This window comes from Brachybacterium sp. AOP3-A1-3 (assembly GCF_052378285.1).
Classification (GTDB): Bacteria; Actinomycetota; Actinomycetes; order Actinomycetales; family Dermabacteraceae; genus Brachybacterium.
On the sequence record NZ_JBQSXM010000008.1, the window covers coordinates 115,343 to 202,508 of the forward strand.

The 87,166-nt window shown below is 69.7% G+C and carries 82 protein-coding genes, 2 tRNA genes, 1 other RNA gene and 4 pseudogenes (1 of these 89 only partly in view); 53 read left to right on the forward strand and 36 right to left on the reverse strand.

The genetic code is table 11. From position 1 onward, the window contains the following. The 6 genes from mtrB to secA all read left to right on the forward strand — a co-directional run. Positions 1–1,556, forward strand: partial view of an MtrAB system histidine kinase MtrB gene (mtrB, locus tag ACT3T5_RS12340; RefSeq protein ID WP_444577899.1) — the 3' portion only. The gene continues 307 nt to the left of window position 1, outside the view; the window shows 1,556 of its 1,863 coding nt (coding positions 308–1,863); its start codon lies off the left edge, out of view; its stop codon occupies positions 1,554–1,556. Next, positions 1,553–3,256 (forward strand): LpqB family beta-propeller domain-containing protein, encoded by a 1,704-nt coding sequence (locus tag ACT3T5_RS12345; protein ID WP_444577900.1) that lies wholly within the window; start codon positions 1,553–1,555, stop codon positions 3,254–3,256. Before mtrB ends, ACT3T5_RS12345 begins: the two co-directional genes overlap by 4 nt. Before the next feature lie 201 nt (positions 3,257–3,457). Continuing rightward, entirely contained in the window at positions 3,458–4,237 is a 780-nt protein-coding gene (locus tag ACT3T5_RS12350; RefSeq protein WP_444594478.1) for a ComF family protein, read from the forward strand. A 164-nt stretch (positions 4,238–4,401) separates the two neighbouring features. Further along, positions 4,402–5,094, forward strand: coding sequence for a ribosome hibernation-promoting factor, HPF/YfiA family (gene hpf, locus ACT3T5_RS12355; RefSeq protein ID WP_444594479.1), 693 nt, complete (start codon positions 4,402–4,404; stop codon positions 5,092–5,094). A gap of 91 nt (positions 5,095–5,185) precedes the next feature. Next, entirely contained in the window at positions 5,186–6,616 is a 1,431-nt protein-coding gene (locus tag ACT3T5_RS12360; protein ID WP_444577903.1) for a winged helix-turn-helix domain-containing protein, read from the forward strand. A gap of 99 nt (positions 6,617–6,715) precedes the next feature. Continuing rightward, a complete protein-coding gene (gene secA / locus ACT3T5_RS12365) occupies positions 6,716–9,790 on the forward strand; it encodes a preprotein translocase subunit SecA (protein WP_444594480.1) in 3,075 nt (1,024 codons plus the stop codon). Between the two features lie 205 nt (positions 9,791–9,995). Here the strand turns inward: secA and ACT3T5_RS12370 are convergent, their stop codons facing one another. Next, positions 9,996–10,397: an Rv3235 family protein gene (locus ACT3T5_RS12370; protein ID WP_444577905.1), complete on the reverse strand. Its 402-nt coding sequence runs from the start codon at positions 10,395–10,397 to the stop codon at positions 9,996–9,998. Then, entirely contained in the window at positions 10,397–11,590 is a 1,194-nt protein-coding gene (locus tag ACT3T5_RS12375) for a hypothetical protein (RefSeq protein WP_444594481.1), read from the reverse strand. The genes ACT3T5_RS12370 and ACT3T5_RS12375 overlap by 1 nt, the downstream gene beginning before the upstream one ends. Before the next feature lie 346 nt (positions 11,591–11,936). On the opposite strand from ACT3T5_RS12375, the gene ACT3T5_RS12380 reads away from it, so the two are divergent. Next, on the forward strand, positions 11,937–12,482 hold the full coding sequence (locus ACT3T5_RS12380; RefSeq protein ID WP_444594482.1) for a hypothetical protein: 546 nt from the start codon (positions 11,937–11,939) through the stop codon (positions 12,480–12,482). A gap of 125 nt (positions 12,483–12,607) precedes the next feature. On the opposite strand, the gene ACT3T5_RS12385 is transcribed toward ACT3T5_RS12380, so the two are convergent. Further along, positions 12,608–12,847 carry a helix-turn-helix transcriptional regulator gene (locus ACT3T5_RS12385; protein WP_444577908.1) on the reverse strand — a complete coding sequence of 80 codons (240 nt, stop codon included), beginning with the start codon at positions 12,845–12,847 and terminating at the stop codon, positions 12,608–12,610. Positions 12,848–13,083: 236 nt separating this feature from the next. On the opposite strand from ACT3T5_RS12385, the gene ACT3T5_RS12390 reads away from it, so the two are divergent. Genes ACT3T5_RS12390 through ACT3T5_RS12400 form a run of 3 tightly spaced genes read left to right on the forward strand, consistent with a single transcriptional unit; the run spans position 13,084 to position 15,442 of the window. Beyond that, complete coding sequence (locus tag ACT3T5_RS12390; protein ID WP_444577909.1) at positions 13,084–13,704, forward strand: SAF domain-containing protein; 621 nt, start codon at positions 13,084–13,086, stop codon at positions 13,702–13,704. After that, complete coding sequence (locus tag ACT3T5_RS12395) at positions 13,701–14,924, forward strand: AAA family ATPase (RefSeq protein WP_444577910.1); 1,224 nt, start codon at positions 13,701–13,703, stop codon at positions 14,922–14,924. Before ACT3T5_RS12390 ends, ACT3T5_RS12395 begins: the two co-directional genes overlap by 4 nt. A 44-nt stretch (positions 14,925–14,968) precedes the next feature. Beyond that, positions 14,969–15,442, forward strand: a complete 474-nt coding sequence (locus ACT3T5_RS12400; protein ID WP_444594483.1) for a DUF6912 family protein — start codon at positions 14,969–14,971, stop codon at positions 15,440–15,442. Between the two features lie 109 nt (positions 15,443–15,551). On the opposite strand, the gene ACT3T5_RS12405 is transcribed toward ACT3T5_RS12400, so the two are convergent. Next, the gene (locus ACT3T5_RS12405) at positions 15,552–16,058 is read right to left on the reverse strand and encodes a DUF2505 domain-containing protein (protein ID WP_444577912.1); all 507 of its coding nucleotides are present in this window, start codon (positions 16,056–16,058) and stop codon (positions 15,552–15,554) included. Positions 16,059–16,157: 99 nt separating this feature from the next. Between ACT3T5_RS12405 and ACT3T5_RS12410 the strand changes: the two genes are divergently transcribed. After that, complete coding sequence (locus ACT3T5_RS12410) at positions 16,158–17,648, forward strand: sensor histidine kinase (protein WP_444594484.1); 1,491 nt, start codon at positions 16,158–16,160, stop codon at positions 17,646–17,648. 93 nt (positions 17,649–17,741) lie between these two features. Here ACT3T5_RS12410 and ACT3T5_RS12415 read toward each other — a convergent pair whose 3' ends face one another. Further along, a complete protein-coding gene (locus ACT3T5_RS12415; RefSeq protein ID WP_193117473.1) occupies positions 17,742–17,990 on the reverse strand; it encodes a WhiB family transcriptional regulator in 249 nt (82 codons plus the stop codon). 349 nt (positions 17,991–18,339) lie between these two features. On the opposite strand from ACT3T5_RS12415, the gene ACT3T5_RS12420 reads away from it, so the two are divergent. Then, a complete protein-coding gene (locus tag ACT3T5_RS12420; protein ID WP_444594485.1) occupies positions 18,340–18,795 on the forward strand; it encodes a hypothetical protein in 456 nt (151 codons plus the stop codon). 175 nt (positions 18,796–18,970) lie between these two features. Here the strand turns inward: ACT3T5_RS12420 and ACT3T5_RS12425 are convergent, their stop codons facing one another. From ACT3T5_RS12425 to ACT3T5_RS12450, 6 genes are all read right to left on the reverse strand, one after another. After that, the gene (locus tag ACT3T5_RS12425; protein ID WP_444594486.1) at positions 18,971–21,484 is read right to left on the reverse strand and encodes an ABC transporter permease; all 2,514 of its coding nucleotides are present in this window, start codon (positions 21,482–21,484) and stop codon (positions 18,971–18,973) included. Next, positions 21,484–22,236 carry an ABC transporter ATP-binding protein gene (locus ACT3T5_RS12430; RefSeq protein ID WP_444577916.1) on the reverse strand — a complete coding sequence of 251 codons (753 nt, stop codon included), beginning with the start codon at positions 22,234–22,236 and terminating at the stop codon, positions 21,484–21,486. Before ACT3T5_RS12430 ends, ACT3T5_RS12425 begins: the two co-directional genes overlap by 1 nt. A 285-nt stretch (positions 22,237–22,521) precedes the next feature. Beyond that, positions 22,522–23,211 (reverse strand): response regulator, encoded by a 690-nt coding sequence (locus ACT3T5_RS12435; protein WP_443426289.1) that lies wholly within the window; start codon positions 23,209–23,211, stop codon positions 22,522–22,524. Beyond that, entirely contained in the window at positions 23,208–24,614 is a 1,407-nt protein-coding gene (locus ACT3T5_RS12440; RefSeq protein ID WP_444577917.1) for a histidine kinase, read from the reverse strand. The genes ACT3T5_RS12435 and ACT3T5_RS12440 overlap by 4 nt, the downstream gene beginning before the upstream one ends. 76 nt (positions 24,615–24,690) lie before the next feature. After that, entirely contained in the window at positions 24,691–25,437 is a 747-nt protein-coding gene (locus ACT3T5_RS12445; protein ID WP_444594487.1) for an SOS response-associated peptidase, read from the reverse strand. Between the two features lies 1 nt (position 25,438). Then, positions 25,439–26,635 (reverse strand): YihY/virulence factor BrkB family protein, encoded by a 1,197-nt coding sequence (locus ACT3T5_RS12450; RefSeq protein ID WP_444577919.1) that lies wholly within the window; start codon positions 26,633–26,635, stop codon positions 25,439–25,441. Between the two features lie 197 nt (positions 26,636–26,832). Between ACT3T5_RS12450 and ACT3T5_RS12455 the strand changes: the two are divergent. Next, positions 26,833–27,435, forward strand: a pseudogene (locus tag ACT3T5_RS12455) (ATPase, T2SS/T4P/T4SS family); the annotation flags it as partial. Positions 27,436–27,620: 185 nt separating this feature from the next. Beyond that, on the forward strand, positions 27,621–28,145 hold the full coding sequence (locus tag ACT3T5_RS12460; protein ID WP_444594488.1) for a hypothetical protein: 525 nt from the start codon (positions 27,621–27,623) through the stop codon (positions 28,143–28,145). Positions 28,146–28,199: 54 nt separating this feature from the next. Here the strand turns inward: ACT3T5_RS12460 and ACT3T5_RS12465 are convergent, their stop codons facing one another. The 9 genes from ACT3T5_RS12465 to ACT3T5_RS12505 all read right to left on the reverse strand — a co-directional run bounded on the left by ACT3T5_RS12465 (position 28,200) and on the right by ACT3T5_RS12505 (position 34,772). After that, the gene (locus ACT3T5_RS12465) at positions 28,200–28,661 is read right to left on the reverse strand and encodes a hypothetical protein (RefSeq protein WP_444594489.1); all 462 of its coding nucleotides are present in this window, start codon (positions 28,659–28,661) and stop codon (positions 28,200–28,202) included. Between the two features lie 103 nt (positions 28,662–28,764). Next, the gene (locus tag ACT3T5_RS12470; protein WP_444594490.1) at positions 28,765–28,932 is read right to left on the reverse strand and encodes a hypothetical protein; all 168 of its coding nucleotides are present in this window, start codon (positions 28,930–28,932) and stop codon (positions 28,765–28,767) included. Then, a complete protein-coding gene (locus tag ACT3T5_RS12475; RefSeq protein WP_444594491.1) occupies positions 28,929–29,324 on the reverse strand; it encodes a helix-turn-helix domain-containing protein in 396 nt (131 codons plus the stop codon). Before ACT3T5_RS12475 ends, ACT3T5_RS12470 begins: the two co-directional genes overlap by 4 nt. After that, a complete protein-coding gene (locus ACT3T5_RS12480; protein WP_444594492.1) occupies positions 29,321–30,082 on the reverse strand; it encodes a hypothetical protein in 762 nt (253 codons plus the stop codon). The genes ACT3T5_RS12475 and ACT3T5_RS12480 overlap by 4 nt, the downstream gene beginning before the upstream one ends. A gap of 388 nt (positions 30,083–30,470) precedes the next feature. Next, complete coding sequence (locus tag ACT3T5_RS12485) at positions 30,471–31,979, reverse strand: DNA primase family protein (RefSeq protein ID WP_444594493.1); 1,509 nt, start codon at positions 31,977–31,979, stop codon at positions 30,471–30,473. Further along, positions 31,976–32,458 carry a hypothetical protein gene (locus ACT3T5_RS12490; RefSeq protein WP_444594494.1) on the reverse strand — a complete coding sequence of 161 codons (483 nt, stop codon included), beginning with the start codon at positions 32,456–32,458 and terminating at the stop codon, positions 31,976–31,978. Before ACT3T5_RS12490 ends, ACT3T5_RS12485 begins: the two co-directional genes overlap by 4 nt. A gap of 101 nt (positions 32,459–32,559) precedes the next feature. After that, positions 32,560–32,775, reverse strand: a complete 216-nt coding sequence (locus tag ACT3T5_RS12495) for a hypothetical protein (RefSeq protein ID WP_444594495.1) — start codon at positions 32,773–32,775, stop codon at positions 32,560–32,562. 90 nt (positions 32,776–32,865) lie between these two features. Further along, entirely contained in the window at positions 32,866–33,285 is a 420-nt protein-coding gene (locus tag ACT3T5_RS12500; protein WP_444594496.1) for a hypothetical protein, read from the reverse strand. Continuing rightward, entirely contained in the window at positions 33,282–34,772 is a 1,491-nt protein-coding gene (locus ACT3T5_RS12505; RefSeq protein WP_444594497.1) for a recombinase family protein, read from the reverse strand. Before ACT3T5_RS12505 ends, ACT3T5_RS12500 begins: the two co-directional genes overlap by 4 nt. A gap of 15 nt (positions 34,773–34,787) precedes the next feature. On the opposite strand from ACT3T5_RS12505, the pseudogene ACT3T5_RS12510 reads away from it, so the two are divergent. From ACT3T5_RS12510 to smpB, 13 genes and pseudogenes are all read left to right on the forward strand, one after another. Beyond that, a pseudogene (locus ACT3T5_RS12510) lies at positions 34,788–35,417 on the forward strand (CpaF family protein); the annotation flags it as partial. Beyond that, positions 35,414–36,286 (forward strand): type II secretion system F family protein, encoded by an 873-nt coding sequence (locus ACT3T5_RS12515; RefSeq protein ID WP_444577921.1) that lies wholly within the window; start codon positions 35,414–35,416, stop codon positions 36,284–36,286. The pseudogene ACT3T5_RS12510 and the gene ACT3T5_RS12515, both read left to right, overlap by 4 nt. Further along, the gene (locus ACT3T5_RS12520) at positions 36,283–37,227 is read left to right on the forward strand and encodes a type II secretion system F family protein (protein WP_444594498.1); all 945 of its coding nucleotides are present in this window, start codon (positions 36,283–36,285) and stop codon (positions 37,225–37,227) included. Before ACT3T5_RS12515 ends, ACT3T5_RS12520 begins: the two co-directional genes overlap by 4 nt. 138 nt (positions 37,228–37,365) lie before the next feature. Next, positions 37,366–37,632, forward strand: coding sequence for a hypothetical protein (locus ACT3T5_RS12525; protein ID WP_444577923.1), 267 nt, complete (start codon positions 37,366–37,368; stop codon positions 37,630–37,632). Positions 37,633–37,774: 142 nt separating this feature from the next. Then, the gene (locus tag ACT3T5_RS12530; RefSeq protein ID WP_444577924.1) at positions 37,775–38,119 is read left to right on the forward strand and encodes a TadE family protein; all 345 of its coding nucleotides are present in this window, start codon (positions 37,775–37,777) and stop codon (positions 38,117–38,119) included. Next, a complete protein-coding gene (locus ACT3T5_RS12535; RefSeq protein WP_444577925.1) occupies positions 38,116–38,679 on the forward strand; it encodes a hypothetical protein in 564 nt (187 codons plus the stop codon). The genes ACT3T5_RS12530 and ACT3T5_RS12535 overlap by 4 nt, the downstream gene beginning before the upstream one ends. Positions 38,680–38,717: 38 nt before the next feature. Continuing rightward, a complete protein-coding gene (locus ACT3T5_RS12540) occupies positions 38,718–39,125 on the forward strand; it encodes a pilus assembly protein TadG-related protein (RefSeq protein WP_444577926.1) in 408 nt (135 codons plus the stop codon). Then, a complete protein-coding gene (locus tag ACT3T5_RS12545) occupies positions 39,122–40,333 on the forward strand; it encodes a glycerate kinase (protein ID WP_444594499.1) in 1,212 nt (403 codons plus the stop codon). The genes ACT3T5_RS12540 and ACT3T5_RS12545 overlap by 4 nt, the downstream gene beginning before the upstream one ends. Before the next feature lie 11 nt (positions 40,334–40,344). Continuing rightward, positions 40,345–41,460: a peptide chain release factor 2 gene (gene prfB / locus ACT3T5_RS12550; protein WP_444577928.1), complete on the forward strand. Its 1,116-nt coding sequence runs from the start codon at positions 40,345–40,347 to the stop codon at positions 41,458–41,460. A 186-nt stretch (positions 41,461–41,646) separates the two neighbouring features. Next, on the forward strand, positions 41,647–42,567 hold the full coding sequence (gene ftsE, locus ACT3T5_RS12555; protein ID WP_444577929.1) for a cell division ATP-binding protein FtsE: 921 nt from the start codon (positions 41,647–41,649) through the stop codon (positions 42,565–42,567). Further along, positions 42,564–43,481 carry a permease-like cell division protein FtsX gene (gene ftsX, locus ACT3T5_RS12560; RefSeq protein WP_444594500.1) on the forward strand — a complete coding sequence of 306 codons (918 nt, stop codon included), beginning with the start codon at positions 42,564–42,566 and terminating at the stop codon, positions 43,479–43,481. The genes ftsE and ftsX overlap by 4 nt, the downstream gene beginning before the upstream one ends. Before the next feature lie 2 nt (positions 43,482–43,483). Further along, complete coding sequence (locus ACT3T5_RS12565) at positions 43,484–44,821, forward strand: peptidoglycan DD-metalloendopeptidase family protein (protein WP_444594501.1); 1,338 nt, start codon at positions 43,484–43,486, stop codon at positions 44,819–44,821. A 196-nt stretch (positions 44,822–45,017) separates the two neighbouring features. Further along, on the forward strand, positions 45,018–45,524 hold the full coding sequence (gene smpB / locus ACT3T5_RS12570; protein WP_444577932.1) for an SsrA-binding protein SmpB: 507 nt from the start codon (positions 45,018–45,020) through the stop codon (positions 45,522–45,524). A gap of 67 nt (positions 45,525–45,591) precedes the next feature. Here the strand turns inward: smpB and ACT3T5_RS12575 are convergent, their stop codons facing one another. Further along, the gene (locus tag ACT3T5_RS12575) at positions 45,592–46,155 is read right to left on the reverse strand and encodes a hypothetical protein (protein WP_444577933.1); all 564 of its coding nucleotides are present in this window, start codon (positions 46,153–46,155) and stop codon (positions 45,592–45,594) included. A 252-nt stretch (positions 46,156–46,407) separates the two neighbouring features. On the opposite strand from ACT3T5_RS12575, the gene ssrA reads away from it, so the two are divergent. Further along, positions 46,408–46,778, forward strand: a transfer-messenger RNA (tmRNA) gene (gene ssrA, locus ACT3T5_RS12580). 119 nt (positions 46,779–46,897) lie between these two features. Here the strand turns inward: ssrA and ACT3T5_RS12585 are convergent. Beyond that, a complete protein-coding gene (locus ACT3T5_RS12585; RefSeq protein ID WP_444577934.1) occupies positions 46,898–48,925 on the reverse strand; it encodes a glycoside hydrolase family 3 N-terminal domain-containing protein in 2,028 nt (675 codons plus the stop codon). Positions 48,926–49,026: 101 nt separating this feature from the next. Further along, positions 49,027–49,896, reverse strand: coding sequence for a sugar phosphate isomerase/epimerase family protein (locus ACT3T5_RS12590; RefSeq protein WP_444577935.1), 870 nt, complete (start codon positions 49,894–49,896; stop codon positions 49,027–49,029). Positions 49,897–50,155: 259 nt separating this feature from the next. Between ACT3T5_RS12590 and ACT3T5_RS12595 the strand changes: the two genes are divergently transcribed. After that, positions 50,156–51,178, forward strand: coding sequence for a phosphotransferase (locus tag ACT3T5_RS12595; RefSeq protein ID WP_444594502.1), 1,023 nt, complete (start codon positions 50,156–50,158; stop codon positions 51,176–51,178). A 160-nt stretch (positions 51,179–51,338) separates the two neighbouring features. On the opposite strand, the gene ACT3T5_RS12600 is transcribed toward ACT3T5_RS12595, so the two are convergent. From ACT3T5_RS12600 to tdh, 3 genes are all read right to left on the reverse strand, one after another. Next, positions 51,339–51,935 (reverse strand): hypothetical protein, encoded by a 597-nt coding sequence (locus ACT3T5_RS12600; protein WP_444577937.1) that lies wholly within the window; start codon positions 51,933–51,935, stop codon positions 51,339–51,341. Between the two features lie 150 nt (positions 51,936–52,085). After that, complete coding sequence (locus tag ACT3T5_RS12605) at positions 52,086–53,300, reverse strand: glycine C-acetyltransferase (protein WP_444577938.1); 1,215 nt, start codon at positions 53,298–53,300, stop codon at positions 52,086–52,088. An 89-nt stretch (positions 53,301–53,389) separates the two neighbouring features. Continuing rightward, positions 53,390–54,454, reverse strand: a complete 1,065-nt coding sequence (tdh, locus tag ACT3T5_RS12610; RefSeq protein WP_444577990.1) for an L-threonine 3-dehydrogenase — start codon at positions 54,452–54,454, stop codon at positions 53,390–53,392. Between the two features lie 308 nt (positions 54,455–54,762). Between tdh and ACT3T5_RS12615 the strand changes: the two genes are divergently transcribed. From ACT3T5_RS12615 to ACT3T5_RS12660, 10 genes and pseudogenes are all read left to right on the forward strand, one after another. Further along, positions 54,763–55,377 (forward strand): M23 family metallopeptidase, encoded by a 615-nt coding sequence (locus ACT3T5_RS12615; RefSeq protein ID WP_444577939.1) that lies wholly within the window; start codon positions 54,763–54,765, stop codon positions 55,375–55,377. A gap of 93 nt (positions 55,378–55,470) precedes the next feature. Further along, a pseudogene (gene hrpA / locus ACT3T5_RS12620) lies at positions 55,471–59,358 on the forward strand (ATP-dependent RNA helicase HrpA). Positions 59,359–59,740: 382 nt separating this feature from the next. Next, positions 59,741–60,343: a hypothetical protein gene (locus tag ACT3T5_RS12625; protein ID WP_444577941.1), complete on the forward strand. Its 603-nt coding sequence runs from the start codon at positions 59,741–59,743 to the stop codon at positions 60,341–60,343. A 173-nt stretch (positions 60,344–60,516) separates the two neighbouring features. Next, the gene (locus tag ACT3T5_RS12630) at positions 60,517–61,974 is read left to right on the forward strand and encodes an NAD-dependent malic enzyme (RefSeq protein WP_444577942.1); all 1,458 of its coding nucleotides are present in this window, start codon (positions 60,517–60,519) and stop codon (positions 61,972–61,974) included. A 260-nt stretch (positions 61,975–62,234) separates the two neighbouring features. After that, positions 62,235–63,362, forward strand: coding sequence for an exo-beta-N-acetylmuramidase NamZ family protein (locus ACT3T5_RS12635; protein ID WP_444577943.1), 1,128 nt, complete (start codon positions 62,235–62,237; stop codon positions 63,360–63,362). After that, positions 63,359–64,339, forward strand: coding sequence for a GNAT family N-acetyltransferase (locus ACT3T5_RS12640; RefSeq protein WP_444594503.1), 981 nt, complete (start codon positions 63,359–63,361; stop codon positions 64,337–64,339). The genes ACT3T5_RS12635 and ACT3T5_RS12640 overlap by 4 nt, the downstream gene beginning before the upstream one ends. Beyond that, on the forward strand, positions 64,336–65,991 hold the full coding sequence (locus tag ACT3T5_RS12645; RefSeq protein ID WP_444594504.1) for an ABC transporter substrate-binding protein: 1,656 nt from the start codon (positions 64,336–64,338) through the stop codon (positions 65,989–65,991). The genes ACT3T5_RS12640 and ACT3T5_RS12645 overlap by 4 nt, the downstream gene beginning before the upstream one ends. Before the next feature lie 16 nt (positions 65,992–66,007). Further along, complete coding sequence (locus tag ACT3T5_RS12650) at positions 66,008–66,985, forward strand: ABC transporter permease (RefSeq protein WP_444577946.1); 978 nt, start codon at positions 66,008–66,010, stop codon at positions 66,983–66,985. A gap of 3 nt (positions 66,986–66,988) precedes the next feature. Further along, positions 66,989–68,866, forward strand: coding sequence for a dipeptide/oligopeptide/nickel ABC transporter permease/ATP-binding protein (locus tag ACT3T5_RS12655; RefSeq protein ID WP_444594505.1), 1,878 nt, complete (start codon positions 66,989–66,991; stop codon positions 68,864–68,866). Next, positions 68,863–69,720, forward strand: coding sequence for an ABC transporter ATP-binding protein (locus tag ACT3T5_RS12660; protein ID WP_443397691.1), 858 nt, complete (start codon positions 68,863–68,865; stop codon positions 69,718–69,720). Before ACT3T5_RS12655 ends, ACT3T5_RS12660 begins: the two co-directional genes overlap by 4 nt. A 12-nt stretch (positions 69,721–69,732) precedes the next feature. On the opposite strand, the gene ACT3T5_RS12665 is transcribed toward ACT3T5_RS12660, so the two are convergent. From ACT3T5_RS12665 to ACT3T5_RS12675, 3 genes are read right to left on the reverse strand one after another with little or no spacing between them, the layout of a single operon-like run. Continuing rightward, complete coding sequence (locus ACT3T5_RS12665; RefSeq protein WP_444577948.1) at positions 69,733–70,875, reverse strand: serine hydrolase domain-containing protein; 1,143 nt, start codon at positions 70,873–70,875, stop codon at positions 69,733–69,735. Continuing rightward, positions 70,872–71,735: a MurR/RpiR family transcriptional regulator gene (locus tag ACT3T5_RS12670; RefSeq protein WP_444577949.1), complete on the reverse strand. Its 864-nt coding sequence runs from the start codon at positions 71,733–71,735 to the stop codon at positions 70,872–70,874. Before ACT3T5_RS12670 ends, ACT3T5_RS12665 begins: the two co-directional genes overlap by 4 nt. A gap of 20 nt (positions 71,736–71,755) precedes the next feature. Then, complete coding sequence (locus ACT3T5_RS12675; protein ID WP_444594506.1) at positions 71,756–72,322, reverse strand: VanZ family protein; 567 nt, start codon at positions 72,320–72,322, stop codon at positions 71,756–71,758. Positions 72,323–72,412: 90 nt separating this feature from the next. Here ACT3T5_RS12675 and ACT3T5_RS12680 point away from each other — a divergent pair, with 90 nt between their 5' ends. The 3 genes from ACT3T5_RS12680 to ACT3T5_RS12690 all read left to right on the forward strand — a co-directional run bounded on the left by ACT3T5_RS12680 (position 72,413) and on the right by ACT3T5_RS12690 (position 75,307). Next, on the forward strand, positions 72,413–72,787 hold the full coding sequence (locus ACT3T5_RS12680) for a DUF3039 domain-containing protein (RefSeq protein WP_444577951.1): 375 nt from the start codon (positions 72,413–72,415) through the stop codon (positions 72,785–72,787). Between the two features lie 154 nt (positions 72,788–72,941). Continuing rightward, entirely contained in the window at positions 72,942–74,732 is a 1,791-nt protein-coding gene (locus ACT3T5_RS12685) for a DEAD/DEAH box helicase (RefSeq protein ID WP_444577991.1), read from the forward strand. Positions 74,733–74,935: 203 nt separating this feature from the next. After that, positions 74,936–75,307: a hypothetical protein gene (locus tag ACT3T5_RS12690; protein ID WP_444577952.1), complete on the forward strand. Its 372-nt coding sequence runs from the start codon at positions 74,936–74,938 to the stop codon at positions 75,305–75,307. 11 nt (positions 75,308–75,318) lie between these two features. Here the strand turns inward: ACT3T5_RS12690 and ACT3T5_RS12695 are convergent, their stop codons facing one another. Continuing rightward, complete coding sequence (locus ACT3T5_RS12695; RefSeq protein ID WP_444577953.1) at positions 75,319–76,698, reverse strand: nicotinate phosphoribosyltransferase; 1,380 nt, start codon at positions 76,696–76,698, stop codon at positions 75,319–75,321. Positions 76,699–76,827: 129 nt separating this feature from the next. Between ACT3T5_RS12695 and clpS the strand changes: the two genes are divergently transcribed. The 6 genes from clpS (at position 76,828) to rdgB (ending at position 80,978) form a co-directional block, all read left to right on the forward strand. Continuing rightward, entirely contained in the window at positions 76,828–77,151 is a 324-nt protein-coding gene (gene clpS, locus ACT3T5_RS12700; RefSeq protein WP_444577954.1) for an ATP-dependent Clp protease adapter ClpS, read from the forward strand. Then, positions 77,151–77,783 carry a DUF2017 family protein gene (locus tag ACT3T5_RS12705; RefSeq protein ID WP_444594507.1) on the forward strand — a complete coding sequence of 211 codons (633 nt, stop codon included), beginning with the start codon at positions 77,151–77,153 and terminating at the stop codon, positions 77,781–77,783. The genes clpS and ACT3T5_RS12705 overlap by 1 nt, the downstream gene beginning before the upstream one ends. Positions 77,784–77,861: 78 nt before the next feature. After that, positions 77,862–78,674 carry a glutamate racemase gene (gene murI / locus ACT3T5_RS12710; RefSeq protein WP_444577956.1) on the forward strand — a complete coding sequence of 271 codons (813 nt, stop codon included), beginning with the start codon at positions 77,862–77,864 and terminating at the stop codon, positions 78,672–78,674. After that, positions 78,671–79,468: an MBL fold metallo-hydrolase gene (locus ACT3T5_RS12715; RefSeq protein ID WP_444577957.1), complete on the forward strand. Its 798-nt coding sequence runs from the start codon at positions 78,671–78,673 to the stop codon at positions 79,466–79,468. The genes murI and ACT3T5_RS12715 overlap by 4 nt, the downstream gene beginning before the upstream one ends. A gap of 86 nt (positions 79,469–79,554) precedes the next feature. Next, positions 79,555–80,313: a ribonuclease PH gene (gene rph / locus ACT3T5_RS12720; RefSeq protein WP_444594508.1), complete on the forward strand. Its 759-nt coding sequence runs from the start codon at positions 79,555–79,557 to the stop codon at positions 80,311–80,313. Between the two features lie 26 nt (positions 80,314–80,339). Next, positions 80,340–80,978, forward strand: coding sequence for an RdgB/HAM1 family non-canonical purine NTP pyrophosphatase (rdgB, locus tag ACT3T5_RS12725; RefSeq protein WP_444577958.1), 639 nt, complete (start codon positions 80,340–80,342; stop codon positions 80,976–80,978). Positions 80,979–81,112: 134 nt separating this feature from the next. On the opposite strand, the gene ACT3T5_RS12730 is transcribed toward rdgB, so the two are convergent. The 3 genes from ACT3T5_RS12730 to ACT3T5_RS12740 form a co-directional block, all read right to left on the reverse strand. After that, entirely contained in the window at positions 81,113–81,655 is a 543-nt protein-coding gene (locus tag ACT3T5_RS12730; RefSeq protein WP_444577959.1) for a DUF4916 domain-containing protein, read from the reverse strand. Next, positions 81,652–82,335 carry a histidine phosphatase family protein gene (locus ACT3T5_RS12735; RefSeq protein WP_444577960.1) on the reverse strand — a complete coding sequence of 228 codons (684 nt, stop codon included), beginning with the start codon at positions 82,333–82,335 and terminating at the stop codon, positions 81,652–81,654. The genes ACT3T5_RS12730 and ACT3T5_RS12735 overlap by 4 nt, the downstream gene beginning before the upstream one ends. A 30-nt stretch (positions 82,336–82,365) precedes the next feature. Further along, a tRNA-Leu gene (locus ACT3T5_RS12740) sits at positions 82,366–82,447 on the reverse strand. 137 nt (positions 82,448–82,584) lie between these two features. Here ACT3T5_RS12740 and ACT3T5_RS12745 point away from each other — a divergent pair. Together ACT3T5_RS12745 and ACT3T5_RS12750 are read left to right on the forward strand one after the other, a co-directional pair. Continuing rightward, entirely contained in the window at positions 82,585–83,340 is a 756-nt protein-coding gene (locus ACT3T5_RS12745; protein ID WP_444577961.1) for an SDR family oxidoreductase, read from the forward strand. Positions 83,341–83,459: 119 nt separating this feature from the next. Then, positions 83,460–83,918 (forward strand): hypothetical protein, encoded by a 459-nt coding sequence (locus ACT3T5_RS12750; protein ID WP_444577962.1) that lies wholly within the window; start codon positions 83,460–83,462, stop codon positions 83,916–83,918. A 152-nt stretch (positions 83,919–84,070) separates the two neighbouring features. On the opposite strand, the gene ACT3T5_RS12755 is transcribed toward ACT3T5_RS12750, so the two are convergent. Further along, positions 84,071–84,487: a YchJ family protein gene (locus tag ACT3T5_RS12755; RefSeq protein ID WP_444594509.1), complete on the reverse strand. Its 417-nt coding sequence runs from the start codon at positions 84,485–84,487 to the stop codon at positions 84,071–84,073. Positions 84,488–84,512: 25 nt separating this feature from the next. Beyond that, positions 84,513–85,409 (reverse strand): NAD-dependent epimerase/dehydratase family protein, encoded by an 897-nt coding sequence (locus tag ACT3T5_RS12760; protein ID WP_444577964.1) that lies wholly within the window; start codon positions 85,407–85,409, stop codon positions 84,513–84,515. A 187-nt stretch (positions 85,410–85,596) separates the two neighbouring features. On the opposite strand from ACT3T5_RS12760, the gene ACT3T5_RS12765 reads away from it, so the two are divergent. Continuing rightward, a tRNA-Lys gene (locus ACT3T5_RS12765) sits at positions 85,597–85,670 on the forward strand. Positions 85,671–85,747: 77 nt separating this feature from the next. Here ACT3T5_RS12765 and ACT3T5_RS12770 read toward each other — a convergent pair. After that, positions 85,748–85,972 (reverse strand): annotated as a pseudogene (locus ACT3T5_RS12770) (helix-turn-helix domain-containing protein); the annotation flags it as partial. A gap of 164 nt (positions 85,973–86,136) precedes the next feature. On the opposite strand from ACT3T5_RS12770, the gene ACT3T5_RS12775 reads away from it, so the two are divergent. Continuing rightward, complete coding sequence (locus ACT3T5_RS12775) at positions 86,137–86,301, forward strand: hypothetical protein (RefSeq protein ID WP_444594510.1); 165 nt, start codon at positions 86,137–86,139, stop codon at positions 86,299–86,301. Between the two features lie 12 nt (positions 86,302–86,313). Then, positions 86,314–87,166: hypothetical protein (locus tag ACT3T5_RS12780; RefSeq protein ID WP_444594511.1), on the forward strand; the 853-nt coding region annotated here is incomplete at its 3' end.

Consider the following 87,166-nt stretch of genomic DNA (forward strand, 5'->3'; position numbering starts at 1 on the left):
CCTTCGTGCAGTCCGCGGGCGGCCAGGGCGACGGGGACAGCCGGGAGGTCGCGCTGGTGCCGGTGGAGACCTCCGGGACGGTGTTCCCGGTGGCCTCCTCGGATCGCACGCTGTTCGACGAGGTCGACGACGAGCTCGCGGCCGCCGTGGCGAACAGCCCGGACTCGGTCTCCTGGCAATCGATCGGTCGCGAGGACTCCGACGGGAACACGGTGCCCGCCCTCCTCGTCGGCACCCGGGTGATGGTGCCCGGCGTCGGGTCCTACAACCTCTATCTCGTCTACTCGCTCCAGGAGGAGCAGCAGACGCTCGCGTTCGTGCAGCAGGTGATCCTCGGCGGAGGCGGCGTGCTCCTGGCACTGATCGTGGGTATCGCGATCGTGGTCGCCCGCCTGGTGACGACCCCGCTCAAGCACGCCGCGCACGCCGCGGAGCGCATCGCCGGCGGGGATCTCGACAGCCGTGTCGAGGTCTCCGGGGCGGACGAGCTCGCACGGGTCGGCGAATCCTTCAACGACATGGCCCGCAGCCTGGCCCAGAAGGTCGACGACCTCACGGAGCTCTCGCGCGTCCAGCAGCGCTTCGTCTCCGACGTCTCCCACGAGCTCCGCACGCCGCTGACGACCATCCGGATGGCGTCCTCCGTGCTCGATGGACGACGCGATGAGCTGCCCGGGGAGCTGCAGCGCACCTCCGAGCTGCTCTCCGCCCAGGTGCAGCGCTTCGAGGTGCTGCTGACGGACCTGCTGGAGATCTCGCGGTACGACGCCGGTGCCGTCGAGCTCGAGGCGAACCGCGAGGACCTCGATGCCCTCGTGATGCGGGCCCTCGATGACGTGCGCCCGCTGGCCGGGGTGCGCGGCTGCCTGCTGGACGTGCACCTGTCGGGCCGCGGGATGCACGCCGTGGTCGACGCGCGGCGTATCGATCGGATCCTGCGCAACCTCCTGACCAATGCGATCGAGCACGGCGCCAACGGACCCGTGCTGGTGCAGACCGCCTCGAACGACGATGCGCTCGCCGTGGTGGTGCAGGACTGGGGCCACGGGATATCCCCGGATGCCGCGGGGCGCGTCTTCGACCGCTTCTGGCGGGCGGATCCTTCGCGCGCCCGCACCCTCGGCGGCACCGGACTGGGCCTGTCGATCTCCGCCGAGGACGCACGGCTGCACAGCGGATGGCTGCAGGCCTGGGGCCAGGAGGGCCGCGGGGCGGTGTTCCGGCTGACCGTGCCGCGCCGTCCGGGCGGGACCTTCCTGCGTTCGCCGCTGCGCCTGGAGCGGAGCTTCGACCGTGACGCCGTCGGCACGTGTTCCGTGACGCCCACCGGGGAGATCCCGATCGCGCCGGGTCTGCTTCCGGATCTCTCCAGCCCGTCGGCCGACCCGGAGGTGAATTCCGATGCCGAAGCATATTCCGACGCCGGTGCGGATCTCGACGCCGAGAAGATTTCCGACCCCGGTGCGGAGCTCGGCACGGGCTCAGACCGTGGCACCGATCCTGGTTCCCCCTCTGCCCTCGATCAGGAGCCGCCGATGAGCGGAGGCGGCCGATGATCCCCGCCCGTCGAACGGTGCTGCGCGCCGCCGGGGCAGCCACCGTGCTCGGCGTCGGTGCCGCGTGCGCTCGCATCCCCACCACGTCCCCCGTCGACAGCCGCCCACTGTCCGGCCGAGCGCAGCCCGGCGCGCCCTACGTGCAGGCTCTCCCGCCTCCGGACGATGCCACCGCGGAACAGGTCGTCTCCGGGTTCGTGCAGGCCGGCGTCGGTTCCGAGGACGATTTCTCCGTGGCGCGCTCCTATCTCACGGAGGAGATGAGCGGGGCGTGGAACCCGGCCGCCGGGATCACGATCTACTCGAGCAGCCAGGAGCTGCAGGTGAAGGACGCCGGGAAGTCGGCGATGGTCCTGGTCCTCCAGGTCCTCGCGCTCGTCGATGGCGGTGGCTCGCGCAGCCTGCTGTCTGGCCCGGTCGCACGGGACGTCGAGCTCACGATGACGCAGGTGGACGGGCAATGGAGGATCAGCGAGGTGCCCGACGGGATCTTCCTGTCCGAGGCCGCGTTCGAGACGCTCTACTCGCCGGCACGGCTCTACTTCCTCGATGCGCGCACCCGGCACCTCGTCCCGGACCATCGCTGGTTCTCCTTGCAGCGCGGCGCCTCCGCAGTGCTCGAGTCGCTCGTCGCCGGGCCGGCGGCTTTTCTCCGCGGTGCAGTCCACAACGAGGTGCCCGATGTGCTGGGCGTGGTGGAGGCCGAGGTCACCAGCGGGGCGGATGGAACCCCGGAGGTCACGGTGCCCGAAGCGATCCTCGCGCTCGCCGCTGCACCTCGGGCCGCAGCTCTCGCCCAGCTGGAGTCCTCCCTGCGATCGATGCGCACGTTCTCGGGGCTCCGCCTGGTGCGGGGCGGCCAGGAGTACACGCCGGTGGACGAGGACTCGATCGAACGGGCTCTGCCTGGACATCGGGCCATCGCCGCCGGCCCCACCGGCGTGATCCTGCTCGCTGATCCCACGACGGACGCGCCGGCGGAGCAGCTGGTCCCGGATCTCGCAGACCTCGCGCTCACGTCCCCGGCGATCGCGCAGGACGGGGTGCTCGCCGCCGCTCTCGTCGACGGTGCCTCGAGGGTGCTGATCGCGTCGACCGACGGGTCCGTCCCCCTGCGTGAGGCCGCCACGGGCGGGGTCTTCGTGCCGCCTCGGGTCGACGATGCAGGGTACGTCTGGACCTCGACCGCACGCAGCGCCGGCGTGCTGCTCGCTCTCGCGGGACAGGGACCGGCGCACGACGCCAAGGTCGATGCTCCCTGGCTGGCCGGTCGGGAGGTCCGTGCGCTGGACATCGCGGCCGATGCCACCCGCATGCTCGTGCTGTCCGCCGATGCCGCCGGGGCGCGGCTCGACCTGTGCGCAGTGGTGCGGGACGAGAACGGGGCTCCGAAATCTCTCACCGAACCCCTCCAGGTGCGGACCTTCCTGTCGGAGGAGACGCAGGCCAGCTGGTACGACGAGACCGCGGTGATCATGCTCGGCTCGGACCCCGGGACCGATGAGCTCCGCGGACAGCTGGTCGACTTCGCGACCGGTCGAGATCCGTTGCCGACGCTGCGCGCGGATACGGACCGCATCGCCGGGACGGTCATCGGCGAGACGATCTGGATCGGGACGGCCGACGGATCTGTCCAGCACAGCGATGGCAACGGCTGGGTCACGGTCGATCTCGACGCGCACGACCCCTGGTTCTACTGAGAACCACCGCGTACTTCTGCTGCTGTGCTGCTGGGCCGGAGGGCCACGGGCCGCTGTGGTCCAGGCCGCTGAGCGGCTGAGCTCCGTCGCCCGGATGCCTCTGCGACGTCCCGGGGGCAGACGGTTCCTCCACATCCTCCGTGGGTCCACAACGGGGCGCCACGGTCCCCCGACGGCACGCGGCGATGCTGGACTCAGCCCATGGACCATGTCAGCCTTCTGCCCACGATCCGGGAGATCGCCGCGCAGACCTGCTCGCTGGTGGCTCCGCGCCACTGTCCTTGCGGGCAGGAGGGCTCGTGGCTCTGCCGTCGCTGCGCCGGGCTGCTCGACGCACCCGGGATCCGCGTCGAGTCCTGCTGCGATGCGCTGCAGCATCTCACCGCGGCGCGGGTGCATGAGGAACAGCATGGCGGCGTGCTCCTTCCCGCCGGGGTGGACCACACGCCGATGCTCCCGGTGCTGGCGCTGGGGGAGTACTCCGGGCCGCTGCAGCGGCTCGTCCTCGCCTGGAAGAACGGCGGCATGCTGCATCTCGGGGCTCCCCTGGCGAGAGCTCTGGGGCCCTCGGTCGCCCGCCTCGCCGACGAGGCAGGCGTGGCCGAGCCGGCACTGGTCCCGGTGCCCTCCCGCCTCGGCGCCAGGCTCCGTCGAGGGGAGGACCACACCGCCGAGCTGGTGCGGGAGATCGCGCGCACCGGTGCCGGACGGTCCCTGCTGCTGCGCTCCACCCCGACCACGGCGCAGGAGGGGCAAGGGTCCCGGCAGCGTCGGACCCGGCAGATCCGCCTGACGGGACGCGCCGCGCGACGAGCCGGACGGGAGCAGATCGCCGTGGTCATCGTCGACGACGTCGTCACCACAGGGTCGACGCTGCGCGGGATGTATGAGGCGCTCACCGGGGCAGGGATGTCCGTGCTGGGCGCCGCCGTCGTCGCCTCTGCACGCCTGCCGGTACCGGACCCAGGAGGATTCTTGTGATCCGAGGGCCGGACGGCCAGGAAACGTGGAGCAAAACATGGCATGCTGATGTGACTCGGCACACTCCGCCGAGTCTTCCTCTGATCAGGAGGTGCGTACTCCAGTCGACGAGCCACTGCGGCCGGGCTCAGAGCGGCCGCACCCGGATAGGAGGAGAACACCTCATGGAGATCAATGTCGTCGGACGTCATATGGACGTCCCGGACCGATTCCGTCGTCACCTCGAGGACAAGCTCGACAAGGTCACCCAGCTCGCACCCGCGGCGCTGCGGGTGGATGTGGAGATCTCGCAGGAGAAGAATCCCAGGCAGGCGGAGCTCAGCGATCGCGTGGAGCTCACTGTGCACGACAACGGGTCCATCATCCGTTCGGAAGCCCGTGCGGATGACCTCTACGGCGCCTTGGACATCGCCTACGGGAAGCTGCTCGAGCGTCTGCGTCGTGCACGCGACCGCCGCAAGGACCGCCATCGCGGCCGCGGGCGATCTCATCAGGCATCCGGTGACAGCGTGCGCACCCTGCCCGCCGACCAAGAACTGCTCTCCACGCTCCCGGAGACCCCGTCGGAGACCGACGATGCGCAGACCTCCCAGAACTCTCGTACCGCGGAGACCTCCGAGGAGCCGGAGGTGACCGAGCAGGATCTCGCCCTGGCCGGCAGTCCCGTCGTGATCCGCGAGAAGAAGCACTCCGCGAAGCCCATGGCCATCGACGACGCTCTCTATCAGATGGAGCTCGTCGGACATGACTTCTTCCTCTTCGTCGACGCCGAGTCCGGACATCCCAAAGTGGTCTACCGCCGCAAGGGGTGGAACTACGGAGTGATCGAGCTCGACGCCGAGCTTCCGACGTCCTGACATTTCCGAGGGATCCGGGTGGGTGCACGCCGAGGCGTGGAGCCACCCGGATCCGTTCTGTCGCCCGACCCCGCCGTGGAAAGACCCGCTGATGAGCACTGCAGTGAGCTGGACCGCGGCGCGGCGCATCGCGCTGCGCGCACAGGGGATGGGGCGCTCACGTCGCACCGAGATCCCGTCCCGTGCGGCGAGCACGCGATCTCTGCGCGCCACGGTGGAACGCACCCATCTGCTCCAGATCGACTCGGTGAACATCTTCGAGCGCGCCCACCACCTGCCTGTCTTCACCCGATCGGGGAGCTGGGACACGACGGTGCTGGACCGTCTCTCGAGGCCTGGACCCTCCCGGCTGGTCCGGGAGGCACTGGCCCACGAAGCCACCTTCGCCAGCCATGAGGTGCACTCCCTGCTCGACTTCCGCCGTCGGGCCGCCGCCACGAAGGACTGGGGAGCGGTCCGTGAAGCCGCGACCTCCACACCCCAGCTGTTCTCCCGGATCTTCGCCGCGCTCGAGGAGCTCGGCCCATCGAGCGCCTCCGCGATCTCCCGGCACCTGGGCGATACCGAGCGGGGCGAGGGCTGGGGGTGGCGCCGCACGTCCAGCCAATGGGCGGTGGAGTACCTGTTCCGTGCAGGCGGCGTGGACTGTGTGGGCCGCAGCACCCAGTTCGAGAGGCTCTACGTCCCCGCGGAGGAGCCCGGTCCGTGGCTGGCAGGCAGAGGCATCGGTCCGGACGGTGGCCGGCTCGACCTGGCCGACGAGGCACTCGACCTGTCCGACGAGGAACTCGAGCTGTCCGACGGCGTCCCCCGATCGCCCGACAGATCTGCCGACACCCACGACCGAGACGCCTCGATCACCGCATTGATGGGTCTGGCGGCGAAGGCTCTGGGAATCGCCGAGGTCAGCTCGCTCGCCGACTACTTCCGCGTCGCCGTTCGCGACGCCCGGACCGCCGCCGACCACCTCCTGGCGACGGGTGTCATCACCTCGGTCCTGGTGGACCACCCGGCAGGACCGCGGGAGATGATGCTGCACCGGGACGCGCCCTCGTCGTCCCCGCTGCGCACCGCCGCCCTGGTCAGCCCGTTCGACCCGATCGTGTTCCACCGTCCTCGGCTCTCCCGTCTCTTCGACGTCGACTACCGCATCGGCATCTACACGCCGGCCGCCCAGCGAGCGACCGGCTACTACGCTCTGCTGTTCCTGCTCGGCGACGTCTTCCCCGCCCGCGTCGATCTCAAGGCCGACCGTGCGCGCGGGGTGCTCGAAGTGCGCGGGACCTTCCGTGAGGAGCTTCCCCATGTGCCGCCCCGGCAGCGTCCTGCGGACAGTGCGGTGGTCGAGGCGCTGATCGCGGAGCTCGAACGTGCCGCGATCTGGCAGGGTCTGGACCGGATCGAGGTGGATACCGGCCCGGGCACCGGAGCTCTCTCCTCGGAGCTGGCCGCCGTGTGCGCGCGGCGAGGAGTCGACGTCGGCCCGGTTCCTCGCCCCTCCCGGAAGTCGCCGGGGACGTGAAGATGCGCGCAGGGAGTCACCTCTCCAGGCGGTGACCCTTACGATGGGTCAGGCATCAGCTGTCCGCGAGGACGAATCCAAAGAACTTCGGGAGCACGAGTGGTCAACCTCTTCGACAAGATCCTGCGCGCCGGCGAAGGCCGCGAGCTGCGTCGGCTCGAGTCCATCGCCAAGAAGGTAGCGGCGGTTGAGGACGTCTTCACCGACCTCAGCGACGACGAGCTGCGCGAGGAGACCGACCGTTTCAAGGAACGGCTGGAGGACGGCGAGACCCTCGACGACGTGATGATCGAGGCCTTCGCCGCGGTGCGCGAGGCCGCACAACGCACGCTCGGTCAGCGCCCCTACGACGTGCAGATCATGGGCGGCGCCGCCCTGCATCGAGGCCGTATCGCCGAGATGAAGACGGGTGAGGGCAAGACCCTGGTCGCCACCCTGCCCGCGTACCTCAACGCGCTCTCCGGCAAGGGTGTCCACGTGGTCACCGTCAACGACTACCTCGCCGGCTACCAGAGCGACATCATGGGCCGCGTGTTCCGCAGCCTCGGCCTGACCACCGGCGTCATCAAGTCGGGGACGACCCCGGCTGAGCGCCGCGAGCAGTACGCCGCGGACATCACCTACGGCACGAACAACGAGTTCGGCTTCGACTACCTGCGCGACAACATGTCCCTCTCGCCCGAGGACCGGGTGCAGCGCGGCCACAACTTCGTGATCGTCGACGAGGTCGACTCGATCCTCATCGACGAGGCCCGGACGCCGCTGATCATCTCCGGCCCCGGCTCCGGTGATGCCAACAAGTGGTTCAGCGAGTTCGCCAAGGTCGTGAAGCTGCTGCGTCGTGACCGCGACTACGAGGTCGACGAGAAGAAGCGCACCGTGGGTGTGCTCGAGTCCGGGATCGACACGGTCGAGGACCACCTGGGCATCGACAACCTCTACGAGTCCCTGAACACCCCGCTGATCGGCTTCCTCAACAACGCCATCAAGGCGAAGGAGCTCTTCAAGCGCGACAAGGACTACGTGATCATCAACGGCGAGGTCATGATCGTCGATGAGCACACCGGTCGCATCCTCGCCGGGCGCCGCTACAACGAGGGCATGCACCAGGCCATCGAGGCCAAGGAGGGCGTGAAGATCAAGGCGGAGAACCAGACCCTCGCCACGATCACCCTCCAGAACTACTTCAAGCTCTACGAGAAGCTGTCGGGCATGACCGGCACGGCCGAGACCGAGGCCGCCGAGTTCATGAACACCTACAAGCTCGGGGTGGTGCCGATCCCCACGCACCGCGAGATGCAGCGCGACGACGAGCCGGATCGGATCTACCGCACCGAGAAGGCGAAGTTCGAGGCGGTCGTCGAGGACATCGTCGAGCGTCACGATCGCGGCCAGCCCGTCCTGGTGGGCACCACCAGCGTGGAGAAGTCGGAGTACCTCGCCAAGCTCCTCAGCGCGCAGGGTGTGAAGCACGAGGTGCTCAACGCCAAGAACCACGCCGGTGAGGCCGCGATCATCGCGATGGCCGGCGCCAAGGGCGCAGTCACCGTGGCCACGAACATGGCAGGGCGAGGCACGGACATCATGCTCGGCGGCAACGTCGAGTTCATGGCGCACGCTGCGCTCGAGGAGCGGGGCCTGGACGCCGAGGAGGACCCCGAGGCCTACGAGGCCGCGTGGGACGAGCAGCTGGCCAAGGCCAAGCAGGCCGTCGCCGAGCAGCACGACGAGGTCGTGGAGCTCGGCGGTCTCTACGTGCTCGGCACCGAGCGTCACGAGTCCCGTCGCATCGACAATCAGCTGCGAGGCCGTTCCGGCCGACAGGGCGACCCGGGCGAGTCCCGTTTCTACCTTTCCCTGCAGGACGACCTGATGCGTCTGTTCAACTCGGGCGCGGCGGAGTCGCTGCTGGCCCGCGGCGGGGTCGATGAATCGGTGCCGCTGACCGGTCGGATGGTCTCCGGAGCCATCCAGCGTGCGCAGAACTCGATCGAGTCCCGTAACGCCGAGATCCGCAAGAACGTGCTGAAGTACGACGACGTTCTCACCAAGCAGCGCAAGAAGCTCTACGAGGAGCGCGGGCGGATCCTGGAGGGCGAGGAGCTCGACGAGCACGTCGAGCGCTTCATCGACGAGGTCATCGGCGGCACCGTCGAGTCGCACACCAAGGGCAAGAACCCCGAGGACTTCGACCTCGAGGAGCTGTGGGGTGCGCTGCGCCCCGCGTACCCGGTCTCGATCACTGCCGATGAGCTCATCGCCGAGGTCGGCGGCAAGGAGAACCTCGGCGCGGATCTGCTCAAGGAGGAGATCCTGGGTGATGCGCGAGTTGCGTACGAGTCGCGCGTCGAGGAGCTCGGTGAGGACGGACTGCGCCAGCTGCAGCGCCGTGTCCTGCTCTCGGTCATGGATCGCCGGTGGCGTGAGCACCTCTATGAGATGGACTATCTCAAGGAGGGCATCGGCCTGCGGGCGATGGCCCAGCGCGACCCGCTCATCGAGTACGAGCGTGAGGGTCACCTGATGTTCAACGACATGATCGCGGGCATCAAGGAGGATGTGGTCGGCTACATCTTCAACCTCGAGGTCCAGGTGCAGAAGGCCGAGCCCGTCGTGCCCAAGGCCGTCAGCGATCTGCTGCAGGCCGGCGCGGGGAAGTCCGGCGCGGGGAAGAACAAGCTCGCCACCGCTCTCGCCCAGGCCACCTCCGGCGAGGGGACCTCGCAGTCTGCAACGGCAGGCTCGGAGTCGAAGACCGCGGCGAAGAGCCCGGCGGACGACGCGTCGGACACCTCGGCGACGACCTCGGCAACACCCTCGACGGACGCCGAACCCTCGACAGACGCCGAGGAGGTGGCGAAGGGCTCCGCGGGGGACTCCGTCACGGACTCCGAGGAAGGCTCGTCCTCGGACCAGCTCGAGGACGAGAGGAACGTGGTGCTGACCGCCAAGGGCCTCGATGATGGCCCGAATTCGCGGCAGCTGCGCTACTCCTCCGCCGAGGGCAACGGAGTCCAGGACGATTCGACGCTCTCCCGTGCCCAGCGCCGCCGTCGTGCGAAGCAGAACGCCCGTGTCGACTCCGCTGCTGCGGACAAGACCTCCGACAAGCCCGAGGGTGCGCCGGTGGCGGAGAACCGCGGCCCTCGGCGGGGCAGGCGACGCAAGGGCTGAGACGATGATCTGAGGGGTGAGGCGGCTCGACCGCCGAGATCCTGACGTCGAAGGGCCGATCCGGCTCCTGCCGCGATGAGCGTGCAGGACACGGATCGGCCCTTCGCCGTGCCCGGGAGAGGCACAGGCGGCGGCGTGGGAGGAGGGGAAGGAGAGGCGAGTGGGGACCCCGGTGCGGCACGGTGCCCCACGGCGCGCTGTGGGGTCAGCCCATCTCGAGGACGGTGACCCGCCACCCCGAATGCCGCAGCTCCCATCGCATCGCGAGGAACCGCGCCCGCTCCGGCTCGCGCAGCACGCAGCTCGCTTCGACGGTGTGGTCGTTCACGATGCACGTGCGCACTCCGCTGACCTCGAGCCGCTTCGGCGGCGCGTAGCCGGTGGCGGCCCGGAGCCGACGTGTCAGCGCTGCCCGCCGGGACAGCAGCTTCTCCACCTCGGGTGTCACGATTCGGGTCAGGGCGTTCTCCGGACGCATGTCGCGCACGATCTCCACGGCCCGACGGGCTACTGGTTCGACCATCCGCTCGACCACTCGGGGATCACTCAGATCGAGCCGTTCCGAGGTGTCGGGGGTTGCGTTCGGGTGCTGGTCGGTCGTGGTCATCACTGCTCCTGGGAGGAAAGGGGTGTGGGCACGAGAAGCTCCTGCCCGGGTTCGAGAAGATCTGGGTCCGTGCCGATCACGTCGCGGTTGACGTCGTGGAGGAGGGGCCACGCTGCGGCGATCTCGGACGGTGTGTCCGCGGCGGGGCCGAGAAGCTCGTCCGTGATGCTCCAGAGAGAGTCTCCGGACTTCACCACCACGGTGCTCGAGGCCGGCGAGGGCTGTGCGGAATCAGGTCGGGATTCCTGCCCGGGGGAGGAGGGCCGCGCGGGCGCCCCAGTGGCGGCGTCGGTCGAGGGCGAGGGTCGGTCATCGCCGGTGCCCCTGGTGCCGTCGGTATCCGCGGTATCCGCGGTATCCGCGGTATCCGCTGTGTCCGTGGTGCTCTCCGTGTCCGTGGTGCTCTCGGTGCTCTGGTCCTGACCCGAATGGTCGGGTTCCGGGGGCATGCCGGGCTCATCGAGGTCGCGGGCGTCGGTGCCCTGCGAAGTCTCGGGCTCTGGATCAAGGTCGTCCCCCGTGGGGGCTGCAGACTCCTTGGGTCGGGAGGGTGCTGGGCCCTCTGAGTCGGCGCCGTCCGAGTCAGAGGGCGCCGCGCCCTGCTCCTCACCCCAGCCCAGAGCAGGCAGTGGATCCGGCTCCGTCCCCTGGTCGCCCGGTGCCGGTGTCGACGCAGGATCACCGAGCTCGGCAACGGGTTTGGCAGCGGGATCGGTATCGGGCTCCATGTCAGGATCGGAGAGGTCCGACGGGGTGAGTTCGGAGGACACAGCCACGGAGGTCGAGACCCCCGCACCGTCGTCGGGGGAGTGATCCGCTGCGGTGGCGGGGGCCAGGGCGAGCCCGGTCGCCGTCGCGGCAAGCGCCGTGCTGAAAACGACGCGCCGCGCGACCTGAGGTGCGAGGGCTCGCAGCGCGATGAACAGCGCGGCTCCGAGGCGACTGGCCGGACCTGCGGCCATCACCACTGCAGCAAGCCCCCAGATCACTGTCAGGTACACGCAGAACAGGACGCCGAGACCCGCGATGCCGACGAGCACCCAGGCGATCAGCGCATCGTCGCCGAGCACTCCGGCCGAGGACGGACGCAGCGCGTGCGCAGCGCCCCCCATCGCCAAGGCGGCCGCCCCGGAGAGCAGCGCACCAGCCAGAGCAGTCGCGGGCCGTGCCGGCAAGGGTGCGTCGTCCCCCATGGGTTCCTCCTGGTGAGGCACTCCCGCTGCTGCAGATCATGTCGTTTGATGCAGTTTGGTGTGCTTAGTTCGTCGTGGCGCCAAAGTAGTGTGTCCTGAGGCACAGTGCAAGGCTCGCTGGTCATCGTGTGGATGGCACGGGTCTGGGGAGGAAGGGTCTGTGCAGGTGCCCTCTGACCGGTATGCGCGCGTACGTCCGCTTGAAGGCGGCTGCTCCCGTTCGCAGGCGGCTGCTCCCGTTTGCAGGCAGCTGCTCCTGTTCGCAGGCAGCTGGCCGACGATGCCTGAGTGCACGAGACTTCCCATGGACCACCGGCAGCAGGCTTGGGCGGTCTAGGGTGTCGGCATGCGATTCGAGCGGATCTTCGACGACCTCGAAGGTCGTTTCGCCCATCAGGAGAGGGAGGAGATGCGCGCGGTCTCCGAGGACCTGGCGCGAGCTGAACGTGCACAGCTCTCGCTCGCGGATCGCCTGCGTGGCGCAGGCGCTCACGCGCTCACGCTCCATCTGGGCATCGTCCTGCGACTCGAGGGGACGGTCGACGAGGTCGGGGAGGGGTGGCTCGCGCTGCGCGAGGAAGGGGCCCGTCAGCGAGCCATCGTTCCCCTGTCGGCGATCGCCCTCGTCCAGGGGCTGCCCGCCCGGGCGCGGCCGGCGGAGGAGTCCTTGAGGTCGCCCCTCGGGCTGGGATCCGTGCTCCGCGAGATCGCCAGGGATCGCAGCGTGGTGCGGCTGGAGACCCTGGCGGGCGGTATCACCGGCCGTATCGCGGCGGTCGGAGCGGATGCGATGGACGTGCAGTCCCTGCCCACCGGTGAACGAGGAACGGTCCCCGGTTCATCACGCGTCACCGTGGCAACCGCATCAGTGCTGGCAATCACTGTGCGCTGAACAGGCCTGCGGCGGTGCGATGGCGGGTGTCGCCGCTGAGCCTCGACGACGACGGCGGCAGCAGAGGCCGCGGCAGTGGTCGTGCGTCGACCTGTCCCGGCGGTTTGCAACTCGCCGAGGTGGGGTCAGTGCTTCTCGTCGTGCTTCTGGCGTTCGAGCTCACGCTCAGTGGCGAGGATCGACGCGGTCGCGGCATAGCTGCGCTCGATGTAGGACTCGATCTCCGTGACCTCGACCCGCCACTGACCGCGTCCGCCGACCTTGATGGCGCGCAGTTCCCCGGAACGGACCAGGGCGTATGCCTGCGATGCGGAGATGGAGAGCATCTCGGCGACATCGGACAACGGGACGAATCGCGGCGCCATCGACGTACCTTCCGGTCGGGGAGGAAACCTTCTGACACGGATGTTCTCATACCCTTCCGTGCCCAGCTGGGGGCGCGATGTGGACAGCCCGGTCTCCTCGGCATCTTCCCCCAAGTTTTCCACAATTGTCCCAGTGTGCGCCCCTCACGGCCCCGCGTCCCGTAGCCTCTGGCAGAACTCGGTCACGGGGATCGGGCAGGGATCTGGAGGACGACGTGGCGGGTGCTGCACCGGTGATGAGACTGCGCCGACCGCGGTGGAAGGATCCTCGACTGATCGTGGGCATCGTGCTCGTCGTGGCGAGCGTCCTGATGGGGGCGCTCCTGGTCTCGCGCCTGGCTGAGACCACGTCGGTCCTGGTGGCGCGCTCGCCGATCGTCCCCGGCGACGTGATCGGCCCGGACAATCTCGCAACGGTCGAGATGCGGCTGGGGGAGCAGGACGGCCTCTATGTCGGGAGCGTCGACGCGATCCCGTCAGGAGCCGTTGCCACTCGAACCGTCCAGGCGGGGGAGCTGATCCCGCTCTCGGCCGTCGGTCAGTCCGGTGATGTCCCCTTGCGGCCGATCGTGATTCCCGTGGACGCGACCGTCGCCGAATCCGTGGCTCCCGGTGCGACGGTCGAGCTCTGGCACACCAGCCCGAAGGCGGACGACGGCACCAGCGCGGATGCCGAGCTGCTGGTGTCCGCGGGCATCGTCCGGAACATCGACGAAGGCAGCTCGTTGGGAATGCGCTCGATGGCTGTCGAGGTGCTGGTCCCCCAGGGGGACCTGCCTGCGGTGCTGAAGGTCCTCTCCCGTGATGAGCGCCTGGACGTGATCGGTGTGCCCGGAGCGCACGGGGTCGCCCCGTGATCGATGTCGTCCTGTGCGCCTCCGGGAGCGACGAGGTGCGCATCGTCCATGATCTGGCGCAGGAGAAGAGCCGTGCGGCCCGAGTGGTGCGTCGATGCGCGGATCTTGCCGAGACGATGGCGGTGGTGGCCGCTGGGATCGGGGACGTCGTCCTGATCGATGTCTCGGTCCGTGGTCTGGGGCGAGATTCTCTGGCGACGCTGATGCGTGGGGCGGCCGTGGTGGGGCTGCGCTCCGAGGAAGCCCCGGAGCAGACGTCCCTGGGTCTGCGTCACCTGCTCCCGTCGTCCGCGCCGATCGGCGAGATCATCGCGATGCTCGATGCTGCGGCCGCGCCCCAGGGGCGCGAGGAGACCTGGGTGCAGGAGCCCGTGATCGACGAGGCGGAGGAAGCAGGCCGTCTCGTCGTCATCTGGGGGCCAGGAGGAGCACCCGGGCGTTCGACCATCGCGGTGAATCTTGCGGCCGAGGCCGCGCTCGCCGGAGAGCAGACAGTCCTCGTGGACGCCGATACCTATGGTCCTGCGCAGAGCCAGATGCTCGGGGTGCTGGATGAGACCCCCGGGCTGGTGGCCGCCTGTCGGGCGCATGACCGGGACACGCTCGATGCAGAATCGCTCGAGGCCCTCCTCCCGAGTGCTCAGCCACGGCTTCGGCTGCTCAGCGGGATCGGCGTCCCCGCCCGCTGGTCAGAGGTGCGACGCACCTCGATGGATGGCCTCTGGCAGGCCCTGGCGCGTCGTGGCGACCTCGTCATCGCCGATGTCGGACCGGTGCTGGAGGAGGACGAGGAGCTCAGCTACGACACCGCGGCTCCGCAGCGCAATGCCGCCACGATCAGCGCTCTCGAGAGCGCCGACGCCGTGATCGCTGTGGTCGCCGCCGATCCGGTCAGCATCACCCGCCTCCTGCGGGACCACTCCCGGCTCGACGAGCTCGGTGTCGAGGAGCTCCATGTGATCGTCAACAGGGTCGGGTCGCCCATCCCCGGGGATCGGGTGCGGGAACTGATCACCTCCCGGATGAAGGTGGCCTCGGTGCACCTGCTGCCGGATGACCCCATCGCCTGTCGGACCGCGGCATGGGACGGCGCTCTGCTCTCGGAGTCCGCGTCCCGCTCCGCCCTGCGAAAGGCTCTGCGCGACATTGCCGCCTCCGACGTGGTCCTCGGAGCGAGGGAGACCGTCCCGGACGCAGCGGACGTCGCCTCCGGTTCCTGAGGACGCCGAGGTGGGACGGGTGCCGAAGTGAGAAGATGGTGGCCATGAGGATCTACCTGCCAATGAGCGCCGAGGACCGGACCATCCTGGAGAACTCCCCTTCAGGCCTCGAGCTGCACGCGGGGCGAGCAGCCTGGGGCGTCACCGGGCCCGCGAGCGCGGACAACCCGGATCACGACGACGAGGATCTCGAGTACGAAGCCATGCAGGACGCCATGCACGTCGCCCTGCTCTCCGCCGATGCGACGTCTCGAGCTCTCGTGATCGCCGTCGATGTCCCTGAGGGGTCGGTGGCCGCTGCTGAGGAGAGAGGAGGTGCATTCGGTGTCGAGCTGCGCGAGACGGCGCGGGCGCGTATCGCCAGCTTCCATGTGAGCGAGCTCGATGCCGCTGCCGCACAGCAGGATGACACCGATCCTGCCCTGCTCTGGTTCGACGCCTCCGAGGTCACCGACGCGTTCGCATATCTCGACGGCGCCGCCGAGAGCGAGCCGACCCCGCCGGCCACGTCGGCCTGAGACCGGGAGAGAGCGCTCTGCGACGATCCGGCGCACGCGGCCCGCACGCGGCCCCAAACGTAGGTCGGAAACGGGCTGAGCGCGGCGCCCGACAGGAGGCGTGCCCGGATCAGCCCTCGGCGCGATCCTTGTACGTCGTCGCGGACTTCTCCTCGGCGCGCAGCACCTTGGAGACATAGGGGAGAGCCGCCTTCTCGAGCTTGGAGCCGAGCAGCGGGATCTTGGCCACGAGATCGCCGTCGATATCTACGCGGCTGGTCAGCTGCCCGGTCGGAGCGAGTCGCAGCGAAGCCTTCATCCCTGCAGGGGTGCCGACCACCTCGAGCTTCATGGTGCCCGTGCGGCTGCCGTCGGGCTCCGGCGCGGACCAGGACTGCTCCTCACGGATCGTCACCGAGGACCCGACGAACGGACGCACGATGTCCGGAACTCTGTCCGTCGGCATCTCGAGCTCGGTGCGCACCGAGAAGGCCCCGGCGGGGTCACCCTCGACCGAGGCGACGGCGCTCTTCGCTCCGAGCGTCTCCTGACGGATCGCGGTGTACTCCTCGTCGGCGTACATCGTCGCAGCAGTGCGCGCGGACAGCGGCAGGTTCAACGTCTCGCGAAGCTTCATTCCTCGTCCTCCCCGGGGGATCGGTCCATCCCAGCCTATGTCAGGAGCGCCGGTGGGCACGACGTGCCCGTCCTCCGTTCTGACTACTATCCTGATCCCATGCCGAGCCTGTCCAAGTTCCTCTCCGACAACCGTGGACTCTCCGAGAAGGAGGCCGACTGGTTGCAGCATCTCGTCGGGGACTGGAACCTGGTCTCCGATCTGCTCCGCTCCGACCTTGTGCTCTGGATCCAGGGCGAGGAGGGGGCCCACGCCGTGGCCCATTGCCGGCCTGCGACCGGATCGACCGTGTACTACGAGGACCCCGTGGGAATCGTGCTCACGGACGCGGAGGGCTCCTCGATCCCCTCCCTCCTCGCCGGTGCCGAGCCCACCCGGGAGCCCGAGCCCATCGAACGCGAAGGCCGTGAGGCCACCGGCCTGCTGGTGCCGGTCCGCAAGGAGGGGCGGACGCTGGCGGTCCTCGCTGCGGAGAGCCCGATCAGCGATGGGTCCCGCTCGGCGAACGAGGTGCACCAGCATGAGCTCGGCCGCCGCCTGCTGCGGATGCTCGAATCCGGGGCGTTCCCCATCGAGGGGGCCCCGATCCCGCCCCGACGAGGTGCGCCGCGCGTCGGCGACGGCGTCGTGCAGCTGGACGCCAACGGCGTGGTCCGCTGGGCGTCTCCCAATGCGCTCTCCGCCTTCCACCGTTTCGGCATCGACGGCGCGATGGAGGGGATCACCCTTGCCGAGCTGTCCACGGACGTGCTGCAGTCCAGATCACCGGTGGACGAGTCGCTGCCGCTGGTGCTGATGGGGCGCGCCGCCTGGCGTTCGGACATGCAGGCTCGAGGAGGGACGCTGTCGCTGCGCGCCGTCCCTCTCACCGAGCGCGGTCAGCGCACCGGCGCCGTGATCCTCGTGCGCGACGTGACGGAGCTGCGCCGTCGTGAACGGGAGCTGATCACCAAGGACGTGACCATCCGCGAGGTCCATCATCGGGTGAAGAACAACCTGCAGACGGTCGCCGCCCTGCTGCGCATGCAGTCCCGTCGGATGAAGTCCGACGAGGCGCGCGAGGCGCTCAGCGAAGCGATGCGCCGGGTCTCGACCATCGCCCTGGTGCACGAGTCCCTGCTGCAGGGATCGGAGGAGGCGGTCCACTTCGACGAGGTGATCGACCGCTGCCTGCGGCTCGCCGTCGATGCCGCCAGTGCCACGGTGCACAGGGCGGGAGCTCCCCGACTCACGGAGACCCAGGTAGAGGTACACACCGAGAAGATCGGACGGGTCGGGTCGATCCGTGCGGAGGAGGCGACGCCGTTGGCCCTGGTGGTCACGGAGCTGGCCACGAATGCCGTCGAACACGGTCTCTCGGAGACCGGCGGAACGCTCACGGTGCGCAGTGAGCGCGTGGGGTCCCATCTCGTGATCAACATCGAGGACGACGGTGATGGGATGGGATCGGCCAAGCCCACGGGGCTCGGCACGAACATCGCGATCACCCTCGTGCAGGGTCAGCTGGGTGGGACGTTGACCTGGCAGGACCGCCCGGGGGGAGGGACGTGCGCAGTCGTCGACGTGTACCTGGACCCGCTCAGCCTCTGAACGGGCCCGCCACGGAGAGGGCCCTCGTCGGGGCTCCCACCGGAATGTCCTGCGGCGCCGGGACCGGTGAGGCCGCGCCGCAGGACGAAGTAGTCAGCTCGCGCGGCGGGCGCGGGCGTTACGGCGCTTGAGGGAGCGGCGCTCGTCCTCGGACAGGCCTCCCCAGACGCCGGAGTCCTGACCGGACTCGAGAGCGAACTTCAGACAGGCGGTCATGACGTCGCACCGCTGGCAGACCGCCTTCGCCTCCTGGATCTGGGTGATCGCCGGGCCGGTGTTCCCAATCGGGAAGAACAGCTCGGGGTCATGGTTGAGGCACTCGGCACGGTGGCGCCAGTCCATCGTCACTCTCTCTTTCCAGAACGCCACGCCTCACCCCTCGGGGCGCGACGCGGCGAGGGTCGCTCCGGGTGGGGCGTTCTCGGGTCTCCGGCTCTGGGATGCGGCTCCGTGTGCGGCAGTTGCTGCTGCGGAGCGCGGCGTCGTGGACGAGCCGACTTCCATTCTCTGGGGCGGTCGCGGACTCGACAAGGGCTTGCGTCCCCGACCTGGGTGGCACTTCCCACACGGGTGAGCGGGAGCGTGATGCCCCGCACTCAGGCGTTGCGAAAGCGCTCGTGGAGTGCTTCGGGTGTGCGTCGCGCGTGCCTCGAGGCCCGGTTCCGAGGGCCAGCCCGGATACAGTTCGTCCATGCCCATCGATTCCCAGACCCCTGGATCCGACGCGTCCCGACGCGTCGATGAGCGTCCGGCCGACGCCGACGATCCCAGCCCGCGCACCCGGCCGACGGTCGCCGCGCTGCTCGGCGTCGAAGCCCTCATGCTGGCTGCTGCTGCCACCTACTGCTTCCTGATCGTCCCGGCAGGGGAGATCCCCACCAAGCTCCTGACCGGCTTGGGCATCTTCCTGCTCGTCTTCGCTCTGGGAGCTGCCCTGGCGGCGCGGTCGATCCTGGTGAAGGGCCGTTTCGGTCTGGGATACGGGATCACGTGGCAGCTGTTCCAGGCGCTCGTGGGTGTGAACATGCTGCGCGGGTCGCTGTACTGGCAGGGCGGGCTCGCGCTCGTCCTCGCCGTCGTCCTGTTCCTGCTCCTCCTGCGCCTGGTGCGCTCCACGCCGCTGCCCGAGAGCGTGCGCCGGAGCTGATCGTCTCGAGCGTGCCGCGGTCGCGACGACGCGGCGGCCTCCTACCAGGCAGAAGGCCCTGCTCCGGATCTCTCCGGGACAGGGCCTTCTGTCTGCGCACTGCGGGTCTGATCCGCTCTGAGGGCTCCGGTGTCCCGGGCGCAGTTCCCGCTGTGCGGGACGGAGGGTCAGCTCGTCATTCGTTCGCCGCCAGCGCCGCGGCCGGAGCCGTCCGGGCTGCGGTGCGTCCCGGCAGCACGGAGGCCACCCCTCCCGCGAGAACGGCCAGCAGCAGCACCAGACCCACCTGCATCCACGGGATCGTGATCGAGACCGGGTAGGTCGAGCCCAGCAGCGCCTCGATGCCGAGCACCCCGTAGGCGCTGCCGAGGACGATGCCGAGCACCGCTCCGACCAGCGCGAGCAGCATGCCCTCCCAGCCGAGCATCGCCCGCATCTGACCGCGGGTGGTGCCCAGCGCCCGCAGGAGGGCGTTCTCCCCGGTGCGTTCGATGACGCCGAGGCTCAGCGTGTTGGCGACGCCCACCAGGGCGACCAGCACCGCGACGGCGAGCAGGCCGATGGTGATGCCGAGCAGGATCGTGAGGATCTGCGCGTAGGCCTCCCGCTCCGTCCCGCCGAAGTCCGCGGACGCCTCCGAATAGCCCTGGCTGCTGATCTGCTCGTTCACGGCGTCGATGAGGTCCAGCGACGCCACGCCCTCGCGGGCCGGCGTGCCCGGGTCCGCGAAGTCGGCGAGCACCACCGGAGAGGTCTTGTCCCCGCGCAGCTGCTCGAGGGTCGCGGGCGACACGAGGGACATCTGCAGGTTCGCGTCGATCTGCACCCTCAGCTCGTGCGGGGAACCGTCGGCGCCGTCGACGGACAGCATCTGGCCGTCGGTGACGCCGAAGCGCTCGGCTCGATCCTGGCCCAGGAGCACCACACCGTCGACGAGCTCGTCGGCCATCTCCGGTCGGTGAGAGACCTCGCGCACGGACTCGGGGGTGGCGCTGTAGAGGGTCATCGGCTCCGTGGCCCCGACCTCGATGTCGCCGCGAGCGGAGGCGACGGCGGTGTCCATGCCCCGGATCGCCTGGATCTGCTCGGCGGCGTCCTCCGGCATCTCCGCCGCGGAGACCACCACGTCGATCGGGCGGCGGGAATCCAGCTCCGAGGTGAGCGTCTCCTCGGCAGTCCGCGCTCCGACGGCCATCATGGTCATCAAGGTGGTGCCGATCAGCAGGGCCGCGATCGTGGCGGCGCTGCGTCGCGGGCTGCGGGCCACGTTCGCGCTCGCGATCCTCGCCGGGAGGCCGCCGATCCGGCCGATGATCCGGCCGACGAGAGCCGACAGCGGGCGGGTGACGATGACCAGCGTGGCCAGGACGCCCGTGAAGCTGATGACGCCCCCGGCCAGTGCGAGGAGGATGCCGAGCGAGGCGATCTGGTTCACGGCGAGGACGGTGCCCGCCGCCATGATGACGATGCCGGCCGCCACCGCGACGAGGCCCAGCACGCCCTGGACTCCCAGCCCACGACGCTGCGCGGGCGGAGCCGGGCGCAGCGCCTGCAACGGTGCCACACGGGTGGCGGAGCGCATCGGTGCGAGGCTCGCCGCGACCGTGATCACCACGCCGGCGAGCACCGGGAGCGCGACGGACCAGACGCTGAGCGGGACCAGCATGACGCCGTCCAACCAGCCGAGCCCTGCGGCGGCGGCGAGCGCGACCTGCGTCAGGACGTGCCCGCCGAGCATGCCGAGGAGCGCACCGATCACCCCGACGGTCAGGGACTCGCGCAGCACCACGCCGCGCACCTGTGATCGGGTCGCCCCGAGGGTGCGCAGCAGCGCAAGGCTGCGGGTGCGCTGGGCGACGGTCACGGCGAAGGTGTTCGCGATGACGACGGCGCTGGTGAACAGGGCGATCACCACGAACACGGCGAGCATCATCGCGAGGGCCCCGAAGCCCCGCATGAGCTCCCCGGCAGCCTCGTCCTCGGCCTCGCCGACAGTCTGGACCGTGAGGTCGTCAGTGGCGGCGTCCGCGGCGACGGCGGCGGGGTCGGCACCCTCGGGGACGCTGGCGAGCCAACGGTCCGTGAGGGTCCCGGCCGTCGGCCCGAGCAGCGCCTCGGCGTTCGCCTCGGAGACCAGGACCCGGGGCGTGCTCCCGAAGACGGCACCCTCGGGGGCCGGGGCGATGCCGACGACCGTGAAGGTGAGTTCGTCGCCGCTGGCCGAATGATCGGCGGGCAGCACGACGGTGTCGCCGAGCGAGACCTCGAGCTCGTCGGCGGCGGTGGCATCGAGCACCACCTCGGAGGCGGACGTGGGAACCGTCCCCTCGGAGAGACCGTCCTGTCCCGAAGAACCCGGCGGAAGCATGGATGCTGAGAGGAAGACGCTGGATCCGGTGGCGGAGTCGAGCTGGACGTAGTCCATCAGCTGGGGCCACACGGCTTCGGCGCCGTCGATCGTGGGCGGGTCGAGCGGGGCCTGCGAGGACCACTGTTCGTCGGCCAGGGGACTCTCGATCGCGAGATCGGCTCCCTCGTACTGCTGGGAGGCCTGGGATCGCAGGGACGCCTGCATGAGGTTCCCGGCCAGCACCATGACGGCGACGAAGGCGCAGGACAGGGCGATGGTGACGACGGCGGCGAGGTGCCGCCGCAGCGGGGTGAGCTTCACGGGGGAGCGGCGGGCCATCAGCGCTGCCCCCGCAGGTCCTCGTCGCTGGCGATGCGACCGTCGGCGAGCGTGATGATCCTGTCAGCACGCTCCGCGGCCTCCCTCTCATGGGTGACCATGACGACCGTCTGGCCGAACTCGTCCACCGACAGACGCAGGAAGTTCAGGACCTCCTCGGTGGTGCGCGAGTCGAGGTTCCCGGTCGGCTCGTCGGCGAAGACCACGGCCGGGGAGGTGACCAGTGCGCGGGCGATTGCGACGCGCTGCACCTGCCCGCCGGAGAGCTGCGAGGGGAGATGGGAGAGACGATCGCCGATCCCGAACGCCGAGGTGATGGTGTCCAGCCAGGCACGGTCCACCCGTGCTCCGGCGAGCTCGAGCGGCAGCAGGATGTTCTGCTCGGCGCTGAGCATCGGCAGCAGGTTGAAGGACTGGAACACGAAGCCGATCCGTTCGCGTCGGAGCTTCGTGAGGGCGTCGTCGCCCAGTGTGGTGATCTCGGTCCCGTCGATGCTGATGGATCCGCCATCGACGACATCGAGCCCTGCCAGCGTGTGCAGGAGCGTCGACTTGCCCGAGCCGGAGGGGCCCATGATCGCGGTGAACGCGCCCCGGGCGACATCGAGGTCGACCGTGTCCAGCGCGGTGACGATGCCGGCGCCGGTGCCGTAGGTGCGGGTGACCCCGCGGGCGATGATGGCCGGTGCGGCGGTGGACGCGCCGGTGGGGTCACCGGGGGAGGGCTGAGAGGCGAGGGACTGGGCAGTCATCGGGATCCTTCACGACGGGGTAGGCGGTCATCGACCATGCTCGTGCACCGATCTGCACCGCGTCGTCAGTCCGTGGTCCCGTGCAGGGGGACGATGTCCGACCTCAGGACGCCGTCGTGTCATACCCGGGCATGACGCGCGGGGGCAGATCCCGATGCTGCCTTGCGGCTGGCGGGGTGGGACTCCCCGGAGCGCGTGGCCGGCCCGGCCCTCTGCTCGGCCCGAGGCGCTCAGCACGTTCCGTTCGGCTCGTCCCCGTCCGCAGGTCGGCGCCTGTCCGTGGTCTCAGTCGGCGCCGGGGCTGACCAGACCGGTCTCGAAGGAGACGATCACGGCCTGCACGCGGTCCCGGGCGCCGAGCTTCGAGAGGACGCGGCCCACATGCGTCTTGACGGTCGCCTCGGCCACGAACAGCTCGGCGCCGATCTCCTGGTTGGAGTAGCCACGACCCATGAGCGCGAGGACCTCGCGCTCGCGCTCGGTGAGCACGTCGAGCACCGACGTGTCCTTCTCCTGGGGCTCAGGAGCGGCGATCACCCGGGCGAGCAGACGGCGGGTGGCCGACGGGGCGATCACCGCGTCGCCGCTGTGCACCGTGCGGATCGCGCCGAGCAGGTCCTCGGGCTGCGCATCCTTGAGCAGGAAGCCGCTGGCGCCGGCGCGGATGGCGGAGACCACGTACTCGTCGAGGTCGAACGTGGTCAGCACGATGATCTTCGGGGCGCGACCCTCGGGGGACTGGGCCAGGATCCGTGAGGTGGCCTCGATGCCGTCCATCCGAGGCATGCGGACGTCCATCAGCACCACGTCGACGGTGCGGGCGCGCAGCTCCTCGACGGCCGCCGCACCGTCGGAGGCCTGGGCCACGACCTCCAGGTCGTCCTGGGAGTCGATCACCATCGCGAAGCCGGCCCGCACGAGAGGCTGATCGTCGACGAGGGCGATGCGCAGCGGGCGGTCCAGTGGTGTGGTCATCGGGGAGCTCCTCCGGGGTGGTGGGATGGTTCGGTGTGCTGTGGTGCGGTGCGCCCGGCCGTGTGTGTGACTGTATGTGTCGGGGTGGCCGCCGGCCGGATGGGGTCGACGGACGGTTCGGGCCGGGAGAGCTGGTGTCGGGGTCGGTCCGCGGTCCGCGGCGCCGTGAGAACGCTTCCGTCCAGCGGGATGGTCGCCTGCACCCGGTAGCCGCGTTCCTGGAGGGGCCCGGCCCGGAGGACCCCGCCGAACACGGCCATCCTCTCGCGCATCCCGGTGATCCCATGGCCCTCGCCGTCGGACTCCGGGTCGGTGCCCTGTCCGTCGTCGAAGACATCGATCTCCAGCCTCTGCGGTGTGCGGTGGATCCGGACCCTCGCGGAGGCTCCGCGCCCGGCGTGCTTAAGCACATTGGTCAGGGACTCCTGGATGAGCCGGAACACGGACATCCCGAGGGCTTGAGGGAGGTCCTCGATCCGGCCCTCGATGTCGAGGGACACGTCGAGGCCCGTGGCCCGGACCCGCGCGATCAGGTCCTCGAGCATCTCCGGTCCGGGCTGCGGGCCGAAGCTGGTCTCGTCCTCCTGGCGCAGAACTCCCAGCAGGGAGCGCATGTCGGCGAGCGCCGCCCGCCCGGTCTCCCCGATGGTGGAGAGGACCTCGGCGGCCTTCTCCGGCTTCTGGGCGGCGACGAAGCGGCCGCCGTCCGCCTGCGCGATGATCACGGACAGCGAGTGGGCGACCACATCGTGCATCTCGCGGGCGATGCGCGCACGCTCGTCGGCGACGGCCAGCGCGGTGCGCTGCTCCCTCTCCCGGATGGCCTGCTCCGCCCGGTCACGGGTGAGCGCGAGCTGCCGCACCCGGGCGCGCTGGAGGCTCGCCAGGGCCCAGACCGCGACGATGGTGATGCTGCCGACGAGGATCAAGGTGCTGAACATGATCGCCGCCTCGAGCGGACCGCCGTACTCGTCGCGCACGGCGCCCACGGCCCACGAGGTCGCCTGGACCAGGACGCCGAGGAATCCGGCGCCGACGCCGAGACCGTGCACGAGGCGCGAGCCGTAGGCGACCGCGCAGAACATCGCGTAGAACGTGAGAGCATCGCCCATCACGACCGGGATGCCGACGAGGACATGGAGCAGCGCCAGGCCGCCGATGACCAGGACCCCGAGGGCAGGACGTGTCCGGCACACGGCGCCGGTCAGGATCATCGGTACGGAGAAGACCGTCCACCAGCCGAACGATCCTGTCCAGAAGCCCGAGACGAGAATCAGGAAGGCGGCGGCGCCGAAGGCGATCAGGTCGACGGTGCCGGGGTTCTCGATGATCCAGCGGAAGGGGTCGGAGCGGCGGACGCGCCCGTCCGGCACGTCGGTCCGCGCATCGGGTCCGTTCGTCATGGGTTCGAGCGTACGGGGACGAGCATGCGTCGCGCGTCAGACCGCAGTCGGACAGTCCGTCGTGGGACGGATCGGGTCAGAGCAGGGTCTGCGGCGGCTCGAGCAGCTCCGGGCCGTCGTTGCCCACCCTGCCGACAGCCGGATCCACCTCGCGCACCTCGAGCGTCGAGTCGTCGAGCAGATGCGCGTCGTCCAGGATCCATTCCTGCGCCGCGTGGCGATCGTCCATGGCGGTGTCCAGCCAGGCATCGATCTCACCGCGGCGCAGCATCACCGGGGTGCGGTCGTGGAGCTCGGCGAGATCACCGGTGGCTTCCCGGGTGATGATCGTGGCGCTGAGCAGGTAGGTGCCGTCCTCCGTGGCGGCGGGCCCTTCGTGCTGCCCGGGACCCTTCCACCAGGAGACCAGGGCCGCCATGTACAGCGGGGTCCCGTCGGCCGGGGCGATGAAGTACGGCTGCTTGCGTGTGCCCTTGTCGTCCCGCACCCACTCGTAGTACCCGTCCATCGGGACGATCGCCCGATACCGCCCGAGGCTCCCGCGGAAGCTCGGCTTCTCCCCGAGGGTCTCCCGTCGGGCGTTGAAGGTGCGTGAGGAGAACGAGGCCTCCTTCGCGAACGGTGGCAGCAGGCCCCACCGGGCGACCCGGAGGGCTCGGACCACCTCGCCGGTCTCCGTGTCCACCGATTCGGTGACCACGTGGATCGGCGCCGTGGGCGGGATGTTCCAGCGGCTGCGCAGATGCGGATCGGTGAGGTCGACAGCGCCCAGGTCGTCGACCAGCGGGTCGATCTCCTGGAAGAAGGCGAAGCGGCCGCACATGTCAGGAGTCCTTGGGCGAGGAGCCGCCGTCGGAGAGTCCGGATGTGGCGGTGCCTGCTGCATCGGAGCCGTCGGCTGCGCCGGATGACACCGCCGGCACGCCGTGGCGAGGAGTGAGGCGGGCGTCCTCACCGGTGTAGGCCTCGGAGTCGCGGTGCAGGTTCTTCAGGCGGATGTCGCGACCTTCGTCGATGATGTCCTCCCGCTTCGACTCCGCCTTCTCCGCGGCCTTGGAGTCCCGCATCGGGAGGTCGAGGGTGTCCTCGGCCGGCTTGCCGGACTCGAGCTCGCGGGCCCTCTCGAACTCGGCGTCGACCTCCGCGCCGAGGATGATCACGATGTTGATGATCCACAGCGCGAACAGCACGGCCATGATGCCGCCGATGGCTCCGTAGCTCGAGTAGCCGGCGACGGTGCCCATGTAGATCGACAGGGCGACCGCGGCGACGGCGATGCCGACGATCGCGAACACTCCGCCGGGGGAGATGAGACGGAACGGCTTGGCGATGTTCGGGGCGCCCCAGTAGAGCAGCGAGATCAGGGCGAAGGCGAGCACCAGGATCACGGGCCACTTCACCCAGGTCCAGATCGGCAGGAACGATCCGGTCAGGAAGCTCAGCGCGCCCTCGGCTCCGATCGAGGACGCGATCGGCCCCAGGATCCCGTCCACGAGCGACTGGTTCAGGAGGATCGAGACCATGATCAGGAGGATGCCGAGGATCATCGCGATCGTCAGGCCGAGCATCGAGAGGGTCAGGCGGATCGGCCCGCGGCCCTCGGGGATCTCGTAGACCTGGTTCGCGACCCGGCCGAACGCCTTGATGTAGCCCGAGGCGGACCAGAGGGCGGTGGCGATACCGATGATCAGCGCGATGGTGCCACCGGTCGCCGAACCCATGAGTGACGTGATGGTCGAGCTGACGGCCTCGCTCGCGCCGAGCTCGGATCCGCTCGCCGCCGAGGAGATGGCCTGGGTGATGAGGTCGGCGATCTGATCCTTGATGGGGGCCAGCAGCAGGGTGGCCAGGGAGAACAGCGCCAGCAGCGTCGGTGCTATCGAGAGCACCATGAAGTAGGTGAGCTTCGCGGCCTGGTCGGTGCCGCCGTCGCGCGTGAACTCGGACAGCACGCGCTTGGCCATGTACTTCAAGGTCGGCCGGCTGAGGCGGGGGGACGACGGATCGGGGGAGTCGGCCATGAGGTGGGCTCCTGGGGTGTGGAGGATCTCGAGGACAGGTGCTGTCATCCTGCCACGAGGCGGGGCTGGGAGAGTTATCCACAATTCCTGACAAGTGCCAGCAAAAGGGCTCCGGTTCGATCTACAGTGACCGACGTGCGTGTGAAGCGTATTCCACGATCGGAAAGGACCGGTCGGTCAGGCCGGGAGGGGACTGGATGGACACCGCCGCCGTCATCGAGGCCGAATCACGGGAGCTGATCCGGCGCCGAGGCCTCGACGCACAGGCGGACCAGCTCGAGCCGCTGATCAGGGAAGTCGTCGCCGACTACGACCGGCGCTCCTCCTCCGGCGAAGTGCCGGTCCTGCACGACGACGATTCGACCGTGGCCGAGGTCGCCGCCCGCATCGGCGGCTTCGGCCCGCTCCAGGAGATGCTGGATGATCCGTCGGTCGAGGAGATCTGGCTGAACTCCCCGAGCCAGGTCTTCTGCGCTCGCAACGGTCGCAGCGAGCTGACCACGATCATCCTGTCGGACACCGAGGTGCGCGGGATCGTCGAACGGATGCTGGTGAGCTCCGGGCGTCGGCTGGACATGAGCACGCCATTCGTGGATTCCCTCCTACCTGACGGCTCGCGCCTGCACGTGGTGATCCCCAGCGTCACCCGGGCCCATTGGGCGATCAACATCCGCAAGTTCGTCGCGAAGGCGTACGACCTCAGAGGGCTCGTCGCCCTCGGGTCGCTCACGATCCAGGCGGCGGACTTCCTCGATGCGGCGATCGACTCGGGGCTCAATGTCGTGGTGAGCGGAGCCACGGCATAGGTTCTCAAGCCAATATATTGGTGTGCAGGCCTCAGCACGTCGAAACCCTGTTTGACCAGCGGGTATGCCTTGAGGCATACGTGGCGAAGCGGTCACGGCGCGACGCAAACTTTGAGAGCGATGCGACGACTCGTACGTCATGCATCCGTAGGCACCCGTGTCCGCCCTAATCTGGCCTCATGTCACCTTTTTGGCAGATCATCACCTCCGCTGGGCTCGGGGCACTCATCACGGCCTTCAGCAGCTTCGCGATTGTCCACATCGGCAACAGGCACGCACGACAGCAGGCCATCGAGGCTCGCGAGCATGACAAGGAAATGCGGGCGCTCGAATATGAGCGGGCTGACGCTCAGGAGCTGGCGGGGATAATCCACGAGCTAGCCGTCGTAACCGAGCGGTGGGCTAATGCACAGCTCGTGACGATTCCACTGGTTGACCAGATGGAAAGAGAGGACCTCATGGAATGGGTTGACACCGATTCAGCACGGGAGTCGCGAGAGATGGCGGTCCGTATCAGTGATCGGCTGATACGAGCTCTGCTACTGACACGTGACCAGACGATGCAGCGGAAGGTCTCCGCGGCATTGAAAGCGCGTGATGCATTGCAGGAGGCTTCTGGCCTCGACGGAAAGTTTGCGGCGCTAGGAGCCTTCAGGTCAGCCGTGAACGATATTGCTGTACACGAGACGAACTCTCGTAAGTGACCCTTAGGCATGGGACGGCCCCCGTTCCCGGTGACGGGATCGGGGGCCGTCAGCTCACTGCTCGACTTCAGCGAGGTACTGCTCCGCGAAATCGGCGCGCTCTGGGCAGTCATACGCCACGACTAGACGCACGAGATCAGGGTGCGTCCCCGACGCCGGGTCATCGTCCCCGTACCGCTTCACCATTACGCTGAACGCTTCCGGTCCCATCGCGGACGGGTCAGTATCTGACTCACACAAACCTTCGGCTATGTACGCCCGGTACTCGGTCACATCGTCCGGTTCGATTCCCGTCAGCCGATCAAGATCGGCTGAGAAGTTCCCGGACGTCTCAATCGCGGGGGTCGGCTCCTCCGCGACAGTGCTTTGCTCCGTCGCGGGTGCCGCTTCCGTAGGCTCCTGCACAGCAGTGTTCGTTTCAGTCGTAGGCGTGGTCTCCGTAGGTTCAACCGGGTCGCTGCTTCCTCCACATCCAGCGAGTACCAACAGGGCCAAAGGGAGCACGATTCGTCGCATTCCCTGATCGTACGATGGACCCCCGACCCCCGACCCCCGACCCCCGACCCCCGACCCCCGACCCCCGGTCCCGGTGACGGGATCGGGGGCCGTCCTGCGCCCGTCAGCGCTTCGTGTCGGTGATGATCCGGTGATACGCGGCGATCATGCCTTCCATGCGACCGAGGACGACGGGGGCCGCGCCCGACTCCAGGGCGTCGGCATAGCCGTCCTCGATGCGCTCCATGTCGGTGGCCCACTGCTCGCGCAGTTCCGCCAGATGCTTGCTCATCGCTGCCCCCCGTGCTCTGCTTCCATGCCGTGGATCAGCATGTCGAGCATCCCGGCCACCTCGGCGGTCCCGTTCTGCTGCCCCGGCTCGAAGAAGCCGCGCATGCGGGCCTCGGTGTTGTCGACCTCGAGCAGCCGCGGGACGGCCTTCACGGGGTCCGTCCTGAGCAGCGGAAACAGCTTGGTGCGGTACATCTGGAACCGCGCCAGCATCAGGTCCCGGGCGTGCTGCGCCTCCGGCAGGACGCCCTTCGCGTTGTCGAGTGCCCGGTGCGCGGTGGACTTCGAGACACCGTGCATGTCGGCGGCCTGCCGGACCGTGGCCCCGGCGGCGAGGGCGTTGATGATGCGGGCGTCCCGCTCCTCGCGCTGCGCTCGTGCCGAGGCCCTCATCGTCCCGCCTCCGTGGGTCCCGCGGCCTGTCCCGCCACCGTGAGGGTCTGGCGCTGGTCGGCCTGCTGCTCTGCCCGCTCGCGCATGCCGTCCTGCGCGGCGAGCTTCTTCGCGTCGGCGAGGGTGCGAGTCTCGTCCGGCGAGGACACCAGCCCGAACGTGCCCCGGTACGCGGTGGGGTCGTGCCGGTAGATCGCGGACTGAACCGCCCCGCCCGGCTCGTCGCCGCCCGCCAGGGCCTCGAGGGCGTCGGCCCATGCCGTGGTGGCCTCCTGGTCGGCGTGAGCCTCGGCGGCCTTCACAGCGTCCTCGTGCCCGAGGTCAGCGAGGCGATCGAACACGGCCCCGCGCAGCTCGGCCTGCACCCCCTCAGGGTCGGACGACGACAGGACCCGCTCGCTGGTCTCTGCGGCGTCCAGGATCGCGGCGAGGCGGGTCTCATCGGCCTGCTGGATCACCTGGAGGATGTTCCTGCCCGCGTCCATCAGGGCGTCGACCTTGGCCCGCTGGTGGGCCAGCACGGCGATGCCGTCCGCCGTGGTGGGGGCCAGGGCGTCCAGGACGGCGTCGCGCGGGTCCGGCCCCTCGGGCCGCTGCGGGATCGCCTGGCGCAGCTTGGCGCGGGCGGCGGCGCGGGCCTCGGCCTGCCGGGTCCGGTTCGCCTCGGGGGTCAGGTCGCGGTCGCGCAGCTGCTCGGCGGCGACCTGGTCGGCGCGGTACTGGAGGAATGCGCCCTGGAACTTGCTGGTGTTGATCATGGTGCGTGTCCTTTCGGGGAATGGTGACTGGTCCTGCTGGTGGCCGGGACCTGGTGGTGGTGCGCGGGGGCGCACCTCGGCGCACTGCGGCGCGCTTCGACGCGCTGCTGGTCTACGGCGGCGAGGGTCCTGGTCGGGGCCGGGGTCGCTGCCCACGGTGGGCAGGTGGTGAGCTGGTGAGGTGCGCCGCGGCGTGCGCACTTCAACGCGCTGGAAACCGGCGCGGATGGAAGGGATCACTGGTCGGCCTCCTGGGGGTCGGTTCGGGTGGCGGGTGACGGAAGTGACGGATTGCCCCAGTGATTCCCTAGAGAAAGATCGTTACGAGAACACTGGGAAGATCCATCACTTCCACCACTCCTGCAGGTCAGAGCACTTCGAGGCGATTTCATGCCTCCATCGCCCCCTGCTCTGCGAGCCGTATTCCGTGCCAGACCTTGCCGCGGTTGCTGGCCTTCCCCTCGATGTAGACGTAGGTCTCGGCCTGGTCGGCGATCAGGGCGTTGAGGCGGCGGCCGATCATGTTCGGGGTGAGCGACTCCTTGCGGTTCGCGAGCTGCCACCTCGTGTACGCCTCGGCGAAGTCGGCCGCCTGGACCCGCGCTCCGGCCTCCAGCACGCACTCCTCGGCGATGAACTGCGCCAGGCTGTCGCTCTGCGCCCGGTAGCCGTCCGTGGTCGCCCTGACCTTCGCCGGGGCGACCAGGCGACCCTCGGCCTGGTACTGCTCCAGCCCGGCCACGGCCCACGCGAGGATCGCCTCGAGGCACGCCTCCAGGTCCTCCGGCAGCCGCGTGTCCTCGCGGCCCTCGAAGGAGACCTCGAACGGCACGACCCGCATGCGCGCCCACACCGCCTGCGCCCGGGGGTCGACCTCGGGCAGGTCGTTCGTGAGCATGAAGAAGCTGTGCGACGGCGCGAAGTTGATGGGGTTCTGGCCCATGTGCTTCGCGTTGATCGTGTCGCCGCCCGTGAGCTGCTTCATCGTGGACTCGGCGAGCTTCGCGCCCCGCTCCAGCTCGCTCATCACGGCCCATCGGGCTCCGCGCAGCTGCATCATCTGGGCGAGCTCTCCGGCGGACTTCCCGCCGTGCCTGGAGGCGACGAGGAGGTCGTTCGATGCGGCGATCGCGTAGTCGCCGAGCGCGTTGGAGAGTGCCTCGGCGAGCACGCCCTTGCCGTTGCGGCCGGTCCCCGTGGCGACCACGAGGACGTGCTCGAGGACCCTGCCGACCAGGCCGACCCCGGCGTAGCGCTGGAGGAAGCCGCGCACCTCGGGGTCGGGCAGGGACGTCATGAGGAAGTCGTCCCACCGGTCGGAGCGCGTGCCGGGCTCGTAGGCGGCGGCGGTGCGCTTGGTGATCAGGTCGGCGGGGTCCGCGGCTCGCAGCTCGAGGGTGCGCAGGTCGAGGGTCCCGTTCGCGCAGTTGAGCAGCCAGGGGTCCACGTCGGTCTCGGCGGCGAACATCTTGCGGGAGGCGAGGTCGAGGACGCCGTTCGATCCGCTGCCGGTCATGCTGGAGCGGACGTCGGCCTGTAGGTCCCGGTCGGTCATCGCCTCCTGCCAGGAGACGTTGAGCATGCGCTCGAGCAGCGCGTGGGTGCGGGCGTCGTGGACGTCTCGCGCCCACCTGGTGCCGTCCCAGTGGTGCCAGCCGGTGCCGTTGACGTACAGGGCGTGGCCCTCGGCGTAGGTCGAGAACCGCTTGGCGATCCGCTGGTGGGACCGGAGGCCGCTGTCGGCCCAGTCGGCGGGCGTCGGCGGGTAGGCGGGCGCGGGGGCGGTGTGCCCGGGGGCCGCGTGCTCGCGGTCGAACCGTGCCGCGACCTCCGCCTCGTACGCGGCGACCTCGGCCTCGAGGGCTGCCTGGTCCTCGTCGGAGAGGTGGCTGCTCATCGTGGGGTCACCTCCTGCCCGGTGAGCCGCCCGGCGGCGTCCTCGAGGGCGCGGCCTTGGTCGACCAGCACCACGGCGAGGTCGGCCGCGGGGAGCTCATCGACGGCCTGCTCGATCCGCTGCGCCCGTTCGCGTGCCCGACGGCGGACGGTCGCCTCGATCAGGGCCGGGATCATGCACAGGCCGCCTGCGCCCATCGGCGAGCCGTCGATGCCGTAGAGGTCCATCACCAGGGCGTCGAACCGGTGCCGGTCCTGGGGTCGGATGAAGCCGCGGTCCTGGGCGTGCTGCCCGAGGGTCATGGGCTCGACCCGGTCACCGCCCATCAGGACGCTGTGGGCGGCCCGTACGGCGGCGCACAGGGGTGCGCTGGTGAAGTCGCCCGCGGTGATCCTGCGGAACGCTCTGACGGCCTCCTGCGGCTCCGCGTGGATCATCGCCCCGGCGACGGCGAGCTCGGGCCGGGGGAGGGTGGTCACGTCTACCGGTACCGGGATCGGGACGGTAGTCTGAGCAGCGCGTGTCTGATCGATCCTGGCCGTCCCGGTTGCCTGACCGGGGCGGCTTTCTGTTGCGGTGGTCATCGGGCGTCGACCCCCTGCGGGTAGAGGATCGCGGCGATGCGGCGGGCCTGCTCGTCGGTGAGCGGGGGCAGGGACTCGGCGGCCTCCCGGGCGGCGTCCTCGAGGCGGGTGGCCTTGAGGCTGCGGCGGGCCTCGACCAGCTCGGGGTCGTCGGCGGGTCGGATGCGGGAGAGGGACGCGACCTTGGCGCGGTGGTGTGTCCACGTGGACATTGGGACTCCTGGGGGCATGAGAATCTCACGCTCCGTGGGGAGTCGTCTGTCGCCTTACGTCAACGGCCCAGGCAGAACCGGCTTGCGCTATTAGGTCAAGCGTACCCGGTCGAGGCGGGAGATATCCACGTGGCGCGCCCCGGCGACGATCAGCGCGAGCGCCCGTCGTGTGAACTTCTCCTCGCGCAGCGGCACGGTCCGGCCACACCTGGAGCAGCGGAACGTCCGCGTGAAGTGCACGCCGCCCGGCGTCCCGTCCTCCCGGTAGTGGGGGACGGGGTCAGGCGCGCGGCCCTCGTCCACGCTGACCATCGCCTCGACCTCGCCCGCGGTGAGGCTCGGGAGGTCGGCCAAGGTCAGGCTGCCGATGTCGTCCTCGTGGACCAGCAGCCGCGCCATGACCTCGTGCCCGTGAGTGCCGCGCCCGCTGCACAGCACCCTGAGCGTGCGCCACTGAGCATCGCTCTCCCGCTCGCGGTCCGTGCGGTCATCTCGTCGTCGCCTGCTCATCGGTCCTCGCCTCCCTTCGGGGTGATGTGGATCAGCTCGGTGCGGAACCGTCGCCCGCCCACGCCGTCGCCCTGCTCGATGTCGACCCGGAACAGCTCACCGATAACGGTGCGCTGCTGGTCCACGGGGGCGTCGAGGAACGCCTGGCCGGGCGACTTCGCCCTCATGATGCGGGAGACCGTACGGTTGCCGCCCGCGGCCCTCAGGGTCACCTCGGCGGCCCTGATCTGGTGGTCCAGGTCCGTCGTCCCGTCGACCAGCTGCGCCTCGCCGATGGTGCCCGCGGCGAACAGGCGCACCAGCGTGCGCTTGCGCTCCTCGAGCTCGCCCAGCTGCTCCCGCGCCTTGTCTCGGGCCGACCTCGTGGTCCGCTTGCGGGCCTCGGCGGTCACCTGCTGGTCGACGTCGGCGCGGTCCAGGAACTCGGCCACGACGGTGCGCACGTACTTGTCCAGCGGTGCCGTCCGCCGGTAGGCGTGCCCGGTCTGCACTCGACCCGCCTGTCGCCGCTGCACTCGGCAGGCGTACTGCTGCGGGTTCACCCCGACCATCGCCTCACCGCACCAGCAGAACGCGACGCCGGACAGCATGTGCTTGCGCCGCCCGCTGCCCGCGGGTCCGCCCCGCTTCGTCTGCAGCGCCGCGCGGGCGGTGGCGTAGTCCTCGGCGTCCACGATCGCCGGGTACCGGCCCTTGTAGGCGCGGCCGTTGTGCTCTTGCAGGCCGACGTTCGCGGGCCGGACCAGGAGGCCCTTCACGGTGCTGGTGGACATGATCGGCCCGAGCTCATCCCACGTGGCGCGTTGCGGACCCTCCTTCGGCGACGAGTAGTTCCGGCGGCGGCCGCGCACGCCCTGGTCGGCGATCCACTGAGACACCGACGTGAGGGACTGGCCCCGGGCGATGCGCGCCGTTGCCTCAGCGAGGACGGGGGCGACCTCGGGGTCGGGCTTGAACGTGCCCGGCTTACTGCCCTTGATCCAGCCGATGGGGACCGGGCCGCCGAGGGCGCGGCCGTTGACGCGGGCGTCTTGCTTCTGGGCTCGGATGCGCTCGGACATCTTCTCCGACTCGCCCGCGGCGACGCTGCCCTTGATGCGGGCCAGCATCCGCCCGGATGACGTGGCGAGGTCGAGGTCTCCCGCGTTGACGGTGTGCGTGGGGATGCCGCCGTCGACGCCGCAGGCGGCGATGTAGTGCTCGAGCTCGAGGGGGCGGCGGTGTAGCCGGTCGGTGTCCCAGACGATGACGGCGTCGACCTCGCCCGCTTCGATCAGGCTGACGAGCTCGTCGTAGCCGGGGCGGCGCTTGCTGGTGGCGAATGAGGCGCTGATGTCGTTGTCGACCAGGGCGTGGGTGACCTCGTACTCGAGGCTCCTCGCCAGTTCGCGGCATGCCCCCTCCTGGCGTCCGACGCCGAGTGCTCGCCCGTCCCGGTCCTTGCTGATGCGGCTGTAGATCGCGGCCCGCTTGCCCTTTAATGTCATGGCACCAGCGTATATGCTACCGGTGCCGGGAAGACCACCTTCCTGCGCTGCCTCGCCCAGTCCATCGGCGCACGAGAACGTGTCGTCACGATCGAGGAGGTCTTCGAGCTGGACCTGGGACTGCGGGATGTGGTGGCCATGCAGACCCGGCAGGCGAATCTCGAGGGAACCGGCGAGATCTCCATGCGTCGTCTGGTGAAAGAAGCTCTGCGGATGAGGCCCAGCCGCGTCATCGTCGGGGAGGTCCGGGAGGCGGAGTCGCTGGACATGCTGATCGCCCTGAACAGCGGGTTGCCCGGCATGGCCTCGATCCATGCGAACTCCGCACGCGACGCGATCACCAAGCTCTGCACCTTGCCGCTGCTCGCCGGGGAGAACATCTCCAGCCGATTCGTCGTCCCCACCGTCGCCAGCTCCATCGACCTCGTCGTGCACCTCGACATGCTGGCCGACGGTCGACGGCGGGTGCGGGAGATCGTCGGGCTCGGTGGACGCGTGGAGGACGAGGTCATCGAGATCTCGGAGCTGTTCGTTCTGCGCGGGGAGCGTCTCGTGCGTGGGGACGGGCACCCGCCGCATGCGGAGCGGTTCGCCCGTGCGGGGCATGACCTGAGTGCGCTGCTGGGCCGAGCGGACGCGGCATGAGCGACGGGGCGTTCCTGGGGCTGATCGCCGGACTCGGTCTCCTGTCCATCTGGTGGTCGTCGTGGGAGCAGGAGGGCGAGATCCCTCGACGCGGGAAGATCGCTCGGGTCATGGATCGTCTGAGGGACGACCTGGTCACCGTCGGCCTGACATCTGTCCCTCCCGCTGCCGTTCCCGCGCTGAGCGCGGGCCTCGGCCTCGTGGTCTCCGCCGCCCTCTGGGCAGTCTCGAGCGCAGTCGTCCCCTCCCTGGCCATCGGCGTCGCGTCGATGATCCTTCCGGTCGTATTCCTGCGCTCAGCGGCCCGGCGACGCGCGACCGCGATGCGCGAGGTCTGGCCGGAAGCCGTCGATCACATCAATTCAGCGATCCGCGCCGGGCTCTCGCTTCCCGAAGCGCTGGTGCAGCTCAGCAGGAAAGGTCCTGAGGACCTTCGCCCCGCCTTCCACGAGTTCTCGCTCGACTATCAGGCCAGCGGTGACTTCGCCGTCAGCCTCGACCGGCTCAAGGTGCGGCTCGCCGATCCTGTCGGGGATCGGATCGTCGAGGCGCTGCGGATCACCCGGGACGTGGGAGGGACCGATCTGGGAGGTCTCCTGCGCACGCTTGCTGCCTTTCTCCGCGAGGACGCACGAACCCGAGCGGAGCTCGAGGCGCGACAGTCCTGGACGGTCAATGCGGCACGACTGGCCCTTGTCGCACCCTGGCTGGTGCTGGCCCTGATGTCGACCCGCCCCCAGGCCGCGCAGGCCTACGACTCGCCGATGGGGATGGCGATGATCCTGATCGGGGCCGTGGTGTCGCTGATCGCATACCGGGTCATGCTGCAGATCGCGCGTCTGCCCCAGGACGAGCGGGTCCTGCGATGACCGCCTCCGGCACCACCTTGACCGGTGCCCTCCTGGGCCTCGTGCTCGGACTCGGTCTCGCCCTGATCGCCGGTCATCTGCCCTGGCTCCGATCGCGTGACCTCGATGCCCGGATCGATCCGTACCTGCGGCGCTCGCGGGCCTCATCGCTGTTCAGCCCTTCTGCGGCCACGAGCCGAGCCCGGCTGGTCGCGGAGAACCTGCTGGGCCCTGTTGCGCATCGCGTCCTGGGAGTCCTCGAACGGCTCACCGGCGGAGCGGACCAGCTCGAGCGCCGACTCCGGCTGGCGGGGCGGCGCTCCTCCACGGACTCCTTCCGAATCGAGCAGGTCGTCTTCGCGGTCTTCGGCCTGGTCCTCGGCGTCGTCGTCGCCCTCCTCGCGATGAGCACCCGCGGGGCGAGCCCCGTGCTCGGCCTGCTCATCGTGGCTCTGGGCGTGGTCCTGGGCGTGCTGCTCAGGGACTATCTGCTCGGCGTCGAGATCACACGTCGCGCCGCGAGGATGGCCCGGGAATTCCCGACGGTCGCCGATCTGCTCGCCCTCGCCGTCGCAGCCGGGGAGAGCCCGATCGCGGCCATGGAGCGCGTCGCCCGGACCTCCACCGGCGCCCTGCCTGACGAGTTCGCGGCGACCGTCGCGGACATCCGTTCCGGAACCAGCGTCGCTCAGGCGCTGGCTTCCTTGGGCATGCGTACTCCGCTGCAGTCCCTGAGCCGTTTCGGGGAGGGGGTCTCCGTCGCGATCGAACGCGGAACGCCTCTCGCGGACGTGCTCCGTGCGCAGGCGCAGGACGCTCGAGAGGCATCCACGCGCGACCTGATGGAAACCGCAGGCCGACGCGAGATCTACATGCTCATGCCGGTCGTCTTCTTCGTCATGCCGCTCGTGATCGTCTTCGCCATCTTCCCCGGGCTCGCCGTCCTCCAGATCTCCGTCTGACCCTCCGTCCTGACGTTCCGCACGATCCGCCGACCGCACGATCCGCCCGACCGCCCGACCGCCCGACCGCCCGACCGCCCGCTCACCAGATCCGACACGACCCGATGAATCCACCGCACCACCGACAAGGAGCACGACATGACCGTTCACCGCACTCGACTCCACCGCTCATCCCGCCGCGTGCGGCCCACCACCCGGGTCGCCGAGCACGCCGGAACCCCTGAACCGAGTCCTCTGGCGCGCCTCCTGGCACGCCTCGGCTCGGACCGCGGCGATGTTCCCGGGTGGGTGCTCATCACATTGATGACTGCCGGGATCGTCGTCGCGCTCTGGGCCGTCGCCTCCGACCAGATCGTCCAGATCTTCGAGAACGCGATGGCGCCGTTCCTCGGCGGAAGCCTCTGAGTGCGAGAGCTCCGAGAACCCCTCCGTGATCAGCACCTCGCCCTCGCAGCCCCCCGCCCGCACTTGTCATGGCAGCCGTCGAGGCCGGGCACACGGCGCACGGTGCCTCACCGGAGCACTGCGTCGCGACGACGGTTCCGCCGTGGCGGAGTTCCCGATGATCGCGGTCCTGATCATCGTGATCGCGCTCGCCGTGGTGCAGGCGGCCCTGATCCTCCATACCCGCAACACACTGATCGACGCGGCGGTGCAGGGCGCCCATCATGCATCCCTGGTCGGGGCGACGCCTCAGGACGGAGCCTCCCGCGCCGAGCAGCTGATCGAGAGCCGGTTCGGAGACGCCTTCGAGGCCGAGGCCACTGCGACGCAGGGGGCGGACGGCACCATCGAGGTCGAGGTGAGCGCGACACTCCCGCTGGTGGGCCTCTTCGGACCCGCCGGAGGCATCACCGTCGAGGGTCGCGCACTGGATGAGGAGTCCTGGTGACCGGGGTGACCGGGGTGACCGGGGTGGCCCGGGCGCGCCGTGCGGTGCACACGATGACCGGCCGCCGGCGAGCACGACTTCGGTCCCGGCCACCGGTCTCGCCGCGCCACTGCCGCTGGGCGACGCGCAGGACGGGGCGGCTGGGTCGGGATGACGGGAACGCGCTCGTGGAATTCGTGGTGCTCTCCGCAGCGCTGCTGATCCCCTCCCTCTACCTGGTGCTCACCCTGGGGTCCGTGCAGGCCGCAGTGTTCGCTGCGGACACGATCGCCCGGGACGCAGCCCGGATCCATGCCGTCGCCCCGGACCAGGCCGATGCGGTGCAGCGGACGCAGCAGCACACGTCCATGATCCTCGAGGACTTCCATCTCGCCGGAACCGACGTCGTCCAGATCAGCTGCAGCGAGACGCCCTGCTCGACCCCGGGAGGAATGGTCACCGCTGAAGTGCGCATCCTCGTTCCGGTTCCGGGACTGGGCCCGATCCTCGGCGAGAACGGACCGGTCACCGTGGGAGCGGCGCACGCCGTCCAGGTCGATCAGTATCGAGTGGCCGGCTGATGCGCCTCCTTGCTCGGCTTCGGGATCCGCGTGGATCCATGACCGTCCTGACCACCGGTGTCCTCGTCGTGATCCTCATGGTGATCGGCGTGGGCACCGCGATCACGGGCGTCCACCTGGAGCGCACGGAGCTGCAGCACGCCGCAGACAGTGCCGCTCTGGCCGCGTCGCAGGCCATGGACCCTGCTCGTCTCTACGACTCCGCCGGGGGAGACGCCCTGCACGAGGGATCCGCCCGCCGCGCGGCCGAGGACCACCTGCGCAGATACCCGCTCGACACGACCCGCACCGAGAACCTCCACGTCGAGTCCGTCGAGGTCGATGGGGACCGCACCGTGCGCGTGGTCCTCTCTGCGCGCACCCACCCACCCCTGGCAGGGTGGTTCACGCGGGGGACCGGGCTGTCGGTCCCCCTGACCGTCTACGGAGAGGCCCGAGCCCGATGACCCCGACCGTCCCACCTGCTCCGAGAGCGCCCACGACACCGAGGACCCCGCTGGCCACCGTCCTGCTCGCTCCGGACAAGTTCAAGGGGACGCTCAGCGCAACCGAGGTGATCGACGCCCTCGCCCGCGGCATCAGGGAGAGCGCACCCCAGGTCGAGCTGCTGTCCTGCCCCATCGCCGACGGCGGCGACGGCACGGTCGACGCCGCGCTCGCCGCGGGCGCCGAGCTGCGCTCGAGCATGGTCACCGGCCCGACGGGAGAGCCACGTACCGCACGCTGGGCCCTCTCCGGCCGGACTGCGATCCTCGAGCTCGCGGAGGTCGTCGGCCTGCGGGCACTGCCTGACGGGACCCTGGCCCCGGGAGCCGCTTCCACCCGGGGACTCGGCGAGCTGATACTGGCCGCCGTCGAGACTGGCGCGATCACCGTCGTGGTGGGACTCGGCGGCAGCTCCTCCACCGATGCCGGAGCCGGACTCCTGCAGGGGCTCGGAGCCCGCCTGCGCGCCGCGGACGGCGCGGATATCGCGCCCGGCCTGGACGGTCTCACCGCCCTCGTCTCCGCCGACCTCTCGCCCGCACTGGCCGCGCTCGAGGGCGTCTCCCTCGTCGCGGCCAGCGATGTCACCAACCCCCTGGTGGGCAGGGACGGCGCCGCTGCGGTGTACGGACCGCAGAAGGGCATCACCCCGACAGAGATCGACCAGGCGAACGGCGTGCTCGCGGCCGCCGCAGAGATCCTGGATCCCGACGTCACCGTCCGCGACGCCCCGGGAGCAGGGGCAGCCGGAGGTACCGGCTTCGCCCTCTTCCTTCTCGGCGCCGAGCAGCGATCCGGCGCCGACGTCGTCTTCGAGCTGGCCGACGTCGACGCCCTCCTGGACCGCGCGGACGTGGTCATCACCGGGGAGGGGAAGCTCGACGAACAGACCCTGCACGGCAAGGGCCCCGCCGAGATCGCCCGTCGGGCCCGGGAACGAGGTCTCCCGGTCGCAGCGGTGGCCGGTGCCATCACCCTCGGCGGTGACGAGCTGCACGCGGCGGGCATCGTCCGTGCCTGGGATCTCACCTCGCGGGCAGGCAGCGTGCAGGACGCCATGGAGAACACCGTGCCCTGGTTGATCGAGGTGGGGCGCGACCTCGGGGTCTGGCTCGTGAACGAGCCGGACGCCCCGGAGCCGTCGGCCCGTCCAGAGGACCTGCCGTAGACTCTGGCCTTGTGTCTTCCACCGACTTCTCCGTAGAGATCCCCCAGCTGCGCTCCACCCTGTCGTCCATCGAGCAGGTGACTGACATCGAGGCGCTTGACGCCAAGATCGTCGACCTCGAGGCGCAGGCGTCGGCCCAGGACCTCTGGGACGACGTCGAGAACGCGCAGAAGGTCTCCTCCTCCCTGTCGCATGCGCAGTCCGAGCGTCGGCGGATCAGCGAGCTCTCCTCTCGCATCGAGGACCTCGAGGTGATGGTCGAGCTCGCCGCCGAGGAGAACGACGCGGACACGCTCGCCGAGGCCGAGCGCGAGCTCATCTCCATCCACAGGACCCTCGACGAGCTCGAGGTGCGCACGCTGCTCGCCGGCGAGTACGACGAGCGCGACGCCGTGGTGACGATCCGCGCCGGAGCAGGCGGCGTCGACGCCGCGGACTTCTCCGAGATGCTCCTGCGCATGTACCTGCGCTGGGCCGAGCGTCACGGCTACGCCACCAAGGTCATGGACACCTCCTATGCGGAGGAGGCCGGGCTGAAGTCCGTCACCTTCGAGGTCTCCGCCCCGTACGCCTACGGCACCCTCTCGGTGGAGGGCGGCACCCATCGCCTGGTGCGCATCAGCCCCTTCGACAACCAGGGCCGTCGCCAGACCTCCTTCGCCGCGGTCGAGGTGATCCCGCTGATCGAGTCCACCGATGCGATCGAGATCCCCGAGAACGACCTCAAGGTCGACGTGTTCCGTTCCTCGGGCCCCGGTGGCCAGTCCGTGAACACCACGGACTCCGCCGTGCGCATGACGCACCTCCCCACCGGCACCGTCGTCTCGATGCAGGACGAGAAGTCGCAGATCCAGAACCGTGCCGCGGCGCTGCGCGTCATGCAGTCCCGTCTGCTGCTGCTGAAGAAGGCTGAGGAGGCCGCCGAGCGCAAGGAGCTCGCCGGTGACGTCAAGGCCAGCTGGGGCGACCAGATGCGCTCGTACGTGCTGAACCCGTACCAGATGGTCAAGGACCTGCGCACCGAGTACCAGGAGGGCAACCCCTCCTCCGTGTTCGACGGCGAGATCGACGAGTTCATCGACGCCGGGATCCGGTGGCGCGCGGAGGAGAGCAAGCAGCAGGACTGAGCTGGGCGCGAGGACCCGAGGACAGCAGGGCCCGGGCGAGCAGGGCCTGGACGGCGCGGTCGACGTGAGCATCGGCACCCGGCCTTGACCAGGTTTTGACCAGGTCGGGGAGTGCTCCTCCAGGGAATCGTGCGGCGTCGCCCCTACGCTGGGAGCGCACGACTTCCCCGATGTGAACAGGCACCCGTGATCCGTTTCGACAACGTCACCAAGACGTACATGCGCGGCCAGCACCCCGCCGTGGAGAATCTCGACATCGAGTTCTCCCGCGGGGAGTTCGTGTTCCTCGTCGGGGCCTCCGGTTCCGGTAAGTCCACCATGATGCGCATGGTGCTCAAGGAGACCGCCCCCACCCGCGGCACCGTGTACGTCGCCGGCCGCGATCTCTCCCGCATCCCGTCCTGGCGGGTCCCCGCACTGCGCCGCGACATCGGCATGGTCTTCCAGGACTTCCGTCTGCTGCCGTCCAAGACGGCCTACCAGAACATCGAGTTCGCCCTGGCGGTGATCGGCACCCCCCGCAAGGTGGTGCGCCGCCTGGTGCCCGAGATGCTCGAGATGGTCGGTCTCGAGGACAAGGGCAAGCGACTCCCTCATGAGCTCTCCGGCGGTGAGCAGCAGCGTGTGGCCATCGCTCGCGCCTACGTCAACCGGCCCACGATCCTGCTGGCGGACGAGCCGACGGGAAACCTCGACCCGTCCACTGCCGAAGGGATCCTCGAGCTGCTCTCCGAGATCAACGAACGTGGGACGACCGTGGTCATGGCCACCCACGATCAGTCGGCGGTGGACAGGATGCGTCGCCGCGTCGTCGAGATGGTCGGCGGCAAGGTGGTCCGGGATGAACAGGACGGCCGCTACGAGACGGAGGACGCGCTCAGCGTCATCTCCGGGAACCTGCCCGATGATTCGGCCCACCGCGAGGAGCATCCGCTGGACGATGTCGAGGGCCCAGGCGGCGCCGCGTCCGGACAGGGCTCGTCCGCCCGGGACGACGAGCCCGCATCGGATGTCCTCGAGGAGGAGCTGATCGACGAGCGGGATGCGCGTCTCGCCCAGGAGGAGGACGCCTTCACGGAGGACGAGGACGAGGAGGACCTGCGATGAGAGCGCGGTACATCCTCGGAGAGATCCTCACCGGACTGTGGCGGAACGTCGCGATGGTCATCTCGGTCGTCATCGTCACCGCGGTGTCCCTCACGTTCGTGGGGACCGGTCTGCTGATGCAGAAGCAGATCATGGACATGAAGGACACCCTGGTCGAGCAGTCACAGGTGACGCTCTTCCTGTGCTCCCCGCACTCGACGGCGGCCTCGTGCGCAGGAGGAGCCGCGACCGACGCCCAGATCGACTCGGTGCAGCAGGCGCTCGAGGGCGACGTGCTCTCCCCGTACATCGCCTCGTACGACGAGCGCACCCAGGACGAGGCGCTCGCGATCTACCAGGAGCAGTTCGCCGGCGAGGGGTTCGTTTCGAACTTCACCGCGCAGGACATGCCTGTCTCCTTCCACATCACGCTCAAGAACGCCGATGAATCCGCCGCGGTGGTCGAGTTCTTCCAAGGTCGCGAAGGGGTCGACGAGGTCTCCGACCTGCTCAGCACCTTCGCCCCGTTCATCGACGTGCTCAATCAGTCCACGCTGTTCGCTCTCGGGCTCGCCGCGCTGATGCTCATCGCCGCCCTGCTCCTGGTGGCGACCACCATCCGGATGTCCGTGGCGGGCCGTCGTCGCGAGATCGCGATCATGCGACTGGTCGGTGCCTCGAACCTCTTCATCCGCCTGCCGTTCCTGCTCGAGGGGGCGGTCGCCGCGATCATCGGCGGCGTGATCGCCTCGGGGATGCTCTGGATGGGGTTGCACTACATTGTGCAGGGATGGCTCGCCCCCACCCTCGGCGGCCAGTTGATCACCGTCGGAGTCGCCGATCTCCTCTGGGCAGCGCCCCTGCTGATCCTCCTGGGTGCCTTCCTCTCGATCGCCTCCTCGGTGGTCTCCCTGAACCGTTACCTGAAGGTGTGACCATGTCTCTGAGGTCTCCGAGCGTCCTGAGTCGGCCGCTGGCCGTCGCCGCCACGGCGATGTTGGTGCTGACCACAATGGTGGCCGGGCCGCTGTCGCCCGCGACGGCCGACGGCGACAAGGATCAGAAGGTCTCCGAGCGGGCCGACATCGATCAGCAGCTCGAGGATCTCCGGATCGACCTCGGCGGGGTCAACGATGACCTCGCGGACACGTACATGGCACTGGCCGAGACCGAGCTCCTCATCCCGAAGGCCCAGCAGGACCTCGAGGATGCCCAGGCCGAGCTCGAGGCCGCGCAGGAGAACAACCGGCAGATCGGTGAGCGCCTCACCGCTGCGCAGGACGAGGAGAAGCAGCTCTCCGGCCAGGTCGAGAGCGGCCAGGACGAGGTGGACAGCAGCGACGAAGAGCTGTCGCAGATCGCGCTGGATGCCTATAAGGGCGGCGGGATGCCCAGCCCGTCGAGCGTCTACATCGGCGGCGGTACCCCGCAGGACACCGTGGACCGGTCCATGAACTACCAGCTCACGCTCCAGTCCCAGGGCAGCCGGCTGGACACCCTGCGCTCCGATCAGGCCGTCACCGAGAACTCCGCGGACAGGCTCACCTCCGTCCGGGAGGAGATCGACGCCCTCAAGTCCGATGCCGAGGACGCCGTGGACCGCACTGCGGCGGCGGAGGATGCCGCGGCGACCGCGAAGCAGGATCTCGACGATCTCTATGCCACGCAGAAGACTCAGCGGGACGACCTCGAGTCCAAGAAGGCCACCTACGAGGAGGACGAGGAGGACCTCGAGTCCCGCGGCTCGACCCTCGACGAGGAGATCCAGGAGCTCGCCCGGAAGGAACGTGAGCGCGAGGAGGCGGAGCAGGCCAAGAAGGACAAGCCCGCGGCGCCGGCGCCGGCTCCCCGCGGCGGCGGAGGAGGATCCTCGAGCTCGAGCGGGGGATGGGTCTATCCGGTCAATGCCCGCCTGAACTCCAACTTCGGGTGGCGGTACCACCCGATCTACCACACCCGCAAGCTGCATGCCGGGGTCGACTTCCCGGTGGCCTGCGGAGTCCCGGTGGGTGCCGCGCACTCCGGTCGCGTCCTCGCGCACACGTACAACAGCGGTGCCGGCAACAAGCTGATCCTCAGCCACGGGATCCAGAACGGGAAGCTCATCACCAGCTCCTACCATCACCTCCAGGGCTACGCGGCCCCGGTGGGTGCTGAGGTCTCCGCCGGCGACACCGTCGGCTATGTGGGGACCACGGGCTCGTCGACCGGCTGCCATCTGCACTTCGAGGTCCAGGAGGATGGCAACTCCGTGAACCCGGCCAACTACCTCTGATCCCCACCACCTGATCTCCACTGGCCGATCCAGGGTTCGTCGAGACAGGACAGGCCGGGACCAGAACCGGGGGAGCGTCGAGCAGGACATATTCGCTCGCCCGCCCCGGTGGCCACGGCGTAAGCTGGGACATCGGTCGCGGCACGAGCCCGACCGGCACACGAGCAGCAGAACCACTGCGGAGCGGAGGGACCCCATGGCGGCGAAGAAGTCGGCGGCGAAGAAGGCCGCCCCGGAGGATGGTCCTGAGAAGAAGCTCATCGCCTCGAACAAGCGCGCCTATCACGACTACTTCATCGACGCGACCTGGGAGGCGGGCATCGTGCTCACCGGCACCGAGGTGAAGTCGCTGCGTGATCGTGGTGCGTCCCTGATCGACGGGTACTGCTTCGTCGAGGGTCGTGAGGTGTGGATGGACGCCGTGCACATCGCACCCTACGTGAAGGGCACCTGGACGAACCATGCCGCGCGGCGCAAGCGCAAGCTGCTCATGCACAAGGCGGAGATCGAGAAGCTCGCGAGCAAGTCCCGCGAGAAGGGCTTCACGATCGTGCCGCTGCAGATCTACTTCCTCGGATCGCACGCGAAGGTCGTCATCGGCCTGGCGCGCGGCAAGAAGGAATGGGACAAGCGCCAGACCCTGCGGGAGAAGCAGGATCTGCGCGAGACCCAGCGCGCGATCCGTCAGCGCGAACTGGTCTGAGGCACTCGGCACTCGGCGCTCGGCACACGATCCGACGTCGGGTCGATGCTGCCGGGCCCGCGGGCGGTCAGCTCCGTCGTTCGAGCCGGGCGACGGTCTGCCTGCTCGATTCCAGCAGGCTCCCGTCGGATTCCCCGAGATTCTCCCGCATGAACAGAGCCCTCCGGGCATCCTCCAGGGCGCTGTCCCACAGAGAGGACGCGGCCTCCGCGGAGCCAGCCTCCTGGGCGGCGAGGGCATGGTCGAACCGGCATTTCGCGCGGTGCTGGAACACGGAGGCCAGCAGTGCCAGGGAGGACGGCGAGGTCGGATCCTCGAACCCGGTCTCCTCGGCGGCCAGGTCGAACTGTTCCTCAGCGGAGGTGAAGGCTCCCTGCCACTGCAGGACATGGGCGTACCGGGTGCGCCGCACCGCTCGCACGAGAGCCGAGTGCTCCGCCTGTTCCAGAGATCTGCGAGCGGCGATCGCCGCTTCGTCGAGCCGGCCCAGCATGCGCAGGTAGGCGACGCTCCGGGGATCCTCCGGGTTCTGCGCGCACCACCGGCTCAGCGCGTCCGGATCCTCGACGATCTCTCGCAGGGTGTCATCATCGACGGTGACCTGCACACCTGCAGCGGAGAATCCGACCATGCCCACATCATGCCACCCGTCCTCGCGGGCCGTGAGGCGAGCTGGCCCGGCTCGGGCCTGGCCGTTCACCGTGAGCTCGGGCCTGGCCGTTCACCGTGAGCTGAGGGATATTAGCTTCAGTTCGTCGAGCACTCGCGGTAGACTCGGGGGACGACGCACGGGTTCGCCCGTCGTTCGTGGTGTTTGACAACAGAAGAGTGAGTGCAAGGATGATCCCTCGGGATCGTCGATATCTGCTGCATACCCACGCTGGGGGCCGATCGGTTTCGACGGTAGTTGTCCAGCAAGGGGAAGCGGGCCGAGAACCCAGAGTCATCTCGTTAATGTCCTCTGGAAACCAATAAGTGCCGAATCCAAGCGCACTGACTTCGCTCTCGCTGCCTGATCAGCGTTAGCAGTCTGGAACCCCGGGCTTGCTTCTGACCCGGATCGTTCCATCATCTAAGAAGCCACTGCTGCCGACCCTCGTCATCGGGGAAGGATGAACACCTCAGAGTGACTGAGTCTGTCGACGACGTGTCCGTGCGAACGTCGGGACTGAGAAAACGTCAATACGGACTGCGCCCGGAGAAGCCCTAGCTCCGCACTATCGGACGCGGGTTCGATTCCCGCCGGCTCCACCATTGCACTCACTAGAAGAGGCCCCCTCACCTGCGCTGATGCGCCGGGGAGGGGGCCTTTTCCGTGTCTGGGTCCAGCTGTGGGGCCAGCTGATCTCCCAGTCGGCCCCACAGCTGCATGCTCAGCGGGCGTCGTACGTCAGCCCGTGACCCAGTTCGTAGCGGCTTCCGTCGGCGTCCACATAGACGTAGGGGCGCCCGTCCATATGCTGCTCCTTGGCGTAGCCCGGCACATCGTTGGGGGAGGCGCAGCGACCGTCCTCGTCGACTGCGATCGCGTCGGCGTCGATCGGGAACGTGATCGGGAGGCGTCCGCTGGGCGAGTAGCCGCCGAGCACCGCGTCGACCATCGTCACGTAGTCGGACTCGAACCCGATGAGCAGGCCGTCGGCCAGCGGCTCGATCACATCGAGCAGCCACGGATACATCGCGTTCAGCCCGATGACCATCGTGTCGACGCTCTCCCGGATCTGCTGCACCTTGGCGATGTCCACGTGCGAGTGGTCATCGATCGCGAGATCGGCGATCCCCACGAACTCGAAGTAGGCACCCACGAACGGCTTCATGAGCACGATCGCGACATCAGCGCGGCGGAAGTCGGTGATGAAATCGACCTCGGGATGCGCCTGTTCGAGACGGCTGCGCAGCGCATCCAGCGACTTGACCGTGATCCCCTGCTCCATGAGCTCGACGTAGACCGTCTTCCCTGTGAGCGAGGCGGGGCGCAGCGGCAGGGTCGCGTCGTGATTCTTGGCGAGCACCACCGAACGACGGTGCGCATCCGCCGCCGCGGTCGCCTCGGCGCTCGCGACCACACGGTCCGCCTCCTCGGGGTCTGCGTACGGGTTCTCGAAAAGACCGAGCGCGAAGAGCTCCTCGAGCAGCATCCGGGCCGCTTCGTCGAGCCGCTGCGAGGTGAAGTGGCCGCTCACGAAGGCCTCCCGCACGGACGCGATGTCGTTGGTGTCGGCGAACATGTCCGTGCCGGCCATGACGGCTCGCCCCACGCGCTGCGCCGTGGTGAGCTCCTCGACGCCCCAGGCCATCTTGGACAGCACCCCGGAATCGGAGTTGATGTAGCCGCGGTGGCCCATGGTGCGCAGGAGGTCGAGCACCTCGCGGTTGAAGGCGAAGCCGACCTGCTCGAACTCCGTGAGCCGTCCCTGCGGGGTCGAGGACTTCTCCTCCGACGGGATCGCGTAGTACGGCATGATCGAGGAGGTCCCGGCGTCGATCGCGGCCTGGAACGGGGGCAGATGGTACTGCTCGAGCGACCCTGGCGTGGGGTAGATGTTCAAGCTGCCCTCGACGTAATGGGGGTCGGTGCCGTTCTCGCGGGCGCCGCCGCCGGGGAAGTGCTTCGTGGTCAGGGCCACGCCGTCGGCCGACGGACCCGCCTCGCCCTGGAAGCCGCGCACGAGCGCGGACATCGCGCTCGCCACGAACTCCGGGTCCTCGCCGAAGGTCCCGTGCCCGCGGAACCACCGCGGATCGGTGAACACATCGGCCATGTACATGTAGCCCTTGCGCAGGCCCGAGGCGACCCACTCGGCGCGGGAATGCTCGGCGAAGGATTCGATGAGCTCGATCGAACCGGTCGCCGCGAGTCCGAGCGTGCCGGGCCACTGGGCGAACGGCTGATCCTGCGGAGTGCCGCCCATCTTGAAGCCGCCGGCCTCGTTCTTCGAGTTCGCGGCGACCACCACCGGGATCCCCCAGCGGGTGCCCTCGGCGACCTCGTTCATCGCGTTGATCCAGGTCGCTATCCGGGAGCCCGTGGGCTCCTCGCGCATGATGAAGTGCCGCATGTTCAGCGACTCGATCATCTGCGTGGTGCCCTCGAAGGGGATGCCTGCACTCGTGTGCGGATCGAGCTTGATCGGCAGGTACTGCTCATCGAGCACCCCGTCGTGGCTCGTGAACTCCGGGTTGTGCTGGGAGATGCCCATCGGCCGGGAGCTGATGACCATCAGGCCGATCTTCTCCTCGGGCGACATCCTCGCGACGAGATCCGCTGCACGCTCGGCCGGGTCCAGCCGCCAGTCCTCGAACGGGGTGAGCTCGCCGTCGCCGTCGAGGTCCCGGAAGCGCAGCCCGTCGACCTCGATGATCTGCTTGACACGGGTGGAGAGGGGGACCTGCTGAGTCATGGGGGCTCCTGTGCGGGGGTGCTGGCATGCGGTGTTGCTGGCATGCGGGGGCGCTGGCGTGCGAGTGCTGGGGGAGAGGACTGGTGGTTCGAGGGCGGTGCTCAGCCGGTGATGAGCGGCTCGAACCCGAGGGAGACCAGATGCTGCCGGCTCATCGCGAGGGAGTCGAAGATGTCCCGGCCATAGGTCTGGTCCTGCTCGATGAGCAGGTAGCGGGCACCGGAGGCGATGCCCTGGTCGATGACCCGTTTCCAGTCCAGGGTGCCCTCGCCCACCTCGGCGAACTGCACGATCCCGCCGCCCCAGTAGTCCCCGAAGGCCGAGCGGTCCCCTCCGGCGGCAGCGTCGAGAACCTCCGCAGGGGGCATGGCGATCCGGTAGTCCTTGAGGTGCACGAGGTCCAGGATCCCGTCGAACTCGGCGAGGGTGCGCTCGGGGTCCTTGCCGCCGCGCTGCACCCAGTGGCAGTCGATCTCGTACCGCAGGTTCGGGGCCTTCTCCCGCAGCTGGTCCAGCAGGGTGACGCCGCCGAGCTTCGCGAACTCGATGTGATGGTTGTGGTAGCTCAGCTGCAGGCCGGCATCCGCCATCCGGCGGGCATACCCATCGGCCTCGCGTGCGAAGGCGTCGAAGGATTCCTGGGAGGCCATCGCACTCATCGGCATCATCCCGATGCGGAGCAGCTCGGTTCCCAGCCGTCGAGCATGCTCGACGTGCAGATCGAAGTCCTTCTCCAGGGTGAGTTCCTCGCTGTCCGCGGGAGCCGACGTCTTCGCGGAGATGGCGGCGTACTCGATGCCCAGGTCCTCTCGCGCGGCGACCATGCCGGCCACGTTCTCCTCGGTCATCGGGATCTGGGAGACCTCGACGACGTCGAACCCGGTGTCCTTGACCCGTTGGAGGACGGGAAGGATCCCCTCCTCGGCGACGTGGTCCTTGAGCATCATGAGCTGGATGCCGATCCGTGCCATGCGAACCTCCTGGGGTCGATCCGGGCTGCGTCGCCCGGTGAGCAGGAGCGTCCTGCCCGTCGCGTGTCCCTCACGGTATCCAGCGGCAGGGGAGTCCTCGGAAGTTTGCCGAAGGTTGCCCCTCGCGGACCGGCTGGTCTGCGAGGACCCGATGTCCTCCGACACCGATGCCGCCCGAGCCGGCTGAGCCGGGCGAGCCGGCTGAGCTGGCCGAGCCAGCCGTGCCGTGCGTGCCGGGCGAGCCTCGTATCCTGGGGTGATGTCCAGGACAGATGAACCGTCCGCTGCCCGAGCCGGGTCCGATGCGTCGGCCATCGAGCGGGCGGCTCCGTCCTCGGAGCATCCGACTGCCGCAGTGGCGGGGCCGATGCCTCCTCCCGCCGATCTCCCCGTCGACATCGCCCGTGTCCATCGGATCTCGGAGCGCTGGGTCCCGGAGCCCGGGGTCCCGTGGGAGAGATGCACCTGGGACGTCGGAGCCCAGTCCCTCGGCGAGGGATGGGACAACGTGCTGTGGCCGGTGGGCGAGCTGGACGGACAGCTGCTGGTGGCACGCGTGGCCCGGCGGGCCAGCGCACGAGCGCTGCTGTCGCGGGAGGTGCTCGTGCTGCGCGTCCTCGCGACGCAGGCTTCCGAGCTGACGATGCAGATCCCGGTACCCCTGGCGACCGGACCGGACGCCGTGCTGATCCCGTGGATCCACGGGACGACCGCTGCCGCGGTGTCGGAGGACGGGCGCTCGGTCGTCGCCCGGGCGCTGGCACGCATGCTCGGACAGGTCCACTCCCTCCCGGTGCCCTCGATCGATCGCAACCCCGTGCGCGGCGTCCCGCTCGCCGGGCGGGCCGACGCCTTCGCCGAGGACCTCCGGCGGGCGGGCCTCGACCCGGAGCGCTGTCGGCGCGCACTCGCCCGCTGGGAGCAGGGGGTCTCGGCGCCGGTGTGGCATCACCATGACCGGCTGCTGCATGGCGACCCGCATCCGGGGAACGTCGTCGTGCCCGACGGTCCAGGCCGCATCGCACTGATCGACTGGGGAGATGCCACGACCGGTGACCCCGCGAGCGACCTGGGCGCTCTGCTCCTGCATGACCCGTGGGCCGACGTGCTCGACGACTACCGAGCCGCAGCGAGCTGGCCCGGACTCGAGGACGACGAGGTCTGGGACGCGATGACACGTCGCGCACGCGCGTGGGGAACCCGTGTGGCGCTCTCCCTGTGCGGGGCCTATGGCCCGGACCATCCGCTGGGTCGAACCGGACACCGAATGCTGGGGACCTGAATACTGCGGGGGCCAGTGGACTGTTGAGGGTCTGAGGGTCTGAGGGTCTGAGGGTCTGAGGGTCTGAGGACCTGAGGACCGCTGGGAGGCTTGTGGACCGCTGGGGGAGCGAGGACTGCTGGAGGAACGACAGCTGCGGGAGAGGACTTCGGCGTCGTGATCAGGACGCGGCGTCGAGGGCAGATACGGCAGTGATCTCCTGGAGACCGGCCGGGGCGTCCGCCAAGCGCTGGCGGGCGAGCTCCGGACCGCGGCAGATCCTCTCCCGGGACGCCGACAGATCGGTGAGGACCGTGGCGGGATCGACAGCGAGGATCGCATCGGTCGAGGGGACCTCATCGATCCAGTACACGTCCGCGATGCTCAGCATCCGGTGGGCTGACAGGTCGAATCCGTGCATGCCGTGCTCATGGGCGATCTGTGTGAGCAGCGCGATCGCGCGTCGGTGCGGTCCCCGCAGGACGGGCAGGAAGACGTCCGCCGTGGAAGAACCGGCGACGTCGCCGTCGCTCCACGGGCAGGCTGGCTCTCCGGCGGGATCCTCGGTGCCCTCCGGCTGCTCCGACAGCTCCGGCAGTTCCGGCAGCTCCGCCAGGACGGCAGCGACGAAGCGGCGCATCTCGGGCACCGGGGGCGGCCTGAGCCCGGTCGTCTGTCTCCTGTGCTGCGCGGCGTAGATCCGCGTGTGGAGGTCGGCGCAGGCCGATTCGTCGTCGGCCGGCACCGGCCCTGTCCAGAATCCGAGGCGATAGATCATGACGGGGATCTTCCGCCATCACTCCTCGCCGAGGGACGGCGCATGCACATCGTGCAGGTCAGGCGGGAGCCCGACCGTTCCTCCCCAGCGATTCAGCGCATCGGTGACTCGTCGATCCTGTGGATCGACGGTCCGGCGTGATGCCGGGTCTCAGCCCTGCACAGCCGTCCGGGAGGCGATGAAGGCCTGGACCGCGGCCTCGATGTCGGCCTCCGTATGGGCGGCGGAGAGCTGTACCCGGATGCGGGCCTTGCCCTGGGGGACCACGGGGTAGGAGAAGGCGGTGACGAACACGCCGTGGTCGAGCATGGCGTCCGCGATGCGACCGGCGAGCGCGGCATCGCCGAACATCACGGGCACGATCGCGTGCTCGCCGTCCAGCAGGTCGAAGCCCTCCTCGCTCATCCGGCGCCGGAACAGCTCCGCGTTGCGGAAGAGGGTCGCGCGCAGGTCCGCGCTGCCGGCGACCAGCTCGAGCGCGGCCAGGGTGGCGGCGACGATCGACGGAGCCAGGGAGTTGGAGAACAGATAGGGGCGGCCCTTCTGACGCAGCATTGCGACGATCTCGCCGCGCCCGGAGACATAGCCGCCGCTCGCCCCGCCCAGGGCCTTGCCGAAGGTCCCGGTGTACAGATCCACCCGGTCGGAGACTCCGAAGTGCTCGGGGGTCCCGGCGCCGGTGGCACCCATGAAGCCGACGGCGTGGGAGTCGTCCACCAGCACCAGCGCGCCGTACTCGTCGGCGAGATCGCAGATGCCGTCGAGGGGAGCGAGATAGCCGTCCATGGAGAACACGCCGTCGGTGACGATGATCGTGCGCCGGGCGCCCGCTCCGTCGTTCTGGGCCGTGGTCGCCTCCAGCTGCGCGCGCAGGTCCTCGAGGTCGGCGTTGCGATAGCGGTAGCGGGCCGCCTTGGACAGGCGGATCCCGTCGATGAGCGAGGCATGGTTCAGCGCATCGGAGATGATTGCGTCCTGCGCGCCGAACAGCGGCTCGAACACCGCGCCGTTGGCGTCGAAGCAGGAGGAGAACAGGATCGTGTCCTCGGTGCCGAGGAAGGCGGAGACGGCCCTCTCGAGCTCGAGGTGCAGATCCTGGGTGCCGCAGATGAACCGCACCGACGCCATGCCGAAGCCCCGCTCGTCCAGGGCCTTCTTCGCGGCGGCGAGCAGATCCGGATGATCTGCCAGCCCCAGGTAGTTGTTGGCGCAGAAGTTCAGCACCTCCGCGCCGTCGCGGCCCAGCGGCCCGGCGGTGATGCGGTTGCTCTGCGGGGTCGAGATGACCCGTTCGTGCTTGAAGGTGCCGGCCTGCTCGATCTCGGCGAGCTCGGCGGTCAGCTGGTCCTTGAGGTCCGTGTACACGGTGGTCCTTCCATCGAAGTGCGAGGGATGAGGGTGGGTGGGGACGTGGGTGTGCGCGAGAGCGCGGGCAGAGCAGGGTTCCCCGGCGTTCAGCCGATGGTCTCCCAGTCCAGCAGGACCTTGCCGCCACGGCCGGAGCGGGCGATCTCGTAGGCCGATTCCCACTGTGAGGCGGGGATGACATCGGAGACGGTCGCGAGCACCCGTTCGCGCAGCAGCGGGCTGGTGGAGATCATGGCGCTCATCGCGTTCCAGGTCTCGTACATCTCCCGGCCGTAGATGCCCTGCAGGGTGAGCATGTGGGTGATGACCGTGGTCCAGTCCAGCTCGAAGTGACGGGCCGGCAGTCCCAGCAGGGCGATCCGGCCGCCGTGGTTCATGTTCGAGATCATCTCCTGCAGGGCGCTGGCCTGGCCGGAGATCTCCAGGCCCACGTCGAAGCCCTCCTTCATGCCGAGCTCGCGCTGCGCCTGGGTCATCGTGGTCGTGGCGACGTTCAGCGCGAGATCCACGCCGCCCGCACGCGCCATCTCCAGGCGATGCTCGTGGACATCGGTGATGGCGACATAGCGGGCACCAGCATGCCGGGCCACTGCGGCGGCCATCAGCCCGATCGGTCCGGCGCCGGTGATCAGCACGTCCTCCCCGATGAGGGGGAACTTCAGCGCCGTATGGACGGCGTTGCCGAAGGGGTCGAACAGGGCGCCCAGCTCCGGGGTGATCACGTCGGTGCGGCTGTCGTGCTCGTGCACCCACACGTTGAGGTGGGGGATCACGACGTATTCGGCGAAGGCTCCGTCGCGCTGCACGCCGACGCTGCGGGTGCGGATGCACATCTGCTTGCGGCCGGCGCGGCAGTTGCGGCACACCCCGCACACGACATGCCCCTCGCCGGAGACCCGATCGCCCACGCGGGCGTCGGGGACCTCGGAACCCACCTCGACGACCTCTCCGTAGAACTCGTGGCCGGGGGTGAAGGGGACGGTGTCGCACATCGCCTGCGCGGAGTCGTCCCAGCCCAGGATGTGCAGGTCGGTGCCGCAGATCCCGGCGCGCAGCACCCTGATCTTCACGTCCCAGGCGCCGCAGTCCGGCTCGGGGACCTCGGTCAGCGTCAGCCCGGGGCCGGACTCGGTCTTGCGCAGTGCACGCATCATCGCGGCGGTACTCCTCGTCGGTCGTCGGGCCGCGGCGGCAGGCCCGCCCCCGATGGTAGACGGGTCGGTGGCGCGGATCAGCCGAAGCGGCGGGCTCGCCCTCGTGCCCGGGCCGGTCGTCTGCGAGCATGGGCTCGTCCCGTGACGGAGAGCACCGACCCGGAGGGCGCCGACGCGGCGTGCACCGACGCGAGTGCCGCACCGCTGCGTGGCACTGCCCATCGGCTCTGCCCATAGGCACTGTTCATCGACGCAGCGCATCGATGCAGCAGATCGGCACCTCTCTTCGACCGTCAGGAGCAGACATGGCAGCACTGATGCTCGCCTATCCCGGGACGGGCCTGTGGAGCGTGCGCAACTCCCCGGCGGATCGGGTGCCCAGTCACGGCACCACGCTCTTCGCCACCGCGCACGCGATCGATCTGGTCCCGGTAGGGGCCGACGGTCGCACGGCGCCGTTCGGACTGCGGGCCCTGCTGCGTCCCGAGCCCGCCGACCGCTTCCCCGGCTTCGGCCGCACCGTGCTCGCGCCCGTCGCCGGGATGGTCGTCGCGGTGCACGGCAGCTCGCCGGACCACCCGGCGCATCGTGGGCTGCCCTCGTTCGGCTACGCCCTCACCCAGCGACGCCGGGCGGCCGGGGGATGGGGTGCGCTGGCCGGGAACCACGTGATCCTCCGCACCCCGGGCGGGGAGTTCGTCGCCCTGTGCCACCTGCGCCACGGCTCGCTCCGTGTGCGCAGCGGGGAGCGGGTCCAGGTCGGCCAGGAGCTCGGGGAGTGCGGGAACTCGGGCAACAGCATGGAGCCGCACGTGCACCTGCAGGCGATGACCAGCGCCGATGCGTCCTCGGCCGAGCCGATTCCCGTCGTGCTCCCCTCCGGGCTGCCCCGCAACGGGTCCGTGATCGATGCGGGGTGAGGGCGCCGCCTCGATCCTGTTGCGCCCTCGCGTGGTGCCCTCGGGCGATATTCCAGGGCGCGGCGCGGCGGGTGCCGCTTAGAGTGGTGAACCATGACTGATCGCCCCTCCGCCCCGGAGCAGACCGTGCCCTCCGGCCCGAGGATCTCGTATCCCGCCGAGCTGCCCGTCTCCGGGCGCCGCGAGGACATCATGGAGGCGATCCGCGAGAACCAGGTCGTCGTGATCGCCGGCGCCACCGGCTCGGGCAAGACCACCCAGATCCCCAAGATGCTGCTCGAGCTCGGGTACGGGAAGAAGAATCGGCTGATCGGCCACACGCAGCCCCGGCGGATCGCCGCCCGCTCCGTCGCCCAGCGCATCGCGAGCGAGCTCGGCGAGAAGCTGGGGGAGGGGACCGTCGGCTTCCAGGTGCGCTTCACCCGCGAGACCGGCCGTGGCACCCGGCTGAAGCTCATGACCGACGGCATCCTGCTCGCCGAGATCGGTCGCGACAGGCTGCTGAAGCGCTACGACGCGATCATCATCGACGAGGCCCACGAGCGGTCCCTGAACATCGACGTGATCCTCGGCTACCTCCGTCAGATCCTGCCGCAGCGACCGGACCTGAAGATCATCATCACCTCGGCGACGATCGATCCCGAACGCTTCGCCGAGCACTTCGGTTCCGCGCTGCCCTCCGGCGAGCGGTAGAGCGCCCCGATCATCGAGGTCTCCGGTCGTACCTATCCGGTCGAGATCCGATACCGCCCGCTCGTGCTCGAGGCGGAGGTCGAGGAGGACGACGAGCTCGAGGACATCCACTCCGTCGAGCGCGATCTCACCCAGGCGATCACGGAGGCGGTCGACGAGCTCGCCGCCGAGGGCCCCGGGGACATGCTCGTCTTCCTCCCCGGGGAGCGGGAGATCCGCGAGATCTCGGAGGCGCTCACCGCCCATCTCGAGCAGGGGCGCAGGGGCCGCACGGCGCTGCCGGTGGAGGTGCTGCCGCTGTTCGGCCGTCTCTCCGCCCAGGATCAGCAGAAGATATTCAGCCCGCCCCCGTCCGGCACCTATCGCCGGATCATCTTGTCCACGAACGTCGCCGAGACGTCGCTGACCGTCCCCGGCATCGCCTATGTCATCGACGCCGGCCTCGCCCGCATCTCCCGCTACTCCCAGCGCACCAAGGTGCAGCGCCTGCCGATCGAACCGATCTCGCAGGCCAGCGCGAACCAGCGCTCGGGACGCTCCGGGCGAACCTCCGCCGGCATCGCGATCCGGCTGTTCTCCGAGGAGGACTTCGAGGGCAGGCCCGAGTTCACCGAACCGGAGATCCTGCGCACCTCGCTCGCCTCCGTGGTGCTGCTGATGACCTCGCTGGGGCTGGGGGACGTGGAGTCCTTCCCCTTCGTGGAACCGCCCGCCTCGCGTGCCATCACCGACGGTGTGCGCCTGCTCGACGAGCTCGGGGCGATCGAGGCCGCTCCGGGCGAGCCCGGCGGCCGCCGCCTCACCCGCGTCGGCACCGCGCTGGCCCGCTTCCCGCTGGACCCCCGCATGGCACGCATGCTCATCGAGGCGCATCGCCTCGGCGCGCTGCGCGAGGTGCTGATCATCGTCGCGGCGATGTCCATCCAGGACCCGCGCGAACGGCCGCTGGGCCAGGAGCAGCAGGCCAAGGAGAAGCACAAGCGCTTCGAGGACGAGACCAGTGACTTCCTCGCCTACCTCAACCTCTGGAACCATCTCCAGGAGCGCCGCAAGGCCCTGTCGAACTCCGCGTTCCGCCGCGAGGTGCGCTCCGAGCACCTGCACTACCTGCGGATCCGCGAGTGGTGGGATCTGCACTCCCAGCTCAAGGACATGGCCAAGGACTCGGATCTCTCGCGCAATGACAACGACGCCTCCCCGCAGGCGATCCACCAGGCGCTGCTGTCCGGCCTGCTCTCCCACGTCGGCCTGCAGGATGACCGCACCCGCGAGTACTCCGGCGCCCGCGGCGCCCGTTTCGCGCTGTGGCCCGGATCGGCGCTGGCCAAGAAGCGCCCGGATTACGTGATGGTCGCCGAGCTGGTGGAGACCTCACGGCTCTGGGGCCGCACTGCGGCCCGCATCGACCCGGCCTGGGCGGAGGAGACCGGCGCGCATGTGGTCAAGCGCTCCCACTCCGCGCCGCACTGGTCCTCGAAGCAGGCCAGCGCGATGGCGCACGAGAAGGTCACCCTCTACGGGGTGCCGATCGTCGCGGACCGTGTGGTCGGCTACGGACGCATCGACCCCCCGGCCGCCCGCGAGATCTTCCTCCAGAAGGCCCTGATCGAGGGCGACTGGCGCACCCGCCACCACTTCTTCCGGGACAACCGCGCCCTGATCACCGAGCTCGAGGAGCTCGAGGCGAAGACCCGGCGCCGGGATCTGCTGATCTCCGACGAGCAGCTCTTCCGCTTCTACGACGAGCGGATCCCCACCGAGGTCGTCTCCGGCGCCCACTTCGACAGCTGGTGGAAGAAGCAGCGCCACCAGACGCCGGACCTGCTCACCCTCACCGAGAAGGATCTGCTGGCTGCCGATGAGGGCGTGGCCGAGGCGATCGAGGCGGACTTCCCCGACACCTGGGTGCAGGGCGACATCACGCTGCCGCTGAGCTACTCCTTCGGGGACGTGGGCGCGAAGGGCACCGACGGGGTCACCGCCACGATCCCGCTCGCGGTCCTGAACCGCCTGCAGGACCGCGGCTTCGACTGGCTGGTCCCCGGAATGCGCGAGGAGCTGGTCACCGAGCTGATCCGCTCGCTGCCCAAGACGATCCGCCGGCACCTGGTTCCCGCGCCGGACCGCGCGACGTCGGTCGCCGCGACGCTGCACGACGACGACCCCGACGCCGGGGAGGCCTTCCTCGAGGCGGTCGCCGACGAGCTCGTGGCCCTGCCCGGCGTCCCGGACGACTTGCAGCTCTACGGCGCCGAGTTCGACACGGCGAAGCTCCCCGCTCACCTGCGGATGCATTTCCGGGTGGTCGACGACAAGGGCCGCGAGATCGGCTCCGGGGACGGCCTGGAGACGCTCAAGGACCAGCTGAAGAAGAGGGTGGACGCCTCGGTCACCGCGCAGGCCGACGGCCTCGCCCGGAAGGACGTTCCCGGGTTCCCCGAGGACGGCGTGACGATGATCCATGAATCCACGGTGGGCGGGCTGAAGGTCACCGGCTATCCCTCGCTGGTCGCGCGCCGAGGCGCCGACGGCCGGCTGGAGAGGGTGGACCTCGCCGTGCTCGCGACCGCCGACGAGCAGGCTCTCGCCCATCCGCAGGGCGTGATCGCCCTGCTCGACCGCGATCTCGGCTCCGATCTCTCCGCCGTGCTCAACGCCCTGCCCAATCCGACCAAGCTCGCGGTCGCCGGATCGGACTACGGGTCCACGGCGGCCCTGCTCGCAGATGCCTCCCGGGCGGCGACCGTGCACCTGGCCGGCTCGGCCCAGGTGCGCACGCGGGCGGAGTACGACGCGCTCGCGGCGACGGTCCGTGCACGCCACGACCAGGTCGCCGCGCAGGCGGTGAAGGACGCCGCCGCCGTGCTCGCGGTCAACGCGAAGCTGGCCAAGGAGCTGGGGAGGGCCCCGTCGCTCGCGGTGCTGTCCCACCTCACGCAGATCAAGGAGCACGCCGCCTCCCTGCTCGGGAACGGGTTCATCTCCCGCACGGGCATCGACCACCTGCCCGACCTGCGCCGCTACCTCGAGGCCGACGCGATACGGCTGGACAAGCTGCCCGAGAACCCGCGCCGCGACGAGCAGCTCGCCTGGCAGATCCGCGACCTCGAGCAGCACTGGGCCACCGCGAAGGCGAAGCTGTCCGCACGGCGCCGTGCCGAGCCGGCGGCCCGGGAGATCGACTGGCTGATCGAGGAGTTCCGGGTCAGCCTGTTCGCACAGACCCTGGGCACGAAGCAGACGGTCTCCGACAAGCGCATCCGCAAGGCGATCGCCGACCTCGGCTGAACTCCGGAGGCCGTGCCGCTCCTCGTGGGTCGTGGGCGGTGTGCGCCTCGGCGTCAGCACAGAGCGTGGTGCGCGGCACGCCGGGGCTGTCCCCGCGGTCACAGTGCAGAACTTTTACAACTCCTCTCGGTGCGGTCGGCCCGGCGGAGTCGGAATCCCGGCCCGACGCCCGATGCGCGGCGACGACCAGGAGCGATGCCCCGAACCCACGGTCACAGCGCAGGTCGGGTTCAGGTCAAGGCGATGAAAAGACCGATGCCGTTCTCGCCCCGTGCTCCGGACCAGGCCCTTCACGCGCCGTGATCATCTCGTTACGTTGGCACGGCCCGGAGCGAACCGGGCGGCTCCCCCTGCTCCCGCACCGTGTAAGGACCTCTGCTCCATGGCTGACTCCCTGACCGCTCCGCTCACCCGTCGTCGGCTCCTGCTCGCCGGCGCGCTCGGCCTCGCGGCCGCCACCTCGGTGGCGACGATCGCCCCTGCCAGCGCCGCCGACGAGGAATGGACCGAGGAGTTCATGACCCGCCCGGAGACTCGCGAGGGCTTCCTGGTCGACGACATGGACGACTGGCAGGTCGACAACGCCCGGTTCATCATCGCTGTGTGCAAGGGACACGGTCTCGGCGAGTCCGCCACGGTGATCACGCTGATCACGGCGATCGTGGAGTCCTGGCTGTACAACTACGATCCTGCCGTGGACGCCGATTCGGGCGGCCTGTTCCAGCAGCGCCCGTCGATGGGCTGGGGAACCGCCGCCGAGGTGCGCCACAAGAAGAAGGCGGTCGACGCCTTCCTCGGGCTGTCCGAGCATTCGCAGAACGCGGGCCTCACCCAGCTGGTCGCGGATCCCGAATCCTGGGATCCGGGCACCGCGGCGCAGACCGTGCAGTCCTCCGCCTTTCCGGACCGCTATGCCGAACAGGTCGCCAACGCGCGACTCCTCTGGCAGCGCCACGCCGCCGACGTGGACGCCTTCACCGACTGATCGGGACCAGGACCGAGCTGCTCCGCGACGGCACGACGCCGTCTGTCACGGAGGAGGGACCGTGCCTCGGCACGGCGGTGTCCCCGGTCGTGGGGCCAGGAGTGATGTGGATGTCCGGTGAGCGTCGGAGCGGCGCGCCCCCACAGACCACGTGACGTCGTTACGCTGAGCCCATGTCACCGTTGCCATCTGTGAGTTACTCCATCACGATCCGACTCGAGTTCGCCGCGCGATCCGCCGCGGTCAGCGACATCACCAGCAGGATCGAGAAACGCGGGGCCACGGTCACCGCACTCGATGTCTCGGCCTCCGGGCCCGAGCGGATGCGCGCTGATATCACCGTCCTCACCGCGGGTCACGATCACGCCATCGAGGTCGTCGACGACCTCAAGCAGGTCGAGGGGGTCGAGCTCGGGAAGGTCTCGGACCGCACCTTCCTCGCCCACCTCGGCGGCAAGCTCACCGTCGAGTCCAAGCTGCCGATCCGCCACCGTGACGACCTCTCGATGATCTACACCCCGGGCGTCGCCCGCGTGGTCAAGGCGATCGCCGAGAACCCCGAGGATGCCCGCCGCCTGACCATCAAGCGCAACACCGTCGCCGTGGTCTCGGACGGCTCCGCGATCCTGGGACTGGGCGATCTCGGACCGCTCGCCGCGATGCCGGTGATGGAGGGCAAGGCCGCCCTCTTCAAGCGCTTCGCCAACATCGACGCCTTCCCGATCTGCCTGGACGCCCACTCGGTCGACGACATCGTCTCCCACGTCAAGGCGATCGCCCCGGTGTTCGCCGGCATCAACCTCGAGGACATCTCGGCGCCCCGCTGCTTCGAGATCGAGGACCGGCTGCGCGCCGAGCTGGACATCCCCGTCTTCCATGACGATCAGCACGGCACGGCGATCGTCGTCGTCGCCGCGCTGCGCAACGCCCTGCGCGTGGTGGAGAAGGACATCTCCACAGCGCGGATCGTGCTCTCCGGCGCCGGGGCGGCCGGGACGGCGATCCTGCGGCTGCTGCGCGCCGCCGGCGCTCGCGACGTCATCGTCACCGACATCGACGGGATCGTCCACGAGGGGCGCGAGCAGCTCGAGGGCCGCCTGCCCTGGATCGCCGAGGTCACCAACCCGCGTGAGCTGACCGGCACGCTCCACGATGCGGTGGCCGGGGCCGATGTGTTCATCGGTGTCAGCGCCGGGGACATCCTCACCGCCGATGACGTCTCGACGATGGCCGAGCGATCCATCGTGTTCGCGATGGCGAACCCCACCCCGGAGATCGATCCGGCCGAGGCCGCCAAGTACGCCGAGGTCGTCGCCACCGGGCGCAGCGACTTCGCCAACCAGATCAACAACGTGCTGGCGTTCCCGGGCGTCTTCCGCGGGCTGCTCGATGCCCACGCGACCCGTGTCACCGATCGGATGCTGCTGGCGGCCGCGAAGGCGTTGGCCGACGTCGTCTCCACCGAGGAGCTCAACCCCACCTACATCGTGCCGAGCGTCTTCCACGAGGGCGTCACGAAGGCGGTGGCCGCGGCCGTCGAGCAGGTTGCGCGGGAGGACGCCGGGACGATCGACACGATCACCGGTGCGATGCCCGCGATCTACGCGGACGAGATCACGCTGGAGCGCTGAGCCTGCGGGCAACCCGCCCTCGGGATCCACGATCCCAGGAAGCACGGTCCCAGGACGGACGATCCTGTGATGCACGATCCCGGGCGGCAGGTCGGCGCGGCGCGCACCATGCGGTGGGCGCCGCGCCGTCCGTGCGCCTGGAAGATGCACCGGGCGGCGTACACGAGGCGGCGCAGCTGGGGTGGGGGACCCCGCGAGGGCAGGATCTCGCGATGCGTAACCGGGTTACGTAATCCAGTTTCTTTGTGTAGCTTGCTGACATGTCGTTCGTGTCACAACCTCTCACCGGCCTCGATCGGGTGCTCGCCGCCCCTGATCTCCTCCCTGCAGGCAGGATCGGGCTGCTCACCCACTTCGCCGCCGTCACGCAGGACCTCGACCGCGGGGTCGACGCGCTTCGTGCTGCGGGGATCGACCTGCGCTGCCTGATCTCCCCGGAGCACGGGTACTGGGGGACCGGACAGGCCGGCACCGGCAACGACGAGGACCGGGACCCGGCCTCCGGCCTGCCGGTGCTCGACGCCTACGAGCTGCAGGGCCGGGAGCTCGAGAACCTGGTCGCCGGTGCCGATATCGACCGGGTGGTCGTGGATCTCCAGGACATCGGCTGCCGGTTCTACACCTACATGTGGAGCATGACCGACGTCATGGCCGCCTGCGCGGCCCTCGACCTGCCGCTCACCGTGCTGGACCGGCCCGCCCCGCTCGCCACCACGGCGCTCGGCCCGGGCCTCGACCCGCGCTGCTCGAGCTTCGTGGGCCGGTTCGGCGTCCCGCTGCGCCATGGCACCCGGATCGGCGGCATCGCCCGCACCATCGCTGCGGACCACCTGGAGCATCCGCTGGACCTCCAGATCATCGAGGCGCCCGGGGCCGACGGCACCGCGCCGTGGGTCGCGCCCTCCCCGAACATGCCCACGCTGACCACGGTCGCGCTCTACCCCGGCACCGGCCTGCTGGAAGGCGCCGCCCTGAGCGAAGGGCGCGGCACCACCCGCCCCTTCGAGGTCTTCGGGGCACCCTGGTGCGGTCCGGAGCTCACCGCCGCGCTGCGTGAGCTCGACCTGCCGGGGGTCCGCTTCCGCGAGTCCAACTATCGCCCCACCCACAGCGCGTTCGTCGGCGAGCGCGTCCAGGGGGTGCAGGTGCATCTGCGGGCCGACGCCGACCCCGCCGGCTTCGATCCTCTGCGGATCGGTCATGCGATCCTGTCCACCGTCGCCCGGCTCTACCCCGACCAGCCGCTCTGGCGCGAGGCAGCGCCCGGCCGACCGGAGTTCATCGATCTGCTGTGGGGCTCGGCCGCTCTGCGGGAGGGCATCGCCGACCATGCCGACTACGAGGAGATCCTGGCGGCGTCCCCGGCCCCGATCGAGCTGCGGCGATGAGCCCCGCGACACCGACCTCCCCGGCGGTCTCGACCCCCGGTGTGCACCTGCGCACCGGGCTGCGCCCCGGCGACGTCGACGCCCTGAGCGCTCTGACCTCCACCTCCCGGACCGCGGTGCTGGGCACGGGACTGATGGCGGACCTCCTGGCCGCCGGACGTGACAGCGACACGGTGGTGATCGTCGCGGAGAGCGCGGACGGTCCGCTCGGCTACGTCCATCTCGACCTCTCCGCACCGGACGGATCGGCCTGGCTGGTCAGCGGCGCGGTCGATCCGACTCATCGTCGCCGGGGTATCGGGAGCGCGCTCCTGCAGGCCGCGACGGATGCCGCTCGGGAGCGAGGAGCCCGTGACCTGCGTATCAGCGGCCGCCCGCACGGCTATGCCGCCCCCGGGGTCGATGCCGACGCCGACCCCGGGACGGCGGCGTTCCTCGAGGTCCACGGTGGTCGTCCCGCCGGCTGCGCGCTGGCCATGCACCGCACGCTCCACGATCTCGAGCCGGCCCCCCGGCCGCCCGAGATCGGCATCCGTGCCTGCACCCAGCAGGACCTCGAGGAGCTCTGCGGAATGGTCCGCGAGCACCTCGCCGCGGACTGGGCCGAGACGCTCCGGGCCCACGTCGAGGGCGGCGGGGCGACGGAGCGGATCCTGCTGGCCCGCAGCGCGTCGCACGAGCTGCTCGGCGTCGCCTGCTGGGGTGTCGTCGGCCGCGATCCCACACGTTTCGGACCCTTCGGAGTGTCCCCCGCGGCCCGCGGCCGGGGCGTCGGTGGCGCGCTGCTGGACGCCACCCTGCTCCACATGGCCGGGTCGGGCCTCGGCCACGCCTGGTTCCAGTGGACCGGGCCGGACTCGCCCGCGCATCGCCTCTACACCTCGCGAGGGTTCACCTCGCTGCGCACATTCACGTCGTACACGGTGCCCACGGATCACGGAGACGTGATCCGCGCACAGGAAGGAACCACCCGATGACACCAGAGGTCACCCGCCGAGCACTGATGCTCGGCTCCGTCGGTGCCGCCGGCACGGCGGCGCTCGCCGGCTGCTCCGGGAAGGACGCGGCGGGCGCGGACCTGCCGCTGCGGATCCACGCGAACGACTCCACCACCTTCCAGCCCAATTTCAACCCCTACGGCGGCGTGCCCCTGCAGGGCGCGAGCGGTCTGATCTACGAGAACCTCCGGCTCGCCACCGCCATGACCCCGGGGGAGTCCGAGCCCTGGCTCGCGACGGAGCTGGTCTGGAACGAGGGGGGCACCGAGCTCGTCCTCACCCTGCGCGACGACGTCCATTTCGTCGACGGAGAGCCGCTGGACGCTGACGACGTCGTGTACACATTCCTGATGCACCGTGACTTCCCGGCCACCAACACGGTGGCCCTGGGCGTCGTCGACGCCACCGCGGTGGATCCCACGACGGTACGGATCGAGTTCGAGAGCACGTCCTTCGCCCAGGAGTCGGACATCTGCACCCGGCCGATCGTGCCCGAGCACGTGTTCTCCGCCTTCGAGGACCCCTCGACGGAGCAGATCGCCGAGCCCATGGGCAGCGGCCCGTACCGGCTCGAGCGCTTCTCCGACCAGCTGTACACCTTCGTGAAGAACGACGAGCACTGGGCGGCCGACGAGTTCGAGCCGCGCGAGCTCGCCTGGCCCTCGTTCACCACGCAGACCATGAACACCGCCCTGCAGGCCGGGGAGATCGACTGGTCCGGCGGGTTCATCGCCAACATCGACAAGATCTTCGTGGAGCACGACCCTGAGAACCGTGGCTACTGGTATCCCGGCAACGGCACCGTGAACCTCACGCTGAACCTCGAGAAGGAGCTGTTCCAGGACCTCGAGCTGCGGCGCGGGATCAGCCTGGCCGTGGACCGGCAGGAGATCGCCGAGATCGCGTACATGAAGTACTTCGGACCACCCCACCCCACGGGGCTGCCCCGTCCCACCTATGAGGAGTTCATCGCCGAGGAGTACCGGGACCTCGAGTTCGAGGTGGATGTCGAGAAGGCCGAGACGGTGCTCGACGACGCCGGGTACCCCCGTGGCGAGGACGGGACCCGGGTCGCCCCCGACGGCACCCCCCTCGTCTTCGACCTGCCGATCCCCTCGAGCTACAACGATTGGGTGACCACGAGCCAGATCCTCGGTTCCCAGCTGCGGAAGATCGGCATCACGCTCACCCCGCGCGGCATCTCCTTCGAGCAGTGGCTCGAGGCGCGCGACACCGGCAACTTCGACATCACCATCTCCACGGCCGGGGCAGGGCAGAACCCCTGGTACCTCTACCGCTCGATGCTCTCCTCGGAGTACCGCACCGAAGGGGACGAGCCGGTGGTCGCGAACTTCCAGCGCTGGTACGACGACGAGACCGACGAGCTGCTGCGCACCTTCTCCGACACCGACGACGAGGAGGAGCAGCGTACGGCCGTCGAGGGCCTGCAGCGGATCATGATCGAGCAGATGCCCACGCTGCCGATCGTCACCGCACCGAACTGGTTCAACTACAACACCGAGGTCTGGACGGGATTCCCGAACGAGGACGACCCCTATGCGCTGGGAGCGCCCGTGCAGAACGCCGACCGGGTCATGGTGCTGCGCAACCTGACCAGGACCACGAACTGAGGCGGAGGAGCAACCGATGAGATATCTGCTGAAGAAGCTGGGCCTGTACGCGTTCATCGCCTGGGCCGCCCTGACCCTGAACTTCCTGATCCCGAGGCTCATGCCCGGTGACCCCGTGCGTGTGCTCATCGCCGGGTCCGAGGGACAGATCGAACCGGAGGCCGCCGAGGCGATCGCCGCCCAGTTCGGCATCTCCGACGACCCGCTGATCATCCAGTACGGGCGCTACCTCGCCGATCTGGCGCACTTCGACCTCGGGGTGTCCCTGAGCAACTATCCGGTGCCCGTCATCGACATCATCTCCGGGGCGATGCCCTGGACGATGATCCTGGTCGGCGTCTCCACCGTGGTCAGCTTCGTGCTGGGCACCGGTCTGGGCGTGCTGCTCGCCTGGCGGCGCGGCACCTGGTCCGACCATGTGCTGCCCGCCCTGACCTTCCTCAACGCGATCCCGTACTTCTGGATGGCCCTGATCCTGGTCCTGATCCTCGCGGTGACGTTCGGCTGGTTCCCCTACGCCGGGGCCTACGACCGCACCATGTTCCCCGAGCTGAGCCCGTCGTTCATCGGCTCGGTGGTTTTCCACGCCGCGCTGCCCGCTCTGACCATCGTGATCGGCTCCTTCGCCGGCTGGGTGCTGCAGATGCGCAACATGACCGTCACCATCCTCGGCGAGGACTACGTCTCGATGGCTGAGGCGAAGGGCCTGCCGAATCGGATGGTGCTGTTCGGATACGCCGCCCGCAACGCCATCCTGCCCAGCATCACCGGCTTCGCCCTCGCGCTCGGCGCGGTCGTCGGCGGATCGATGCTCACCGAGGTGATCTTCAACTATCCGGGACTGGGATACACCCTCTTCCAGGCCGTCTCCGCCCAGGACTTCCCGCTCATGCAGGGACTGTTCCTCGTCATCTCGCTCGCAGTCATCGTCGCGAACCTCATCGCGGACGCCGCCTACGTGTTCCTCGATCCGCGCACTCGTCAGGGGGCCTGAGCCATGTCCATCTCCTCACTCATCCCGAAGAGCGGGAAGGTCCGTGCGGGGCTGATCATCGTGATCGTCTTCGTCGTGCTCGCCGTCTTCGGCCCGATGATCTCCCGCTTCGACCCGAACTCGACGTCGTTCGACATGCTCGAGCCCCCGTCGGGCCGGCACTGGCTGGGCACCACGCAGACCGGCCAGGACGTCTTCGCCCAGTTCATGACGGGCGCCCGCACGTCCCTCCTGGTGGGCCTGCTCGCCGGCGTCGTCTCCCAGGTGGCCTCCGTGGCCGTGGGCCTGCTGGGCGGGTACCTCCGCGGGGTCGCCGACGACCTGCTGTACATCCTCACCGCGGTGTTCCTCGTGATCCCCGGGATGCCCCTGCTGATCGTGCTCACCGGGTACCTGCCCTCCCGGGGCCTGCTCTCGATCGCGATCGTCATCGCGATCACCTCCTGGGCCGGCTCCGCCCGCGTGATCCGCGCCCAGACCCTCTCGCTGCGCAACCGCGAGTTCGTCGAGGCGGCCCGCGCGACCGGCGAGAGCCGGCTGCGGATCATGTTCTACGAGGTCCTGCCCAACATGCTGCCGCTGGTGGCCTCGGGCTTCCTGTTCTCCGTGATCGGCGGCATCCTCTCCGAGGCGGGCCTCGCCTTCCTCGGCCTCGGATCGCTGACCACCACCAGCTGGGGCTCGATGCTCTACTTCGCCCAGAACTCCCAGGCCCTGCTCGCGGGCGCCTGGTGGTGGTACGTGCCGCCGGGCCTCGCTATCGCCGTGATCGGCGCGGGACTCGCCCTGATCAACTTCGCGATCGACGAGTACTCCAATCCGCGCCTGCGCACCGGGTCCGCCGCCCGGGCCGGCAGCCGTGGCAGCCGGGCCGCCGGCGCCGACGCGACCGCCGCGAACGTCCAGGCCTCCGGGACCGCGTCGGCGGCCTCCGCCGCCCCGGGCGGGGCCACTCCGGCGACCGCCGAGCATGTCGCCCTCACGGAGGACCGCGACGGAGGTCCCGATCCGGACAGCACGCCGGAGACCGATCCGGATCTCGCGCCGCAGCTGCGGCCCTCGCCGATGCCGGGATCCCCGATCATCGAGGTCGACTCGCTGCGGGTGGACTATCCGACGGCGTTCGGCACGGTGCACGCCGTCCAGGACGTCTCGCTGACCCTGCGTCGCGGCGAGGTCCTGGGACTGGCGGGGGAGTCCGGGTCGGGCAAGTCCACGCTCACCAACGCGGTCACCCGTCTGCTGCGACCCCCGGCGGACGTGGCCGGCGGGTCGATCACCTACCGCGGGGAGGACGGCACCGCCACGGACATGCTGCACCTGGAGGACCGGGAGCTGCGTGCCCTGCGCTGGAACGAGATCGCCGTCGTGTTCCAGAGCGCGATGAACGCCCTCAACCCGGTCACCTCGATCCACGCCCAGTTCGACGACGTGATCCGGGTGCACCGGCCGGGCCTGCCGCCCGCCGAGCGCACCGCCATCGCGCGCGAGCACCTCGAACGGGTCGGGATCGAGGGGAACCGTCTGGAGGCGTATCCCCACGAGCTCTCCGGCGGCATGAAGCAGCGCGTCGCCATCGCCATCGCGCTCGTGCTCGAACCTGACGTGATCTTCATGGACGAGCCCACCACCGCCCTGGACCTGCTGGTCCAGCGCGATGTGCTCGACCAGATCATGCGGCTGCGCGAGGAGTACGGCTTCGCGATCGTGTTCACCACGCACGACCTCGCGCTGCTGCTGGAGATCTCCGACTCCATCGCCGTGATGCGGCACGGCGAGCTCGTCGAGTACGGCCCGGCCGTGGACATCTACCGCGATCCCCGCCACCCGTACACCAAGAACCTGCTGTCCTCGCTCGCAGAACTGGGGAGCCTCGCATGACCCTCACCGACACCACCGACGGATCCTCCGCCCGGGCCCACGCCCGGGTGGTCCTGGAAGGCCGCAACCTCGTCAAGGAGTACCCGGTCGGCGCCCGGTCCGGCCTGCTGCGCCGGCAGCAGACGATGCGGGCGGTCGATGACGTCTCGATCTCGCTGGTCCAGGGCAGGGTCACCGCCCTCGTGGGCCAGAGCGGCTCGGGGAAGTCGACGCTGGGCAGGATGCTCGCCCGCCTGATCCCCTCCACCTCGGGCCGGATCCTGCTGGAGGGGCGCGACGTGCCCACGAGCGGCAGCTCGAGGCACCGGGAGTACGTGGGGGACGTGCAGCTCACGCTGCAGGACCCCTTCGCCTCCCTGAACCCGCTGCGGCGGATCGCCTACACGCTGGGGCGCGCGGTGCGCATCCATCAGGACGCCCGCGGCGAGGCCGCCGTGCACGAGCGGTGCATCCAGCTGCTCGAGCGCGTCGGCCTCACCCCGGCCGAGCGCTATCTCGACCGGTTCCCGCACGAGCTCTCCGGCGGCGAGCGCCAGCGCGTGTCCTTCGCCCGGGCGCTCGCCGCCTCCCCGAAGGTGCTGATCGCCGACGAACCGGTCTCGATGCTCGATGTCACGATCCGCAAGGAGATGCTCGACCTCATCGACTCGCTGCGCCGCGACGAGGACCTCGCCGTCCTCTACATCACCCATGACCTGGGCAGCGCGCGACGCTACAGCGATCAGGTGATGGTCATGCACCATGGCCGCGTGGTCGAGCAGGGCGAGAGCCATGCGGTGATCGACGACCCGCAGGACGAGTACACGAAGCGACTGCTGGCCGCCGCGCCCAACCCGGGCGCCCGACTGGGCTGATCGACCCGCCGCTCAGACGAACGCGATGCGGGCCAGCCCGCGCCGGGACCGGTCGACCGTGAACCGCGTCCGGCGCGGGTGGACCCGGTTGGTCAGCAGCACGGCGACGGTGCCCGTGGTCGGATCGGCGAGGACCGAGGTGCCGGTGAACCCGGGATGCCCGACGACCCTGGGCAGCACCTCGCCCGGGGCGAGCTCCTGACCCAGCCGCAGCCCGAAGGCCTGCCGCCAGGGAGCGCCGGTGCCCACTCCGGTGGGCAGCTGGTCGCTGGTCAGCAGTGTCCGCACCGTCGGTGAGAACGTCGGCCCCGGTCCTCGACCGGCCAGGACCCGTCCGAGGGCGAGCGCGTCGTCGAGGGTCGCGAAGACCCCTGCATTGCCGGCGCCGCCCACGGACCACGCCGTCTCGTCATGGGTGGACCCGCGCACCAGCCCGCGCGGCGGGTCCTCCTGGTATTCAGTGGCTGCGGCACGAGCGGCCTCCTCGGCGGGCGGCGCCCAGCCTGCGCTCGTCGCCCCGGCGGGGTCGAGCACGCGCACCCTTGCCAGCTCCGGCAGCGGGGTGTCGGTCAGCCCTTCGAGCAGGGAGCCCAGCAGGATGAAGCCGATGCAGGAGTAGGCGTGCGCGGTGCCGGGTGCGGTGGCGAGCTGCGCCCCGGCGACGGCGGCCAGGCGCTGCTCGCGGCCGCCGGGGACCTGCCACAGCGGCATGACCGGCGGCAGCCCTGCGGTATGCGTCAGCAGCTGCCGCACCGTGATCGACGGGTGCGGCGACGGGAGGTGCTCGGCGACCGGGGCCTCCGGATCCAGCAGCCCGTCGTCGATGAGCGTGGCCGCGGTGAGCGTCGTGACGACCTTGGTCACCGAGGCCATGTCGAACAGCGTGTCTCCCACGAGCGGGATGATCTCGGGGGAGTCCGCGGGCAGGCGGGTGCCATCGGCGTCGAAGAGTGCTGTCGTGCCCGCGAGCGCGCGGGCGAGGGGGCGGCCCGGGCTGTCCACGGCGGCCGCCGCGGCGACGGCGCCCTCGATCGTGGGGCCGTCCGCGGGCGAGGTCGCTGCGTCCCGGGTCAGCGTGGCGACCAGGTCCTCGAGCCGGTGCTGCACGGCGCCGTCCCTCGGGTCCGGTGCGTCGGTGTCCTCCATGCGCGTCATGTTCTCCTGTACTCCTCGAGGGCGTCGTAGGTGGTGCGCAGGGCGTCGACCGTGTCCTCGCGGCTGCGCTGGGCGATCGCCACGAACAGGCAGTCCACGACGAGCAGCTGGGCCGATCGGGAGGCCATCGCTCCGGAGCGGTAGGTGGATTCGCGCACCGAGGTGTGCAGCACGATGTCGGCCTGCGCGACCACCGGGCCCTCGATGCTGTTGGTGAGGGCGATCGTCCGGGCTCCGGCGGTCCGGGCCCGGGAGAGGACGGCGGCGACCTCGTGGGTCGAGCCGCTGTGGGAGAACCCCAGCGCCACCTGGCCCGGTCCCATCAGGGCGGCGGCGGCGAGCGCATCGTGGGTGTCCCGGAGGCAGCGGGCGTTGCGCCCGATCCGCTGGAGCTTGCGCTCGAGGTCGCCCGCCGCGGAGGCCGACGCGCTGATGCCGTGCAGGAGCACCATCGGGGCGTCGGCGAGGGCCTCGACGGCGCGGTGGAGCTCGGCGATGTCGAGCGTCGCGGCCGTCTCCTCGATGCCCAGGGCCTCGGTCAGGGCGATGTCCGCGACGATCTGCGCGAGCGTGGAGTCCGCCGGGAGATCGGCCCCGTGGGTGCTGCCGCGACGGAGGCGGCGCACCTGCTCCGAGGCCAGCTCCCCGGCGAGCGTGAGCCGCAGATCCGCATAGCCCGCGAGCCCCAGCCGCTGGCACAGACGCACCACGGTGGGCTCGGAGGTGGCACAGGCGGCGGCCAGATCGGTGATGGTGCCCTGGAGGATCCGGTGCGGGTCCTCCAGGATCGCGTCGGCCACCCGGCGCATCGACGGCGGCAGCTGCTCCCGGACGGCCTGCAGGTGGGACTGGGTGCTCATGCGCCGATCGTAGGGGCGGTTCAGCGCGGGGGAGCGGGGTTCTCGGGAACCTGATCAATCTGTGACCTGACGGGATCCACCGGCTCGGCGCGCCCCGTGCCGCTCTGCTCGATCCGGTCCGGTGCGAAGGCGTCCGGCTCGATCCCGTCCCGCTCGAGGCGAGCTCCCGAGCGGTCGCGGCGCAGCCGCTCCCCCAGCCAGAGACCCACTCCCAGGGCGATGCCGATGACGTCGAAGAGCACGTCGGCGGCCTCCGCGCCGCGCTCGGGGAGGAGCACCAGCTGGACCAGCTCGATGAACAGACCATGAGCGAGCGCGACGAGCACGATCCACCCCATGGGGAAGCGCCGACGAGGGGCCAGCAGCCGCCCGGCTGCCCAGACCGTCAGCGCGAACACCAGCAGGTGGACTGCCTTGTCGAGGCCGGGCATCTCGGTACCGGGAGTGCCGGACGGGAGCGAGGGCAGATAGAACCCGACGTTCAGCACCAGCGCGAGCACGAGCACGCCGAGGCGTCCGGGAAGGGACCCCCCTACGTGTTGGATCTCGTGGGGCAGGCGGCGGAGGAACTCGGCGACGACGTCCATGCCCGGCATTGTTCCAGCGTCGGCGGCTGTCTCCGGGGAGGCAGGGCCGCTAGGCTCACGGCAGCACGACATCGATCGAGGGAGTTGCCCATGTCCTCCACATCCGACCCGTCCCGGCTGGACCCGTACAGCGACGACCCCGGGGCCGCGCCGGGCAGCACCGCGGTGCTGGACCGTCAGCTCCAGGAGAAGGAGCAGACCACCGACGACGGTGACCACGACCGCTATGCCCACTACGTGCGCAAGGACCGGATCACGCAGGCCGCGCTCGGCGGCACGCCGGTGATCGCCCTGTGCGGCAAGGTCTGGGTGCCGGGCCGGGATCCCGAGAAGTACCCGGTGTGCCCGGAGTGCAAGGAGATCTACGAGGGCTTCCGCGATCCGCAGGACGGCGGCGGCGACGGCAAGGGCGGCTCCGGAGGGAAGGGCGGCGGGTTCCGCGGCTTCTTCGGCGGTCGACGCTGACCCCTCGCCGCGGCCGCGCGCGTGATCGCTCGGGTGACTGCCCGGGTGGTCGCCCGGGCCGCGACGCGCCCGCGGACTTCCTCACATCGCGCCGGTGCGCGGGTCGTCGTACCGCGGCGGTACGGTGGATCACGCCGTGAATACCACCCCGTCCTTGTTCTCCACGAGCGATCCCCGCCAGCCCTCCGAGGCAGCCGCGCGATCGCTTCCCGTCGCCTACCCGGAACGCGCCGCCTGGGGCACCGTCCCCAAGCTGCGTGCCTGGCAGTCCGAGGCGCTCGAGCTGTATCGCAGCCGCGCCCCGAAGGACTTCCTGGCTGTCGCGACCCCCGGCGCCGGCAAGACCACCTTCGCCCTGCAGGTCGCTGCCGGGCTGCTCTCCGAGGGCACCGTCCGCCGCATCACGGTGGTCGCCCCGACTGAGCACCTGAAGACCCAATGGGCCGACGCCGCCGCCCGCGTGGGCATCTCGCTGGACCCGAACTTCTCCAACGCCCAGGGCGCCCATGGCTCCCACTACCAGGGCGTGGCGGTGACCTATGCCCAGGTGGGCATGCACCCTGCCCTGCACCGCGCACGCACCGAGGCGGATCGCACGCTGGTGATCCTGGACGAGATCCACCACGCCGGAGATTCCCTCACCTGGGGTGACGGCGTGCGTGATGCGTTCGATCCCGCGGTGCGTCGCCTGTCCCTGACCGGAACCCCGTTCCGCTCCGACGCCTCGCAGATCCCCTTCGTGATCTACGAGGAGGACGGCGAGGGCTTCTCCCGGTCCAAGGCGGACTACGTCTACGGCTACGGAGAGGCGCTGCGCGACCACGTCGTGCGCCCCGTGCTCTTCATGACCTACTCCGGGCGCATGCACTGGCGCACCAAGACCGGTGACGAGGTCTCTGCGCAGCTCGGCGCGCTCGAGACCAAGGACATCACCCAGCAGGCCTGGCGGACCGCGCTGGATCCGAACGGCGAATGGATGCAGTCGGTCCTCTCGGCCGCCGATCGACGCCTGACCGAGGTGCGTCGCCACGTCCCGGACGCCGGTGGGCTCGTGATCGCGACCGACCAGAAGGCGGCACGCGCCTATGCCGCGACCCTCCAGGACATCACCGGCCAGGCGCCCACCGTCGTGCTCTCGGACGACGCCGGCGCCGGCAAGCGCATCGAGGACTTCTCCGACTCCGACGATCGCTGGATGGTCGCAGTCCGCATGGTGTCCGAGGGCGTCGACGTGCCGCGCCTCTCCGTCGGCGTCTACGCCACCTCGACCTCGACGCCCATGTTCTTCGCGCAGGCCGTCGGCCGCTTCGTGCGCTCGCGGACCCGTGGCGAGACCGCGAGCGTCTTCCTGCCCACGGTCCCCATCCTCATGGCCCACGCCGCCGAGCTGGAGGCGGAGCGCGACCACGTGCTGGACCTGCGCCCGGCCAGCGGCGACGAGGTCACCGGCCTGGACGAGAGCCTGATCGAGGAGGCGAACCGTCCCGAGCAGACCAGCGACCAGCTCGAGATGACCTTCGAGGCCCTCGAGTCCGAGGCCTCCTTCGACCGCGTGCTGTTCGACGGCGGCGAGTACGGGGCCGGCGGCATGGCCGGCAGCGAGGACGAGCAGGAGTTCCTGGGGATCCCCGGCCTGCTCGACGCCGATCAGATGCGCACCGTGCTCCAGCAGCAGCAGGCCCAGCAGCAGGAGCGGCGCAAGCGCAACGGCTCCGCGGACCAGCCCGTCACCCCCGGGGTCGTGGACCACCGCCAGCTGATGGAGCTGCGCAAGGAGCTCAGCACGCTGGTCTCGGCGTGGGCGAAGAAGTCCAGCATCCCGCACGGATCGGTCCACAACACCCTGCGCAGCCGGTGCGGCGGGCCCGCGGTGGCCCAGGCCAGCGCTGAGCAGATCCAGGCGCGCATCGGCGTCGTGCGCGGCTGGTTCGTCGGCCGCCGCTGAGCTCCTCAGGCTCGCCCGCTGACCCCGTCCGGCCCGCCCGCTGACCCCGCCCGGCGACCAGCCCGTGCCGGTCGCCGGCGCCCTGTACGCCCTGGGCCTCGCATCCATCGGCTCCTTGTTGTGATGCTGATCACGAGCTAGGGTCGATGGGGGAGAGCGGCGCCGACCGAGTCGACGTCGACCGAGTCGAGCGAGGGGCCCCTATGTGTTTCCATCGGGTGTGGCCGGCGATCGTGCTGATCAGCGCACCGCTGATCGCCTGGGCGATGTTCCCGCGGACGGGGTGGATCTACACCTGCATGGTGCTCGGGATGGGAATCGCCCTGGCTCTTGCCGCGGCGACGCCTCGGGCCTGGAGCGCCTCGGCACGACGTCAGGTCGCGATCGCCGCACTCGTGCTGTGCATCGGCGGGATCGCTCTGGTGGGGCTCCGCGTCGGTGATCCGATGGCGGCCGTCCCCTTCCTCGCCGGGATCGGTGGAGCCATCACGGTGCACAGGAGAATCCTGCCGGACCGGCGTGGGGACCACCCGGGTGCTGGTGCCCCCGGGACCATCCAGCTGCGGAGCACCTGAGGCGACTCCGCTCAGCTCAGCACGCGTGCGGCCTCGGCGCCGTCGGTGACGGTGGGGATCGCGACCGGACCGTCGGGCCCGTCGTCGGGGGACAGGCCCAGCTCGGCGACCGAGGCGGCATGACGCCTCCGCGCCGCCTCGACCACGTCGGGCGCCCGCAGGTCCTGCACCGGCCTGCCGGCCAGGATCAGCGGCCTCTGCAGAGGCCGCAGCGAGGTCCGCTTCCAGTCGGGGTTCGACTGGCCGGAGGTCAGCTCGGCGATCAGCTCCCGCTCGAACTCGGCGACCTCCTCCTCGCCCGGCAGCACCAGCTCCGCATGGGCACGATCACCCACGATCGTGCGGTAAGCGGCCTTGCCGGCACCGAGCGTGGCCTTGTCCTGGGACCGCTTGCCGACGGGGTGCATCGTCCTGTCTGACCCTTCGCGCTCGACGAGCTTGTAGACGAAGCCGGGGGCAGGATGACCGCCGCCGGTGACCAGGCGCGTCCCGATGCCGTATCCATCCAGCGGTGCCTCGGTGAGCTCCTCGAGGCGGTACTCGTCGAGGTCGCCGGTGGCGGTGATCCGCGTGCCCGTGGCGCCGAGGGAGTCGAGCAGGGCTCGCACCTCGTGGGCCTGCACCCCGAGGTCCCCGGAGTCCAGGCGCACGGCGCCCAGCTGCGGCCCGGCGATCTCGACCGCCGTGCGCACGGCGGTCGCGACGTCGTAGGTGTCCACCAGCACGGTGGTCCCCGCACCCTGGGAGGCGATCTGGGCGCGGAAGGCCTCCTCCTCGGTGTCGAACAGGAGCGTGAACGCGTGGGCCGCGGTCCCGGCGACCGGGATGCGATAGTGCGCGCCGGCGGCGAGGTTCGAGGTGGAGTCGAAGCCGACGATGTAGGCCGCGCGGGCGGCGGCGATCGCGGCGTCCTCGTGGACCCGGCGCCCACCCATCTCGATGCAGGGACGGCCCCGGGCGGCGGTGATCATCCGCGATCCCGCCGAGGCGATGCCGCTGTCGTGGTTGAGGATGGACAGCACGACGGTCTCGAGCATCACCGCGTCCTCGAAGGTGCCCTCGATCCGCAGCACCGGCGAGTTCGGGAAGAACAGCTCGCCCTCCTCGTACCCGTGCACGTCCCCCGTGAAGCGGTACGCCGCGAGATGGTCGAGAGTCTCCTCGTCGAGCATCCCGGACCGGCGCAGGTAGCGCAGGTCGGCGTCGTCGAAGCGGAAGTCGGCGATCGCGTCGAGCACGCGGCCGGTCCCGGCGAGCACCCCGTAGCGGCGACCCTCGGGGAGAGAACGGGTGAACACCTCGAAGACGCAGCGTCGCGATGCCGTGCCCGCCTCGCGGGCACCGTGCAGCATCGTCAGCTCGTAGAGGTCGGTGAGCAGGGCAGAAGTCACAGTGCCCACGGTAATGCGTGCCGGGCCGACCGAGTGACGGACGCGCCCCGTAGACTCGACCGGGCCGATCGCCGAGGACCATGTCACCTGTCATGGGACGGCGGGCGGCGGGACACAGGAGGAGCACGAATGCCGGTGGAGCTGCGGCGGGCTGATCCCGGGACGGCCTCGCTGACCGATCCTGCCGGAGCCGTCCAGGAGGACGTCGGGACCAGCGGCCCCTGGTGCACCGTGGTCTGGAACGACCCCGTGAACCTCATGAGCTACGTCGTCTTCGTCCTGCGGCGTCACTTCGGGTACTCGCGGCTGGTCGCCGAGCAGCTGATGATGCAGGTGCACGAGGAGGGCCGGGCGATCGTCTCGCGCGGTTCCCGTGAGCGCGTCGAGACCGACGTCCAGGCCATGCACTCCTTCGGCCTGCACGCGACACTGGAGAGAGCGGGGGAGGGCTGATGGCGCACGCATTCCGACGCCGCCCCGACGGCAGCCTCGCCTGCCGGCTCGACGGGGAGGAGAAGGCGATCATCGCCCAGGTCGCCCAGGAGACTGCGGATCTCATTCGTGCCGACCTGGGGATCGACGCCGATCCGGGCGTGCTGCGGCGCGCTGCGGAGAGCGACGATCCATTGCGCCGCCTCGAGGCCGAGTTCGCCGGCCGCGATGCCCGCGAGCCCGCGGACTCCGCCGTGAAGCGGCTGTTCCCCGCGGCGTCCGAGGACCCCACGCTCGCAGGGGAGTTCCGGCGGCTGGGCCAGCAGGATCTCGCCGACGGGAAGCTCGCCGATCTCGCCCTGGTCCTGAAGATGATCGACTCGGCAGGTCCGAGCCACAGCGAGATCGTGCTCGACGACGCCCAGGCGATCGCCCTGCTGCGTGCCCTGAACGACGTGCGCATCGTGCTCGCGGACCGTCTCGATCTCCAGCGCGACGGGGACTTCGACACCGTGCGGATGCTCCAGCAGATCGGGGAGCGGGTGGAGGAGGCCGCGGAGCCGGAGGGCGATCAGGTCGGGTCCGACATCGTGATCGCCGTGTACGAGCTGCTGTCCTGGCTCCAGGAGAGCCTGCTGCGTGCGCTGGACTGATGTCCGCGAACTGTGAAACAGCACCCAGTGAGGGGGCTGTCACTGCCCCGGACGGCAAACGACACTAGCCTTACCAGGATGAACAACGCGCCGATCGGGATCTTCGACTCCGGGGTGGGCGGGCTGACCGTGGCCCGGGCCGTCCTCGACCAGCTGCCGCAGGAGGAGCTGGTCTACATCGGCGACACCGCGCACGGCCCCTACGGCCCGAGATCGATCGCCGACGTGCGCTCCCTGACGCTCGACATCATGGACAACCTGGTCGACCACGGCGTGAAGATGCTCGTGATCGCCTGCAACACCGCCTCGGCCGCCGTGCTGCGCGATGCTCGTGAGCGCTACGACGTGCCCGTCATCGAGGTCATCCAGCCAGCTGTGCGCCGTGCCGTCGCCGCGACCCGCAATCGCCGGGTGGGGGTGATCGCCACCGAGGGGACGGTCACCTCGCGCGCCTATGAGGACGCCTTCGCCGCGGCCCCCGATCTGCAGATCCTCACCCAGGCCTGCCCGCGCTTCGTCGAGTTCGTCGAGAACGGCGTGATCACCGGGGACGAGGTCATCGAGGTGGCCGAGGAGTACCTGGCACCCGTGCTGGAGGCCGGGGTGGACACCCTGGTGCTCGGCTGCACCCACTACCCGATGCTCGCCGGCGCGATCAGCTATGTCATGGGGCCGGAGGTCACGCTGGTCTCCTCCGCCGAGGAGACCGCCCTGGACGTCTACCGCCAGCTGCGCGGAGAGTCCCTGCTGCGCGTCTCGGAGCGCCCGCCGCATCACGTCTTCGCGCAGACGGCGGAGGGCGACGACAGCGAGTCCTTCGTGCGCCTCTCGCGCCGCTTCCTCGGCCCGATGCTCGATGTGACCACGAGCCTGCCGGTGGTGACGGCATGAGGATCCACGTCATCGGCTGCAGCGGCAGCTTCGCCGGCCCGGACAGCGCCGCCTCCAGCTATCTCCTCGAGCACGAGGACGAGAGCGGACGCACCTGGCGCGTGCTCATGGACCTCGGTTCCGGCGCGTTCGGGCCGCTGCAGTCCGTCATCGATCCTGCGGACCTCGACGCCGTGATCATCTCCCACCTGCACCCCGACCACTATCTCGACGTCACGGGGCTCGAGGTCTTCTGGGCGTACCACGAGCGCACCGACCTGCCCCAGCTGCCCCTGTACGCGCCGCGGCCGCTCCCGGACCGCATCGCCGCCGTGCTGGGCCGCGCCGGGAACATCCCGGACGGCGTGGACTGCGTCCCGTTCGAGAACCACGCGCTCGAGGACCACCAGCGGTTCACGATCGGGCCGTTCGACATCCAGGTGCGCGAGGTGCTGCACCCCGTGGAGGCCTACGGGTTCCGGATCACCGCAGGCGGCGACGTGCTCGCCTACTCCGGTGACACCGATGCCTGCGAGGCGCTCGACGAGCTGGCGGCCGGCGCGGACCTGTTCCTCTGCGAGGCCGGCTACATCGAGGGGCGCGACGACCGCTTCTCCGGCGTGCACCTGACGGGCCTGCGCGCCGGGCAGGCCGCGGTGACCGCGAACGCCGGGCGCGTGGTGCTCACCCACATCGCCGCGTGGACGGACCCCGCGGTGCCGCTCGCCGAGGCGCGCAGCGTCTACTCGGGCCCGCTCGAGCTCGCCGTGCCCCAGGCGGTCTACGACACCACCAGGACCGACGCCACCGCCTGAGTTCGGCGTTCCGGGTTCTGAGGGCCCGGTGCCCGGCGGCTATCCTCGATCAGTACGCCTGAGCGACACCGAGGAGAACCTGCTCCATGAGCACCCAGAACCCCACCCCGACCGGCGACCGCGTCGACGGCCGCACCCCTGACCAGCTGCGCGAGGTGCGCGTCACCCGCGACTGGCTCGACCACGCCGAGGGCAGCGCCCTGATCGAGTTCGGCCGCACCCGCGTGCTGTGCGCGGCCAGCTTCACCGAGGGCGTGCCGCGCTGGAAGAAGGGCTCCGGCTCCGGCTGGGTCACCGCCGAGTACGCGATGCTCCCGCGCGCCACCAACACCCGCGGCGCCCGCGAGAGCGTCAAGGGCAAGATCGGGGGCCGCACCCACGAGATCTCCCGACTGATCGGCCGCTCCCTGCGCGCGGTCATCGACCTCGACGCCCTCGGCGAGAACACCATCCAGCTGGACTGCGACGTGCTGCAGGCCGACGGCGGCACCCGCACCGCCGCGATCACCGGCGCCTACGTGGCGCTGGCCGACGCGATCTCCTGGGGCAAGAAGCACACCGCCGTCCCGGCCGCCCGCGAGGTGCTCACCGACTCCGTCAGCGCGATCAGCGTGGGCATCGTCGAGAGTCGCCCGCTGCTGGACCTCGAGTACCGCGAAGACGTGAATGCCGAGACCGACATGAACGTCGTGGTGACCGGTTCCGGCTCGTTCGTCGAGGTGCAGGGCACCGCGGAGGGTGCCCCCTTCGACCGCACCGAGCTCGGCGCCCTCCTGGACCTCGCCACCGGAGGCTGCGAGCAGCTCGCCGCGATCCAGCGCGACGTCCTGGCCCAGCAGCGATGAACCCAGCAGCGTCGAACCCTGCTGCGATGCACGAGGGGACCACGAGCGTCCCGGCGGGGGCCCGGATCATCCTGGCCTCCCACAACCTCAAGAAGCTCCACGAGCTCCAGCGCATCATGACCGCCGCCGTGCCGGGGCTCGCGGCGGAATCGATCGTCTCCTCGGCGGGCATCGAGCTGCCCGACGTGGTCGAGGACGCGGTCACCTTCGAGGGCAACGCCCTGCTGAAGGCCCACTCCGCGGCCGCGGCGACCGGGCTGCTCGCCGTCGCCGACGACTCCGGCCTCGCCGTGGATGTGCTGGGCGGCTCGCCGGGCATCTTCTCGGCGCGCTGGAGCGGAGCTCACGGGGACGACGGGGCGAACAACGACCTGCTGCTCGCCCAGCTCTCCGATGTGCCCGATGCGCACCGCGCCGCGCGCTTCGTGTGCGCGGCGGCGCTGGTGGCCCCGGACGGCACCGAGGTGGTCGAGCGCGGCGAGATGACGGGACGCCTGCTGCGGGAACGGCGCGGCGAGGGCGGCTTCGGCTACGACCCGCTGTTCCGGCCCGACGGCCAGGCGCGAACCGCCGCGGAGCTCAGCCCCGAGGAGAAGGACGCCATCTCCCACCGAGGCGTCGCCTTCCGCGCCCTCGCCCGTCACGTGGCCCCGCTGCTCGACTGAGTGGCCCCGCTGCTCGACTGATCCGTCCAGCGCCGACCTGGACCCTGGCCGGGATGCACGACGCCCCTGATCCGAGCGGATCAGGGGCGTCGAGTCGTGGAGTCGTCGTCGTGGGACGCCGGTCGTCGGACCTCTCAGGCGGCGCCGACGTGGGCGAGGGCCCGGCGCACGATGAGGTCGTGACCGCCGCTCATCTCGTCCAGCGGGGAGGACTCCGCCAGCAGCTCGTCGATCCCGAACCAGGTCAGCTCCAGGGCGTCCTCCTGCGGGGCGGTCTCACCGTCGATCGGCACCACGTAGGCCATCGAGATCGCATGCTGGCGCGCGTCGTGGAAGGGCGAGATCCCCGGGGTGGGGAAGTACTCGGCGACGGTGAAGGGGACTGGGGAGACGGGGATGCGGGGCATCGCCATCGGTCCCAGGTCCTTGTCGATGTGGCGGGAGATCGCTTCGCGGATCGTCTCGTGGATCATGATCCGGCCGGAGACGATCGCCCGCACGATCTGGCCGCTGCCGGAGGCGCGCAGCAGCAGGCCCACCTCGACCACGGAGCCGTCCACGTCGGTGCGCACGGGCACGAGGTCCAGGTAGGGGATGGGCAGGTGACGGCGGAGCTGCGCGATGTGCTCGGGCTCGAACCAGGAGCCTTCGGTGTCCACTGCCGTGCGGGGGCTCATCGGGTGGCCTCGGTGGAGCGGCCGTCCCTGTCGGCGGCGGCCGCCGCGGCCAGCGCGGGGGCGAGCTGGCCCTTCTCGACGTGGAAGCGCGGGTTCTGTTCGCGACTGGCGACCTTCACGGCGTGGTCGACGTCCTCGCCGGCGATCATCCGGACCCGCCACGTCGTGCCCTCGAGCTCCACGAGGGACAGCGTCGCGTTCGGGATCGAGGGCAGGGGCTGCTCGATGATCCCCGAGAGGATGAAGCGGATCAGGGTGCCGTGGGCGACGACCAGGACCTTCTTGCCCGGGTAGCGCTCCTCGAGCGCCTCGAGGCCGTCATAGCCGCGGTCGGCGACGGCCTGGTGGTCCTCCCGGCCCGGGAAGGAGCGGTCCGGGTAGGCCTCCTGCATCTCGCCGACCGGCTTGCCCTCGGCGAAGCCCCAGTCGATCTCCACGAACCGCGGATCGGTACCGCCGAAGGGGATGCCGTGGTCCTCGCCGATGATCCGGCCCGTCTGCTCGGCACGCTGCAGCGGTGAGGTGACGATCACGTCCCAGTCCACGGGCGGGAGCTGGTCGAAGGCGGCGTGCGCCTGGGCGATCCCGGTGTCGTTCAGCGGGATGTCCGAGGACCCCTGGAAGCGGTTCTGCAGGTTGTAGTCCGTCTGCCCATGGCGGACGAGTCCGAACAGCGTCATGAAGCGTCTCCTCGATACGGGGATGGTGCGTGCGCGAGAAGGGACTCGAACCCTCACGCCCTGGGGCACTGGAACCTAAATCCAGCGCGTCTACCGATTCCGCCACTCGCGCGCCCGCCCAGCCTATCTGCAGCCGCCGGATGCTCCGGGTAGGCTCGTGGGGCTGGTGGCGCGATGCACCTCGCCCGTCCTGGGCGACCGCAGCCTCCACCTCGTCGTTCCCGATCCCCAGCATCACAGGAGTCCCTCATGAGCGCCCTCGCAGGCAAGACCGCCGTCGTCACCGGTTCCTCCCGAGGGGTCGGCGCCGCCACCGCGAAGCTGCTCGCCGACCAGGGCGCCGCGGTGGTCATCAACTACCGTCAGAAGGCTCCCCGCGCGAAGAAGGTCGTCGCGGAGATCGAGGCCGCGGGCGGCAGGGCCGTCGCCGTCGGCGCCGACCTCACCGAGGCCGAGGGCGTCAACACCCTCATGCAGACGGCCATCGACACCTTCGGCAGCCTGGACCTGCTGGTCCTGAACGCCTCCGGCGGCATGGAGGCGGACCTCGGCGAGGACTACGCGATGCGTCTGAACCGCGACGCGCAGAACGATGCGCTGACGGCGGGCCTCGAGCGGCTCTCCACCGGGGGCCGTGTGGTCTTCGTGACCAGCCACCAGGCGCACTTCATCGACAAGGTCGAGACCATGCCCGAGTACGAGCAGGTCGCCCGGTCCAAGCACGCCGGCGAGGAGGCGCTGACGGCTCGCATCGGCGAGATGTCCGAGAAGGGTGTCTCCTTCGTGGTCGTCTCCGGCGACATGATCGAGGGCACGGTCACCGCGACGCTGCTGAACCGTGCGCGCCCCGGTGCGCTCGAGGAGCGGCGAGAGGCTGCCGGCAAGCTGTACTCCGTCGAGGAGTTCGCCGCCGAGGTGGCGGCGATGGCCACGGCCGACGTCGAGACCGGCCACGTCGAGCTCGTGGGCGGCGCCGACGACTTCCTGGCACGCACCAAGGGCTGAACCGACCGGTTCAGCCCGACGACCCCAGATTCCCGCCTGATTCCCGGCTGGTCACCTCGCGACCTCCTGCTCGCGATACGATCAGCGGGATCAAGCCCTGACGACACCCGGAGGCAGTGGTGGCCAAGAAGAACAGCCTGGACGACATGCGCGACGAGGCCTACCGGCGGCAGGACAACCTGGCGTCGGACATCGACGAGCTGGTCGACCGTGTGAACCCTAAGAACGCGGTGACCCGGTGGAAGAACGAGCTCGTCGGTTCGGTGAAGGGTTTTTCCGACGCCGGTGACGACAAGCCCGCCTCGACGCTCCCGATAGCGATCGCAGGCGGAGTCATCGGCGTGGTGCTCATCGGTGCAGGCATCGCTGCGGCGATCGCCCTCTCTGGTGGTGACGACAAGCCCGCGAGGCCTTCGAAGACCGCGAAGGCTGCGAGGAAGAACGTCGAGAAGACCTCGAAGAAGGCCTCCAAGAAGGCCTCTGCACAGACGCAGAAGGCGAAGGCCACGGCCGGCCAGGCCAAGGCCGAGCTCGACAAGGCCCTCGCCACGGCGAAGGCCCGGGCGGCCAGCGACTGACCCCGCGGGACTCTCCTCGGCGGAGAGCTCCCGTATCGCGCGTACGACGGCGCCGGTCACCTCGGTGACCGGCGCCGTTCGCTATGGTCGCTCGCCGGGTCCTGCTGCGCGTCGGTGCCTACATTGCGTCGGTGCCTACAGCGCGTCGGCTCCTACAGCTCGCCGTCCACGAAGTACCAGACGCCGTCCTCCCGCACGAACCGGGAGATCTCGTGCTGCTCCTGGCGGCCCTGCGGGCTGCGTGCCACCGCCGTGAACTCAACCGTGCCCGTGTCGTCGAAGGGGCCACCCGCGGTGGTCTTCTGGATGGACAGGTGCAGCCACCGCGTGCCGTCCTCGAGAGAGTCCTCGAGCTCGTCGCGGTCAGGACGCTCGCGCGGGTGCCAGGACCTCAGGAGATGGTCGACGTCCCTCACGGCGAACGCCGTGTACCGAGACCTCATGAGGGCTTCCGCCGTCGCGGCGCGGCGCTCCTGGCGCAGCACGGGGCCGCAGCAGGCTCCGAAGGTGTCCCCGCGCCCGCAGGGGCACCGGGTGTCGTCGGACGGGGGAGTGTGCGGGGTGCTCATCCCTCGAGTATCCCGCGCGGGGAGCTCAGCGGCGGGACCAGCCCGGCGTGGACGGGCCGACCGTCGGCCGCCAGCCGGTCTCGGACATGAACCGCACGGAGGAGACCCGCAAGGAACGACGCTGCGTCTCCAGCCGGGTGCCGACGATGGCCTGCGTGATCTCCGGGTAGAACTTCGCGGGGTTCGGGACGCCGGCCTCCATCGCCAGATCCTTCGCCCAACGGGCCTTGGTGATCGGCTCGCCGCCGACGTTGTAGAAGCCGCTGTCCGCTCGGAGGGCGGCGACGAAGGCGTGACCGGCATCGGTGTGGTGCAGCAGCGTCACATAGTTCTCGGGCTTGCCCAGCAGGATCGGGTCACCTGCGCGGGTGGCCTTCAGCGCGTGCGTCGTGTGGGGATCACGGCCGAAGAGGAGCCCGAGGCGCAGGACGACCGCGCTGCGACCGGAGGCTGCGAAGTCCACGGCGGCGCGCATCTCGGCCACACGGGGCCGGAACGCCTGGTTGCGCACGCTGAGCGGCAGGTCCTCACCGATCCACTCGGAGCCGTTGTCCGGGTACAGGTAGATCGAGGACTCCTGGATGAGCTTGCCCACGCCCGCCTGAGCCGCGGCCTTGGCGATCGCGACGGAGGCCTCGAGATGGAGCTTGTCGTCCTCGCGCCAGGCGAGGGGGCGCAGCCCGGCCATCCCCACAGGCACATGGGCGAGGGTATTGATGACGATGTCATATCCGCGGAACGCGCGGGCGAGATCCGAGGCGTCGAAGACATCGGCCACGACGGCGCTGCCGCCTCTGCCCTCGATGATCGGGATCCCGGAATCGCGTCGCGTGATGCCTGTGACCTCATGCCCGGCGGCGACGAGCGCCTCGACAGCTTCCTGGCCGAGCACGCCTGTGGCACCGGTGACCGCGATCCTCACGCTGACCTCCTTCGCCGACGGCCTGCTGACCCTCGTGCGTCGAACTTCCTGGGAGGAGCAAGTCTATGCGATCGGCCGCGCCTGCTCCGCCGGGTCCGCGGACGGGAGGCGTTCTGTCAGCTCGCTCACAGAGGGTCTTCTCGAGTTGGCGACTCGGAGGGTGGGGGGTAATGTTTCTTCCTGTTCGGCGCCATTAGCTCAGTTGGTTAGAGCAGCTGACTCTTAATCAGCGGGTCCGGGGTTCGAATCCCTGATGGCGCACCGACACTCGAAGCCCCACCGGTTCTCCGGTGGGGCTTCGTCGTATCCCGGAACAGTCCGAGGCCGTCGAAGAGGTCGCCCACGGACACGTCGAAGTAGTCCGCCACCGACTCGATCTCGTTGGCCTTCCATGGGACCTCGCCCTTGACCTTGGCGAAGATGGTGGCGCGGCTCGCGCCGATCACTGGCGCCAGCTCGGAGTTCTTGACTCCTCGGCCAGCAGCCAGTGCTCGGACGGCTGCCGAGATCTTCTGGTCTGCTGTCGCTGCCTCCTCCGGAGTCTGCGCTTGAATTTCAGTCATGAGTCGAGAGTACCCGTCTCTGTCGCTGCAATCTAGGCGTGGGTTCGGTCTACTCTTGTGGGGTCTAGAAAACTGGACTATGGTCTCGACTCATGAACAGTCGAGCAGATCTGGCGGATCACCTACTGCGGGGCATGGGACACGGTGGGCTTTGGGAGTGGGCAATGGTCCAGAGGCGTTCGGTGCGCCCTCCCAACTGGAATGAGCTGGCCTATCGCCTGGTGATGGATACGGACGGTGTAGTCCAGATCAAGGGCGAGATGCTGCGGAAGTGGCTGCTGGCTGCTGAGGCCAAGCGCGGCACCGGCTCCCCGTGCGATCAGGCATGAGGGGGCATCCTCATGAATCAAAACGCGGTGAGCGCTGAGGTGCGGTTTCGTGCCGTTCTGGAGCACCTCGCGGCGGACGACAGAGGTTGGCACGGGAGTGCCGGCATGGAGTTCGTTGAGCTGTTGAGCGAGGTGCTCCAGCGCAAGGCAGCTCGGATCCAGGCCGACGTCGGTTCGAGTGGGGTCATGGCTGACCCCTCCGATGTGGTCTCCGAGGCTGTGATCGTGGTTGATGGGTCGGCAACGGTCGCGTTGTCCGCCAACGTTCGCCGGATCCTCGCTATGGAAAGACCACTGGGGTATGTCGTGGCAGCGGTCTCGGCAAATCTGTCGCGGGCAGTGCTGTCGGAGCGGATGGGTGTGCAGTCTCGGCAAGTACAGCCGGGTCGAGCGCCCGTCGCGCATCTCGAGGATCTTGGGGACCCGTCAGGTGGCGCCTTCCTAGATCGTCGCGAAGCTACCTCGGCTTGGTCGCTCGGACCGCAGGCAGGTAGAGCCGCACCGCCCCGCGTCTCCCGCCAGTTCATGGGCGTGCTGGTTGGTCGATTCCAGGTGCGGGCAGTGGCAGTTCGAACGGCCCTCGACGTCGCGGTCGATGTGGCCCTGGCTGACGACACAGGCACAGGAATGACCAGCGCGACTACGCGCCGCCGGCTGGCGCTGTTCTACGACGAGAGCGCTTCTCTGGCTCGTGCAGGCCTTAACCAGCGCCAAGTGCGGGCGATGGGCTGGCTGTTGTTCGGAACTGAGAGGCATCCCGAGTGGTCGCTTCTGGCCGAGTGCGCTCGCGCGGTGGGAGACGGAGACGCCGTCAACGTCACGGCCTGGCAGGCACGCCACGCTCGCGATCTCCGTGTTCCGCGAC

What these genes read in the sequence shown, in the direction of transcription:
- ACT3T5_RS12345 (WP_444577900.1), top strand. Translation starts at nt 1,553, where the DNA reads ATGATCCCCGCCCGTCGAACGGTGCTGCGCGCCGCCGGGGCAGCCACC.
- ACT3T5_RS12350 (WP_444594478.1), top strand. Translation starts at nt 3,458, where the DNA reads ATGGACCATGTCAGCCTTCTGCCCACGATCCGGGAGATCGCCGCGCAG.
- hpf (WP_444594479.1), top strand. Translation starts at nt 4,402, where the DNA reads ATGGAGATCAATGTCGTCGGACGTCATATGGACGTCCCGGACCGATTC.
- ACT3T5_RS12360 (WP_444577903.1), top strand. Translation starts at nt 5,186, where the DNA reads ATGAGCACTGCAGTGAGCTGGACCGCGGCGCGGCGCATCGCGCTGCGC.
- ACT3T5_RS12370 (WP_444577905.1), bottom strand. Translation starts at nt 10,397, where the DNA reads ATGACCACGACCGACCAGCACCCGAACGCAACCCCCGACACCTCGGAA.
- ACT3T5_RS12375 (WP_444594481.1), bottom strand. Translation starts at nt 11,590, where the DNA reads ATGGGGGACGACGCACCCTTGCCGGCACGGCCCGCGACTGCTCTGGCT.
- ACT3T5_RS12380 (WP_444594482.1), top strand. Translation starts at nt 11,937, where the DNA reads ATGCGATTCGAGCGGATCTTCGACGACCTCGAAGGTCGTTTCGCCCAT.
- ACT3T5_RS12385 (WP_444577908.1), bottom strand. Translation starts at nt 12,847, where the DNA reads ATGGCGCCGCGATTCGTCCCGTTGTCCGATGTCGCCGAGATGCTCTCC.
- ACT3T5_RS12390 (WP_444577909.1), top strand. Translation starts at nt 13,084, where the DNA reads ATGAGACTGCGCCGACCGCGGTGGAAGGATCCTCGACTGATCGTGGGC.
- ACT3T5_RS12400 (WP_444594483.1), top strand. Translation starts at nt 14,969, where the DNA reads ATGAGGATCTACCTGCCAATGAGCGCCGAGGACCGGACCATCCTGGAG.
- ACT3T5_RS12405 (WP_444577912.1), bottom strand. Translation starts at nt 16,058, where the DNA reads ATGAAGCTTCGCGAGACGTTGAACCTGCCGCTGTCCGCGCGCACTGCT.
- ACT3T5_RS12410 (WP_444594484.1), top strand. Translation starts at nt 16,158, where the DNA reads ATGCCGAGCCTGTCCAAGTTCCTCTCCGACAACCGTGGACTCTCCGAG.
- ACT3T5_RS12415 (WP_193117473.1), bottom strand. Translation starts at nt 17,990, where the DNA reads ATGGACTGGCGCCACCGTGCCGAGTGCCTCAACCATGACCCCGAGCTG.
- ACT3T5_RS12420 (WP_444594485.1), top strand. Translation starts at nt 18,340, where the DNA reads ATGCCCATCGATTCCCAGACCCCTGGATCCGACGCGTCCCGACGCGTC.
- ACT3T5_RS12425 (WP_444594486.1), bottom strand. Translation starts at nt 21,484, where the DNA reads ATGGCCCGCCGCTCCCCCGTGAAGCTCACCCCGCTGCGGCGGCACCTC.
- ACT3T5_RS12430 (WP_444577916.1), bottom strand. Translation starts at nt 22,236, where the DNA reads ATGACTGCCCAGTCCCTCGCCTCTCAGCCCTCCCCCGGTGACCCCACC.
- ACT3T5_RS12435 (WP_443426289.1), bottom strand. Translation starts at nt 23,211, where the DNA reads ATGACCACACCACTGGACCGCCCGCTGCGCATCGCCCTCGTCGACGAT.
- ACT3T5_RS12440 (WP_444577917.1), bottom strand. Translation starts at nt 24,614, where the DNA reads ATGACGAACGGACCCGATGCGCGGACCGACGTGCCGGACGGGCGCGTC.
- ACT3T5_RS12445 (WP_444594487.1), bottom strand. Translation starts at nt 25,437, where the DNA reads ATGTGCGGCCGCTTCGCCTTCTTCCAGGAGATCGACCCGCTGGTCGAC.
- ACT3T5_RS12450 (WP_444577919.1), bottom strand. Translation starts at nt 26,635, where the DNA reads ATGGCCGACTCCCCCGATCCGTCGTCCCCCCGCCTCAGCCGGCCGACC.
- ACT3T5_RS12460 (WP_444594488.1), top strand. Translation starts at nt 27,621, where the DNA reads ATGTCACCTTTTTGGCAGATCATCACCTCCGCTGGGCTCGGGGCACTC.
- ACT3T5_RS12465 (WP_444594489.1), bottom strand. Translation starts at nt 28,661, where the DNA reads ATGCGACGAATCGTGCTCCCTTTGGCCCTGTTGGTACTCGCTGGATGT.
- ACT3T5_RS12470 (WP_444594490.1), bottom strand. Translation starts at nt 28,932, where the DNA reads ATGAGCAAGCATCTGGCGGAACTGCGCGAGCAGTGGGCCACCGACATG.
- ACT3T5_RS12475 (WP_444594491.1), bottom strand. Translation starts at nt 29,324, where the DNA reads ATGAGGGCCTCGGCACGAGCGCAGCGCGAGGAGCGGGACGCCCGCATC.
- ACT3T5_RS12480 (WP_444594492.1), bottom strand. Translation starts at nt 30,082, where the DNA reads ATGATCAACACCAGCAAGTTCCAGGGCGCATTCCTCCAGTACCGCGCC.
- ACT3T5_RS12485 (WP_444594493.1), bottom strand. Translation starts at nt 31,979, where the DNA reads ATGAGCAGCCACCTCTCCGACGAGGACCAGGCAGCCCTCGAGGCCGAG.
- ACT3T5_RS12495 (WP_444594495.1), bottom strand. Translation starts at nt 32,775, where the DNA reads ATGTCCACGTGGACACACCACCGCGCCAAGGTCGCGTCCCTCTCCCGC.
- ACT3T5_RS12500 (WP_444594496.1), bottom strand. Translation starts at nt 33,285, where the DNA reads ATGAGCAGGCGACGACGAGATGACCGCACGGACCGCGAGCGGGAGAGC.
- ACT3T5_RS12505 (WP_444594497.1), bottom strand. Translation starts at nt 34,772, where the DNA reads ATGACATTAAAGGGCAAGCGGGCCGCGATCTACAGCCGCATCAGCAAG.
- ACT3T5_RS12515 (WP_444577921.1), top strand. Translation starts at nt 35,414, where the DNA reads ATGAGCGACGGGGCGTTCCTGGGGCTGATCGCCGGACTCGGTCTCCTG.
- ACT3T5_RS12520 (WP_444594498.1), top strand. Translation starts at nt 36,283, where the DNA reads ATGACCGCCTCCGGCACCACCTTGACCGGTGCCCTCCTGGGCCTCGTG.
- ACT3T5_RS12525 (WP_444577923.1), top strand. Translation starts at nt 37,366, where the DNA reads ATGACCGTTCACCGCACTCGACTCCACCGCTCATCCCGCCGCGTGCGG.
- ACT3T5_RS12540 (WP_444577926.1), top strand. Translation starts at nt 38,718, where the DNA reads ATGACCGTCCTGACCACCGGTGTCCTCGTCGTGATCCTCATGGTGATC.
- ACT3T5_RS12545 (WP_444594499.1), top strand. Translation starts at nt 39,122, where the DNA reads ATGACCCCGACCGTCCCACCTGCTCCGAGAGCGCCCACGACACCGAGG.
- ftsX (WP_444594500.1), top strand. Translation starts at nt 42,564, where the DNA reads ATGAGAGCGCGGTACATCCTCGGAGAGATCCTCACCGGACTGTGGCGG.
- ACT3T5_RS12565 (WP_444594501.1), top strand. Translation starts at nt 43,484, where the DNA reads ATGTCTCTGAGGTCTCCGAGCGTCCTGAGTCGGCCGCTGGCCGTCGCC.
- smpB (WP_444577932.1), top strand. Translation starts at nt 45,018, where the DNA reads ATGGCGGCGAAGAAGTCGGCGGCGAAGAAGGCCGCCCCGGAGGATGGT.
- ACT3T5_RS12575 (WP_444577933.1), bottom strand. Translation starts at nt 46,155, where the DNA reads ATGGTCGGATTCTCCGCTGCAGGTGTGCAGGTCACCGTCGATGATGAC.
- ACT3T5_RS12585 (WP_444577934.1), bottom strand. Translation starts at nt 48,925, where the DNA reads ATGACTCAGCAGGTCCCCCTCTCCACCCGTGTCAAGCAGATCATCGAG.
- ACT3T5_RS12590 (WP_444577935.1), bottom strand. Translation starts at nt 49,896, where the DNA reads ATGGCACGGATCGGCATCCAGCTCATGATGCTCAAGGACCACGTCGCC.
- ACT3T5_RS12595 (WP_444594502.1), top strand. Translation starts at nt 50,156, where the DNA reads ATGTCCAGGACAGATGAACCGTCCGCTGCCCGAGCCGGGTCCGATGCG.
- ACT3T5_RS12600 (WP_444577937.1), bottom strand. Translation starts at nt 51,935, where the DNA reads ATGATCTATCGCCTCGGATTCTGGACAGGGCCGGTGCCGGCCGACGAC.
- tdh (WP_444577990.1), bottom strand. Translation starts at nt 54,454, where the DNA reads ATGCGTGCACTGCGCAAGACCGAGTCCGGCCCCGGGCTGACGCTGACC.
- ACT3T5_RS12615 (WP_444577939.1), top strand. Translation starts at nt 54,763, where the DNA reads ATGGCAGCACTGATGCTCGCCTATCCCGGGACGGGCCTGTGGAGCGTG.
- ACT3T5_RS12625 (WP_444577941.1), top strand. Translation starts at nt 59,741, where the DNA reads ATGGCTGACTCCCTGACCGCTCCGCTCACCCGTCGTCGGCTCCTGCTC.
- ACT3T5_RS12630 (WP_444577942.1), top strand. Translation starts at nt 60,517, where the DNA reads ATGTCACCGTTGCCATCTGTGAGTTACTCCATCACGATCCGACTCGAG.
- ACT3T5_RS12635 (WP_444577943.1), top strand. Translation starts at nt 62,235, where the DNA reads ATGTCGTTCGTGTCACAACCTCTCACCGGCCTCGATCGGGTGCTCGCC.
- ACT3T5_RS12640 (WP_444594503.1), top strand. Translation starts at nt 63,359, where the DNA reads ATGAGCCCCGCGACACCGACCTCCCCGGCGGTCTCGACCCCCGGTGTG.
- ACT3T5_RS12645 (WP_444594504.1), top strand. Translation starts at nt 64,336, where the DNA reads ATGACACCAGAGGTCACCCGCCGAGCACTGATGCTCGGCTCCGTCGGT.
- ACT3T5_RS12650 (WP_444577946.1), top strand. Translation starts at nt 66,008, where the DNA reads ATGAGATATCTGCTGAAGAAGCTGGGCCTGTACGCGTTCATCGCCTGG.
- ACT3T5_RS12655 (WP_444594505.1), top strand. Translation starts at nt 66,989, where the DNA reads ATGTCCATCTCCTCACTCATCCCGAAGAGCGGGAAGGTCCGTGCGGGG.
- ACT3T5_RS12660 (WP_443397691.1), top strand. Translation starts at nt 68,863, where the DNA reads ATGACCCTCACCGACACCACCGACGGATCCTCCGCCCGGGCCCACGCC.
- ACT3T5_RS12665 (WP_444577948.1), bottom strand. Translation starts at nt 70,875, where the DNA reads ATGACGCGCATGGAGGACACCGACGCACCGGACCCGAGGGACGGCGCC.
- ACT3T5_RS12670 (WP_444577949.1), bottom strand. Translation starts at nt 71,735, where the DNA reads ATGAGCACCCAGTCCCACCTGCAGGCCGTCCGGGAGCAGCTGCCGCCG.
- ACT3T5_RS12675 (WP_444594506.1), bottom strand. Translation starts at nt 72,322, where the DNA reads ATGGACGTCGTCGCCGAGTTCCTCCGCCGCCTGCCCCACGAGATCCAA.
- ACT3T5_RS12680 (WP_444577951.1), top strand. Translation starts at nt 72,413, where the DNA reads ATGTCCTCCACATCCGACCCGTCCCGGCTGGACCCGTACAGCGACGAC.
- ACT3T5_RS12690 (WP_444577952.1), top strand. Translation starts at nt 74,936, where the DNA reads ATGTGTTTCCATCGGGTGTGGCCGGCGATCGTGCTGATCAGCGCACCG.
- clpS (WP_444577954.1), top strand. Translation starts at nt 76,828, where the DNA reads ATGCCGGTGGAGCTGCGGCGGGCTGATCCCGGGACGGCCTCGCTGACC.
- ACT3T5_RS12705 (WP_444594507.1), top strand. Translation starts at nt 77,151, where the DNA reads ATGGCGCACGCATTCCGACGCCGCCCCGACGGCAGCCTCGCCTGCCGG.
- murI (WP_444577956.1), top strand. Translation starts at nt 77,862, where the DNA reads ATGAACAACGCGCCGATCGGGATCTTCGACTCCGGGGTGGGCGGGCTG.
- ACT3T5_RS12715 (WP_444577957.1), top strand. Translation starts at nt 78,671, where the DNA reads ATGAGGATCCACGTCATCGGCTGCAGCGGCAGCTTCGCCGGCCCGGAC.
- rph (WP_444594508.1), top strand. Translation starts at nt 79,555, where the DNA reads ATGAGCACCCAGAACCCCACCCCGACCGGCGACCGCGTCGACGGCCGC.
- rdgB (WP_444577958.1), top strand. Translation starts at nt 80,340, where the DNA reads ATGCACGAGGGGACCACGAGCGTCCCGGCGGGGGCCCGGATCATCCTG.
- ACT3T5_RS12730 (WP_444577959.1), bottom strand. Translation starts at nt 81,655, where the DNA reads ATGAGCCCCCGCACGGCAGTGGACACCGAAGGCTCCTGGTTCGAGCCC.
- ACT3T5_RS12735 (WP_444577960.1), bottom strand. Translation starts at nt 82,335, where the DNA reads ATGACGCTGTTCGGACTCGTCCGCCATGGGCAGACGGACTACAACCTG.
- ACT3T5_RS12745 (WP_444577961.1), top strand. Translation starts at nt 82,585, where the DNA reads ATGAGCGCCCTCGCAGGCAAGACCGCCGTCGTCACCGGTTCCTCCCGA.
- ACT3T5_RS12755 (WP_444594509.1), bottom strand. Translation starts at nt 84,487, where the DNA reads ATGAGCACCCCGCACACTCCCCCGTCCGACGACACCCGGTGCCCCTGC.
- ACT3T5_RS12775 (WP_444594510.1), top strand. Translation starts at nt 86,137, where the DNA reads ATGGTCCAGAGGCGTTCGGTGCGCCCTCCCAACTGGAATGAGCTGGCC.